Source organism: Candidatus Pristimantibacillus lignocellulolyticus (genome assembly GCA_023639215.1).
In the GTDB taxonomy this organism is placed as follows: Bacteria; Bacillota; Bacilli; order Paenibacillales; family Paenibacillaceae; genus Pristimantibacillus; species Pristimantibacillus lignocellulolyticus.
Map to the genome: position 1 here is coordinate 1,727,501 of CP097899.1, position 115,343 is coordinate 1,842,843.

Annotated in this window: 99 protein-coding genes, 1 tRNA gene, 2 rRNA genes and 2 riboswitches (2 of these 104 running past the window's edge); of the genes, 98 read left to right on the top strand and 4 right to left on the bottom strand. The window is 38.4% G+C overall.

Features of this window, described 5'->3' with window-relative positions; translation table 11 throughout:
* The 10 genes from NAG76_07220 to NAG76_07265 all read left to right on the top strand — a co-directional run.
* A 23S ribosomal RNA gene (locus NAG76_07220) occupies window positions 1-1,974 on the top strand; it begins 957 nt to the left of the window's first position.
* A gap of 103 nt (window positions 1,975-2,077) precedes the next feature.
* Window positions 2,078-2,194: ribosomal RNA gene (rrf, locus tag NAG76_07225) — 5S ribosomal RNA — on the top strand.
* 802 nt (window positions 2,195-2,996) lie between these two features.
* Window positions 2,997-4,202 (top strand): GNAT family N-acetyltransferase, encoded by a 1,206-nt coding sequence (locus NAG76_07230; protein URN96014.1) that lies wholly within the window; start codon window positions 2,997-2,999, stop codon window positions 4,200-4,202.
* A gap of 143 nt (window positions 4,203-4,345) precedes the next feature.
* Window positions 4,346-5,803, top strand: coding sequence for an IMP dehydrogenase (gene guaB / locus NAG76_07235; protein ID URN96015.1), 1,458 nt, complete (start codon window positions 4,346-4,348; stop codon window positions 5,801-5,803).
* 216 nt (window positions 5,804-6,019) lie between these two features.
* Window positions 6,020-7,303, top strand: a complete 1,284-nt coding sequence (locus tag NAG76_07240) for a D-alanyl-D-alanine carboxypeptidase (protein ID URN96016.1) — start codon at window positions 6,020-6,022, stop codon at window positions 7,301-7,303.
* A 121-nt stretch (window positions 7,304-7,424) separates the two neighbouring features.
* Complete coding sequence (gene pdxS / locus NAG76_07245) at window positions 7,425-8,306, top strand: pyridoxal 5'-phosphate synthase lyase subunit PdxS (protein ID URN96017.1); 882 nt, start codon at window positions 7,425-7,427, stop codon at window positions 8,304-8,306.
* Between the two features lie 78 nt (window positions 8,307-8,384).
* Window positions 8,385-8,969: a pyridoxal 5'-phosphate synthase glutaminase subunit PdxT gene (pdxT, locus tag NAG76_07250; protein URN96018.1), complete on the top strand. Its 585-nt coding sequence runs from the start codon at window positions 8,385-8,387 to the stop codon at window positions 8,967-8,969.
* A 58-nt stretch (window positions 8,970-9,027) separates the two neighbouring features.
* Window positions 9,028-10,308, top strand: coding sequence for a serine--tRNA ligase (serS, locus tag NAG76_07255; protein ID URN96019.1), 1,281 nt, complete (start codon window positions 9,028-9,030; stop codon window positions 10,306-10,308).
* An 84-nt stretch (window positions 10,309-10,392) separates the two neighbouring features.
* A tRNA-Ser gene (locus NAG76_07260) sits at window positions 10,393-10,481 on the top strand.
* Between the two features lie 657 nt (window positions 10,482-11,138).
* Window positions 11,139-11,345 (top strand): aspartyl-phosphate phosphatase Spo0E family protein, encoded by a 207-nt coding sequence (locus NAG76_07265; protein ID URN96020.1) that lies wholly within the window; start codon window positions 11,139-11,141, stop codon window positions 11,343-11,345.
* Here the strand turns inward: NAG76_07265 and tadA are convergent, their stop codons facing one another.
* The gene (tadA, locus tag NAG76_07270; protein URN96021.1) at window positions 11,346-11,825 is read right to left on the bottom strand and encodes a tRNA adenosine(34) deaminase TadA; all 480 of its coding nucleotides are present in this window, start codon (window positions 11,823-11,825) and stop codon (window positions 11,346-11,348) included.
* Window positions 11,826-12,022: 197 nt separating this feature from the next.
* On the opposite strand from tadA, the gene NAG76_07275 reads away from it, so the two are divergent.
* From NAG76_07275 to NAG76_07285, 3 genes are read left to right on the top strand one after another with little or no spacing between them, the layout of a single operon-like run.
* The gene (locus NAG76_07275) at window positions 12,023-13,819 is read left to right on the top strand and encodes a PAS domain S-box protein (GenBank protein ID URN96022.1); all 1,797 of its coding nucleotides are present in this window, start codon (window positions 12,023-12,025) and stop codon (window positions 13,817-13,819) included.
* Between the two features lie 30 nt (window positions 13,820-13,849).
* Complete coding sequence (locus NAG76_07280; protein URN96023.1) at window positions 13,850-14,527, top strand: oxidoreductase; 678 nt, start codon at window positions 13,850-13,852, stop codon at window positions 14,525-14,527.
* A gap of 18 nt (window positions 14,528-14,545) precedes the next feature.
* Entirely contained in the window at window positions 14,546-15,250 is a 705-nt protein-coding gene (locus tag NAG76_07285) for a pseudouridine synthase (protein ID URN96024.1), read from the top strand.
* A gap of 48 nt (window positions 15,251-15,298) precedes the next feature.
* Here NAG76_07285 and NAG76_07290 read toward each other — a convergent pair whose 3' ends face one another.
* Together NAG76_07290 and motA are read right to left on the bottom strand one after the other, a co-directional pair.
* Complete coding sequence (locus NAG76_07290; protein ID URN96025.1) at window positions 15,299-16,123, bottom strand: OmpA family protein; 825 nt, start codon at window positions 16,121-16,123, stop codon at window positions 15,299-15,301.
* On the bottom strand, window positions 16,107-16,907 hold the full coding sequence (gene motA / locus NAG76_07295) for a flagellar motor stator protein MotA (protein URN96026.1): 801 nt from the start codon (window positions 16,905-16,907) through the stop codon (window positions 16,107-16,109). Before motA ends, NAG76_07290 begins: the two co-directional genes overlap by 17 nt.
* Before the next feature lie 598 nt (window positions 16,908-17,505).
* Here motA and NAG76_07300 point away from each other — a divergent pair.
* A complete protein-coding gene (locus NAG76_07300; protein ID URN96027.1) occupies window positions 17,506-17,799 on the top strand; it encodes a hypothetical protein in 294 nt (97 codons plus the stop codon).
* Between the two features lie 48 nt (window positions 17,800-17,847).
* Complete coding sequence (locus NAG76_07305; protein URN96028.1) at window positions 17,848-19,044, top strand: MFS transporter; 1,197 nt, start codon at window positions 17,848-17,850, stop codon at window positions 19,042-19,044.
* A gap of 211 nt (window positions 19,045-19,255) precedes the next feature.
* Here NAG76_07305 and NAG76_07310 read toward each other — a convergent pair whose 3' ends face one another.
* Window positions 19,256-19,735 carry a C40 family peptidase gene (locus tag NAG76_07310; GenBank protein ID URN96029.1) on the bottom strand — a complete coding sequence of 160 codons (480 nt, stop codon included), beginning with the start codon at window positions 19,733-19,735 and terminating at the stop codon, window positions 19,256-19,258.
* Between the two features lie 7 nt (window positions 19,736-19,742).
* A riboswitch (cyclic di-AMP (ydaO/yuaA leader) is annotated at window positions 19,743-19,900 on the bottom strand.
* A gap of 226 nt (window positions 19,901-20,126) precedes the next feature.
* Between NAG76_07310 and NAG76_07315 the strand changes: the two genes are divergently transcribed.
* The 83 genes from NAG76_07315 to neuC all read left to right on the top strand — a co-directional run.
* Entirely contained in the window at window positions 20,127-21,800 is a 1,674-nt protein-coding gene (locus tag NAG76_07315) for a glutamine--tRNA ligase/YqeY domain fusion protein (GenBank protein URN96030.1), read from the top strand.
* Between the two features lie 15 nt (window positions 21,801-21,815).
* Window positions 21,816-22,877, top strand: coding sequence for a histidinol-phosphate transaminase (gene hisC / locus NAG76_07320; GenBank protein URN96031.1), 1,062 nt, complete (start codon window positions 21,816-21,818; stop codon window positions 22,875-22,877).
* Between the two features lie 238 nt (window positions 22,878-23,115).
* Window positions 23,116-23,532 carry an Rrf2 family transcriptional regulator gene (locus NAG76_07325; protein URN96032.1) on the top strand — a complete coding sequence of 139 codons (417 nt, stop codon included), beginning with the start codon at window positions 23,116-23,118 and terminating at the stop codon, window positions 23,530-23,532.
* A gap of 66 nt (window positions 23,533-23,598) precedes the next feature.
* The gene (gene trxA, locus NAG76_07330) at window positions 23,599-23,907 is read left to right on the top strand and encodes a thioredoxin (GenBank protein ID URN96033.1); all 309 of its coding nucleotides are present in this window, start codon (window positions 23,599-23,601) and stop codon (window positions 23,905-23,907) included.
* Between the two features lie 493 nt (window positions 23,908-24,400).
* Entirely contained in the window at window positions 24,401-25,501 is a 1,101-nt protein-coding gene (gene ychF / locus NAG76_07335; GenBank protein URN96034.1) for a redox-regulated ATPase YchF, read from the top strand.
* A gap of 636 nt (window positions 25,502-26,137) precedes the next feature.
* Window positions 26,138-27,214, top strand: a complete 1,077-nt coding sequence (gene prfA / locus NAG76_07340; protein URN96035.1) for a peptide chain release factor 1 — start codon at window positions 26,138-26,140, stop codon at window positions 27,212-27,214.
* A 117-nt stretch (window positions 27,215-27,331) separates the two neighbouring features.
* Complete coding sequence (gene prmC / locus NAG76_07345; protein URN96036.1) at window positions 27,332-28,264, top strand: peptide chain release factor N(5)-glutamine methyltransferase; 933 nt, start codon at window positions 27,332-27,334, stop codon at window positions 28,262-28,264.
* Window positions 28,265-28,367: 103 nt separating this feature from the next.
* Window positions 28,368-29,054 (top strand): stage II sporulation protein R, encoded by a 687-nt coding sequence (gene spoIIR / locus NAG76_07350; GenBank protein ID URN96037.1) that lies wholly within the window; start codon window positions 28,368-28,370, stop codon window positions 29,052-29,054.
* A 126-nt stretch (window positions 29,055-29,180) separates the two neighbouring features.
* Window positions 29,181-30,242 carry an L-threonylcarbamoyladenylate synthase gene (locus NAG76_07355; GenBank protein URN96038.1) on the top strand — a complete coding sequence of 354 codons (1,062 nt, stop codon included), beginning with the start codon at window positions 29,181-29,183 and terminating at the stop codon, window positions 30,240-30,242.
* A 356-nt stretch (window positions 30,243-30,598) separates the two neighbouring features.
* Window positions 30,599-31,159, top strand: a complete 561-nt coding sequence (locus NAG76_07360; protein URN96039.1) for a manganese efflux pump MntP family protein — start codon at window positions 30,599-30,601, stop codon at window positions 31,157-31,159.
* Window positions 31,160-31,183: 24 nt separating this feature from the next.
* On the top strand, window positions 31,184-31,780 hold the full coding sequence (locus NAG76_07365; protein ID URN96040.1) for a low molecular weight protein arginine phosphatase: 597 nt from the start codon (window positions 31,184-31,186) through the stop codon (window positions 31,778-31,780).
* Between the two features lie 68 nt (window positions 31,781-31,848).
* Window positions 31,849-31,929: riboswitch (ZMP/ZTP riboswitch) on the top strand.
* Between the two features lie 131 nt (window positions 31,930-32,060).
* Complete coding sequence (gene rpiB, locus NAG76_07370) at window positions 32,061-32,519, top strand: ribose 5-phosphate isomerase B (protein ID URN96041.1); 459 nt, start codon at window positions 32,061-32,063, stop codon at window positions 32,517-32,519.
* 63 nt (window positions 32,520-32,582) lie between these two features.
* The gene (locus NAG76_07375; protein URN96789.1) at window positions 32,583-33,071 is read left to right on the top strand and encodes a TIGR01440 family protein; all 489 of its coding nucleotides are present in this window, start codon (window positions 32,583-32,585) and stop codon (window positions 33,069-33,071) included.
* Between the two features lie 411 nt (window positions 33,072-33,482).
* Entirely contained in the window at window positions 33,483-34,730 is a 1,248-nt protein-coding gene (locus NAG76_07380) for a serine hydroxymethyltransferase (protein URN96042.1), read from the top strand.
* Between the two features lie 535 nt (window positions 34,731-35,265).
* Window positions 35,266-36,912 (top strand): peptide ABC transporter substrate-binding protein, encoded by a 1,647-nt coding sequence (locus NAG76_07385; protein URN96043.1) that lies wholly within the window; start codon window positions 35,266-35,268, stop codon window positions 36,910-36,912.
* A gap of 128 nt (window positions 36,913-37,040) precedes the next feature.
* The gene (locus tag NAG76_07390; protein URN96044.1) at window positions 37,041-37,976 is read left to right on the top strand and encodes an ABC transporter permease; all 936 of its coding nucleotides are present in this window, start codon (window positions 37,041-37,043) and stop codon (window positions 37,974-37,976) included.
* On the top strand, window positions 37,976-38,899 hold the full coding sequence (locus NAG76_07395) for an ABC transporter permease (GenBank protein ID URN96045.1): 924 nt from the start codon (window positions 37,976-37,978) through the stop codon (window positions 38,897-38,899). The genes NAG76_07390 and NAG76_07395 overlap by 1 nt, the downstream gene beginning before the upstream one ends.
* Window positions 38,900-39,101: 202 nt before the next feature.
* Window positions 39,102-40,103, top strand: a complete 1,002-nt coding sequence (locus NAG76_07400; GenBank protein ID URN96046.1) for an ABC transporter ATP-binding protein — start codon at window positions 39,102-39,104, stop codon at window positions 40,101-40,103.
* Entirely contained in the window at window positions 40,096-41,052 is a 957-nt protein-coding gene (locus NAG76_07405; protein URN96047.1) for an ATP-binding cassette domain-containing protein, read from the top strand. The genes NAG76_07400 and NAG76_07405 overlap by 8 nt, the downstream gene beginning before the upstream one ends.
* A 163-nt stretch (window positions 41,053-41,215) precedes the next feature.
* Window positions 41,216-42,304 carry a mechanosensitive ion channel family protein gene (locus tag NAG76_07410; protein ID URN96048.1) on the top strand — a complete coding sequence of 363 codons (1,089 nt, stop codon included), beginning with the start codon at window positions 41,216-41,218 and terminating at the stop codon, window positions 42,302-42,304.
* A 163-nt stretch (window positions 42,305-42,467) separates the two neighbouring features.
* A complete protein-coding gene (gene upp, locus NAG76_07415; protein ID URN96049.1) occupies window positions 42,468-43,097 on the top strand; it encodes a uracil phosphoribosyltransferase in 630 nt (209 codons plus the stop codon).
* A 197-nt stretch (window positions 43,098-43,294) separates the two neighbouring features.
* A complete protein-coding gene (gene wecB / locus NAG76_07420; GenBank protein ID URN96790.1) occupies window positions 43,295-44,425 on the top strand; it encodes a UDP-N-acetylglucosamine 2-epimerase (non-hydrolyzing) in 1,131 nt (376 codons plus the stop codon).
* Window positions 44,426-44,612: 187 nt separating this feature from the next.
* Window positions 44,613-44,840: an AtpZ/AtpI family protein gene (locus NAG76_07425; protein URN96050.1), complete on the top strand. Its 228-nt coding sequence runs from the start codon at window positions 44,613-44,615 to the stop codon at window positions 44,838-44,840.
* Window positions 44,833-45,222: an ATP synthase subunit I gene (locus NAG76_07430; protein ID URN96051.1), complete on the top strand. Its 390-nt coding sequence runs from the start codon at window positions 44,833-44,835 to the stop codon at window positions 45,220-45,222. The genes NAG76_07425 and NAG76_07430 overlap by 8 nt, the downstream gene beginning before the upstream one ends.
* A 9-nt stretch (window positions 45,223-45,231) precedes the next feature.
* Window positions 45,232-45,993 (top strand): F0F1 ATP synthase subunit A, encoded by a 762-nt coding sequence (gene atpB / locus NAG76_07435; GenBank protein URN96052.1) that lies wholly within the window; start codon window positions 45,232-45,234, stop codon window positions 45,991-45,993.
* A gap of 107 nt (window positions 45,994-46,100) precedes the next feature.
* A complete protein-coding gene (gene atpE / locus NAG76_07440; protein ID URN96791.1) occupies window positions 46,101-46,325 on the top strand; it encodes a F0F1 ATP synthase subunit C in 225 nt (74 codons plus the stop codon).
* 83 nt (window positions 46,326-46,408) lie between these two features.
* Window positions 46,409-46,891, top strand: a complete 483-nt coding sequence (gene atpF / locus NAG76_07445) for a F0F1 ATP synthase subunit B (GenBank protein URN96053.1) — start codon at window positions 46,409-46,411, stop codon at window positions 46,889-46,891.
* Window positions 46,888-47,436: a F0F1 ATP synthase subunit delta gene (locus NAG76_07450; protein URN96054.1), complete on the top strand. Its 549-nt coding sequence runs from the start codon at window positions 46,888-46,890 to the stop codon at window positions 47,434-47,436. Before atpF ends, NAG76_07450 begins: the two co-directional genes overlap by 4 nt.
* A gap of 15 nt (window positions 47,437-47,451) precedes the next feature.
* A complete protein-coding gene (gene atpA / locus NAG76_07455; protein ID URN96055.1) occupies window positions 47,452-48,966 on the top strand; it encodes a F0F1 ATP synthase subunit alpha in 1,515 nt (504 codons plus the stop codon).
* Between the two features lie 136 nt (window positions 48,967-49,102).
* The gene (gene atpG / locus NAG76_07460; protein ID URN96056.1) at window positions 49,103-49,966 is read left to right on the top strand and encodes an ATP synthase F1 subunit gamma; all 864 of its coding nucleotides are present in this window, start codon (window positions 49,103-49,105) and stop codon (window positions 49,964-49,966) included.
* Window positions 49,967-49,997: 31 nt separating this feature from the next.
* A complete protein-coding gene (gene atpD, locus NAG76_07465) occupies window positions 49,998-51,404 on the top strand; it encodes a F0F1 ATP synthase subunit beta (protein ID URN96057.1) in 1,407 nt (468 codons plus the stop codon).
* Window positions 51,405-51,425: 21 nt separating this feature from the next.
* Window positions 51,426-51,830 (top strand): F0F1 ATP synthase subunit epsilon, encoded by a 405-nt coding sequence (locus NAG76_07470; protein URN96058.1) that lies wholly within the window; start codon window positions 51,426-51,428, stop codon window positions 51,828-51,830.
* A gap of 144 nt (window positions 51,831-51,974) precedes the next feature.
* The gene (locus NAG76_07475; GenBank protein URN96059.1) at window positions 51,975-53,762 is read left to right on the top strand and encodes a hypothetical protein; all 1,788 of its coding nucleotides are present in this window, start codon (window positions 51,975-51,977) and stop codon (window positions 53,760-53,762) included.
* Window positions 53,763-53,824: 62 nt separating this feature from the next.
* Window positions 53,825-55,981, top strand: coding sequence for a hypothetical protein (locus NAG76_07480; GenBank protein URN96060.1), 2,157 nt, complete (start codon window positions 53,825-53,827; stop codon window positions 55,979-55,981).
* A 34-nt stretch (window positions 55,982-56,015) separates the two neighbouring features.
* Complete coding sequence (locus NAG76_07485; protein URN96061.1) at window positions 56,016-56,246, top strand: DUF1146 domain-containing protein; 231 nt, start codon at window positions 56,016-56,018, stop codon at window positions 56,244-56,246.
* Window positions 56,247-56,594: 348 nt separating this feature from the next.
* Entirely contained in the window at window positions 56,595-57,917 is a 1,323-nt protein-coding gene (gene murA / locus NAG76_07490) for a UDP-N-acetylglucosamine 1-carboxyvinyltransferase (protein ID URN96062.1), read from the top strand.
* 259 nt (window positions 57,918-58,176) lie between these two features.
* Window positions 58,177-59,421 (top strand): stage II sporulation protein D, encoded by a 1,245-nt coding sequence (spoIID, locus tag NAG76_07495; protein URN96063.1) that lies wholly within the window; start codon window positions 58,177-58,179, stop codon window positions 59,419-59,421.
* Between the two features lie 64 nt (window positions 59,422-59,485).
* Window positions 59,486-60,226 carry a M23 family metallopeptidase gene (locus NAG76_07500; protein ID URN96064.1) on the top strand — a complete coding sequence of 247 codons (741 nt, stop codon included), beginning with the start codon at window positions 59,486-59,488 and terminating at the stop codon, window positions 60,224-60,226.
* 229 nt (window positions 60,227-60,455) lie between these two features.
* Complete coding sequence (spoIIID, locus tag NAG76_07505; protein ID URN96065.1) at window positions 60,456-60,746, top strand: sporulation transcriptional regulator SpoIIID; 291 nt, start codon at window positions 60,456-60,458, stop codon at window positions 60,744-60,746.
* A 165-nt stretch (window positions 60,747-60,911) separates the two neighbouring features.
* Window positions 60,912-61,901, top strand: coding sequence for a rod shape-determining protein MreB (gene mreB, locus NAG76_07510; protein ID URN96066.1), 990 nt, complete (start codon window positions 60,912-60,914; stop codon window positions 61,899-61,901).
* Between the two features lie 463 nt (window positions 61,902-62,364).
* Window positions 62,365-63,222: a flagellar hook-basal body protein gene (locus NAG76_07515; GenBank protein ID URN96067.1), complete on the top strand. Its 858-nt coding sequence runs from the start codon at window positions 62,365-62,367 to the stop codon at window positions 63,220-63,222.
* Window positions 63,223-63,265: 43 nt separating this feature from the next.
* Window positions 63,266-64,093: a flagellar hook-basal body protein gene (locus NAG76_07520; protein ID URN96068.1), complete on the top strand. Its 828-nt coding sequence runs from the start codon at window positions 63,266-63,268 to the stop codon at window positions 64,091-64,093.
* 25 nt (window positions 64,094-64,118) lie between these two features.
* Entirely contained in the window at window positions 64,119-64,496 is a 378-nt protein-coding gene (locus NAG76_07525; protein URN96069.1) for a DNA-directed RNA polymerase subunit beta, read from the top strand.
* A gap of 414 nt (window positions 64,497-64,910) precedes the next feature.
* The gene (gene fabZ / locus NAG76_07530) at window positions 64,911-65,348 is read left to right on the top strand and encodes a 3-hydroxyacyl-ACP dehydratase FabZ (protein URN96070.1); all 438 of its coding nucleotides are present in this window, start codon (window positions 64,911-64,913) and stop codon (window positions 65,346-65,348) included.
* Window positions 65,349-65,380: 32 nt separating this feature from the next.
* Window positions 65,381-67,096, top strand: coding sequence for a phospho-sugar mutase (locus NAG76_07535; GenBank protein URN96071.1), 1,716 nt, complete (start codon window positions 65,381-65,383; stop codon window positions 67,094-67,096).
* A 516-nt stretch (window positions 67,097-67,612) separates the two neighbouring features.
* On the top strand, window positions 67,613-69,787 hold the full coding sequence (locus tag NAG76_07540; protein URN96072.1) for a DUF5693 family protein: 2,175 nt from the start codon (window positions 67,613-67,615) through the stop codon (window positions 69,785-69,787).
* The gene (gene csaB / locus NAG76_07545) at window positions 69,754-70,890 is read left to right on the top strand and encodes a polysaccharide pyruvyl transferase CsaB (protein ID URN96792.1); all 1,137 of its coding nucleotides are present in this window, start codon (window positions 69,754-69,756) and stop codon (window positions 70,888-70,890) included. The genes NAG76_07540 and csaB overlap by 34 nt, the downstream gene beginning before the upstream one ends.
* An 8-nt stretch (window positions 70,891-70,898) precedes the next feature.
* Window positions 70,899-71,645, top strand: a complete 747-nt coding sequence (locus NAG76_07550) for a WecB/TagA/CpsF family glycosyltransferase (protein URN96073.1) — start codon at window positions 70,899-70,901, stop codon at window positions 71,643-71,645.
* Window positions 71,646-71,858: 213 nt separating this feature from the next.
* Complete coding sequence (locus NAG76_07555) at window positions 71,859-73,004, top strand: undecaprenyl/decaprenyl-phosphate alpha-N-acetylglucosaminyl 1-phosphate transferase (GenBank protein URN96074.1); 1,146 nt, start codon at window positions 71,859-71,861, stop codon at window positions 73,002-73,004.
* Window positions 73,005-73,275: 271 nt separating this feature from the next.
* Window positions 73,276-77,514 carry an S-layer homology domain-containing protein gene (locus NAG76_07560; protein ID URN96075.1) on the top strand — a complete coding sequence of 1,413 codons (4,239 nt, stop codon included), beginning with the start codon at window positions 73,276-73,278 and terminating at the stop codon, window positions 77,512-77,514.
* A gap of 443 nt (window positions 77,515-77,957) precedes the next feature.
* On the top strand, window positions 77,958-80,375 hold the full coding sequence (locus NAG76_07565; GenBank protein URN96076.1) for an S-layer homology domain-containing protein: 2,418 nt from the start codon (window positions 77,958-77,960) through the stop codon (window positions 80,373-80,375).
* Between the two features lie 115 nt (window positions 80,376-80,490).
* Window positions 80,491-82,950, top strand: coding sequence for a hypothetical protein (locus NAG76_07570; protein ID URN96077.1), 2,460 nt, complete (start codon window positions 80,491-80,493; stop codon window positions 82,948-82,950).
* Between the two features lie 73 nt (window positions 82,951-83,023).
* The gene (locus NAG76_07575; GenBank protein ID URN96078.1) at window positions 83,024-83,497 is read left to right on the top strand and encodes a hypothetical protein; all 474 of its coding nucleotides are present in this window, start codon (window positions 83,024-83,026) and stop codon (window positions 83,495-83,497) included.
* A 189-nt stretch (window positions 83,498-83,686) separates the two neighbouring features.
* A complete protein-coding gene (locus tag NAG76_07580; protein ID URN96079.1) occupies window positions 83,687-83,947 on the top strand; it encodes an alpha/beta-type small acid-soluble spore protein in 261 nt (86 codons plus the stop codon).
* 169 nt (window positions 83,948-84,116) lie between these two features.
* Window positions 84,117-85,319 carry a methionine adenosyltransferase gene (gene metK, locus NAG76_07585; protein URN96080.1) on the top strand — a complete coding sequence of 401 codons (1,203 nt, stop codon included), beginning with the start codon at window positions 84,117-84,119 and terminating at the stop codon, window positions 85,317-85,319.
* A gap of 251 nt (window positions 85,320-85,570) precedes the next feature.
* On the top strand, window positions 85,571-90,001 hold the full coding sequence (locus NAG76_07590) for an Ig-like domain-containing protein (protein URN96081.1): 4,431 nt from the start codon (window positions 85,571-85,573) through the stop codon (window positions 89,999-90,001).
* Window positions 90,002-90,166: 165 nt separating this feature from the next.
* A complete protein-coding gene (locus NAG76_07595) occupies window positions 90,167-92,854 on the top strand; it encodes a stalk domain-containing protein (GenBank protein URN96082.1) in 2,688 nt (895 codons plus the stop codon).
* A 69-nt stretch (window positions 92,855-92,923) separates the two neighbouring features.
* Window positions 92,924-94,072 carry a sensor histidine kinase gene (locus tag NAG76_07600; GenBank protein URN96083.1) on the top strand — a complete coding sequence of 383 codons (1,149 nt, stop codon included), beginning with the start codon at window positions 92,924-92,926 and terminating at the stop codon, window positions 94,070-94,072.
* Between the two features lie 15 nt (window positions 94,073-94,087).
* Window positions 94,088-94,819: a response regulator transcription factor gene (locus tag NAG76_07605; protein URN96084.1), complete on the top strand. Its 732-nt coding sequence runs from the start codon at window positions 94,088-94,090 to the stop codon at window positions 94,817-94,819.
* 161 nt (window positions 94,820-94,980) lie between these two features.
* A complete protein-coding gene (locus tag NAG76_07610) occupies window positions 94,981-95,346 on the top strand; it encodes a hypothetical protein (GenBank protein ID URN96085.1) in 366 nt (121 codons plus the stop codon).
* Between the two features lie 158 nt (window positions 95,347-95,504).
* On the top strand, window positions 95,505-97,520 hold the full coding sequence (locus NAG76_07615; GenBank protein URN96086.1) for a DEAD/DEAH box helicase: 2,016 nt from the start codon (window positions 95,505-95,507) through the stop codon (window positions 97,518-97,520).
* A 43-nt stretch (window positions 97,521-97,563) separates the two neighbouring features.
* On the top strand, window positions 97,564-98,511 hold the full coding sequence (locus tag NAG76_07620) for a hypothetical protein (protein ID URN96087.1): 948 nt from the start codon (window positions 97,564-97,566) through the stop codon (window positions 98,509-98,511).
* Between the two features lie 109 nt (window positions 98,512-98,620).
* A complete protein-coding gene (locus NAG76_07625) occupies window positions 98,621-99,043 on the top strand; it encodes a flagellar protein (GenBank protein URN96088.1) in 423 nt (140 codons plus the stop codon).
* Window positions 99,044-99,350: 307 nt separating this feature from the next.
* Window positions 99,351-99,614, top strand: a complete 264-nt coding sequence (flgM, locus tag NAG76_07630; protein URN96089.1) for a flagellar biosynthesis anti-sigma factor FlgM — start codon at window positions 99,351-99,353, stop codon at window positions 99,612-99,614.
* Between the two features lie 27 nt (window positions 99,615-99,641).
* Window positions 99,642-100,151 carry a flagellar protein FlgN gene (locus tag NAG76_07635; protein ID URN96090.1) on the top strand — a complete coding sequence of 170 codons (510 nt, stop codon included), beginning with the start codon at window positions 99,642-99,644 and terminating at the stop codon, window positions 100,149-100,151.
* A gap of 89 nt (window positions 100,152-100,240) precedes the next feature.
* Window positions 100,241-101,830, top strand: a complete 1,590-nt coding sequence (gene flgK / locus NAG76_07640; GenBank protein URN96091.1) for a flagellar hook-associated protein FlgK — start codon at window positions 100,241-100,243, stop codon at window positions 101,828-101,830.
* A 156-nt stretch (window positions 101,831-101,986) separates the two neighbouring features.
* The gene (gene flgL, locus NAG76_07645; GenBank protein ID URN96092.1) at window positions 101,987-102,892 is read left to right on the top strand and encodes a flagellar hook-associated protein FlgL; all 906 of its coding nucleotides are present in this window, start codon (window positions 101,987-101,989) and stop codon (window positions 102,890-102,892) included.
* 23 nt (window positions 102,893-102,915) lie between these two features.
* A complete protein-coding gene (fliW, locus tag NAG76_07650; protein ID URN96093.1) occupies window positions 102,916-103,380 on the top strand; it encodes a flagellar assembly protein FliW in 465 nt (154 codons plus the stop codon).
* Entirely contained in the window at window positions 103,361-103,612 is a 252-nt protein-coding gene (csrA, locus tag NAG76_07655) for a carbon storage regulator CsrA (GenBank protein ID URN96094.1), read from the top strand. Before fliW ends, csrA begins: the two co-directional genes overlap by 20 nt.
* Before the next feature lie 13 nt (window positions 103,613-103,625).
* A complete protein-coding gene (locus NAG76_07660; protein URN96095.1) occupies window positions 103,626-104,003 on the top strand; it encodes a flagellar protein FlaG in 378 nt (125 codons plus the stop codon).
* 26 nt (window positions 104,004-104,029) lie between these two features.
* Window positions 104,030-105,502, top strand: a complete 1,473-nt coding sequence (gene fliD, locus NAG76_07665; GenBank protein URN96096.1) for a flagellar filament capping protein FliD — start codon at window positions 104,030-104,032, stop codon at window positions 105,500-105,502.
* A gap of 25 nt (window positions 105,503-105,527) precedes the next feature.
* Window positions 105,528-105,917 carry a flagellar export chaperone FliS gene (gene fliS / locus NAG76_07670; GenBank protein ID URN96097.1) on the top strand — a complete coding sequence of 130 codons (390 nt, stop codon included), beginning with the start codon at window positions 105,528-105,530 and terminating at the stop codon, window positions 105,915-105,917.
* Window positions 105,910-106,296: a hypothetical protein gene (locus NAG76_07675; protein ID URN96098.1), complete on the top strand. Its 387-nt coding sequence runs from the start codon at window positions 105,910-105,912 to the stop codon at window positions 106,294-106,296. The genes fliS and NAG76_07675 overlap by 8 nt, the downstream gene beginning before the upstream one ends.
* 97 nt (window positions 106,297-106,393) lie before the next feature.
* Window positions 106,394-107,203, top strand: coding sequence for a flagellin FliC (locus tag NAG76_07680; protein ID URN96099.1), 810 nt, complete (start codon window positions 106,394-106,396; stop codon window positions 107,201-107,203).
* Window positions 107,204-107,338: 135 nt separating this feature from the next.
* Window positions 107,339-108,148, top strand: coding sequence for a flagellin FliC (locus tag NAG76_07685; protein URN96100.1), 810 nt, complete (start codon window positions 107,339-107,341; stop codon window positions 108,146-108,148).
* 123 nt (window positions 108,149-108,271) lie between these two features.
* Window positions 108,272-110,143: a DUF115 domain-containing protein gene (locus NAG76_07690; protein URN96101.1), complete on the top strand. Its 1,872-nt coding sequence runs from the start codon at window positions 108,272-108,274 to the stop codon at window positions 110,141-110,143.
* Window positions 110,133-111,137, top strand: a complete 1,005-nt coding sequence (locus NAG76_07695; GenBank protein URN96102.1) for an NAD-dependent 4,6-dehydratase LegB — start codon at window positions 110,133-110,135, stop codon at window positions 111,135-111,137. Before NAG76_07690 ends, NAG76_07695 begins: the two co-directional genes overlap by 11 nt.
* Complete coding sequence (locus NAG76_07700) at window positions 111,134-112,312, top strand: LegC family aminotransferase (GenBank protein ID URN96103.1); 1,179 nt, start codon at window positions 111,134-111,136, stop codon at window positions 112,310-112,312. The genes NAG76_07695 and NAG76_07700 overlap by 4 nt, the downstream gene beginning before the upstream one ends.
* Window positions 112,299-112,967, top strand: a complete 669-nt coding sequence (locus NAG76_07705; GenBank protein ID URN96104.1) for a TylF/MycF family methyltransferase — start codon at window positions 112,299-112,301, stop codon at window positions 112,965-112,967. Before NAG76_07700 ends, NAG76_07705 begins: the two co-directional genes overlap by 14 nt.
* A gap of 22 nt (window positions 112,968-112,989) precedes the next feature.
* Window positions 112,990-113,679 carry a class I SAM-dependent methyltransferase gene (locus NAG76_07710; GenBank protein URN96105.1) on the top strand — a complete coding sequence of 230 codons (690 nt, stop codon included), beginning with the start codon at window positions 112,990-112,992 and terminating at the stop codon, window positions 113,677-113,679.
* 3 nt (window positions 113,680-113,682) lie between these two features.
* Complete coding sequence (locus NAG76_07715; protein ID URN96106.1) at window positions 113,683-114,585, top strand: ATP-grasp domain-containing protein; 903 nt, start codon at window positions 113,683-113,685, stop codon at window positions 114,583-114,585.
* On the top strand, window positions 114,563-115,201 hold the full coding sequence (locus tag NAG76_07720) for an HAD hydrolase-like protein (protein ID URN96107.1): 639 nt from the start codon (window positions 114,563-114,565) through the stop codon (window positions 115,199-115,201). Before NAG76_07715 ends, NAG76_07720 begins: the two co-directional genes overlap by 23 nt.
* A protein-coding gene (gene neuC / locus NAG76_07725; GenBank protein ID URN96108.1) for a UDP-N-acetylglucosamine 2-epimerase crosses the window boundary here: on the top strand, window positions 115,198-115,343 show its beginning. The gene runs 1,012 nt beyond the window's last position; only the first 146 of its 1,158 coding nucleotides appear in the window; it begins with the start codon at window positions 115,198-115,200; its stop codon lies off the right edge, out of view. Before NAG76_07720 ends, neuC begins: the two co-directional genes overlap by 4 nt.

Below are 115,343 nucleotides of genomic sequence, written 5' to 3' on the forward strand. Positions count from 1 at the left end.
CAAACTCCGAATGCCACAGACATGTTATCCGGGAGTCAGACAGTGAGTGCTAAGATCCATTGTCAAGAGGGAAACAGCCCAGATCATCAGCTAAGGTCCCCAAGTGTGTGTTAAGTGGGAAAGGATGTGGAGTTGCACAGACAACCAGGATGTTGGCTTAGAAGCAGCCACCATTTAAAGAGTGCGTAATAGCTCACTGGTCGAGTGACTCTGCGCCGAAAATGTAACGGGGCTAAACACACCACCGAAGCTATGGCATGTACCTTATGGTACTTGGGTAGGGGAGCGTTGAATATAGGTTGAAGTCAGACCGTAAGGACTGGTGGACAGTATTCAAGTGAGAATGCCGGTATGAGTAACGAAAAGACAAGTGAGAATCTTGTCCGCCGTAAGCCTAAGGGTTCCTGAGGAAGGCTCGTCCTCTCAGGGTAAGTCGGGACCTAACGCGAGGCCGAAAGGCGTAGTGGAAGGACAACAGGTTGAAATTCCTGTACCACCGAAAACCGTTTGAGCAATGGGGTGACACAGAAGGGTAGTGACGCGGACTGATGGAATAGTCCGTCTAAGTAGTGAGGCTTGTCGATAGGAAAATCCGTCGGCTATAAGGCTGGGCTGCGATGGGGAGCGAAAATTATAGTAGCGAAGGTCATGAGCTCCGGCTGTCAAGAAAAGCCTCTAGTTAGGTATAGGTGCCCGTACCGCAAACCGACACAGGTAGGCGAGCAGAGCATGCTAAGGCGCGCGGAAGAACTCTCGTTAAGGAACTCGGCAAAATGACCCCGTAACTTAGGGAGAAGGGGTGCCCCGGTAGGGTTAATAGCCCGAGGGGGCCGCAGTGAAAAGGCCCAATCGACTGTTTAGCAAAAACACAGGTCTGTGCGAAGTCGTAAGACGAAGTATACGGGCTGACGCCTGCCCGGTGCTGGAAGGTTAAGGGGAGTGGTTAGGGGTAACCCGAAGCTATGAACCGAAGCCCCAGTAAACGGCGGCCGTAACTATAACGGTCCTAAGGTAGCGAAATTCCTTGTCAGGTAAATTCTGACCCGCACGAATGGCGTAACGAATTGGGCGCTGTCTCAACGAGAGATCCGGTGAAATTTTAATACCTGTGAAGATGCAGGTTACCCGCGACAAGACGGAAAGACCCCATGGAGCTTTACTGCAACTTGATATTGAACTTTGGTACGATCTGTACAGGATAGGTGGGAGCCTTTGAGTCATGAGCGCCAGCTTGTGAGGAGGCGACGTTGGGATACCACCCTGATCGTATCGGAGTTCTAACCTGCTACCCTGAATCGGGTAGAGGGACCGTGTCAGGTGGGCAGTTTGACTGGGGCGGTCGCCTCCTAAAGAGTAACGGAGGCGCCCAAAGGTTCCCTCAGAATGGTTGGAAATCATTCGAAGAGTGCAAAGGCAAAAGGGAGCTTGACTGCGAGACCTACAAGTCGAGCAGGGACGAAAGTCGGGCTTAGTGATCCGGTGGTACCGCATGGAAGGGCCATCGCTCAACGGATAAAAGCTACCCTGGGGATAACAGGCTTATCTCCCCCAAGAGTCCACATCGACGGGGAGGTTTGGCACCTCGATGTCGGCTCATCGCATCCTGGGGCTGAAGTAGGTCCCAAGGGTTGGGCTGTTCGCCCATTAAAGCGGTACGCGAGCTGGGTTCAGAACGTCGTGAGACAGTTCGGTCCCTATCTGTCGCGGGCGCAGGAAATTTGAGAAGAGCTGTCCTTAGTACGAGAGGACCGGGATGGACGTACCGCTGGTGTACCAGTTGTTTCGCCAGAAGCATAGCTGGGTAGCTAAGTACGGACGGGATAAACGCTGAAAGCATCTAAGCGTGAAGCCCCCTTCAAGATGAGATTTCCCAATTAGTAAGACCCCTTGAAGACGACGAGGTTGATAGGTTCGGGGTGTAAGTGTAGCAATACATGTAGCTGACGAATACTAATCGGTCGAGGGCTTATCCTAACAATCTTTTCAAGCGCAAGCAAGAAAAGTACATTGATACAAGCATCACTTTGGAGTTTTACCTTTCCTATCCAGTTTTGAGGGCGCAAGCTCTAGTAAGACGTTTGGTGATGACGGCGAAAGGGAACCACGCGTACCCATCTCGAACACGACCGTTAAGCCTTTCAGCGCCGATGGTACTTGGACCGCAGGGTCCTGGGAGAGTAGGACGTCGCCAAGCACGGATAAGCCCATTGCATAATGCAGTGGGCTTTTTTGTGCGTTTTAACGTGTGATCACGCTGATTAAGCTGACGAAGTTGATTCGACGGCGAAGAGGCCATTCATCGCTCGTTCCAGTACTCATGTACCAAGTCCGTACATTCCGTGCTTCACGTCCCTAACTTCATGTCCTCTTCTTGGTGCTGACACGTTATATGCCCGAGAAGTAACATTCCTTGAGGTGGAGCAGGAAGAAGAGCGCTGTTCAAGAAGCCGGCTTTCAAGCTTATTCGGGGTTGGACAGGTTGTTCATTGAAGCTAAGGAAGAGCATAATCGGTATGTTTCTTGCAGAAACGTTTTATTGCTAGTGTACGAGTGTCGTACACAGCACAACATAAATGACAATACAACACAGCACAACACAACAAACAACACACAACGCAACAATACAATCTGCTTTTCGCATTACTGACTTCATAATAATTTTTTTGTGCAGAGACGTTATAAGCTAGAAGTAACCATATTTAAGGTGGAGCAAAAGGATTATCAATAATAATTCTATGCTTTGAAACAGATTCAACGTTGAAAAGGACATTCATGGAGAGATAGATAAAAGATAAAGTAGAATGTTTCTTACAGAAACGTTTTATTGCTGGTGTACGAATGTCGTACACAGTACGTTACACATCACAACACACAATACTTACTGCAGCACATTCGGCTATTTGCTTAATCTGCTTAAATACAAATTAATGATGAAAATATTGCTAATTGATTGTGTACTCTGTATAATACTCCTAATTATAGAGGAGGTTGTATGAATGTCAGATATTATTCTTAGGAAATTGATTGTTAGTGATTTTGAGCAAAGTGTAAATTTGGCTTCGTATTCCTTCCAATATCCATTGTCTCCTGAACAAATCGAAGAGCGTAGGGATAGATTTGATAGTGATCTTGAGGATCGTTATGGTGTATTTGAAGAAGATGAATTATGTGCGCAAGCAAGTTTATTGCATTTGAATATACATGTTGGTGGAAAACTAATGAAAATGGGTGGAGTGGCAGGAGTATGTACTGCTCCAGAGCAGAGAAGAAACGGCTACGTAGCTACAATTATTGAGAAGTTATTGCAAGAAATGCGCTCAAATGGTGAAACAATTTCTATGTTACATCCATTTTCGTTTGCTTTTTATCGGAAGTATGGCTGGGAAACTTATATTGAATACAAACGGTATGAGATGAATTCTGAGCATTTAACGTCAATATTAAGAAAAGAACGTCTTCGGGAACGGATAGGAAAAGTTAGTAGAGTAAATAATTATGATGAACTACTTCCTGTATATGAGTGCTACGCTGCGAAGTTTAATGGCATGCTTCAACGTGATTTGGATTGGTGGAAAAAAAGAATTGCAACTCGTAAGACAGGTTTTAAGGCAATTTATCGCTCTGATGAAGGAAAAGCTGAAGGGTATGTGCTTTATAATATTATTAATAATGTTATGACTATTCATGAGCTTGTTGCAGTTACTGCAAATGCGGAGAATGAATTATGGTATTTTATCGCACAACATGATTCTATGCTAGAGGTTGTAAAGTGGACCGCACCAAGTGATGATACTTTCACATTTAGAATCGATAATCCTCGTCTAAAACAAGAGATAGTACCATACTTTATGGCTAGAATTGTTGATTTTGAATCGTTTATAAGTCTATATCCATTTGTAACTGCTGATCATAGTGACACGTTTACTATTGAAATCACAGATGAATATGCAACATGGAACGCTGGAGTTTTTAAGCTACACATTGAAACTGATGGAGTAGCTCATGTAGAACGGTTAATTGAAGCAGAAGACATTGAATCTGATCTTAAGATTGATATCGGAGCGTTAACAGCTACATTATTGAATTATCAAAAGTTGGAAGCACTTAAGAAATTCGGCCGTATAAGCGGAAATAAAGCAAAAGTAAATCGCTTTCAAAATCGTATATCCGAACAAACTTCATACTTATCTGATTTTTTCTAATAAATTGATGATTTCGTCAATTCAATAAGTGGCATTTGATGGGTTTTACACCGTCTGTATTACATTGACACCCCTTATATCAAGTGATATCATTGCAATAATATACATCAGAGAGACATAAAAAATAAGGGAGGAACATACTCGTGTGGGAAAATAAATTCGCTAAAGAAGGGCTAACGTTTGACGACGTATTGCTTGTTCCGCGCAAATCTGAAATACTACCAAGAGCTGTTAATGTATCTGTTCGTCTGAGCGATACTGTAAAACTTAATATTCCTTTGATTAGTGCAGGAATGGATACCGTAACGGAGTCTGCTTTGGCGATTGCAATCGCTCGTGAGGGTGGAATCGGTATTATTCACAAAAACATGACTATAGCTCAACAAGCTGAAGAGGTAGATCGTGTTAAACGTTCGGAAAGTGGAGTTATCACTAATCCATTCTCACTAACTCCTGATCATCATGTATATGATGCTGAAGAGTTGATGGGTAAATATCGTATTTCTGGTGTGCCTATCGTTGATGAAGACAAAAAACTTGTTGGTATCTTAACAAATCGTGATTTACGTTTTGTTCATGACTTCTCTATTAAAATTAAAGAAGTTATGACTCATGATGAGTTAGTTACAGCTCCTGTTGGAACTACTTTGCAAGATGCAGAGGGTATTCTTCAACAGCATAAAATCGAGAAACTTCCACTTGTCGATGAGGCTAACGTACTGAAAGGCCTTATTACAATTAAAGATATTGAGAAAGCTATTCAATTCCCTAATGCTGCTAAAGATAGTCAAGGTCGTCTACTGTGTGGTGCGGCAATTGGTATTTCTAAAGATACAAATGAACGTGCAGCAGCGCTTGTAGCTGCTGGTGCAGATGTACTTGTAGTAGACTCTGCTCACGGACACCATATTAATATCGCAAACGCTGTAAGAAGTCTTAGATCAGCTTATCCTGACCTAACAATTATTGCAGGTAACGTAGCTACTGGTGAGGCAACTCGCGATCTTATAGAAGCTGGTGCTTCTGTTGTTAAAGTAGGTATTGGCCCTGGTTCTATTTGTACAACTCGTATTATTGCAGGTATCGGTGTTCCTCAAATTACTGCAATTTATGATTGTGCATCTGTTGCTCGTGAATATGGTGTACCAATTATCGCTGATGGTGGTATTAAATATTCTGGCGATATTACGAAAGCTATTGCTGCTGGTGCAAACTGTATTATGATCGGTAGTTTGTTCGCAGGAACTGCTGAAAGTCCAGGAGAAACTGAAATCTTCCAAGGTCGTAGCTATAAAGTATACCGCGGTATGGGTTCACTTGGAGCGATGAAAGAAGGATCTAAAGATCGTTACTTCCAAGAGAATGAAAATAAACTTGTACCAGAAGGTATCGAAGGTCGTGTAGCTTACAAAGGTCCTTTAGCAGATACTGTTCATCAATTACTAGGTGGATTACGTTCTGGTATGGGTTATTGTGGTACATCTTCATTGGACGAGCTTCGTAATGATACACAATTTATTCGTATTACTGGTGCTGGCTTGCGTGAAAGTCATCCACATGATGTACAAATCACGAAAGAAGCTCCAAACTACTCACTATAAAATGTTGTTCAAAAAGGTCACTTTTTGAGCTTCCACTATAACATCAATTAAATGAGAACCAGAGATTATGTATCAATTAAGATATATAGTCTCTGGTTTTTTGCTTTATTGGTATATTCGACCTGATTCAGCAAAAAGTTTAACTCGATGCTGAAATTATGATACAATAATTTAGTATAAATCAATGAGAAAAGGGGAATTTAGGTGTTCAAGAAAATGGGGAAAATTCGATTACTTTCGATTATAATACTTTGTACTTTACTTTGTATTTCTTCGCTTACAGTCGGAGGACAACAAGTAGGGGCTGTCGGTTATAATGATCGACCAAGTACAGATAATGCACTAGGATTACAAGTGAAATCTGCACTTTTAATTGAATTTGAAACCGGACAAGTGATGTATGAAGTTAATCCCGATGAGGCATTACCGATCGCAAGCATGACTAAACTAATGACAGAATATATCGTAATGAAAGAAATCGAGAATGGTCGATTGGCTTGGGACCAAATCATCACTGTAACACCTGAGGCATCAGATACTCACCCTTCAGAATCACAAATTTATTTGGCTACTGGCGATCAACATACCGTTGAAGAATTATATATTGCGATGGCAGTAGGTTCAGCTAATGACGCTACAAAAGCTTTAGCAATTGCGGTTGAAGGTAGTATTCAAGCTTTTATTGACCGAATGAATGAAACTGCTGATCAACTTGGACTTACATCTGCAGTGTTTACAAGTGTGACAGGTCTTGAAGATTCTACAATGATGTCTGCTCGTGATGTCGTTTCGTTAGCTCGTACGATTCTAATTGAGTGCCCAGATTTCTTGAAATATTCTGGCATGCAAGAATATCAATTCCGTGAGCGTGATACTGCTCCAATTATTAATTTTAACTATATGCTTGGTGTTAATACGAATAAGTCAGGCCTGAAGCATCTTGCTTATGAAGGCGTTGATGGACTTAAAACAGGTTTTATAAGCGCAGCTGGTTATAACTTTGCTGGTACAGTAGAGCGTGATGGAGTTCGTTACATTAGTGTTGTTATGGATACTCGTTCAAAAGATGCTCGTTTCTTAGAGACAGCTTCATTATATAACCATGCATTTGCAACGTTTGAAAAGAAAACAGTTATTGCACCAAAAAGTGTAGTAGAAGGTTATGAAAAGGTTAATATAAAAAAAGGTGTAGAAAAAGCTATTCCTGTTGTTACAGGTTCTGATGTTACTGTTCTAACGAGCAAAGGTACTGAAGCTAAAGTTGAACTAGTAAGCGCAGATATTATGGCGGAAGACGAACTTATTGCACCGATTGCTGCTGGTACAAAAGTAGGTACATTAAACTACAAGTTTATGGATCCCTCAGGAAAAGAACTACAATATCAAGTTGACTTACTTACGACAGAAGATGCAGAAAAAGCATCTTGGTTTAAGTTATTCTTCCGTGGATTAGGTAATTTCTTCTCCGATCTATTCGATAGTATTATGAACATCTTTTAATCCGAGTTGATTACAGGGAAATATGTACTTGCCTTTAGTGCTTGCATTAATGTACAATCAAAGCTTAGAGCAACAACGGTTATTATAATTCACATAAATGAATATAGGAGGAGTATTTACAATGGAAACAGGTACTTTTCGAGTAAAAAGTGGTATGGCGGAAATGCAAAAAGGCGGCGTCATTATGGACGTTATGAGCGCTGAACAAGCTAAAATTGCTGAAGCAGCAGGTGCAACAGCGGTTATGGCATTAGAACGCGTTCCTTCTGAGATTCGTGCTGCAGGCGGCGTTGCTCGTATGGCTGACCCAACAATCGTTGAACAAGTTATGAAAGTTGTATCTATTCCAGTAATGGCAAAAGCACGTATCGGTCATATCGTTGAAGCAAGAGTTTTAGAATCTATGGGTGTTGATTACATCGATGAAAGTGAAGTTCTTACTCCAGCTGATGAAGTTTTCCATATTAGTAAACATGAATATACTGTTCCATTCGTATGTGGAGCTAAAGACCTTGGTGAAGCGCTTCGTCGTATTCAAGAAGGTGCAGCTATGCTTCGTACGAAAGGTGAGCCAGGAACAGGTAACATTGTTGAAGCGGTTCGTCATCTACGTCTAATTAACGGTCAAATCCGTAAAATACAATCTCTATCTAAAGATGAATTATATAATGAAGCAAAAGTACTAGGTGTGCCTTATGAATTACTTCTAGGCGTACATGTAAGTGGTAAGCTTCCAGTTGTTAACTTTGCTGCAGGTGGTGTAGCTACACCAGCTGATGCTGCATTAATGATGGAGCTTGGTGCTGACGGCGTATTTGTAGGATCTGGTATTTTCACATCAGAAAACCCTGAGAAATTCGCCCGTGCAATCGTTGAAGCTACAACTCATTACCAAGATTATAAATTAATCGCTGAAGTATCCAAAAACCTTGGAGCACCGATGAAAGGTATTGAAATTTCTAAGCTTCATTCATCAGAACGTATGCAAGATCGCGGAATCTAACATAGATAAACCCTAAGCGCCGATTTGACCTAGTAATAGGTTAGATCGGCCTTTGCGAAACTAGGGAGGAATTTGGATATGAAGATTGGAGTTTTAGCTCTTCAAGGTGCAGTTGCTGAGCATATACGCAGTCTTGAGTCTGCAGGTGCTGAGGCGGTAGCTGTTAAACGTGTGGAGCAACTTGCTGAGCTAGATGGGATTGTCATTCCTGGTGGCGAAAGTACTACAATCGGGAAACTGATGCGTAACTATGGTTTTATTGATGCGTTACGTCAATTTCATAAAGAAGGTAAACCATTATTCGGTACATGCGCAGGGCTAATTGTTCTCGCAGATCGAATCGATGGACAAGAGGATGCACATCTTCAGCTTATGGATATGACAGTTGCCCGTAATGCGTTTGGCAGACAAAGAGAAAGCTTTGAAACACAATTACCTGTAAAGGGTATTGATAAACCGATTACAGCAGTATTTATAAGAGCTCCGTTAATCTCGCAAGTAGGACCAGCAGTTGAAGTGTTATCGTTATATAATGGAGAGATTGTAACAGCTAGAGAAGGTAATCTTCTTGCTTGTTCATTCCATCCGGAGTTAACTGATGACTATCAACTACATGCTTATTTTGTGGAAATGGTTAAATCAGCTCAATCCATTGATGTATAAATTGTAACTGAACCATAGCAACCGCTATGGTTCTTTAAAAGAGAGGAGCTTACCACTCGTGTTAGATGTTAAATTACTTCGTACAGATTATGCTCAAGTTGAAGCAGCATTACACAATCGTAACGCTTCAATAGATCTAATTGTACAATTCCCTGCGCTAGATCAAAAACGTCGTGAATTGATTCAAGATACAGAATTATTGAAAAGCAGACGTAATACCGTATCACAAGAAGTTGCTAAAATCAAAAAAAGTGGTGGAGATGCGCAAAGCTTAATCGTAGAAATGCGTGAAGTTGGCGATCGTATTAAAGAACTTGATGATGAGCTTCGTATTATTGATGCGCAAGTTAATGATGTCTTATTGGCTATTCCGAATATTCCTAATGCATCTGTACCTATCGGAGCATCAGAGGATGACAATATTGAAATTCGTCGTGTAGGTGAACCGAAAGTCTTCCCTTATGAGCCGAAAGCACATTATGATCTTGCGGCAGACCTAGCGATTCTTGATTTTGAGCGTGCAGCAAAAGTAACAGGTTCTCGCTTTGTGTTCTATCGCGGTCTAGGAGCTCGTCTAGAGCGTGCGTTAATGAGCTTTATGATGGATCTTCACAGCGATAAACATGGCTATGAAGAAATTCTACCTCCTTACATCGTTAATCGTGATAGCCTAATTGGTACTAGTCAACTTCCTAAGTTTGAAGAGGATCTGTTTAAAATTGCTGATTCAGATTATTACCTGATTCCAACAGCAGAAGTACCAGTTACTAATATTTATCGCGATGAAATATTGGATCCACAAACATTGCCAGCTAAGTTCGTTGCATTCAGTGCTTGTTTCCGTTCTGAAGCAGGATCAGCAGGTCGTGATACACGTGGATTAATTCGTCAGCATCAATTCAATAAAATAGAGCTAGTTAAAATTGTTAAGCCTGAAGATTCTTATGCAGAGCTAGAGAGCCTGCTACAAGACGCTGAGAAGGTTCTACAACTATTAGACTTGCCATATCGAGTGGTTACACTTTGTACTGGTGATATTGGCTTTGCTTCGGCGAAAACATATGATATCGAGGTTTGGATACCTAGTGCGAATACGTACCGCGAAATTTCTTCTTGTTCTAACTTTGAAGATTTCCAAGCACGTCGTGCAGGTATTAAGTATCGTCCTGAGCCGAAGAGCAAAGCAGAGTTCGTTCATACATTGAACGGATCAGGTCTTGCAATCGGTCGTACAGTAGCTGCAATACTTGAAAATTACCAGCAAGAGGACGGTTCTATCGTAATTCCAGAGGTACTTCGTCCTTATATGGGTGGCGCAGAAAAGATTTCTTTTAAATAAAATAAAAAAAGTTTTAAAAGGGGGTTGCAAACCCCCTTCAATCTGTGATAAGATATCTCTTGTCAGCAAATGAATTACTTTCTTGGAGAGGTACCGAAGCGGTCATAACGGGGCGGTCTTGAAAACCGTTAGAGGTCAAACTCACAAGGGTTCGAATCCCTTCCTCTCCTCCACTACTTACACGACACGCTCAAGCGCTAAGCTTGAGCGTTTTTTTGTGCGATCATCTGGAAAGAGGAAGCTTCAGTGTACGTAATGGGTACGCGAGTCTCGTACTTTCCAAGTTCGCTTCATATTCGATACTGAATAACCTAGGAAGTTAGTCATCGTTATCAACGTCTGCTTTTTGTGCTACCCCTGTAGGGCTTGTATATCAGCTAAGCAGTTCAATGTTATCCAGGTTAAACGTACAATGCCTAAATAGTACAAAACGCTCAAGCGAGTCGCTTGAGCGTTTCTTATATGAAAGATATATATGCGAAAAATGTAGAATATTGTTGGTTAAATTAAGATGTAGTCGAAACCTTAAAATTATGTGTACATAAATTTGAAAAAGGTTATAATATTAGTTAAAAATCCCCATTTGAATGGCTAAAATACACCTTTTTTTGTGTAAAGAGAATAGATATTAATATAGGACTTATTAACGATTGTATTTATTAGGAAAAAAGCGATATAATTTGAGATATTATCACAACTATTGTCGTTAAATAACTTTATTTTGTAAAAGAGTATCGACAACATATAACAAACAAAGTTCGTCAGAATCGTTATAATAGGTGTACAAGTTATTCAAACGTTTGAAAAGGGAGTGTGACACGAAGCGAACTATGGAAAAAAAACAATTAATGATACAGCTACAGTCGCTTCGTCACAAGTTGTATGAAATTGCTGAGGCAAAGGGTAGTTTTACTGATCCAGATGTTATAGCAATTAGTGAAGAAGCTGATCAACTTATTGTTGCTTTACAATATATTGAACGACAAGAGAACTATTTGCCAGAATCATATAATCATTTGAACAATAGTATAAGCTAATTATAGCGACTGAGTTTTTCTTCTTAGTCTTAATTGTTTGAAAAATGCTTTTAACAATTCAGCACACTCTGCTTGAAGTATACCACTAGTGAGCTCCGTTTCGTGGTTGAAACGGGGCTCTTGTAGTAAATTCATCAATGTCCCCGCACATCCAGCTTTATGATCACTAGTACCATAGACAACTCTAGTTATGCGAGACTGCACGATAGCACCTGCGCACATTGGACAAGGTTCTAAAGTTACATAGAGTGTACAATCCAACAACCTCCAAGCATCAAGATGTTCACTTGCTCTTTTAATAGCTATTATTTCTGCATGAGCAGTAGGGTCATGTAGTGTTTCTCTTAGATTATGACCTTTACCGATAATGACTCCGTCTCTGACAATAACGGCACCTATCGGTACTTCGCCTAATTTTTCAGCTTTATTTGCTTCAGCGATGGCTTCTTGCATCCAACGCTCGTCTTCATGAATATACATATGCTTCTCCTTTATCTACAAAAAATCGGATTTATACATCGAACAAACATTCTTTTGTTAACATACTGTGCATAACATTGTTGATAACTTTATTATATCCACATATTTATTCACAAACAGTCCACTTATTGTTGATTAAATTGTGGATTATGTTAATTTAATGTGGATAAGCCTAATGATATAAGGATGTGAAATGGGTGTCGATCAAGTATAAGTTAAGTCTTACTATAGCAGTATTATTATCTACTGTAATAGCAGTTTTTCATTATGCGTGGGGTTATAATCAACAATCAAAAAATTATGATTCGATCTATCGCTCTAGTTTTACTTTATCAGAGAAAATCCATCAAGATTTAGATATTGAATCGCCTACTTTTAAACAGGATCTCAATAAAATATATCATTTCGTGCGTGTAGGTAAACCGTACCTTTTAGATGTTGTGTACTACAATACAACATCAAATGAAATCCTACATTCTGCTAGTCATTTCGCAACTGCAGATACTATTATAGCTAAAGAACAATATGATTCCAAATCCTTATACCAGTTTATGGAAATATCTGATCAATCAAAAAACTACTATATAAGTGACTATCGATATAATGTCTCAAGTGAGATAAGAATAATTACACTTTATGATAAAGATGTCTATAATGAGACATTTGGGGATAACAATTCGTTGTTCTATGCAACGCTAATATATTTAGTGTTTTTTTCTAGCATAATAAGTTATTGGTTTATTGGACGAATGCTTCAACCTCTTAAAGATATATTATGGAAGGTAAATGAAGTTAGCTCCGTTCGCTTTCATCGACCAATACCCATTACAACAAAGGACGAATTTGGTTTATTAGCATTTAAGATCAATGCGATGAGTCAGAATCTAAGCATATATATGAATAAGCTCCGAACAGCTTTTGATGAAAATCGTAGAATGAGATTGTATATGGAATCATTTATTAATCATTCAACTGATGCGATCTATATTATGGATCTTGATGGAACGATGAATCAGATGAACAATTCATTCGAGCAGTTGTTTGGCTATACGGAGGCAGAGGTAATCGGAGCTCGTTATCTGACAGTTCCTGAACATCTTATAAAAGAAAAAGAAGATATTTTTTCGAGAATACATAGTGGTGAAATCATTAATTCCTTCGAAACATTAAGAAGAACAAAAGATGGAGACCTTATTCCGGTCAGTATTACAATTACACCAATCCGTGATTATTCTAATACCATTACAGGATTTGCTAGTGTATGTAGAGATATGCGTCATCGCAATCAGATGGAAGAATTGATACGGCGATCTGAGAAACTAAATATGGTGGGACAGCTTGCTGCAGGTGTAGCTCATGAAATACGTAATCCATTAACAACACTGCGAGGTTTTCTACAATTACAGAACCAAAGTAAACGGCTTAATATCGACCATGTACAAGTTATGTTATCAGAGTTAGATCGTATTAATCTTATTGTGGGTGAATTTCTAATATTAGCAAAGCCACAGGCAGTTAAGTTTAAAGTGAGAGATGTTAGAGATATATTAGCGGAAGTGACTTCTCTAATGGGAAGTGAGGCATTATTACATAACGTTACATTAAAAGAAACCTATACTAAAGATGATTGCCGAATTCCTTGTGAAGAAAATCAATTAAAGCAGGTATTTATTAATGTATTGAAGAATGGTATAGAAGCCATGCCTGACGGAGGGCATGTACATATAGCCGTGCTAAGAAGTGACCAAGTAATTAGTGTACATATTACTGATGAAGGTATTGGGATGGAAGAAGAAACATTAAAGCGTATTGGAGATCCTTTTTTCACTGTGAAAGAGAATGGTACGGGACTCGGAATGATGGTCAGTCAGAAGATTATCGAGACTCATCATGGCCAACTGGAATTAACTAGTCAAGTGAATGTAGGAACGATGGTGAAGATATTATTACCTGCATATCAGGAAGAAGAGTTAGCTGATGTAAGTAGCTTATAAACTCTATAATGTGTTAAGAAGGACGTGAACATGGCATTGAAGGCGGTTATCGTGGGAGCAACTGGTCTAGTGGGACGAGAACTAGTTCGTGTGTTGCTAAATACTAAGCAGTATGAAAAAGTAACAGTTATAGCTCGCCGAAGACTAAGCATCGTTCATCCTCGCTTAGAACAACAACTTATTCAATTTGATCAAATCCATGAGTGTCCCGAAGACTGGTTTAAGGATGCTGATGTATTTTGCGCTTTAGGTACGACGATTAAGACAGCTGGCTCCAAAGAGCAATTTGAAAAAGTCGATTACCATTATGTGATCGAGACAGCAAAGCTTGCCAAGTTATATAATAGCTGCAAATTTATCGTTGTAACGGCGATGAGTGCGGACGAGCAGTCTAAAATATTTTATAATCGTGTGAAAGGAAAAATCGAGGTTGAATTACAGCAATTACAATTACCACAACTTATTATTGTAAGACCTTCTCTTATACTTGGAGATCGTAATGAATTTAGGTTTGGTGAATCGATAGCTGCAAAATTGATGACTTGGCTGCCATTCTTATTTAAGGGTAAGATGAGAAAGTACAAACCTATTCAAGCAAAGGACATTGCGATTGGAATGTTTAAGTTAGCAAAACTTTGCAAAGATCCGTTGATCATAGTATTATCAGATGAAATTGAAGTTTGGTCAAAGAAAAAGCTATCTAAGTGAATTAACGAGGTGACATCATTGAGAATCAATAAATTTATTAGTGAGACGGGCTATTGTTCAAGACGAGAGGCTGATAAGCTGGTGCAGGCTGGCGAAGTGACGATTAATGGAGTAGTAGCCGAATTAGGCAGTCAGGCCGACCTTAGCGACATTGTCTGTGTAAGTGGAAGTAGAATAGGGGAGCAGAAAAAGCATGTCTATATCGCGCTCTATAAGCCTACAGGGATTACATGTACGACAGAACTTCATATACAAGGTAATATTGTTGATTATGTCAATCATCGTGAGCGTATTTTTCCAATTGGTAGATTAGACAAAGATTCAGAAGGGCTTATTCTGTTAACGAATGACGGAGATGTAGTAAATCCTATTTTACGTTCTGAAGGCAAGCATGAGAAAGAATATATTGTAACGGTGGATAAACCTGTTACTAATAGTTTCTTAAAAGGTATGAGTGAAGGTGTCCATATACTAGGTAGCATGACACTACCTTGTAAAATGACTCGTATAGGTGATCATACATTTAAGATTATTCTTACAGAAGGGCGTAATCGTCAAATTCGACGTATGTGTGATGCGTTTGGGTATAAGGTTAGGCGATTGAAGCGGATTCGTATTATGAATATTCATCTTGCAGAATTGCCTAAAGGCGAGTGGAGAGACTTAACAGAAGACGAGAAACTAATCTTATTCAGAGATATTGATTATAATCCAGTGCAATAAGAAAATGGCGTATACACCGGTTACACGGTATATACGCCATTTTTATTACTATTCTACGGACAGACTCTGTAGTTTGTTCTCATCAATATAGTTCTGAACGATAGAAAGTTCAACACGACGATTTTTGGCTCTGTTTTCTACAGAATCATTTTCTGCTACTGGGTGGAATTCACCATAACCAACTGCACTGAAACGTTTTGGATCAAGATCGTTGCTAGATAGCATTATATCCATGAACCGAACAGCCCGCATCACACTTAGATCCCAGTTAGAACGGTACTCATTATTACGAATAGGTGTTGTATCGGTATGTCCCGCAACAATAATGTTATAGTCAGGATAGTCATCTAACATATTTGCAATGGAGATGGCTAGTTTCCTACCATCACTATTCACTGTAGCTTCCGCCGAATCGAATAATGCGTTATCACGTATCGTAATGACTAATTGTGACATATTTAATGAAGTTTCTAAACTAGTCGATAGACCATTAGAAGCGATATACTCATCGAGTTCTTCTTTCAACTCACTTAGTTCAACTTTGCTTTGATCAAGTAGTTCTTGGACTTGTTCCTCAGTTAGCTGTTCTTCTTTTTCAGCCATGGAGTCTTTATCTTCAGCAGAACCGCCATCTTTCTGGTCTGAATCAGGGCCTTTTTGTATTACAGAAGGCATGTCCAGTACGCCTTGACCACTGCTTAACGCAAGACTAAAGGCGTTAGATAAATCTTCAAATTTTTTGGAATCTACTGCATTCATAGAATAGAGAACGATGAACAAGGCAAGTAGCAAGGTCATAAGATCTGCATAAGGAATGAGCCAAGATTCATCGATATGTTCTTCGTGATCTTCATGCCTACGCTTTTTGCTCAACGTCACCTTCCTCCTTCTGTTTCATTAATTTACGTTCAGTAGGTGTCAAATAAACAGAAAGTTTTTGCTCAATAGCAATCGTTGAAACGCCAGACTGGATAGAAAGCAATCCTTCTAGCATCATTAGTCGAATTTGAATTTCTTTCTTTGACAATCGCTTCAACTTGTTAGCCATTGGATGCCAAAGTACATAACCTGTAAATATACCTAGTAAAGTTGCCATAAATGCAGCAGAGATTGCATGTGCAAGTTTATTCATATCGCTCATGTCTGATAAGGCAGCAATTAGACCTACTACTGCGCCTAGAACCCCTAGCGTAGGAGCGTAAGTACCTGCTTGAGTGAAGATTAAAGCACCTGACTTATGGCGTTCTTCTGTAGCAGAGATATCCTCAAGTAAAACATCACGTACAAGATCTTGGTCGTTACCATCAATAATCATACGCATACCATTTTTAAGGAATGCATCTTCGATATCATCAACTTTAGCTTCTAATGCAAGAAGTCCTTCACGACGCGTAATTCCTGCCCACTCAACGAATTGCTTAATAAGTTGCTCGCGCTCAGGAAGAGGACGCTCTTTGAATAATATCTTAAATAGTGTACCAACTTTACTTAGTTCACTTAAAGGGAAAGCAACCATTACTGCTCCTATCGTGCCAACAATAATGATCATAAATGCCGCGCCATTTAGAAATGCACTTAGACTTGCGCCCTTTAATATCATACCTACTAATACTGCTGCTAAACCTAAAATTAAACCAAGCACTGTCGAATTTTTCATATTACACCTCTATTAATCCGTATTCGATATATTACTACTTCTACTATTATCGTCAAAAGGGTATTGTGAAGTTATAGTTATTTATTATGAGCGTAAAAATAACTATATTTATGTCGTAAATGTTACTTAATTTGTTATATTTTCTATAGTAACAGCATTTGCCAGTTACGCACAAGATACTTTATATCTAGCTAATTACTGTGCAATATATGCTGACTATTATTAAAAATACTAGAGGAATATGTAGATTTAACACCTACAATAATTAAAAGTGCGACTATTTTACTAGGAATAGGTTAATTAGTGAAAGAAAGGGAAAATGAAATATATAGTTTATTTTGTCACATGATACTGGCGAAATGGCTCAGGTTCAAAAATGGTATAAAACGTTAAGAGACTCCTCATACTATAATAATAAGTTAAAATTACAACCTTAAAAATACGCTCAAAGTACAGACACGATGAGCTCAATATGCGATAATACTTCCGTATAGGGAAGGCAGTTTGGTGAAAAATGTTATCATCATTGGATAGGTAATTCGTGTGAAAAGTACGTTAATTCAACATGGTGTAATAATAACAAGGAGGCAATAATAATATGGGTGTACGTCATGCAAGAGAATATAATGATATTTTGAAAGATTTAACGGTAGCAGTTGGTCAAATTCATGATTGTTTCCGCTTTTTTGAAATGGAAGTTGCTGAATGGGAAGCTCTTTCTGAAGATGAACAACATGAAGTTCTTGAAGCTCTTGCCGATGATGTGTTTTATGGACTAGGAGAAGAATCTGTTATTGAAGTAGGATCTGGAACGATAAGCTATAAAGCGCAACATCATGTTATTGAAGTGGGGCAAAGTGACCAAGTTACGCAAATTATTCGATTAATTTAAAGATCCTAATTATTTCAGTTTTATATTGAAAAGGAGATTGTCATACTGGTGAGGAAAATACTATGGCTATCATGTTTATCGTATCTAGTAATTGGTATCGCACATATTATAGGAGGATCCATTCTAGAACAGCTTGTTACGCATTATAATGTGACATATGCTAGTGGTGGTCAGTGGATCATGAATCAGTTTCTTGGTTTTCTAGTCGGTGTATTACTTGGTCCTACGTTATCATCTCGATTAGGAAAGCGTTTTACTATTGTCGTAGCGATGGGAGCATTAACGTTAGCTGAAGCGTTGTACAGTATGTTGTTACCTTGGGATTGGATGCTTATTGTTGCTCCACTCGCAGGTTTTGGATTTGGCATGATTGAATCTGTTGTAGGTGCACTTATTATTGAGTTGTATAAGGATTCGAAGGCAACTGCAATGAGTAAACTTGAAACATTTTTCGGGTTAGGTGCATTAATTATACCGTTAGCTGCGGCATTTTTAATTCGTAACCATATTTGGGAATGGTCTTTCCCTATTCTTACTGCCATTAGTGGCATTACACTATTACTTTGGTTATGTTTATCGTTTGGTAAAAATATTGATGATAAATTAGCACAACCAACGAAAGCTGAGCGGAAAGAAGCAGGTGTTACGTTAAAATATACATCCAGAGCTATTCCGTTTCTAATTATATCAATGGCGTTCTTTTTCCTATATGTTGGTATAGAAATGAGTTTCTCTAACTATTTGCCGTCTATTCTAATTGAACGTACGCCATTATCGGAATCGAGTGCAGCAGGGATGTTAAGCTTATTCTGGGGCTTTATGGTCATTGGCCGGATGTTCTGTGGTATTCTTGCAGATCGTTATGGTTATATTCGTTATTTAGTCATCTCCATGTGCGGAGCTGTTATTGCGTTTATTGGTGTAGCTCTATTTGAAGGAACAACGGCAATACTTATTATGACAGCGATAAGTGGACTAAGTTTCTCAGGAATTTTTGGTATAGGGTTGGTCTATGTGAATTCTTGTATTTCTGGTATGACAGAACGGACAACAAGTTTGTTGGTAGCCTGCGGCGGAATCGGTGGTGCGCTGTTTCCGAAATTAACGGGCTTTGTTATGGATCATTATTTTGTATCAGCTGCATTAAGTCTTATTGCTTGTTTCGTAGCGGTTATGCTGGTCTGTATGGTTGCTATGATGTTAGTTGGTCGTAATCGTGACCTGCAACAAGTAACGAACACTTAGTTATATAAAAGAGGAGTTAGGAAGTTAAATCTTCCTAACTCCTCTTTTTACGTGAGCATTTGCAAGTTCATTGTATAAACATAGACAATAATTTGTATAGATTGGTATAGTGGGACTTGCTGTAGCATAAGTATATAATATAAATAAAAAAAGCATTTCAGTAGCACTTCAAATGAATGAAGTGACGCTGGAATGCTTTTTTAGAAAACTATTATTTACTTGCTTGTACGTATGTTTCATAGTCTGCATCTGATAAGATGTTACGAGCAGTTACATAACGTGGTTTGTAGTATGAAGAATCCAATGAATCGATAATTACACCCTTACTAGTAGAAGCATGAGCGAATTTGCCATCACCTACATAGATACCAACGTGAGTAATGCCGCCGTTGTTAGTGCCGCTAGTATCAAAGAATACTAGATCACCAGCAACTAGATCTGCTTTAGCAACTTTTGTACCCTCTAAAGCTTGATCTGCAGAACGTCTTGGCAAATCATAACCCATTTTATCGAATATGTATCTTACAAAACCAGAACAATCAAATCCGCTAGTAGTGTTACCACCGTATTTGTACTTCGTTCCTTTTACATCGTCGATACTACTAAGCATGGATGAACTTGCGGAAGCGCTTCCTACAGAGAAAGTTAAAAGAAGAACAAGTGCTACAAACATTAAACTAAACTTTTTCACAATTTAAGACTCCTTCCAATGTGCCGACGAGGTTAGCTGACGGGTTCGGTTGAAGGTTCCCTATGAGACTACCAATTATGATTATTCATAATCCAGCTCAATTCACCCCAAATGGATCCCCCGTATCTTAAGTTATGATGCTTAAGAATTTGGCAATATAGGCTTACTTGTTACAAGCTTTATAATAAACTGAAAATTCAATTCTGTGTAAAATGTGAGAAGATTCTAATCGTTTCTCATTTTCCTCACAGAAAGTAAACGGTAAAATCTAATGATTAGATCATATTAATCCGGTGATAACCTACATATTTGCACTCATAAATGGGTGTATTTTCACACGAATTTGTGTATGATAAGAGGATAATATTCGTTGTGTGAAAGGTTGGTCTATATGGAGAACATCAATGAAAATAAATCGGCGCAGTCTAATTTCATTAAAAATATAGTTATAGAGGATTTACAAGAGGGCCGCGTTCAGGAAATATATACTAGATTTCCTCCAGAACCTAACGGTTATCTTCATATTGGACATGCCAAATCAATTTGCTTGAACTTTGAATTGGCCGATGAATTTAAAGGGAAAACAAATCTACGTTTCGATGATACTAATCCTGTTAAGGAAGATACGGAATATGTAGATTCTATTATGGAAGATGTAAGATGGTTAGGTTTTGAATGGGATGCTTTGTTCTACGCATCTGATTATTTCGAAGAAATGTATAACCGCGCTGTGTTGCTTATTAAGAAGGGTAAAGCATATGTATGTGACCTTACTGCAGAACAAACACGTGAATTGCGCGGTACATTAACTGAGCCTGGTAAAGATAGCCCTTATCGTAATCGTTCGGTAGAAGAGAATCTTGATCTATTTGCGCGCATGCGTGCTGGAGAGTTTAAAGATGGAGCACGAGTGCTTCGTGCCAAAATTGATATGGCTTCTGCCAATATTACATTGCGAGATCCGGTAATCTATCGTATTGCTCATGCTCATCATCATCGTACAGGTGATGCTTGGTGCATTTATCCGATGTATGATTATGCGCATCCACTAAGTGATGCGATTGAAGGTATTACACATTCCGTTTGTACATTAGAATTCGAAGACCATCGTCCAATGTATGATTGGGTTATTGAACAATGTGAGATGGAGACTAAAACTCGTCAATATGAGTTTGCCCGTCTAAACATTACAAATACAATTATGAGCAAGCGTTATTTGAAACTATTAGTTGATGAAGGTGTAGTATCTGGATGGGATGATCCCCGTATGCCGACGATTAGTGGTATGCGTCGCAGAGGATATACAGCAGAGTCTATTCGTAACTTCTGCCGTGAGATTGGCGTTGCGAAAGCAAATAGTATCATTGATGAACGTAATCTAGAGTTCTTCATTCGTGAAGATTTGAAGATGAAAGCACCTAGAACGATGGCTGTACTTGATCCGATTAAAGTCGTAATCACCAACTATCCAGAAGGTCAAATCGAATGGTTAGATGCTGAAGTTAACGCTGAAAATCCAGAGATGGGTATGCGTCAAATTCCATTTTCTCGCGAGATTTATATCGAAAGAGAAGATTTCATGGAAAACCCACCAAGTAAATATTTCCGTCTATTCCCTGGTAATGAAGTACGCTTGAAACATGCTTACTTTATTTTGTGTAACGATGTGATCAAGAACGAGCAAGGTGAAGTTACTGAACTTCATTGTACGTATGATCCTGCAACGAAATCAGGAAGTGGTTTCAATGCTCGTAAAGTAAAAGGTACTATCCACTGGGTAGAAGCTTCTAGTGCAGTTCCGGCACAACTCAGACTGTTAGAGCCACTTCTAGTGGAAGAGTCAGATAATAAGGATAAACCGTTAATAGAGCGCATTAATCCTAATTCTATGCAAGTAGTGAACGGTTATATTGAACCGAACATGAAGGACTCAGAAGCGGGAGACAAGTTCCAATTCTTCCGTCATGGCTATTTCTGTGTAGATAAAGAAAGAAGTAATGATGATATGCTAGTATTCAATCGAATAGTATCACTAAAAAGCTCATTCGATGCGAAGAAAGCGTAAGGAGAGACGTCAACTGTGAGTAAATTTTGGAGTCCACTAACCGCTTCCTTGGAACCATATGTGCCAGGAGAGCAACCGAAGGATAAGAAATATATTAAGTTGAATACGAATGAAAATCCTTATCCGCCTTCACCCAAAGCAATTGCTGCGATGGCAGATGCAATTAATGAGGATTTACGATTGTACCCTGATCCGAATTGCGAATCATTAGTTGAAGCACTTGCAACGCGTCATGGGTTACAGCCTAATCAAGTATTTGTAGGTAATGGTTCTGACGAAATATTAGCTTTTGCTTTCGCATCGTTTTTTGATCCGAGCAAGCCTGTCCTGTTCCCTGATATTTCGTATAGTTTCTATAAGGTGTATGCTAAGTTCTATGGCATTACACCGAAACTTGTACCGCTGGATGAACAATTCAATATTCATGTAGATGAATATGTAGGGGAACATGGCGGAATTATTATTCCGAATCCGAATGCTCCAACTGCAATCCTTATGCCGCTGGATCATATTAAGCAATTGCTTGAACAGAATCCAGAGCAAGTAGTAATTATTGATGAAGCTTATATCGATTTCGGTGGTCAATCTGCGGTCACTTTAGTAGACAACTATCCTAATTTGTTAGTTATTCAGACATTGTCTAAGTCGAGATCATTAGCTGGCTTGCGTGTTGGCTTTGCTTTTGGTTCTGCTGAACTTATTGAAGGCTTAAATCGTACGAAGAACTCATTCAATTCTTACACAATGGATCGAATTGCACTTGCTGGAGCTGTTGCTTCCATTGAAGACGAGACATATTTCGTTGAAACCAGTGCAAAAGTTATTGCTACACGTGAGCGTGTAGTTAAGCAACTAGAGGAGCTGCATTTCTTAGTAACTCCGTCAGCTGCTAACTTTGTGTTTATTTCTCACCGTAGTATTCCTGCTAAGCAAATCTTCGAACAATTAAGAGCAGAAGGTGTGCTGGTCCGTTATTTTGCTTCTCCACGAATTGATAATTTCTTGCGTGTAAGTATTGGAACCGATGAAGAAATGGATGCACTTATTAAAGCATTACAAAAATTAACGGTTCAATAAATATAGATAAACAGGAAAAAGCAATTCTAAACAGATGTAAGTGTTTAGAATTGCTTTTTCCTGTTTATAACCTCTATGTAGCCAACCAAGCGTGTAGGTAATAGTGAAATAATGACAAAGTTACCTGTGAATAAAGGATGTCAAAACGTTGAACACTATATATTGTGGATTCACTGTTATTGACATTATTAACTGTAACGTTTATTATTACAGTATAACGCAGGGAGGCCCACTTAAAGTGAATAGTGAATTTACAATTGCAGTGCATAGTTTAGTCTATTTAGCTAATTTGCCAGATAATATGGCTAGTAGCGAAATGATTGCTGATAATGTAGGTACTCATTCTGCGCGTATCCGTAAAGTTATGAGCGGTATGCGGCGTAGTGGCTTCGTTAATACAAGAGAAGGTTCTGGTGGCGGGTATCGGCTTACGATTGATCCCAACACTGTAACGCTCGCGGATATTTACCGCGTTATGGCTCAAGGGTCTCTCATTCCTAGTTGGTGTTCTGGTAATCCGGATGGCGACTGTATGGTTGGCTCGAACATGAATTCCGTCATGTATGGCATCTTTTGTACTGCAGAGAAGAAGTTAGAAGAACATTTCAGTGATATAACAATTAGTGATGTGCTTAAGCAAATTCATAATTGTTAAGTGGCACCTTTTGGTGTGAAGGGTAATTCCCATAATCATATATATTAGTCAGAGAGGATGATTGTAATGGCAGTTTCATTAACTAAAGATAACTTTAACCAATCCATCGAAAGCGGAGTAGCATTAGTAGATTTTTGGGCTCCATGGTGTGGACCTTGTAAAATGCAACTTCCAATCGTTGAAGAACTAGCTACTGAACTTGAAGGTCAAGCAGTAATTGGTAAAATCAACGTTGACGACCAACCTGAGCTTGCTGCTCAATTCGGCGTTATGAGTATCCCAACTCTAATTCTTTTCAAAGATGGTCAACCAGTTGATAAAATGGTAGGTCTTCAAAGTAAAGATGCACTTAAAGCAAAAATTTCTAATGCATAAATAATTGCTGCATCGTTGTAAGGGGAGCTGTTTCTGTAGTGGACTTCACTATGGAGACAGCTTTCTTTGTGTAAATATGAAAAGAAGCGCGATGTATGTATGCGAAGCGTACGTGTTGTCAAGTTTCGTAAGGAAGTCATATTAAAAGTCGAGTAATCGACCGAGAATATGAACACAATGCTCTACTTCGATAGAGTTAGTTCGCTTGTCAGTACCGAGAAGATGGCATGAAGCTAGAGAAACGAAGCACGGAATGTACGTTATGTGTACATGAGTACAGGAGTGAGCGATGAATGTCATATTTGAAGTCGAATAAGCTCCGAAGATATATCATCGTAATCACAAGCGAACGGGGTCTTTCTTTGTTAGAGTGGCTAGGGTATAATAACGAAAGCTGTTTACAAATCGGTTTAAGTGAATGCTTCCGAAGTGACTTTATTGTTACGAGGTAGCTTACGAGTAATATCCAATAAAGTATCTAGGAGTTGAAATGATGGGTCTTTCATGTGGTGTTGTAGGTTTGCCCAACGTAGGTAAGTCCACACTTTTTAATGCAATTACACAAGCTGGTGCTGAATCAGCTAACTATCCATTCTGTACAATTGATCCGAACGTTGGCGTTGTAGAAGTGCCAGACGAGCGTTTAGATAGACTAGTGGAATTAGTAAAACCAAACAGTATCGTACCAACTGCATTTGAGTTTGTTGATATTGCAGGTCTTGTTGCTGGAGCGAGTAAAGGGGAAGGTCTTGGTAACAAGTTTCTAGCTCATATTCGTGAAGTAGATGCAATTGTACACGTTGTACGTTGTTTCCAAGATGAGAATATTACGCATGTATCTGGTAAAGTTGATCCGCTAAGTGATATTCAAACGATTAATTTAGAACTAATTCTTGCAGATATCGACTCTGTTGATCGTCGTATCGAACGTTCTCGTAAAAACTTAAAGAACGGTGATAAAAAGATCGCACAGGAAGTTGAAATTCTTGAGCGCGTGAAAGAAGCTTTATATGATGATCAACCCGCTCGTAGTATTGAATTGACTCCAGATGAATTGACGCTAATAAAAGATCTTCATCTGCTAACATTGAAGCCAGTATTATATGCTGCCAACGTAAGTGAAGCAGAAGTTGCTAATGCTGATGACAATGAATATGTAAAAATTGTTCGTGACTTTGCTGCCAAAGAAGGCGCTGAAGTTGTAGCAATTAGTGCAAAAGTAGAATCAGAAATTGCAGAACTAGATGGCGAAGACAAGGAAATGTTCCTTGAAGAGCTAGGTCTTTCTGAATCTGGACTTAACCGTCTAATTCGTGCTGCGTATAAATTATTAGGTCTATACACTTACTTCACTGCTGGTGTTCAAGAGGTTCGTGCTTGGACGATTCGCAAAGGTATGAAAGCACCGCAAGCAGCGGGAGTTATTCATACTGATTTTGAGCGTGGATTCATTCGTGCAGAGGTTGTATCTTACGATGATCTTTCTGCAGCAGGATCTATGGCTGTAGCGCGTGAGCGTGGTCAGCTACGTCTTGAAGGTAAAGAGTATCTAGTGAAAGATGGAGATGTTATGCATTTCCGTTTCAACGTATAGTATTAATCAATGCATAAGTAATGAATGAAAATGAAGTGCTTGGTGTATCCTTGAGAGAGGAGCCAAGCACTTTTTTTATCCACATGTGTATAATAATGTGTGTTCGATTGTGATCACGATGATAATGCTAAAGTAGTGGATTCGACGGCGAAGTTGCCATTCATCGCTTGTTCCAGTGCTCACGTACACAATACGTACGTTCAGCGCTTCGCTTCACTAGCTTCATGTCATCTTCTTGGTGCTAACAGCCGAACAATCAGTGAAGTAATAACTTCCTGGGGCGATGAATCGGCATGTATATGCCTGTCATCTTTTTGGTGCTGACAGCCGAACAATCGGTGAAGCAATACTACTTTAGGTCGATGAATCGGCATACGAAATGCCTATCATCATCTTGGGAATAATTGATGTAAAGATGGTTACTAGTGACAATGAATTCTTGATAAGTTGTGGATAATACGTTTCCATTTTGTGTATATCCCCTATTTGTTTGTGGATAACCATGTGGATAACTAGTGTTATTTGTTGATAACTTGATTTTTGGACGTTCAATATAAAGGACATATCGATTGAAACCTGTTGATGTGATATAATAATAATTATCTTATTTTGAGGAAATGACAGAGGTGAGTGACTGTGTTAGATCGTTTACAAGCACTAGCTGATCGGTACGAGAAACTAAGCGAGTTGCTATGTGATCCAGACGTATCGAGCGACCCAAAAAGATTAAGAGAGCTTTCTAAAGAGCAATCTGATCTTCAAGGAGCATATGATGCTTTTACTGAGTATAAACAAGTTAGCGAGCAATTCGATGGGGCTAAAGAAATGCTAGGCGAAAAACTTGATGATGAAATGCGCGAAATGGTGAAAATGGAACTTGATGAACTAGGTGCACGCAAAACGGATCTTGAGGAGAAGGTACGTATATTGCTTCTACCAAAAGACCCTAATGATGATAAGAACGTAATCGTCGAAATTCGAGGTGCAGCAGGTGGAGATGAGGCAGCTTTATTTGCATATGAGCTATATCGTATGTACAACAAATATGCTGATACCCAAGGCTGGAGAACAGAATTGATGGAGTTCACTGAAAATGACGTTGGCGGTTTCAAAGAGGTTATTTTCATGATTAGTGGAAAAGGTGCTTATAGCAAGTTGAAGTATGAAAGTGGAGCACACCGTGTACAACGTATTCCAGTAACGGAATCTGGTGGCCGTATTCATACGTCTACATCTACAGTAGCAGTAATGCCTGAAGTTGAAGAAGTTGATGTGGAGATCTTTGATAAAGATATTCGTATTGATACGTTCTGTTCTAGTGGAGCTGGTGGTCAGTCCGTTAATACAACGAAATCCGCTGTACGTGTGTTCCACGTACCAACGGGTATTATGGCAACTTGTCAAGATGGTAAATCTCAACATGAGAATAAAGCTAAAGCACTTCAAGTTCTTCGTGCTCGTATTGCTGATATTCAACGTCAAGAAGAAGAAGCAAAATATGCTGGCGAACGTAAGAGTAAAGTGGGAACTGGTGACCGTTCAGAGCGTATCCGTACTTACAATTTCCCGCAAAGCCGTGTCACGGATCATCGTATTGGCTTAACGATGCATAAGCTAGATGCTGTAATGAATGGTGATATCGAAGAGATCGTTAATCATCTAACATTGGCTGATCAAGCAGATCATCTTGAAAAAGAAACGATGGGTGCGTAATTGCCACCTTTAGTGAGTATATAGAGCGCTAGTTAAGAGCAAGTTCTTACTAAATAGTAAGGGGTTGCTCTTAACTGGCGCTTTCTTTCGATTAGTACAAGAAAGTGGTGAAATGTATTGTCAGAAACAATCATTACATTGGAACAATGTCTAGCGGTAAATGAGAATATTAGGACGAAATTACAGCATGCAACTTCTTATCTATTGCAATGTGGTGTTGAAGAAGCAAAAGAAAATGCACAATTAATTTTACTTCATGTTCTAAGTGTGGAGCGGGTAAACTTATTACTTATGTGGCAAGATATATTTCCTGCAGAGAAGCTTGCCCAGTGGGGAGAGTTATTGTCACGCAAAGGAAAAGGCGAACCAATTCAATATATGATTGGTGAAGCATGGTTCTATGGCAGAAAGTTTAGCGTGTCATCTGCTGTACTGATTCCGCGTCCAGAGACGGAATTGCTTGTTGAAGCGGTTCTTAAAGAGGGTATGAATTTATGGCAAGAGAAAGCGAAGCAACCTGTTGTCCTAGATGTAGGTGCAGGTAGTGGTGCAATCTCGTTAACGATTCAGCTGGAACAACCTAACTGGCGAGTGGTCGCTTCTGATATTTCAGCGGATGCATTAACGGTAGCAAAGCATAATGCAACAAGTTTTGGGATCGTTGATAAGATGGGATGGCAACAAGGTGATTTACTGCAACCATTTATAGAGGGTCAAGCTCTGCAATATGAGGGTGAACATATCGACATACTAGTATCTAATCCTCCCTATATTCCAGAGAGAGATATGGCACAACTACAAAGGGAAGTTCGTGATTTTGAACCACACCTTGCACTCGTCGGTGGTGAGGATGGACTTGATCCTTACCGTTTAATGATTCTTAAGTTAGCAGAGCTAGAAGTTAAGCCAACTATTGTTGCTTTCGAATTAGGTATTCATCAACCTGCTATTGTAGTAGAGATGATAAAAGCGATTGGTGCTTGGAACGATATCTCGATCATCACAGATTACAACGGGATAGACAGACATGTTATAGCAATAAAAAAATAGATTGATAGGTTTATAGATTAGTTGAGTTGGACACAATAGGGTTAGAGACGTTCCGGGACGCAAGCAGGTACATTTTAGCGGATGTACGAGAGGAGCTTGTGTAATGTTATCTAATTCATCCAATTCATCTAATCTATTTTCTTTTTCTTATCGTAAAGTATATGGGTATGTTGCAATTATTTTAATCGTTCTTCTTATGAGCTGGGAGTATCAAAAGGTTGATGCAGCACTACATATGGAATCTATTCCAGAAGAGTCTATTCGTCTACGTATACTTGCTAATTCTGACTCTCCTAATGATCAACTAATTAAAGCAGTCGTTCGTGATGAAGTAGTAGCTGCGATGAATAGCTGGATCACTGAACCTTTAACGATTGAGGAAGCTAGAGAAGTACTTATGGCACATGAATCAGAATTACAAGACGTTATTGCAAACACGCTTGCAAATAACGGTTATAAATATGGATTTACAACGGAAATCGGACAAGTAGAATTCCCTACAAAAATGTACGGACAGCTTGTCTACCCAGCAGGAATGTATGAAGCATTACTCATTACTCTAGGTGAAGGTGCAGGACGCAACTGGTGGTGTGTACTATTTCCTCCGTTATGTTTTGCTGACACTGTTTCAGGAGAAGCAACGGCTGATCCTTCAGTAGAAACTGCAGTAGCAACGACGACGTCAGAAGTAGAGACAGATTCAGAAGCAACTACAGATGTAGAAGTAGATTTCTTCATAGTTGAGTTGTTTGAAGATTTTGGAGCATGGATCTCCTCGTTATTTGCATAATTATTGAGGGATTGAAATATAGAAGCGATAAACGGTTAAGCCGCTTATCGCTTTTTATTATGGTCGATTGAAGATATACTATAATAATGAAGCAGTTTAAGTTGAAGAAACGAAGGATTGATACTCGTGAATAACACTACTCATTTATGGAAAGTTAATATACATCAATCAGGCTGGAAACAACAGCTAGAAGAAGCGGCTTTTGCGCTTCAACAAGGAAAACAAGTAGCATTCCCTACAGAAACCGTCTACGGATTAGGGGCAAATGCAACTTCAAGTAGTGCAGTACAAGGTATATTCGCAGCCAAAGGCAGACCGTCTGATAATCCATTAATCGTTCATATTAGCGATAAGCATCAATTGAATGGATTAGTTGAAAGTTATGATGGACTAGCAGAGCAACTAATGGAGCGGTTCTGGCCAGGGCCTTTAACCATTGTCTTACCTGTGAAGGAAGGTGTATTGTCTTCTTATGTAACGGCAGGACTAGCAACAGTAGGTGTTCGTATGCCTAATCATCCACTAGCACTTGAGCTGATTAAGCAGGCAAATTGTCCGGTTGCCGCGCCGAGCGCTAATCGTTCTGGTCGCCCAAGTCCCACACTTGCTGAGCATGTATATGAGGATTTGGCTGGGCAGATAGCTGGTATTGTCGACGGTGGTGCAACGGGAGTTGGCTTAGAATCTACTGTTGTTGAGATCGAAGGGCAATCTATTATTCGTGTGTTGCGTCCAGGTGGAGTAACAGAGGATGACTTGAGACAGTGTTGTCCACAAGCAACCATCATTACAGAAACAGAGCTTCAAAGTAAGGAAGCGCCTCGTTCTCCTGGAATGAAATATACGCACTATGCACCAAAAGGACAGCTTGTTGTTGTGAAAGGTAAGGAAGCTGATGTTGCTACTTACATCGTAAGCCAATTAAAGCAATATCAAGCGACTGAGCGGTGTGGTGTACTAGCATTTGCTGAGCATATCGAACACTATCACTATGCACAGCTTGTTATAAGTATGGGAAGTATTCATAATCTCGACGAAGCTGCTGCCTCACTTTATGCTGCTTTAAGAAGTTTTGATGAGCAGGGGATTACTCGAATATGGTCGGAGGCAAGTAGTTATGATGGCATCGGAGCAGCATTGATGAACCGATTGCAGAAGGCTGCAGGTCACGATATCGTCAACGTATAGACGAGAGGTGGTTCAAAATCGCTGACTGTGATCACGATGAGTATGCTGACGTAGCATAGTCGGCGTCGAAGATGTCCCCCATCGAAAGCCTGCGTGTGCTCACGTACACAAAACGTACGCTGTGCTACTCGTTTCCGCTGTGAGTCATCTTCTTGGTGCTGACAGTCAACGATTTTGAACTTTTATTGTAAAGGGTGGTTCACAATCGCTGACTGTGATCACGATAAGTATGCTGACGTAGCATAGTCGGCGTCGAAGATGATGCGAACATTATTTTTGATTTATTAAATTAATTGTCAACTTTATCTCCTTGTCTGCATATGTTTGTACAAGTATGGTGGACAAGGAGATAATTTATGTTAGATACCAACGAATGGATAGGACAACTTATGACGATTGCTATGATTGCAGTCGCGCTAGGATTTGATGCATTTTCACTTGGAATAGGTATTGGTCTAAAAGGAATTCGTTATCGACATATACTGAAGCTAGGGATTGTCATTGGATTATTTCATATTGTGATGCCAATTGGTGGTATGCTTATGGGCAATCTTATGAGCTCGGTGCTTGGTACTTGGGCTACAGTTGTAGCGGGCATCCTACTAATTATATTGGGTGCGCATATGATCATAAATTCATTCAAAGAAGAAGAAACACAAATATTAGATCATCGCACGTTTTGGGGGCTAATGCTCCTAGCCTTTAGCGTCAGTGTAGACTCTTTTTCGGTCGGTATTACGCTTGGCATGTTCCAAGTACAATTCTGGTTAACAGTATGTTTATTCGGAATATTAGGAGCAGTAATGGCTATGCTAGGGTTAAGTCTCGGTCGAAGAGTTAGTCAGTCTCTAGGAGTGTATGGTGAGACGTTCGGTGGTATTATTCTTGTCGTTTTCGGAGTTTATTTTATAGTATAATAGAGGTTGAAAGGAGTTGGCGCTATGAAAAGAATATTATTCATATGCACAGGTAATACTTGTCGATCTCCTATGGCAGAAGCATTTCTTAAAGGTCTTGCTCATGAAAAAGGTCTAATCGTTGCAGTTCGTTCAGCGGGAACATCTACCGTTAATGGTATGCCAGTATCCGCAAATTCGTTATATGCCTTAAACCGTCGAGGCATTCAACATAAAGGTAGTTCAACTATACTGCAAGAAGAAGCACTAGAATGGGCCGATCTCGTCCTTACGATGACTTCTGCACATAAGCGGGATGTATTGCAAAAATATCCGAGTATGATGGATAAAACTTTTACCTTGAAGGAATTCGCCTATATGGACGAAGAATTACAGCAAAAAATTACCGAGTTAGAAAGTTTGTATACAGACTTTCAGATGAAGCAAGTCCTGGGTCAACCTATGGAGGAGAAGGATCGTCAACGTCTTATTGCATTGGATCAGTCTATTCCTAATTTTGATATTGCAGATCCATTTGGCGGCTCACAGTCACATTACGATCATTGTGCTGATGAGATAGAAGAAGTTATTTTTAAGTTAGTCGACAAGTTGTTGCTCTTACGTAGTCAGCAACAAAAATAGATGGCAAATTCTAATAATTAGATGATTGATATTTATTATTAAATCCGCTATTATAAAGCTATATAAGCGGTCTTCGATGTAACTGGCGACGGAAGTGGGTAACCACGATGGAGCATCGGAGTATACGGCCGGTCGCCTGGGCAAAGAGCAACGTGCTATTAATAGCATGTTTTGCTCTTTTTTTCATTTTTCACGAAAAAGCGTTATACTACGTCTATACGTTATGTTCAAAAAAACATCTTGTATCCAATCATATTATTGAACCGAGAGGGTGTTTAGCTTGAAAATTGCAATTGGTGCTGACCACGGTGGATACCGTCTGAAAGATGAAATTGTACCGTTTTTGAAATCTTTAGGTCATGAAGTAGAAGATTTTGGTTGTGATTGTAATGGATCTGTAGATTATCCTGATTATGCATTGCCAGTATGTGACCAAGTTGCAGAAGGTAAAGCGGATCGTGGAATTTTAATTTGTGGAACAGGTATTGGTATGTCTATCGCAGCTAATAAACATGCAGGTATTCGTTGCGCATTAGTTGGAGATACATTCTCTGCACATGCGACTCGTGATCATAATGACACGAATGTACTTGCTCTTGGTGAACGAGTGACTGGTCCTGGGCTAGCATTAGATATCGTTAAAATTTGGATTGAAACACCATTCTCTAACGGCGAGCGTCATGTTGGTCGCCTGAAAAAAGTAGCAGATATCGAAAAACGATTCATTACTGGGGAGTAGTGTAGTATGACTCATTCACTTGATGATATTGCAACACAAGTTGAAACGACAATTCGTGAACTGATGGAGACATGCCAATGGACGAAACCTAAACTATTAGTATTCGGGACGAGTACTAGTGAAGTGATGGGTGAGCATATTGGCTCAGCAGGCGCAGTAGATATCGCAAGTGCGATTTATCGTGGAATTGAGGCTGCACGTCAGCAATACTCCTTTATCCCGGTGTTTCAATGTTGCGAACATCTCAATCGTGCGATTGTTATTGAACAAGATGTCGCAGATATGCTTCATAAAGACATCGTTCACGCCATTCCAGTACCAAATGCTGGGGGATCGATGGCTGCGTATGCTTATACTCAGATGAAGCAACCATGTCTAGTTGAGACAATTGCAGCAGATGCTGGTATTGATATCGGGGATACGTTTATCGGGATGCACTTGAAGCAAGTTGCTGTTCCCCTACGTGGTTCATTACGTTCAATCGGATCAGCTCATCTAACGATGGCGTATAGTAGGCCGAAGTTGATAGGTGGCCAAAGAGCTACCTACTAGAAAGTTCGCTTGTGATTACGATGATTATGCTAATGTAGCGTAGTCGACGTCGAATATGCCATTCATCGTTTGCTCCAGTGCTCGCGTACCAATAACGTACGCTCCGCGCTTCGCGTCACTAGCTTCATGTCATCTTCTTGTTACTGACAAGCGAACAATGCTGTCGAAGCAGAGCGTTTACACCTTTCGATGGTTACTTCATTGCTTCCAAGCGTCCTATTCGCTTGCGAATATGGCTTTCTAGCGAGGGTGTGACGGCTATGCATAGAAGCTTTAGTGTTGCTTCCAAGCGTATGCTTCACTTTGTGAATCTAGCTTTCCATCGTTGGCTGCTTTGCATTGGTACGCAAAAATAAATTTTTTACACTTTCATTGAAAGTATATATAAATTAAATCTTAGGAGGAATAATAATGGAACATTTACGTCAGCAAGATCCACAAGTATTGGAAGCTCTTGGTCTTGAGCTTCAACGTCAACGCGATAACATTGAACTAATTGCATCTGAAAACATCGTAAGCCCTGCGGTACTTGAAGCTATGGGTTCTGTATTAACGAACAAATATGCTGAAGGTTATCCTAGCAAACGTTACTATGGTGGTTGTGAGCATGTTGATATCGTTGAAGATATCGCTCGTGATCGTGCGAAAGAATTATTCGGTGCTGAGCATGCTAACGTTCAACCTCACTCAGGTGCTCAAGCTAACATGGCAGTATATCTTGCAGCATTGCAACCTGGTGATACTGTACTTGGTATGAATCTTGCTCACGGTGGCCACTTAACTCACGGTAGCCCAGTAAATGCTTCCGGTCTTCTATATAACTTTGTTGCATATGGCGTACAAGAAGATTCTTTCACAATCGATTACGAAGAAGTTCGTAAGCTTGCTTTCAAACACCGTCCTCGTATGATCGTAGCGGGTGCAAGTGCTTACCCTCGTATTATTGATTTTGAAAAACTTGGACAAATTGCTAATGAAGTAGGCGCTTTGTTCATGGTTGATATGGCACATATCGCTGGTCTTGTAGCTGCTGGTTTGCACCCAAATCCAGTGCCACATGCACACTTTGTTACTACTACAACTCACAAAACACTTCGTGGACCTCGTGGCGGTATGATTCTTTGTCGCAAACCTTGGGCAGCTGCTATCGACAAAGCTGTATTCCCTGGTTCTCAAGGTGGCCCTTTAATGCACATTATTGCTGCTAAAGCAGTTGCATTTGGTGAAGCATTACAAGACGAATTTAAACAATATGGAAACAATGTTGTTAACAATGCAAAAGTTCTTGCAGAAAGACTTACTGCTAATGGTATTAATCTAGTTTCTGGCGGTACAGATAATCACCTTATGTTGATCGATACACGTAACCTTAATATTACTGGTAAAGTTGCTGAGCATGTTCTTGATGAAGTCGGCATTACAGTGAACAAAAATGCAATTCCATTTGACCCAACTAGCCCGTTTGTAACAAGTGGTATCCGTCTTGGAACACCAGCTGTAACTGCACGTGGAATGGATACTGAAGCGATGGAAGTTATTGCTGATGTTGTTACAATGGTATTGAAAAATCCTGAAGATGAAGCTGTTAAAGAAGATGCTCGCGCACAAGTTCGTAATCTTACAGCTAAATTCCCTATTTACCCTGGTCTAACTTACTAATAGAGGTTATTCAATAATCTAAATTTTTGAATAGGCTCGAATAGAACGATATATTTACTGCTCTGTCAGAAAATTACTTCTGATAGGGCAGTTTTTTGTATTTTAAAGCCAAATAATATGTTTCAAATTTTACGAATAGGAGGGATTAATTATGCAAATAGTAAGGATGTAAAATGTATGTGGAGTATGAAATTATATTCAATATATTACTAGTTGAAACAACTTTTAACTGGGATAAAATGTGATCACAATATGTTCACTATTTTATTTAGTACGTTAACATATCAGTGATATAAAGGGTTCAAGCTATAAGTTATATGCAAATTATGGCTTTGTCATTTTTTGTCGTATTGACACATTTTACACTCAAGTAGTATAGTGAACCCCATGTTTTCATGAAAGAATTGTGTAATCGCAAATAAGTATAAATATTAGTTTTGTTGTATAAGAATTCACTTCTCTAATATTTTTGTCGTGATTATTTCGATTCCAACAACAAGGCTTTACCACATCTAGATAAAAGGGGAGTAAGAACATGAACAGAAAGAATCTAATTTCTATCCTTTCTTTGGTACTAGTATTAGCCATTATTACAACTGGCTGTGCGAGTGGTTCCAAGAATGAAAGTGGAGCAAGTAACAATGAATTCCGCATGAATTTAGCTACTGAGCCTCCGACATTAGATCCAGCGCAAGCGACAGATCAAGTATCTTTCACGGTAATTAATGCAATCTATGAAGGTCTAACAATTGTTGACGAGAATGGTGATGTTCAACCAGGCGTTGCTGAAAAATGGGATATCTCGCCAGATGGTAAAACATATACGTTTACAATTCGTCAAGACGCTAAATGGAAAAATGGCGATGCTGTAACTGCTAACGATTTCGAGTTCTCTTGGAAACGTGCGCTTAATCCTGAGTTAGTTCCTGAGCCTTCTCAATATGCGTACCAAATGTACTATATTGAAGGTGCTGAAGCTTACAACACTGGTAAAGGTTCCGCTGATGATGTTGCTGTTAAAGCTACAGACGAGCATACGCTTGTTGTAACTCTAACTAACCCGATTCCATATTTTGAATCATTGCTATCTACTGCTATCTACTTCCCAGTTCACTCTTCTGTAACTGAGAATGAAGCTTTTGCTGCAGCGGCTGACACAATGATTACTAACGGTCCATTCACAATGACGGAATGGAAGCGTAATACATCGATTGTTCTTGAGCCAAACGAAAATTATCATGCTCGTAATGATATTAAATTCGCAAAAGTATCAATGACTATCGTTAATGATCCAAGTTCAGAGCTTAACATGTATAAAACAGGTAAATTAGATTATGCTGGTCACCCAACGGGTTCACTTCCAACAGAACAATATGCAACACTGAAGAAAGAATATCCAGATGACTTTAATATTAAAGGAACTGCAAGTTTGTATTACTACATCATGAATACAACGGCAGAACCTTTCAATAATGCGAAAATTCGTCAAGCATTGTCTATGGCGATCAGTCGTACCGACTTGACTGAAAAAGTATCACTTGGTGGTCAAATTCCTGCATTCGGACTAGTGCCTCCAGGTATTAAAGGTGTTGAAGGCGAGTTCCGCAGTGAGTTTAAAGACGATTACTTCCAAGAAAATGTTGAGGAAGCAAAAGCTTTGCTTGCTGAAGGTCTTGCAGAAGAAGGTTGGACAGAACTTCCGGCGTTCACACTGAAATTTAACACTGATGCTACTCATCAAAAAGTAGCTGAAGCAGTTGTTGATATGTGGCGTTCAAATCTAGGTATTGATGCTCAAATCGGTAACGAAGAGTGGGGCGTTTACTTAGATAATCGTGTAGCAATGAACTTCCAAATCGAGCGTTCTGGTTGGGGAGCAGACTACAATGATCCAATTTCATTCGTAGGTCTATTCACTTCTGCTAGCGGTAATAACAACACAGGTTACGCTAACCCAGAATACGATGCTTTAATTGCTGAAATTAATGCAACAACTGATACAAAAGCTCGTATGGAATTAATTGCAAAAGCAGAAAAAATGTTAATTGATTCACATTCAATTATGCCAATTTACTATTATAGCTCTGTGCATATGATGAGACCTGATGTAAAAGGTGTGTATGTTGACTTTAAAGGCGATGTTAACTATACGCGTGGGTACTACGAACAAGAACAAGAATAGGTATCAGAGGTGGTTCTGAAAACCTGCTTTTGAACTTGCATTAATAATACAAGTCAGAAGGATATATGCTTCTTTTTCAGCATATATCCTTCTCTTGTAACATGACATCATTGGAGGTGTGACATAAGTTGGTCCGCTATATTATACAGAAGATAATGTACATGCTCCTGTCGATATTCGTATTAGCTTCGGCGACGTTCTTCTTAATGAAGGCGATACCGGGTAATCCGTTTCAGTCAGAGAAAAATATCCCTGCAGCTATTCAACAAAAGTTGATGGAGAAGTACGGATTTGATAAACCGATATGGGAGCAATACCTAAACTATATGAACAACCTGCTGCATCTTGATCTTGGAACATCAATGAAACAGCAATATACGACAGTAGAATCTGTTATTGTAAATGGTTTTGGTTATTCTATGCAGCTAGGCTTATGGGCAATACTTTTATCTGTTGCAGCTGGATTGCTTCTTGGTCTTATCGCTGCTTTAAATCATCGTAAATTTCTTGATGGTTTCACCATCTTTATCGCTGTACTAGGTGTATCTATACCTAACTTTGTTGTAGCTGCCGGATTACAGTTTATATTCGGTGTTGAATTACAATGGTTTAATGTAACGGGTCTAAACAGTCCTATGGACTACGTGTTACCTGTTATCGCTTTATCGTTCCTTCCGACAGCATTCATTGCGAGACTTACTCGTTCTAGCATGCTCGAGGTTCTTTCTGCAGATTATATTAAAACTGCAAAATCCAAAGGTTTATCAGGAAAAGTTATTCTGGTACGTCACGCTTTAAGAAATGCAATTTTGCCAGTTGTTACTTACGTCGGTCCGATGACTGCGAACATTATTACTGGTTCTGTTATTGTAGAGCAGATTTTTGGGATTGGCGGTCTAGGTAAAGACTTCGTCAATAGTATTACAAATCGTGATTACACGTTAATTATGGGACTTACGATTTTTTATGCAGTTATTCTGATGCTTGCGCGCTTAATTACAGATATCGCCTATGGCTTTGTTGATCCGCGAATTAAGTTAGCAAGAGGCAAAGGAGGATCGTAATGTCAGATCAAACGTTAACTAAGAAAGATTTTGCAAAACTAGAGAAAAATGAAGTGTCTTCTGATCTAGTTGTGCGTGAAAGTATATCTGCATGGAAAGATGCTTGGATTCGTCTCAAAGAAAACAAGCTTGCCATGATAAGTTTAGTCATATTACTAGTCATTGTTTTGTTTGCTTTTGTGGGCCAATTGATGACGCCATATGATTATAAAACGAATGATTTGTCTATAACGAATCAAGCGCCGAGTTCTGAGCATTGGTTCGGCACAGATGCCCTTGGACGAGATATGTTTGAACGTACTTGGATGGGTGCAGGAATATCTTTGCAGGTCGGTTTATATGCTGCAATAGTCGATCTCATTCTCGGAGTTATTATTGGTGGTATTATGGGGTATTACGGCGGTAGAGTGGATGAGATATTGAATCGTATTTGTGAAATATTATACTCCATTCCAAGTATGCTAGTTGTCATACTACTTATTGTTATTTTCGAACCAAGTATGTTTACGATCGTATTGGCACTTAGTATTACTGGGTGGATTAATATGGCTTGGATTGTTCGTGGACAAGTTATGCAACTGAAAAGTCAAGAATATGTGCTTGCTGCACGTACGTTAGGTGCAAGTACAAGTCATATTATGAGAAAACATCTTATTCCAAATGCAATGGGTCCAATTATCGTTACGATTACAATGACGGTACCATCTGCTATTTTCGCAGAAGCATTTCTAAGCTTCCTTGGCCTGGGTGTTCAATCACCAGCAGCGTCGCTTGGTACATTAATTAATGATGCATTGAAAGCTATGACAGTCTATCCTTGGCGTATGATTTTCCCTGCAGTGCTAATTAGTTTAACGATGCTTTGCTTTAATATATTTGGTGATGGACTACGTGATGCACTAGATCCGAAAATGAAAAAATAAAGGATGCTCACGATTATCAACTACGTTCAGAAGTACATCGAGGTGTAATATAAAAAGTTTTAGACTATGCTTCCGAAGTAACTTTTCAATCACGAGAAGTATGTCGAGAAGTAATATGAAAAGTTTTGATATGCTTCCGAAGCAACTTTTTAATATGAGAAGTAGATCGAGAAGTTTATAAAAAGTTTTAGGAGGTGGAATAATGGAAAAGCTAATTGAGGTACAGGATCTTAAAGTTCACTTTAATGTCCGTGGTGGTGTCGTTCAAGCTGTTCGTGGAGTGAACTTTCACATCAATAAAGGTGAAGCAGTAGCGATTGTTGGTGAATCTGGTTGCGGTAAAAGTGTAACTGCCCAATCTCTGATGCGCCTTGTTCCTAGCCCCCCTGCTGTCATAAGCGGTTCTATTATGTTCGAAGGTAATGATTTACTGAAAAAAAGTGAAAAAGAAATGGAAGCGATTCGTGGTAAAGATATCGGGATGATCTTTCAAGATCCAATGACTTCTTTGAATCCTACCTTAACAATAGGCACTCAAATCGTTGAAGGTTTGTTGAAGCATGAGAAACTAAGTAAAGCTCAGGCTCGTGATCGTGCAATTGAAATGCTTACACTTGTAGGTATTCCGAATCCAGCAGATCGTATTAAACAGTATCCTCATCAATTTTCTGGTGGTATGCGTCAACGTGCGATGATTGCCATTGCACTAGCTTGTAATCCTTCACTGTTAATTGCTGATGAGCCTACAACTGCGCTAGATGTAACGATCCAAGCGCAAATTATGCAAGTGATGAAAGATTTGCAGAAAAAGATGGGTACGTCCATCGTTCTAATTACACATGATCTTGGTGTCGTAGCCGATGTCTGTGATAGAGTAATTGTTATGTACGCAGGTAAAGTGGTAGAAACAGGAACGAAGTATGAGATTTTTAATAATCCACAACATCCTTATACAAGAGGTTTGCTTCGCTCTGTACCACGTCTTGATCAGAAAAAAGATGAACCATTGATTCCGATTCATGGTACTCCACCAGATCTATTCTCACCACCTAAAGGTTGTAGTTTTAGTGCGCGTTGTCCTGAAGCGATGAGAGTATGCGTTAATAATGATCCAGATCTTGTATCGGCAGAAGATAATGAAGCTCATCGTTCTGCTTGTTGGTTACTACACCCTTATGCGAAAGAGGGGGTTCAGAATGAGTAAACCATTGATAGAAGTTAATCATCTGAGTAAATTTTTCAACCTTGGAAATAATAATATTCTAAAAGCTGTTAACGATATAACATTTTCCATACAGCAAGGTGAAACAGTAGGTGTTGTTGGTGAGTCTGGATGTGGAAAGTCTACTGCCGGCCGTACAATGATGCGTTTATATGAACCTACTGAAGGAGAAGTATTGTTTCAGGGGAAAAATATTTATGGGTTAAAAGGCAATGAGATGAAGGCCCTTCGTCGTAATATGCAGATGATATTCCAAGATCCATATGCATCGCTTAATCCGCGTATGACGGTTATGGATATAATCGGAGAAGCATTAGATGTTCACAACTTAACAAGTAGTCGTGCTGAGCGTAAAAAGAAAGTAGAACAACTACTGGAACTTGTTAATCTAAACTCTGCTCATGCATCACGATATCCTCATGAATTTTCTGGTGGACAACGTCAACGTATCGGGATTGCACGTGCACTTGCAGTAGATCCAAAATTCATTATTGCCGATGAACCGATATCCGCACTAGATGTATCGATTCAAGCACAAGTGGTGAATCTCTTGCAAGAACTGCAACGTGACATGGGGTTAACATATTTGTTCATCGCGCATGATTTATCTATGGTTAAACATATAAGTGATCGTGTTGCGGTTATGTATCTTGGTAAAATTGTAGAGCTGGCAAGTAGTGAAGATTTGTATGCTGATCCTAGGCATCCATATACAAGAGCTTTAATGTCTGCTATTCCGATACCTGATCCTGAAGTTGAGGCAACAAGAGAACGTATCGTATTAACTGGTGATTTACCAAGTCCAATCCATCTTCCGTCAGGATGTCCTTTCCATACAAGATGTCCGATCGCTACAGATAAATGTAAGGTAGATGCTCCTAAACTGTTAGATGTTAAGAAGAATCACTTCGCAGCTTGTCATTATGCTTAATCAAAACGTATAATGAGAAATTTAAATCGACCAGTGGATCTGTTCCACTGGTCGATTTTTGTAATCTGGGTTTGGAGATGCTACAGAGATAGATTAATATCATGATATAGACTTAATTCCATCATGAATAAGTACCACAGTACTGACGGAGGTGTGGCATCATTTGACGTGGTATGATTGGCTTAAACAAGAGTTTATAGTTGGTGAAATCATAGTTTCTATTGTAGTAGTTATCGTTGCTTGGCTCTTCAAACGTTACGTAATCAAATATATTTTTCGTATTACATTGAAACGAATGAAGAAAGATCAATTACTGCCAAAGTTGCTGTATGCTTTGGAGCCGTTAATAGGAGCTTTAATTTTATGGGGTGCTATTTATTTCGCAATTAATAATTATGTGGACCCAAATTGGAAGTACAACGTAGTACTAGATAGAATGTTTCGTAGTATTGTTGTAATTATTATCGGTATTGGAATTTATCGAATGTCGGCTTCATCATCAGAAGTGATTGAAGAGATAGCCATTTCCGCTGGCATTGAGAAAAATAGTATGATCTTGCCGTTATTATCTCGAATTGTTCGTTTACTTGTCTTAATTTTAATGATTACTCTTATTATTGCAGAATGGGGATATAGTATTAATGGGGTAGTTGCGGGTCTGGGACTTGGAAGTGTGGCCATTGCATTAGCTGCAAAAGACACAGTAAGTAATATTCTCGCAGGAATCATTATTATTTCAGAGAAACCATTTGGTAAAGAAGATTGGATTCTTACTCCTGATGTAGAGGGTTTTGTTGAAGATATCACTTTCCGAAGTTCACGTATTCGTACATTTGCAGATGCGCTTGTAACGGTTCCTAATCAGAAGCTTGTTGATCAGCCGATTACGAATTGGTCCAAGATGGGACGTAGAAGAATTACGTACCATGTACATGTAAGATTAGATTCTGATCTAGATCGCTTGCAACAAGCAATGAAGAAGATGGAAGCATACTTGGATAAGCATGAAGCGATTGATGATCGTATGGTAATGGTTCGTTTTAATGAAATTGAAGAAGGAAGTTTAGGCATATTTCTTTATTATTTTTCGAGGACGACGATATGGAAAGAACATTTGCTCGTACGTCAGGAAACGATGATTGCTTTAATTCAGATTTTACAAAAAGAAGGCATTCAACTGGCTTATCCAATACAAAGAATTATAGTAGAAAGCGCAATAGATAAAGAACCAGTTGAGCTGCTGAAGAGCTAGTGTAAAGTCGACAGTTAATTGCTGTAGATTGCGTGAACCATGTTCTAGATGTATGATAACGAATTTTGGTGCAACAAGCAGTCTTCAGTGCTATAATAAGTTGGATTATGAGCAATATTAATAAGGTTAGGAATAAAATATATACACCATTCTAGGAGGTTCCATGAGCAATTTATTTATTTGTGATCATCCGATGATCCAGCATAAGCTTACTTTTATTCGAGACAAGGAAACGAATACGAAAGATTTTCGTGAACTTATTGATGAAGTAGCTACTTTCATGGCATATGAAATTACAAGAGAAATTCCACTTCAGACGATCAAGGTTGAAACGCCAGTTGCGATCACAGATTCTAAAATTGTTTCAGGACGTATGCTTGGTTTAGTTCCGATTTTACGCGCTGGACTAGGTATGGTTGATGGTATTTTGAAATTAATACCTTCAGCAAAAGTAGGTCATATTGGGCTTGCTCGAGATCATGAAACATTACAACCAAAAGAGTACTATATTAACTTGCCAACTGATGCACAAGATAGAATGCTTATTGTCATCGATCCCATGCTTGCTACCGGCGGTTCCGCTATTGCTGCAATTAACTCCTTGAAACAACGTGGTTGTGAGGATATGAAGTTAATGTGCATTATTGCCGCTCCAGAAGGGGTGAAAGCAGTACAAGAAGCTCATCCAGATGTGGATATCTATGTTGCTGCATTAGATCAAGGTTTGAATGAAAAAGGTTATATCGTTCCAGGTCTAGGTGACGCTGGTGACCGCATTTTTGGTACAAACTGAGAGATAACTCAAATTGTCCGCTTGTGATCATGATGTTTTGCGTTGCAGTATAATCGACTGCAAATATGAAATGAACTTAGATGGGTGACAAGCGAACAATTTGACCGTTTATTGAAAGAAATACCTCAAATTAGAATTAAGCAGAAATTGATTGAAAAGTAGAATTGGAGTGGAGAAGTTTGTCTAAGTTAAAAGTAATGACAATTTTCGGGACTAGACCAGAGGCTGTAAAGATGGCTCCATTAGTATTAGAGCTACAAAAACGCGAAGATCAAATTGAGTCAATCGTATGTGTGACAGCACAGCATCGTCAAATTCTAGATCAAGTTCTCGACTTTTTCGAGATTAAACCGAACTATGACTTGAATGTTATGAAAGATAGACAGACGCTAACTGAGACGACAGTTCGTGTACTTGAAGGTCTTGATCCTGTACTTGAAGAGGCGAAGCCTGATATCGTATTAGTACATGGAGATACTCAAACAACATTTTTAGCTAGTTACGCATCATTCTTGAAGAAAATTAAAGTCGGTCATGTGGAAGCTGGACTTCGTACGTGGAACAAAATGTCTCCGTATCCTGAAGAGATGAACCGTCAGCTTGCTGGTGTATTATCTGATGTTCATTTTGCACCAACAGATTGGTCTGCGAATAATCTTCGTAAAGAGAATAAGAACGAAGAAACGATTTACGTTACAGGCAATACTGCTACAGATGTATTCCAATATACAGTTGATGAATCCTTTACACATCCTGTCATCGAATGGGCGAAAGGCAAACGTATGATTCTTATGACGGCACATCGTCGGGAATCACTGGGCGAGCCTCATCGTCATATTTTTAATGCCGTAAAACGTATTGCAGATGAGTTCGAAGATGTTGTATTCGTATATGCCGTGCATCCCAATCCAGCTGTACGTGAACCAGCTCAAGAAATTTTGGGCAATCATCCACGTATTCAGTTGATTGATCCGTTAGATGTATTTGAATTCCATAACTTCTATCCACATACTTATATGATCATGACGGATTCTGGCGGATTACAAGAGGAAGCGCCATCATTCGGTGTTCCAACACTTGTCCTTCGTGACACAACAGAGCGTCCAGAAGGTATTGAAGCAGGAACATTAGAACTTGTAGGCACAGATGAGGAACAAGTTTATGAACGTGCAAAAGCTTTGTTAAGCGACTCTGCATTATATATGCGTATGAGCCAAGCCGCGAATCCATATGGTGATGGACGCGCTTCTGAGCGTATTGTTGATGCAATTTTACATCATTTTGGCAAAATATCTGAGCGCCCAGATTCGTTCACACAACGTTCATAGTTTGCCTAAAAGATATGACGAAAGTCTGAATATACAGTATACAGTAGTACTGTACGGTTTGTAATTGAGAACATCCCTTGTCTGACAAGGGATTGCTCTCCATAATCAGCCTTATCGTTCACGGAATATTAATTGACAAACCTTCTCTTGCTTCGATAAAATATATAAGGATTGATAGGAGTGTCCTATGACAAAGCGAAAATTAGATCAGCCGCTGTATGCTGTAGGTTTGATGGGAGCAATAGGCATTAATATCGGTGCTTTTATTGTCATTGGTTATTGGATCGGCTCATATCTCAGTGAATTGACAAAGAGTAATGGTTGGGTTGTCGGTGGTGTTCTGACTGGACTTGCTATCGGGATTGGTTCAGCTATCCTTATCGTTATGAAGATGTTGGAGGGCCAAGATGGATAACTTGATGAAATCAGCTACGCGCTGGATGCTCTATTTCACCGCAGTATGTTTAATATTGTGGGCAGTCGTTCCTACATGGAAATCGGTTATGTTGGGTTTGGCTGTGGGATTAGTAGCAAGCACTATGAATGCGTTTTTATTGAGGCGTAGAGTGGCTATGATAGCAGAGTATACGATTCAAGAAGGAGCGAATACGAAGAGAAGAGGACTTGGATTTGGTAATCGTATTGCAATGGTATTACTTGTTGCTATGATTGCTATGAAATTTCCCGACACGCTTAATATGCCAGCAGCATTAGCAGGCAGTATGGTGTCTCCCTTTGTAATTCTGGTAGTAGCTTTAATTCATAATTTGAAAACAAATAATAGCGGAAAGGGGTGATATTATTATATGCATATTTTTCCAATAGTGGAACTGATGGGTATGAAATTTGACCTTTCAGCTATCATTGCTATCGTCGTTACTATGATCGTTATACTAATTCTAGCACGTCTTGCCGTTCGTAACTTGTCAGTTGAGAATCCTGGAAAAATGCAAAATTTCTTGGAATGGATTGTCGATTTCGTACATAGTACGATTGCTAGTACGATGCCGCTTGAAAAGGCGAAAAAGTTCGTATCTTTAGGAATGACGATTATATTATTTATTTTCGTAGCCAATATTCTTGGTTTACCATTCCAAATCGTAACAACAACTGACCAACCTATTTTAGGAATTACTGCTGATTATCTTACCAAACATCATGGTGAAGCTCATCTTGCTTGGTGGAAATCACCAACAGCAGATCTTTCTGTAACGTCTGGTCTTGCGATCGTTATGTTCTTCATTATTCACTTCCTAGGGGTGAAATGGAACGCGAAGCATTACTTCCAACATTACTTTAAGCCATACCCGATTTTCTTCCCAATTAATCTAATCGAGACGATTGCAAAACCAGTTACATTGGCGCTTCGTCTATATGCGAATATTTTAGCGGGTGAAATTCTAATTTCTACGATTTTGATGCTAGGTGTTTACGGGTTACCATTTATGGCGATCTGGCAAGGATTTAGTATTTTCGTAGGTGCAATTCAAGCGTTCTTATTCACAGTGTTAACGATGGTGTATATCTCGCAAGCAGCGGTTCATGATGAAGAAGAACATGCACATTAATTATTGCAACTTGCTTTGAACGTGCTAATTGGCCGTAATCAAAGTTTGTTATAAATGCTTTTCTTAAGAAATACAAAAAAAATAAGAATGATACATTCGAGGAGGATATTTTAATGTCAGTATTAGCAGCAGCTATTGCAGTAGGTTTGGGCGCGATTGGCGCAGGTATTGGTAACGGTATGATCGTTTCAAAAACAGTTGAGGGTATCGCTCGTCAACCAGAACAAAAAGCAGCTCTTCAAACAACAATGTTCATCGGAGCTGGTATCGTCGAAGTAGTACCTATCGTTGGTGTAGTTATCGGTTTCTTGGCATTCTTCAGCGATAAGTAATAATGACTAATGGCGGGGAAGGCCTAGCCCTCTTCGCCTTTGTTATGATTCAAGGCTAATATACCGAAGAAAGGAGTGCAGCTATGGCTTTTTATCCTACATCCACTGTATTTACAATTCTAGCGTTTATCGCTTTACTTCTACTATTGAATAAATACGCTTTTGGACCTTTGTTCGCAGTTATGGAGAAACGTAGACAGTTGATTCAAGAGCAAATGAATACTGCAGCATCTACTCGTCAAGAAGCTGAGGCTTCAATGGCGAAGCAAAAAGCAGCACTTGAAGAAGCACGTAAGGAAGCGTACGCAATTATTGAGCAAGCGAGAGCAACAAGCTCTATGCAAGCTGATGAAATTGTTGAATCTGCTAAAAATGAATCAGCTCGCTTGAAAGTTGAAGCACTCAAAGATATCGAGAGTGAGAAAAACAAAGCGATCTCCGCACTTCGTGCAGAAGTGGGCGGCATTTCTGTGCAAATCGCATCTAAAATCATCGAGAAACAAGTTGACGAGAAGTCTCAAGAGGCTCTTGTTGATAAGTACCTTAAAGAGGTTGGACATAAATGAGCCGCGATCTAGTGGTAGCGAAGCGCTACGCACAAGCGTTGTTCGAACTTGCATCCGCAAGCAAGGTCGTTTCTCAAGTTGAAACAGAATTAAAATTAATCGTTGATGTACTTAGTCATAACGATGAATTAAATAAATTTTTGGATTTGCCAAATGTATCTTCCGAAAACAAAGTTCAGTTATTGAAAGACTCTTTCGGTACAGATGTGTCTGAGCTTGTCTACCATACTTTACGTCTATTGCTTGAGCGTGGACGTCAGTCTCTTATTGTAAATCTGTTCGAATCTTATGTGAAAATTGCAGGTAATGCAACGGGTCAAGCTCACGCTGTAGTATATACAGCTAAAGAGCTATCTGCTGAGGAACTTTCAAATGTAGCTACTCAATTCACACAAGTAACAGGCAAAACAATTATTGCTGAGCAAAGTGTGAACCCAGCACTACTTGGTGGCATTCAAGTTCGTATTGGCGATCGTCTATACGATGGAAGTCTAGCGGGTAAGTTGGAACGTTTGCAAAAATCATTAAATTCTATAGCACTGTAGATAGGGGTGAACGAATTGAGTATCAGACCTGATGAAATTAGTACGCTAATTAAACAGCAAATTGAAAAGTATAAATCAGAAATTCAAGTCGTGGACGTCGGCACTGTTATCAATGTCGGTGACGGTATCGCTCGTGTGCATGGTCTTGAAAATGCGATGCAAGGGGAACTTCTTGAATTCGCTAACGGTGTCGTTGGTATGGCTCTTAACCTTGAAGAGAGCAATGTCGGTGTCGTTATTCTAGGACCTTACACGGATATTCGTGAAGGAGACCAAGTAAAACGTACTGGTCGTATTATGGAAGTTCCAGTTGGCGAAGAGCTACTTGGACGTGTTGTAAATCCGCTTGGACAACCAGTTGATGGTAAAGGTCCAATCAATACAACTCAATTCCGTCCGATTGAATCACCAGCACCTGGTGTTATCGATCGTAAATCTGTACATGAGCCTATGCAAACAGGTCTTAAAGCAATTGACTCTATGGTACCAATCGGTCGTGGTCAACGTGAGTTGATTATCGGTGACCGTCAAACAGGTAAAACAGCAATTGCTATTGATACAATCATCAACCAAAAAGGTACTGGCGTAAAATGTATCTATGTAGCTGTAGGTCAAAAACAATCTACTGTTGCTAACGTTGTAGAAACACTTCGCCGCAACGGTGCACTTGATTACACAATCGTTGTAACTGCTGGTGCTTCTGAGCCATCTCCATTGCTATACCTAGCTCCTTATGCAGGTTGTTCAATGGGTGAGTACTTCATGTACAAAGGCGAGCATGTACTAGTTATCTATGATGACTTGTCCAAGCAAGCTGCAGCGTACCGTGAGCTTTCCCTATTACTTCGTCGTCCACCGGGTCGTGAAGCATATCCAGGGGATGTATTCTACATTCACTCTCGTTTGCTAGAGCGTGCAGCTAAGCTAAGTGATAAATTGGGTGGCGGTTCTCTAACAGCTCTTCCATTTATCGAAACTCAAGCTTCTGACGTATCAGCTTATATTCCAACTAACGTAATCTCCATCACAGACGGACAGATCTTCCTAGAGTCTGACTTGTTCTACTCTGGTCAACGTCCTGCGGTTAACGTAGGTATTTCTGTATCCCGTGTTGGTGGTGCTGCACAAATTAAAGCAATGAAGAAAGTTGCTGGTACACTTCGTCTTGATCTTGCAGCTTATCGTGAGCTTCAAGCGTTCTCTCAATTCGGTTCTGACCTTGATAAATCTACAGTATCCCGTCTAAACCGTGGTGCTCGTACGATGGAAATTCTTAAGCAAGGTGTTAACCAACCGATGCCAGTTGAGAAGCAAGTTGTATCTATCTACTCTGCGGTAAAAGGTCATCTTGATGACATCGCAATTGAAGATATTCTTCGCTTTGAACATGAATTCCACGCATTCCTTGATAGCAGTCGCCCAGAAGTGCTTGCTTCTATCCGTGACACGAAAGATCTTGTTGCTGATAACGAGAAAGCTCTTGTTGATGCTATTAATACGTTCAAAAAAGGCTTTGCCGCTTCAGCGTAATTGCTCTAACGGCTTAAGTTCGAAATATATGCTATATCTGCGTAATAATTATAGCTGTCTACACTTGGCTTGCTAGGTGTAGACCCCTTACCAAGCTTGGCTAAAGCACCGAGCACAAGAAGGCGGGTGAAATGAAATGGCAAAAGGCATGCGTGAGATAAAACGTGAGATTAAAGGTAAGCAAAGTACAAGACAAATTACGAAAGCTATGGAAATGGTTGCTGCATCTAAGCTTAGAAGAGCGCAAGAGGCTGCAGTAGCTGCTAGACCATATGCTGACAAGTTGTTAGAAGTAGTTAATAATATCGCTTCTGGCACGAAAGGTGTTCGTCACCCGATGTTAGAGTCACGTCCAATCAAAAAGACGGGATATCTTGTTATTACTTCCGACCGTGGTTTGGCTGGTGGTTACAATGCCAACCTCTTACGTAAAGTAACGCAAACAATTAAAGAAAAGCATAAGTCTTCTGAAGAGTATGTTATTTTCGTCATTGGACGAAAAGGACGCGACTACTTCCGTCGTAGACAAATGCCAATACTTGAAGAAGTAATCGGATTATCTGATTCTCCTGCATTTGGCGATGTGAAATCTATAGCGGCTACAGCAGTTAATAAGTTCTCAGAAGGTGCTTATGACGAACTTTATATTTGTTACAATGAATTCGTTAATGCATTAACTCAAATCCCAACAGAAACTCGTCTTTTACCATTGGAAAATGTTACAGACAGTAAAGCAGCGGTTTCTTCGTACGAATATGAGCCTTCTGCTGAAGGAGTTCTTGAAATTCTTCTTCCGAAATATGCAGAAACACTTATATACAGTGCTGTACTAGATGGTAAAGCTAGTGAATTTGGTGCTCGTATGACGGCAATGGGTAGTGCAACGAAAAATGCTACGAAGATGATTAACCAATTGACATTAACGTATAACCGTGCACGTCAAGCGGCAATCACGCAAGAAATAACTGAAATTGTTGCAGGAGCTAACGCACAATCTTAAGTTCATATATGAGGAACCAGGAGGGAAAGCAATGAAAAAGGGACGCGTTGTATCCGTCATGGGTCCGGTCGTCGATTTAGAGTTTGAACGCGGTCATCTGCCACAAATTATGAATGCTGTAACAATCAATCATAAGGCAGAGGCTGGTAGTGTAGGTATTAATCTTACACTTGAAGTTGCCGTTCACCTAGGCGATAATCTAGTTCGTGCAGTAGCGATGAGTACTACTGACGGTCTAGTTCGTGGTATGGAGGCTGTTGACACTGGAGCAGCTATTACAGTACCTGTAGGTACTGCTACTCTAGGACGTGTATTTAACGTACTAGGTCAACCAATTGACGAAGCTGGCGATGTTGTATCTAAAGTGAATCTTCCAATTCACCGTCAAGCACCGAAATTCGATGAGTTGTCTACACAATCAGAAATTCTTGAAACAGGTATTAAAGTTATCGATTTGCTTGCCCCTTATTCTAAAGGTGGTAAAATCGGTTTGTTCGGTGGTGCCGGCGTAGGTAAAACTGTAACAATCCAAGAGCTTATCAATAACATCGCACAAGAACATGGCGGTATTTCTGTATTCGCTGGTGTAGGTGAGCGTACTCGTGAGGGTAACGACTTGTACCATGAGATGAAAGATTCCGGCGTTCTTGCAAAAACTGCGATGGTATTCGGTCAGATGAATGAGCCTCCAGGTGCACGTCTTCGTGTAGCTTTGACAGGTCTTACAATGGCTGAGTATTTCCGTGATAATGAAGGTAAAGACGTACTTCTGTTCATCGATAATATCTTCCGCTTTACACAAGCGGGTTCTGAAGTATCAGCACTACTTGGTCGTATGCCGTCTGCGGTTGGTTACCAACCAACACTTGCAACGGAAATGGGTCAATTGCAAGAGCGTATTACTTCTACTAACAAAGGTTCTGTTACATCAATTCAAGCGATCTACGTTCCAGCCGATGACTATACGGATCCGGCTCCTGCAACGACATTTGCCCATCTTGATGCGACAACTAACCTTGAGCGTAAAATCTCCGAAATGGGTATTTTCCCTGCGGTAGATCCGCTTGCTTCATCTTCTCGTATCCTAAGCCCTGAGGTTCTAGGTGCAGAACATTACAACGTAGCTCAAGGCGTGAAGAAAATTCTTCAAAGCTATAAAGAGCTTCAAGATATCATTGCAATCCTTGGTATGGATGAGCTTTCTGATGAGCAAAAATTGATTGTATCGCGTGCGCGTAAAATTCAATTGTTCCTATCTCAACCATTCCACGTTGCTGAACCGTTTACTGGTCTTGCTGGTAAATACGTTCCAGTTAAAGAATCAGTTCGTAGCTTTAAAGAAATTCTCGAAGGCAGACACGATGACCTACCTGAGGAAGCATTCCGTTATGTAGGTGTAATTGAAGAAGCCGTGGAGAAAGCCAAAACGCTAGTATAGCGAAGGGCGGGAGGAATCCACATGAGTACGTTTCTAGTTGAAATCGTAACGCCTGAGCGTAAAGTTTATGCGAAAGAAGCAAGTTTAGTGACGGTAACTGGTGTTGAAGGTCAATTAGGTATTATGCCTAACCATATTCCACTTGTTACACCATTGAAAATTGCTCCTGTTACCATAAAACGCGATGGTGGTATAGATGAAATCGCCGTAAATGGTGGCTTTGTTGAAGTGCGTAAAGATAAAGTAGTTATTCTGGCTGAAAGTGCTGAAATTGCCGAAGACATTAATGTCGAACGTGCAGAAGCAGCGAAGCAACGTGCACAACAGCGCCTTGCTCTTTCGAAAAGTGATGAAATTGATTTCCGTAGAGCAGAGCTAGCATTGCAACGTGCGATGAACCGTCTGCATACAAAACATATTAAATAATAAAGCTGATTGTCCGTTCGGAACTTCCGAAATGGACAATCAGTTTTTTTGTTATGCCCTGAGTATTTAAGGTAATAGGTAGCTTGTTATTAGTGAAGTATAGTAATATATGTAGTGACTGTTATTCAATTGAGGTGAGACAAGTTGGCAATGTTTTCGCAAGAGGTGTGGCTTCTACCTATTTTATATATTGTTTCTTTTATAACCATTATTACTATAGGCAAAAGCTTGAAACAGGGTGGAGCCTTTGTTAACGCATTATTTGCTATGCTCGCATTTGGATTGTCGATTATGGTGCTCATTGAGAGATTACAGCCAAATACATTAGACTATAGTTTTCATCTAGACTGGTTGGTTATTGGTGAAGTTTACTATACGGTAGGTTATGAGATTACGAACCTTACTTCATGGTTGCTAACACTAGTATCAGGAATATACTTCCTTATACAGATCATTATGTTGCAAAAGAAAAACCAAGTGCTTGGAGCTTCCATATATGCTTATATGAGCTTATTGATGTTCGCTTTAAGTGGATTGTTATTGGCTGATAGTATATTTAGTTTCTATATATGCTCTGTACTTGTCAGTATAAGTGTATATCTAATGCTAGCTCATACTAGTTTTGATTGTAATAAGAAGTTAATCTGGCGTTATATATTATCTCAGATTGTTGCACATACATCACTATTAGTTGTTATTGTCGTATTGTACTGGTATATGCCTGATCAATCATTACAATTTACAATGTTGCAAAATGTATTTAATGGTCAAGATGAGCATATTACAGAAGCGATGCATTTCTGGTTATCAATTTCCGTTCTAGCTAGTGTTATATTTTTCGTAGGTGCATTCCCATTTTTGAACTGGCTGAAATTAGTTCGATACCAACCACCTATGCTTCAATTACTTATTGCGACATTAGGTTTTATTATTGTTCCTATATATACTCTTATATCTTTTTCTGAACTGGTCATATCATCACCAATTATCGTTACGTTATGTGCGTGGTTAGGCTTATTATTCGTGCTGTGGTGTACAGTTCGTTTATTAGTTCATCGCAATAATGAAGGATCTTATTATATTCAAATGAATATTGGACTATTGTTATTTGCTTATGGGCATGACGCATATGGATTTATGGTGGCACAACTTACGATTTGGCTACTTGCAATTATTATCATATATACAACGATGTTACGACATAATAGCATTATCATTTTTGGCGCGTTTATAATTGCTGTCTTAACATTAGTGGGTGCCCCACCGCTCAGTGGGTATTGGTTGCAACAATGGTTAGTTACATCGCTATATACTGAAAATCCGATCTGGTTCATTCTATCTTTATTGGTATTATTAAGTTCTACATTAAGTTCCACTGTGTTTTTCGTGCGATATTGGAAGCAAGCAAAGCAGCTATCTAAGCAACAGGGTAAGCAGACAGAAAACCTATCGTGGCATGTTGTAATAGCTATTGTTGTTCCAGCCATTATGCTAGTGTTTTTTGGGTTATTCTGGTTATTAAAAAATGGAACTATTCATTATTGGCTATTTGGACAACGACTTGGAATGGAAATACAACCGCTACCTATTCTTTTAAGTATGATCTTTATAAGTATAGGAGTAGCTTTAGGTTGGTTATATAGTGAACGAATGAGTGAATCAGTAGAAAAACGCTTCCTATCTATAGAAGATTCTATTCATAAAATTTCTCAAAATATAAGAGATCAAATCATTCAATTGGGTTCATTCGTAACACAATGGCTTGTATCACTAGAAAATATGATATTCCAATTATGCACCGTTTGGTTATTGTATCCTTTACGTAGAATAAGTCATATGTCAGCTCATACTACAGTGATACGTTCTACAGTTTGGATGATCGTTATTGTTAGTATCATTACAATACTATATACACTTATTGGGAGGGGATAACACTGGTTCAACTGGTTCTATTAAGTTTAATTGTTATCCCGATCATTGGGGTTATTGTGCTCATGTTACTACGTCGTTGTTCATTACGCATTATTCGCCTTACAGCAATCTCCATATTGTCACTGCCAATCATCATTATTTTATTATTAATTTATGAAATATCACGTAATCATTCATTAGAGTTATTTACGATGTCACTCGATAGTCTTTCTATATTACCGAATAAACAGACATCAATACTTGTACAATTAGCATTAGGGATAGATGCGGTAACGTTGTGGATGATGTTGTTGGCTACAATTATTATTATGCTTACAGCACTTGCTGGTGTCTACGTTAAGAAGCGTCAGAAACTATTTTATGGACTAATTATGCTTAGTGAGAGTGTTGTATATATACTCTTTATGGCTAGAGATGGGATGCTACTTATTAGTACCATCGCTATCTTTGCAATGATTATGTTCTTTTTTATTGGTATTTGGGGGCAAGAGGGAAGTAGCATTGTTGCAAGGAAATTTGCTACATGGCAGTTAGTAGCTTGTGTCTTATTGATGATTAGCTGTTTACTGCTTACAACATTACAGCATAATGACAGTAACATGGAATACCAATTGTCATTAACGAATGAAGCTAGTTATATAATTCAGGAGCAATTATTAGATGAGCAGCCAGAGCAAGAGCTGATTAGACAAGCTGCGTTTGTATTATTTATTATTGCACTAATCTGTATGATTCCAATGATAGGAGTACATCACTGGTTCATCGAGTTATTTCAAAAAAGTCATATCATCGTGCTAATGCTGTATTGTGGAACGTTGTCGATTTCAGGTTGGTACGTACTTTATAGAATCGGTAGTATTTATTTCCTTGACTTGTTAGCATCACTTAGTGAAGGACTACTGTGGGTACTAGCTATACAGTTTTTATTTGCAAGTATGTTGTTATGGAAGCAACAACATCTTAGAGGTTGGCTTGCTTATGGGGCGTGGGGGCAATTATCCCTTATAGGAATACTTATGCTCACATTATCCGAGCAAGGCTTAACGATATCACTAGTACACTTATTATCCTTCATGGCAATAAGCGCGCTATTGTGCTTCTTAATAGCAGCCATAATCGAACGAACGGGTACAGATTACATTCCCGTATTAAATGGTACATTGAGAAATCTTCCTTTTCTTGGCGGTAGCATAGTAGTTGCCATGTTTGCGTGGTTAGGTATTCCAGGATTTTCACACTTCTTTGGTACGGTTCATGCCGTAATTTTGACGTTTTCTACTAGTCGTTGGATTAGTGTTCTAATAGCACTTGGTGTCATATCCATTATGTTATTTGCAGTTCAAATGTTATACAAGTTACAAAGAGGAAAAACAGATGAAGCTTATCAGCAACTGAAAGATATGCGCTTCACAGAAGCAATCCCCAATATTGTTCTGTTATCTGTTATTATTTTGCTTGGATGTTATCCAATTGTTATTGTTGATATGATTGAATTAGAATTACATACCGTGTATTCCATGTGGAAACCTATAATAGATGAAGTTCCATGGGATATAGGATCGATCGCTTCGATATGGACAAGAGCTGGAGAAACGTTCAATGTTGTTATTGTGTTTTCGTTACTTATGATGTTTGCAATCGGCATAGCTAGTCGTAAACATCATCGAATATCTGTTATTTTATATTGGCAGTCATTGTTTCAATTACTGGCATTTGTTGTTATTATCGCTTCGGAATTTAAGACAGGAAATACTATATATTGGCTAGATCTTGTACGTTACGTGGTTGTGTATACGGTATTACTAATAGCAACAATAATCGCGGTTCGTAGTTTCAGCCAGCCGTTAAAAGATCATACCATATCTTCATGGAATGGCTTATATTATCGGAATCCTCGATTTGCTTTATTAATGCTGTTGCTTATCGTAAGCTGGATGGCATTACCTTTTACTTCTGCGTTTCAAGTGAAATTTACTGCCATTAATCATTGGCTAGCGCAGGAAGAGTATGGTTTATTAACGATATGGATAGTGGCTCATCTATTAATGATGAAAGTTTGGCTGGAATGGCTATGTGCACTATATATCGTAAGTGATACGAAGCAGGCATCCGCTCGAATGAAATTACATTCTAATGGAACTACGACTTTGATATCTCGTAATAATAGTATTATTTTATTATGTTGCTGTATCGTTCTAATCGCTTTATGTTTTGCATAATAACGTAGTTTCAATTCTAGAAAGAGGTCTTAGTATGACTACAGGAGTAGAAGGATTATTTTCCATAACGCTCATTGTATTGAGCATAATTTTCGTTTGGATTCTTTTGTCAGAGGTTCGCTGGGATAAAATATTGAAAAAACATACAAGTATAAAATCACGGATGTTACAAGTTGTCATAGCAATTGTCATTGGATATTTGTTAGGAAGCTTTATTCTTCAATATTGGGGATACTCCACAATGCTCCAACAATTTATAGAATAACGACAAGCAAAGATGCAAACACTTGGTATAAATATATGAGGAATTTCTAATCATTCCTTTGTAGTTGCTCAGGTAACCAAAATATATACTCTACTCCTTGTTTTTTCGCTTGTTATCATCTTTTAGGCGGGAAATAATCCAATTTTTACACTTTTATCGGAATACTTGGTACTATGCTACAAATACAAATTGCGATCAAATTTGACAAGATCTTCACATTAAAATTTTCTCCTTGTCGATTAGTCGCTAATGATGTTAAGATTAAGATTGATGGGTGTATATTTGTCATCAAATATGGTATTCCATGGAATTTTTATCGTAAAATTATGATTCGCGGAGGGACGCAAGATGGCAAAGATTATCGTCCGCGGAGGTCAACGATTAATGGGAAATGTGCGCGTAAGTGGTGCAAAGAACGCGGTACTTCCTATTCTTGCGGCCTCGTTGTTAGCGACTGAAGGCGAAAGTGTAATAACAGATGTGCCGGCTCTTGATGATGTTATGACAATTCAAGAGGTGTTAGCGTCATTAGGTGCTAAAAAACAATATAATCAGGAAACAATGCGCATTTCTGTTCCAAAGATTACATCCTCAGAAGCGCCTTATGAGCTTATTCGTAAGATGCGTGCTTCATTTTTAGTGATGGGTCCATTATTAGCAAGAGTCGGCAGAGTAAAGATTTCACTGCCAGGCGGTTGTGCAATTGGTTCAAGACCAATAGAGCAACACTTAAAAGGTTTTGAAGCTATGGGGGCTATTATTAATTTGGAACATGGTGCTATTGAGGCAACTTGTCCTAACGGGCTACAAGGTGCCAAAATTTATTTGGATGTAGCAAGCGTAGGTGCGACTGAAAATATTATTATGGCAGCATCATTAGCTAATGGTACAACGGTTATTGAGAATGCTGCACGTGAACCAGAAATTGTTGATTTGGCTAATTACATTAATGCTATGGGTGGAAAAGTTCGTGGTGCTGGAACAGGCATCATTCGCATAGAAGGTGTGCAGACTCTAAAAGGTGCTCATCATCAGGTAATCCCTGATCGTATTGAAGCGGGTACTTATATGATTGCAGCCGCGATCACAGGCGGAGATGTAATGGTTGAAGGAGCAATAGCTGATCATCTAGCTCCAGTAATTTCTAAGCTAGAAGAGATGGGTGTCAAAATTACGAGCAATGATGCTGGTATTCATGTATGTGCTCCCAAAAAACTAAAGTCAGTTGATGTAAAAACATTACCGCATCCTGGATTCCCTACAGATATGCAATCTCAGATGATGGCACTATTGTTAACTTCAGAGGGTACAAGTGTCATTACAGAAACAGTATTTGAAAACCGATTTATGCATGTAGAAGAATTTCAAAAGATGTCAGCAGTAATAAAAGTTGATGGTAGATCAGCGATTGTAACAGGTAATATGCCGCTTAAAGGGGCGAAAGTTTGTGCAACAGACTTACGTGCTGGAGCTGCTTTATTATGTGCTGCACTGCGTGCCGAAGGCGAAACTGTGTTAACAGGTCTTCATCATGTAGATCGTGGTTACGTCAATATTACTGGAAAACTTGCTTCTCTTGGTGCGCATATTGAGCGCATAGAGGATGAAGTATTGTCTGCACCAGTAAAAGAGAAAAAACGTTACTCAATTGTACAAGAACTTATGGCATAATGTGATCATAAATATTCAAGGGTGAATATTTTATTCGTATCTATTAGATGATACGAGTAAAATGTTCACCCTTTTTAGCATGCAGAAAAAGTGAATCGTGATTATGTCGAGTTGTTATGATCTACCTTTTTTAAACTACCTCTAATATGAAGGATCTTTAATCTTCTATTTTTCTCATTACTATTCTAATCTAGCAAATCTATTCATAGGCTATAGCATGAAAGATGAGAGAAACTAGGCAGAGAGGAAAGTGGATCGTTTGAGAAATGGGCAAAGTAAGCCTATTACGAAAATTAATAGAAGATCAATGATGCTCATTCTATTAGTCTTATGTAGTGTACTAGTAGCATGTATGCTAATAGTACGATTTACAGAGCCATCAAAGCAGTTAGACTATGGTAGCGCAATAACAGTAGAAATGCCTACACTAGCACAACATGCTACGTTGAATGATTACTCATCTGAGCACTCTGATGTATTATCAGGGAATAGTTCAGCCATATGGAATTATGGGATGGCAATGGGAGCTCAGCACGAACAAGATCGTACAACAAGCTTCCGAAACAACAATATGAACTCAAGTAACAACAAAGGGAGTACGGATACAGAAGCTAATCAGAATGACGTAGAACAACAGATAGTTACCGTATTACTCACTGACAAGCAAATTGTTGAACGAGTGCCTCTAGAACAATATGTATTGCAAGTAACCTTGGCTGAAATGCCAAGCTCATTTGAACTAGAAGCGATTAAAGCTCAAATGTTGGCAGTACGTACTTATATTGTGCGTCGCATGATGAGTTCATCAAATATGGAGAAACACGAGCCAAGTGGTGAGCAATATATCGTTACAGATACACAGCAACATCAAGTCTATTGGAGTAATGAACGGATGTTGACCTATCGAGAAGATAAAAGGAATAAGAAGACACTTGAAAAGTTCGAAAAAGCATTAGAGGAAACAAAGAATCAAATTTTAGTTTATAAGCAAGAGCCTATCGATGCCGTATTTTTCTCGACTAGTAATGGATATACAGAAGCAGCAGAAGATTATTGGGGTTACGATATCGACTACCTGCAAAGTGTAGATAGTAAATGGGATCGATCGATTTCACCTAGTTACGAGCAGGAAGTAGCGTTTAGCTATGAGCAACTATATCAAATGCTTGGTCTATCGGAAAATAAGAAAGATAAGCTTAATATATCAGATGTGGTGCATACTGATAGTAATCGTATTGCTAACCTATCAATTAATGGACAAACTTTTGAAGGGAAAAAAATTCGAGAGTTACTAGGATTAGCATCTACTCACTTTACTTGGACAAAAGATAAGAAGGCACAGACGATTACATTTACTACGTATGGTTATGGTCATGGCGTTGGTATGAGTCAATGGGGAGCGAACGGAATGGCGCAAGAAGGATATCTAGCAAATGACATTGTCACTCACTATTATAAAGGCGTTCAGATTGAACAAGCTTCAAAGCTTGTAAAAAACTACTAAAAAATAGTATATATCACGTATAAAGATAGTCAGATTGGTAACAATGGCTATTGAGGTGATATTAATGAGTGAATATAATCAAAACAAATCAAAATCAACAGATGAATCTCTTAAAAATGAAAAGAGAGGTTCTAATGTTGCAAAGTCGGGTTCAGGATTCAAAAAGCTGCTATCGAAAAAATGGTTTTCTCCAGCATTGTTCATGATCACGGCAGCAATTATCGTTACCTTACTGTGGGTGTACCAGGACGTTAATACAGATAAGCCTACAAGTACAGAGGTAACTGAAGGAGTAGAAGGCACTGACAAAGAAGTTGTTGCAGAGGATCCTCTAGATGCAACAGAAGAAATTGCAGCTACTGGTGAAGATATGCAGTGGCCAGTTGCTAACGTTAGTGCGCTAGAAGTTCAAATTCCATACTATGATACAGATGCATCAGCTACAGAGCGTGAGGCTGCATTAATTCAAGTAGATTCAACGTTCGCTGCACATATGGGAATTGACTTTGCAGATCCAGAAGGTAAAGCGTTTGATGTACAAGCGGCATTAGCAGGTACAGTAACTTTGGTAGAATCAAATCCTATTAACGGACAGCAAGTAGAAATCAGCCATGGTAATGGATTTATAACAGTATATCAAAGTTTATCTGAAGTAACGGTGAAAGAAGGAGATGAAGTTGCACAAGGTACGATTATTGCGAAAGCTGGTCGCAGTGATGTAGAACGTGATCTTGGTAACCATCTACACTTTGAAGCTCGTCTGAATGGCGCTAACGTTAATCCGAACGACTACATCGTAAAATAACGATACCTGGTAAAGGCACTTCATCCACTTTGGAGAGGTGCCTTTATTTATTTTTAAACAGTCATAATTGATAAAAATTTTGCATAATGTGAGCGTCATTTTTAACACAAAAAAGATATTTTTGCACAAAAAATTAACTTCATTTCATTTGTAAAAAGATAGATAGAGAATATCTGCCCGCCCCACTCATATAATGTACCAAACTTAATACGAGTAGGGAGGCGGGAGCGTGCACGATTACATCAAGGAGCGAACGATTAAAATAGGCCGTTGTCTTGTGGAAACGAAACAAACGGTACGAACGATCGCCAAAGAATTCGGAGTTTCCAAAAGTACAGTGCATAAGGATTTGACGGAGCGATTGCCAGAAATTAACCCTGAGTTAGCAGATCAAGTGAAGCATATTCTCGAATATCACAAGTCAATTCGCCATTTACGCGGAGGAGAAGCAACGAAAATCAAGTATAAAAAAAGTACGCCGAAGAAGCGGGAGGTGCTTACTGCAGGCAATACAAAGTAATCTTATAGTATTGTCAATGACTGAGAAAGAAATACCAATATAATTTCTTTTTTCGAAGAGAGGATTTTCAGTCATTTTGGCGAATAATGTTAGTTAACGGTTATTTCCGGTTAGTGGAGATGCGCTAAGTAATGAATACATTATTCGTTGGAGGACTAGAGCCTGATGTTTAGTAAGGATATTGGTATTGACCTGGGTACGGCAAACGTATCGATTCATGTAAAGGGTAAAGGTGTAGTGCTTGACGAGCCTTCTGTAGTAGCTATTGAAAGTGATACTAAAAAAGTGCTTGCAGTTGGAGAAGACGCACATCGTATGGTAGGGCGTACTCCTGGTAATATTGTTGCGATTCGTCCATTACGTGATGGTGTTATCGCTGATTTTGACATTACGGAAATTATGCTAAAAGAATTTATTCATCGTGTTGATGGACGTACTTGGTATTCACGTCCGCGTATTTTGATCTGCGCGCCTACAAATATCACTTCTGTTGAACAGAAGGCTATTCGTGAGGCTGCTGAACGTAGTGGTGCAAAAGAAGTGTATTTAGAAGAAGAACCAAAAGCTGCCGCTATCGGGGCTGGAATGGATATCTTCCAGCCTAGCGGCAACATGGTTGTGGACATCGGTGGCGGTACAACAGACGTAGCAGTTCTATCTATGGGTGATATTGTTACAGCATCTTCTATTAAAGTAGCGGGAGACAAGTTCGACGAATCTATTATGAAATTCATCAAGAGCAAGTATAAGTTACTTATTGGTGAAAGAACTAGCGAAGATATTAAAATTCGTATCGGTACAGTACTTCAAAACTCTTCAAGTGAAGAAATGGATATCCGTGGTCGGGATATGGTGACAGGATTACCACAAACGATTACAATCCGTTCCAACGAAGTCCGTGAAGCGCTATGGGATCCGGTTATGTCGATTGTATCAGCGGCAAAATACGTTCTTGAACAAACTCCTCCAGAATTATCTGCCGATATTATTGATCGCGGTGTTATTCTTACTGGTGGCGGTGCGCTATTAGGTGGATTTGATTCATTACTTGCTGACCAATTGAAAGTTCCTGTATTGATCGCAGAGAATCCGATGCACTGTGTTGTTAAAGGTACAGGTATTCTATTAGATAATCTGGACAAGCTCAAACGTTAATACAAATGATGAGACGGGTAAGCGTGGGTAAGGCGTCATAGGGGGACGTGCTGAAGCGCTTATTCGAGTAGAAGTTCAAATTGTCGCTTGTGATCACGATGAATAAGCTGACGTAGCTTATCCGGCAGCGAAGATGCCCTCCATCGAAAGCCTGCGTGTGCTCACGTACAAATAACGTACGCTGTGCTACTCGTTTCCGCTGGAGTGCATCTTCTTGGTGCTGACAAGCGAACAATTTGAACCTTCATTGAAATTTGGTTTATATAGTCTGCTTGTGTACTAGTGACGTACACTTGCTGTGCAGAGTCTAAGATGAACTTCATTGAAATTATATAATTTATATAGTCCGCTTGTGTACTAGAAACTTACACTCGCTGTGTAAATCGGCGATGCACTATTAACATTAAGCCTTCTTTTTCCGATAATGATACAATAGAATTATGAGATGATGAGGAGGAGCAATATGCTTAGAGGGCTCTATTCCGCTGCATCTGGCTTAATTAGTCAGCAGCGACGTCACGATACTGTTACAAATAATATATCTAATATAGAGACAGCCGGTTATAAACAAAACACTACCGCGCTTCGTTCATTTAACGAGATGTTATTACAGATGACAGGTGTAGAAAGCACAGGTAACAACATTATTGGTACTTGGACTGGTGCTGTATTGGGGGAAGAAAGTTTAACGTATCATTCGCAAGGTGATATAACACAGACGAATAATGCGAACGATTTTGCTATTATGTCAAATATTTCAGTAGACGGTTTGAACTTTGATCAATCAGGGAAAGCTATCTCTCAAAATGGTGATGTTGTATTTCAGCCACAAGCATATTTCACGGTTCAGAACGCTGCTGGAGAAGTGAAGTATACTAGAGGTGGTCAATTCTCTGTAGATAGTCAAGGGAATCTGGTTACGAATAATGGCGATCGTGTACTCAATACGAATAATGAGCCAATCGTATTACCTGCAGGAGTAAGTATCAATGATCTTACATTAACTGCTGATCGTCGTCTTGTTACATCAAATGGTGAAGATACGGGCATACAGCTTTTAATTTCTCAAATAGATAATCCTAATGGTTTAGTGCGTGAAGGTAATGGAACTTTTACACTAGTTGAAGGCACTGCTGAAGCAATTGCAGATGATGCTCAAGTTGAAGTGAGACAAGGTTATATTGAACTTTCTAATGTGGATATGACACAAGCATCTGTTGATCTAATGGCAGCAGCTCGAGCGTATGAGGCGAATCAAAAGATGGTTCAATATTTTGATCAAACTTTGCAAAAAACAGCGAATGAAATTGGGAGAATCTAATGATATCAGTAAAATTGGATGATCTAGTGAGGTGTGAATTATAATGAATAGCTCAATGATAAATGCTATCAATTCCATGAATGCCTATCAAAATAAAATCAATACAATTTCAGATAACGTTGCCAACCAATATACAGTCGGATACAAATCAAAATCTGCTGTATTTGATGATTTATTAACGACTACAAAAGCACAGCCCGAGGGTTTTGATCTAGATGGTCGCTTATCTCCACTTGGTTTCACACAAGGATGGGGCTCGCGTGTAACTGGAATTGCAATGGATTTCACTCAAGGTTCATTGAACCAGACCGGTGTATTAACGGATATGGCTATTGAAGGCGATGCATTATTTGAAGTTATTGTTGATAACGCTGGAACAAAAGCATATACACGTGATGGTTCATTCCAGATTAGTATGAATGCAGCTGGTCAAGGTGTGCTTACTACGAGTGAAGGTTATCCTGTTTCAGGAACATTAGCTGATGGTTCAACTGGGCCAATTATTATTCCTAACGGATACGAAATGCAAGTTCAGACGGACGGAACAGTACTAGCTGTTAACAATAGTGGTACAATTACAGTAGGTTCTATCAATATGGTGAAAGCAGTCAGACCTGATGCGATGACAGCTATTTCAGATAACTTATATGCTGTATCTGCTGGCTTGAATGTTGATGAAGTTGTTGCTAGAATTATTCCTAATGGTGCTAACAAAATAGCTGTTCGTCAAGGTTACTTAGAACAATCTAACGTTGACATGGCTACACAAATGACCGATTTAGTTAGAGTACAGCGTGCTTATCAGTTAGCTGCAAGAGCTTTAAGTTCTAGTGATACGATGATGCAATTAGCTAATAACTTACGCTCGTAACATATAGAACGAAGGTGATTGTACAATGAAAGAAAGCGGACATGAGGTAGAAGATCGTAAAAACAAAGAGCAGTCCTCAAACTTAGATGTTCATACAACGATCGACGATACGGAAAGAGGTATGTTGCTTTCTCGCTCAGACAAGCATAAATCCGCCGGACGAAGTGCGAAAGAAGAAGATGTAGTTGAAGTGAAAAAAGAAGTTTCCACTAAAAAATTACCGTGGTGGGCGAGCTCAACGTTTTGGATACTACGTAAATGTATCGCTCCGATTATTATGATCGTGATGTTAGTGGTCGGATTGTACATTGGCTATGTTGTTGTAGGTGGTCAACCTAAGGGTGAAGTGTTTCAGTGGAGTACATGGAAGCATTTATGGGATCTAGTCTTCGCTGACTCTTAAAGGATGTTCAAATTGTTCGCTTGTAATCACGATATTAATGCTAACGTAGTTTATTCAGCGTCGAAGATGACAAGCAAACAATTTGAACTTTTATTGGAACTTAAATGTTCAAACTTCTGATTTAATAAAGGACGGTCGCAAAAAGAATCAGTCAGCAATTGCTGACTGATTCTTTTTGTGTAAATGAAACCAGAAGGATGTGCATTTGTTTTCATTTTCCATGAGGTAGTCTATAATAGTTGAAGGCAAGTGTATTCAATATACAAAGAGACTTACTCTTTAGAATGTGATTCTAAAAAGCAAGCCTCTTATCTCAACCTTCATTACCTGCAGGACAATGTAGGATAGTATTAGTATAGGAATAACGATACACTTTTATACGTAATGATAATTTTGGAAGGGGTAATATATAATATGATGGATATTAATGAAATTATGAATGTAATACCACACCGCCCACCGTTTCTACTTGTAGATCGAATGATTGAAGTAGTTCCAGGCGAGCGTGCTGTAGGTATAAAGAATGTAACGATGAACGAGCCCTACTTCGTAGGACATTTCCCAGGTTATCCAGTTATGCCGGGAGTGCTAATTGTTGAAGCATTAGCACAAGTAGGTACGGTTGCTATGCTTACGGTAGAAGGAAATGCCGGTAAGTTAGGATTCTTCGCTGGTATTGATGGATTCCGTTTCCGTGGTCAAGTTACACCTGGAGATACTCTTACATTAGAAGTAGAGATTACTCGTCTTAAAGGTTCAATTGGTAAAGGTAAAGGTACTGCTAAAGTTGATGGTAAAGTAGTTGCAGAAGGCGAATTAATGTTTGCGCTATCTGATGCAAATAAGAAATAGAAGAACTACAGTATAGAAAGAGGTTATTGGTAATGGGACAATTGTTGAATGAAGAAGTGTTGAACAAATATGAGTCATGGCTGAATGATAGCAATATTGATGCAGCAACAAAGCAAGAGTTGCAAGAACTTTCAGGTCAAGACGGTGAGATATTAGATCGTTTTTATCGTGATCTTGAATTCGGTACAGGTGGCTTACGTGGTGTTATGGGTGCAGGTACAAATCGTCTTAATGCATATACAGTTGGAAAAGCTACTCAAGGACTTGCTAACTGGCTTTTAGAGTCGAACGTACAATCACCAGCGGCAGTTATTGCACATGATTCACGTAATAACTCTCCACAATTCGCACTTGATGCTGCACTAGTTCTGGCAGCTAATGGGATTCGCACATATTTATTCACTTCACTTCGTGCTACTCCACAATTGTCTTATGCAGTTCGTGAATTAAAAGCAAGCACTGGAGTTGTTGTAACAGCAAGTCACAATCCTCCTGAATATAATGGTTATAAAGCATATGGCGCTGATGGTTGTCAGTTAATACCGGAGGATGCAGAAAAGGTCATTGCAGCAATTGCTCGTATCGAGAGCTTCGACGAAATTAAACGTATGGATCAAAAAGCAGCCGAAGAAGCGGGTCTTTTAGTGTGGCTTGATGAGAATATCGATAACTCATACGTTGAAACTGTAGTATCGCAAAGTGTGAACCAAGAGCTATTACACGGCGATCTAGGTAAAAATTTCAAAGTGGTATTTACACCACTTCATGGTGCAGGTAATGAGCCAGTGCGTGATGTATTAGCGGCTGCAGGCTTTGAACAAGTATATGTTGTAGAGCAGCAAGAGCAACCTGACGGTTATTTCAGCACAGTTAAATCTCCGAATCCAGAAGAGAAAGAAGCATTTACACTTGCCATTGAGCTTGCTCGTAAAGTAGGCGCTGATATTATCGTTGGTACCGACCCTGATGCAGACCGTATGGGTGCGGTTGTAAAAAACAACGAAGGTGAATATGTAGTACTTACAGGTAACCAATCTGGGGCATTGATGATTCATTACTTACTTAGCCAATTACAACAACGTGGTCAATTGCCTGACAATGGTGTCGTGATTAAAACTATCGTAACGAGTGAGATGGGCGAGGTAGTTGCTAAGCATTATGGTGCTTCAGTAGAAAACACGCTTACAGGTTTTAAATATATTGGTGAGAAAATGACTGCTTATGAAGGTTCAGGCGAGAAAACATTTTTGTTCGGATATGAAGAAAGTTATGGCTACCTAACAGGTACTTATGCACGTGATAAAGATGCTATTGTTGCGGCAATGTTAATTTGTGAAGCAGCAGCATACTACAGTACACAAGGAAAAACATTGTATGATGTGCTGCAAGAACTATATCAACAATTCGGATATTATCTTGAAACACAACAATCACGTACATTAAAAGGAATTGATGGCGTACAGCAAATTGCTGCTATTATGAATAGCTTCCGTGAGCAGCCACCAGTAGAAGTTGCTGGTGTTGCTGTTACTGAAGTACTTGACTATTCCAAAGGGATTCAAGGATTACGTCCTGAAAATGTACTGAAATATATACTTGCAGACGGTTCATGGTTCTGCCTTCGTCCATCTGGGACTGAACCGAAAATTAAAGTGTACTTCGCTGTGAAAGGCTCTTCCGAATCGGATGCAGTTGACAAGCAGGAGAAGGTATCAACAGCAGTCATGAAACGTGTAGACTCCTTGTAAGGTAGTTCAAATCGTCCGCCCGTGATCACGATGTATCGCGTTGTAGCGTAGTCGGCATCGAAGATGACATTCATCGGAAGCCTGTGGTGCTCGTGTACCAATAACGTACACTCTGCTCCTCGTTTCCTAGCTTCATGTCATCTTCTTGGTGCTGACAGGCGAACGATTTGAACTTCTATTAAATTACGGTAGTTTAAATCGTCCGCCCGTAATCACGATGTAACTCATTGTAGTATACTTGGAGTCGAACATAACTTTGTCCGCTCGTGTACTCAAACCGTACACATTGCTGGGTTAAGATACGATCAACCTTAAAAGAAACTTATTAACATTATTTTTAATAAAGATGACCTCAATGAAGCATTTTATAGTATAGAACGTATAATCAAGTTGCCACCTTTGTTTTGAGTACAAGGTTGCTCAAATTGTCCGCCTATGATCACGATGTAATATGTCATCTTCTTGGTGCTGACGAGCGAACGATTTGAACTTCCATTGGAATAAGGTGGCAATACTATGTTTTGCTCAATGATGGTACCGCAGAAAGAGAGGGCTTTTGTGCGCACACTATGGCAACGTTTTAATAGACAAGCTAAGCTTTGTTTATGGGTGATAACATTAATAGGTGTTATAGCAGCTATTCCACTAAGTTTTTTACGTGTAGAAATGGAGCATTCATCCGACACGGTTGAGTATGTATTTGACTATCGTGACTTAGAAGAAATTGCAAATTATCAATTGGACTTTACGAAGTATATGGACGAGCAGTTAGCTAGTTTGAAAACTGCTGGAGTAAATTCTATGTCCTTATACGAAAGTTCATTGAAAGACTTGATGCAATCAGGTCGTTTGGTGTACTACTCTGAGAAAGAGATGGCAACTTTGCGAGGCGAAGTGCTTGATACGAATGTTAACCATACTTACGTTCTGTTCAGCAGTGAACAAGCTGCTACGGAAATTACACCAATTATTGAACGTGAATTTGAACGTCAAGGTGTCAATGTTACCAAGTATGAATTCAAAGGTAAGTCAGGTCTAATTATCGATGAAGCAGTTAATGCTGCTACACTGAAAACATTAGATTTTGATCCTATGACAATAGATAAGCTTGTTGGAATGGGATTTAATATCGTAGCGCGCTTTTCTGACCGTATTCAGCCATTTGATGTGAAATGGGCAGAAGAACAGCTTGCTCGACTAAGTGAACATGGCGTTACACGTATTATTTTTGATGGCTCTAAAGTAAAAGGTGCTACAGATCAAGCTGAATTTAAAAGTTTGACGCAATATGCAGCATTACTTAAAAAATATAATATGGGCGTAAGTATTATCGAGAACTTAAAAGCACCTCAAGAAGGATTAAATACACTTGCATATGGAACTAACTATAATATCGTTCGAGTGTATTCTTTATCCCCTGATGATAGCTTTACGATGACTGCTGAAGGAATGACAGATCGCTTCCTATTAGCAGCAAAAGATCGTAATATTCGTGTGTTCTTCTTGAATGTTGGTATTAAATCAAATGGTAACACAGGTGTGCTTGAAAGCTCTGTTGAGAAGCTTGTTACTGAACTTGCAGGTGAAGAGGGAGTTATCGCACAGTTAGATGCTAACGGGTATCCTTCAGGTATTGCAGAAGCATTTGCGTATGAAAATCCGACTTGGGTGAAATATGCACGTATGATTGTCGTGCTTGGGGCAATTGCGATTATTACTTTATTAATTTCTACATTTATTCCAGGAAGCCAGATTATCGTATTCTTATTAGGTCTGATCGGGTCTGCTGGTTTGTTTGTATTGAACAGCTCACTATTAGAGCAGGGACTAGCATTAGGAGCAGCGATAAGCGGACCGACACTAGGTGTGATCTGGATCATGAATCGTATCTATGCACGCACGATCGGTGAGCGTCGCATGGTTGGTGGTAACGAGTGGACATTGGGTGGCACGACTCCAATTCATGATGGAAGCTTAGAGCAACACAAATGGATCTTCCCGGACATGGCTATTACTCGTCGCTTAGGGCTTGCTCTGAACTGGTTCGTTGTTGGGACATGCATTACGCTATGCTCTGTTCCACTCGTATTTGGACTATTGCATAACATTACGTATCGTCTAGTAATTGAACAATTCCGCGGCGTAAGTGCGCTTCATATCGGACCAATTGTTTTAGTTGCGATTTATGTATTCTTATATCAAGGTAATGGTGCCAAAGGTGTACTTTCACGTCTATGGAAAATTCTTGTGAAACCAATTACACTGCTATGGGTTATCGTTGCGCTTGTGTTAGCAGCTATAGGGTTATACTACTTAAGCCGTACTGGTAACGGTGGACAAGTATCTGGAATAGAAATGATCGTTCGTCGATGGTTAGAATCGAGCGTAGGAGTACGTCCACGTTTCAAAGAATTTATGCTTGGACATCCACCGATGTTGTTAGGACTATTCCTTGCGCTTCGTTATCGTTCCGCTTGGTTATTAATTATTGTTGGAACACTAGGTCAGTTGACGATGGTAAGTACATTTACACATATTCATACACCGTTACTAATTTCTATCATTCGTACGGGCTTAGGACTGGGCGTAGGTATTATCTTCGGCTTAATACTTATCGGCATTTGGATCGTATTGGAAGGAGTTTGGCGTAAATGGGTATGGCCTCCAATTCGACAACGTTTAGAATTGTAATTTCAGGTTATTATGGCTTTAACAATAGTGGGGACGAAGCAGTGCTTCGTTCCATTCTCCTTGCCCTGCAAGAGCAAGGAGAGCGTGCGAACGTAACAATTGTGCCTATCGTATTAAGTAATGATCCTGCTTCGACAACTGCAATGTATGGTGTAGAGTCTATGCCTCGAATGCATCCTGCTTCTATATGGAAAGCAATAAAGTCAGCAGATGCATTGATAAGTGGAGGAGGAAGTTTGTTACAAGATGCAACGGGTAAGAAGACCATTCCGTACTATACTGGAGTTATTAAACTTGCTCAATGGTTAGGTAAACCAACCTTTATCTATGCTCAAGGACTTGGACCAGTCAATTCTCGAGTTATGTTTCCTTTCATTTCTTCAGCGATGAAGAAAAGTAGCTATATTTCAGTAAGGGATGAACAATCTGCACGGTTATTACGTAATATTGGCGTTGTAAAACAATCGATAGAGGTAGTACCCGATCCAGTAATGGGTATGCCACTTCCTGATCAACAGACAAATTGGAAAGTAATAGAGCAGGACAAGCCTGTTATTGGTGTATCGGTTCGTTTCTGGCCCAGCGATAACAAAAAACTGGATTATATTGTAGCAGCGTTACTCAAATTAATTAATGAGCGTGATGTTCATATTCGCTTCTTGCCATTCCATACGCCTGATGATGTGGAAGCATCTCATTATGTCCATGATCTCATCGTACCTCATCTAAATGATTCAAGTACGGTAGAAATTGCTAATGTCGAGGATGACCCGCAACAGATGTTATTAGCAGTTTCGCAGTGTGATGTCTTATTCGGTATGCGACTTCATGCGTTAATCTATGCGGCTAATCAACGTATACCATTGCTTGGTTTAAGCTATGATCCTAAAATCGATCAATTTCTTGAACGAATCGGTTCTGAAGCAATTGGATCAACAGAGCATTTGAATGCTGATCAATTTACAGCGCAAGTTATACAATTATTAGATGGTAAAGAGAAGTGGAAAACGGAAAAAGAACCTTATATTTCACAACTTATTGAACAATCTCAGAAACCAGCGCAACAATTGATCCAATTTTTGCGTCAAAATATATCGAGGTGATGATCCTCATGACGAAACCTGTACCGAAAATTAAAATCTTTGGTATTCCGTTTTCCAAAATGAGCATGCAAGAAACAGTTGAACATTTAACTGACAGTATTGAATCTAATATTCAAACCCATGTCATAACAGCTAATCCAATTATGGTAATGACAGCACTAGAAAAACCTCAGTACAAAGAAATGATGTTTAAATCTGATCTTATTGTACCTGATGGCGCTGGTATCATATGGGCAGCAAAGCAAGGCGGTAGTCCAATTACGGAACGAGTTACAGGAATTGAACTTATTCATGAACTGATGGCTAAAGGTGAGAAGCATCATTGGAAAGTGTATTTATTAGGTACAAGTCAAGAAATTATTGAATCTGCTGCAAACACGCTTCAATTGCAATATCCACAAGTGAGAGTAGTTGGTTATCGTAATGGTTTCTTTACTGCTGAACAGGATGCTGAAGTTATCGCTGAAATTACAGAATTACAACCACATTTACTATTTGTAGCTAGAGGTGCTGAGACACAAGAGCCTTGGATTGTGAAGCATAGGAAACAATTGGGCGTTCCCCTTATTATGGGTGTTGGCGGAAGTTTTGATGTTATTTCAGGTAAATTAAAACGTGCACCTCAATGGATGCAAAAATCGAAACTTGAATGGTTATTCCGATTAGTACAAGAGCCGAAACGTTTACCAAGAATGATGGTTATTCCTAAATTCATGATTAAAGTGATGCGAAACCGCGATAACATTACAAAATAGGTAGGAAACGTTTGTTTTTTAATCAAATTTATGTAAATTTGCACGAAATCGATAGTAGTAATTTACCTTAGTGGGGAGTATAATTCTGTTTGGTGCCTGATATATAAAGAACTGGCATTAAGACCTTGGATAAGTTGATGGCTACTTGTGAATGATAAGCACATCGCGATCATCTATTTCCGCTTGTACGTACAGAGGGGGAGAATTATTATTATGCCAATTGGAGCAGTGTATGCGGTTGGTTTCGTAATTGCACTTGTAATAGCCTTGGTATTAACACCGTTGGTTAAAAAGTTCGCATTTATGGTCGGAGCAATTGATAAACCGAATCATCGTAAAGTTCATACGAGAATTATGCCACGAATGGGTGGTCTTGCTATTTATCTTGCGTTTGTCGGAGCATTTTTCTGTGTATTCGCACTTATTCCTGAAGGTACATGGCTACCGAAGGATTCTAATCTTGTGAAAGCGATGCTTGTTGGAGGCACGATTATTATCGTAACGGGTGCACTTGATGATCGTTTTGAACTATCCGCAAAACTTAAACTTGTATTTCAGATTATTGCAGCATGTGTTGTTGTATTTGGATTTGATATTCATATTAGCTTTGTTAGCTTGCCGTTCGGTGAGAACATGCAGCATCTGAAGGAATGGATCGGTATTCCGGTAACAATTCTTTGGATCGTAGGTGTAACCAACGCCATTAATCTTATTGATGGACTTGATGGTCTCGCAGCTGGTGTTTCTGGCATTGCAATTAGTACTATTCTTATTATGGCAATTATTATGGGCTTCCAGCCTGTTATTCTAATGAGTACATTGTTACTCGGTGGTATTATAGGATTTATGAAATATAATTTTCATCCCGCCAAAATCTTTATGGGCGACTCAGGGTCATTGTTTTTAGGCTACTGCTTAGCATTGTTATCTTTGATTTCCTTTAAACAAATTACGCTTGTATCTTTTGTTATTCCTTTACTTATTATCGGTGTACCACTATCTGACACATTTTTCGCCATTATTCGTCGATTAGTGAACAAGAAGCCGATCTTTGCACCTGATAAAGGACATCTACATCATCGTTTGCAAGACCTTGGTTTTAGCCATCGTAAAACGGTGTTGATGATATGGGGAATAGCAGCAATCTTTGGCGGTATGGCAATTATTCAATCCGCTGTTATCAAATTCAACGGTGCGAACTGGATAACATTCGCTGTCGTATGTTTAGTTATATTCTTCTTGCAAATTGGCGCCGAAGTTATCGGCATTGTCGATAAATCAAGAAGACCAGTCATTAACCTACTAACGAAGCTAGGGCTCAAGATCGGCAAAGTTAATGCTGAATCGCGGAGTAAATAATGTAACCCACATCATATAAATGAAAAAACTACTAAACATTTTATGTTTAGTAGTTTTTTCATTTTAAAATCACTTAAAAAGAGCATCTCTCTGACCGATATAAACTGTATGGAACTTTTTTGGACAATTTGCGTCTATAGTAATATTGGACATGTAAATTATGGGAAGGAGTATTAAATTTTGTAGTCTACTCTCACATGTGATCTGCATTAAGCTGCAATTCATGTAGGAGATAAATAATAAATAAGGTTGTCAGAGAGGAGTTATTCACTTGAAAAAGTTTTTATCCATTGTTTTAACATTGGCATTATTCGTATCTTTACTTCCAATGTACGGAACAACGAATCAAGCCGAAGCGGCAGGTAGTTACTTCTTGTTCCCGAACGAGAAGGATACAAAAGCTTCAGCAAGAATCGTATCAAACAAAATTATTAGTTTAACAGGTACAATTAATGGGGTTGTAGGTTCCTCAATTAGTTACAAAGTACAACAAGTAACGGCAAATAGCGATACACCGTTAAATAGCACACAAGATATTTCAACAGGTATTACAACGACAGGTGATAATAGAATGACCGTGTCAGCTCTTGAGCTGTTTGCTGGTATGAATAAAATTACATTCAAAGGTGTTGCGGGTACTTCTACGGTAGAAGAAAGTATCTATATCGAATTCCGTGATAGTCCAATGTTGACTGACTTGAACATTCTATTCGAAAATCGTTCATATGCAGTAGAAGAAAGTGGCGTTACTATGCTATATTCTAATGCTGCTGTTCCAACGGATACAGGAATTATTACGTTAGAAGGTTACGCTCCGAATGCGAGTAAAGTAACGGTTGAAATCAATAACTACACGTATGACTTTAACGTATCTACATCTACTTCTAATTATCGTTTCTCTACGTCTCAGCTTTCTATTAAGAAAGGTATGAATACGATCAAGTTCAAAGTAACGAACGGTGGTCAAGTTGTAGAGACAACAAGACAAGTGGCGCTTTATAATGGTGAAGTTACTCATTATGATGAGAAGCTTACTAGTGATAATAAAGCATATAATGTGACTTATGGTGGAGAGTATTCTATCGATGGCACTAAAGGTTTGACATTAACAGGTAAGGCTATAATTCCAACGCCAATATATGATCTAACAACTAGTACTACTACACCCATAGATCTAACAAGTCCAACAGCAGCGACTGCTATAACAAATGCTTTTAAGAATAATATTAAAATATCAATTGCAGGTGAAACGGTTAATCCTACGGTAACTATTAATGGCCAAGATCCTACAGCGATAACTAGTACGACCAAATATGTAACAGTAAGTTACTCATTTAATCTAGCTCAAATAGCACAAAAGTATAACTCACCAATTACGTATACGATTCAAGCTCCAAATACTACACAATATGATGTATCTGATGAGCGTAGAATTATTCTTCGTGATAGCACTAAATCATACATCGCAGATATTAATTACCTATCAGGATTTGATTCTACAATGACGTCTGCTGTACCTAATAGTACGACAACTTCGAAAGCGAACAATGTTAATCAGTTGAAATCACTTCAAGGAACTGATATTGGAGCGTCAGGAGTAGATGTATACTCCATCCCGATGGCAGTAGAATTGCTCGTTGCTAATGCAAGTAATGTTTTAGGGTCTCTTTCTCAAAACTTGACTGATGCAATCAAATTAAAAATTAACGGTTCTACGTACGGTTACAAAGTCATTGTAGATAGTAACGGATATCCAGTTAAAGAAGTAGTAACACAAACTGTGAATGGAGTAAGCACAGAGTATCTTCGTGTATTCTTACAACTAGATAAATTAGCGAAAACTGGGACGAATAATGCAGAATTCTCGCTAGTTATTGGACAAAATACCGATACAAAGTCTGCTATTTTCAAGCTTCAATATGGTCCATATGTGAAGTATGAAAATGTTGTAGATGGTATGTCTATTAATTATGATTCATACAAAGATACGAATACCGTGCTTATTGAAAAATTAGGTGGTCTTGCCGGTCGCATTATGAATATTGCTAATAATTCAGATATTCGTTATGAGGCACAAACAAGCCCAGCTGCACCAGTTTCAGTATTTATGTATTTGAATAATGTTCAAGTGGCGATTAATTCTTATGATAAAACGAACGCAAAAAATTCACCTTTGTTTAGACCGGATGGTATCACAATTGATAGTACTGGTAAAATTACTGGTGTAGATCGTGATAAAGCTAGTGAACTAGCTGCAATTATGAATAAAGCTGGTGAAAACACGTTGAAATTCGTGTTTATTACCGATACGTACAATTATGAAAGCACAATTAAATTCAACATCGTTCCAACGAACTTACCAACTATACCTGCTGTTGATACAGATGGCGTATATCCATATACAGTAGGTAAATGGCCACCAACATCTAACGATGCAAACTTTAATAACTCGGGTGGCATATTTACAACGAAACAAGCTGACTTTAACGTTTATGGTACATTTGATTTCATCGATCTAGGAACTGATGATACGCAGATTAATGCTACATTAGGAACACCAGGAACACCAGGCAAGATTACACCAACAGACTATAAAGTCACGATTTCCAATCCTGATTGGAAAACAGATGTGAAATGGGATCTAAGTAAACAGTTTAAGGAGACTGACGGCAGGCGTAACATACAGAAGCTTAGTACTGGCGCAGATAAGATTCATAACAGTACTGCATCAGATGCATCTACACCTGACGCCAACATTACGTTCTATTATGATAAAGAGAATCAAAACTTCTTCTTTGATATTTCTAATCAATCTATGCCTGAAGATGGCAGTCCGCTTGTTTATGTAATTTCAGTATTCAATGCAGGAGACGGTGGTCCACGTGCTACGTATCGTTTAGAAGTTAACCCAATTTCTATTCCTTACAGCATTAAATCACCAGTAGTAGAGGAACGAATTACGAACCAAAACTTCGTAGAATTAATTATTAGTGCACCTGGAGCAGAATCTCTTACTGTTGGTAAAACTGCAGCTGAGAAAGTAGCTTATCTTGATTACTCTAACGGACAAACAACAACAGTGAATGCTTTCCGTACGGTAGTTAGTGATTTGAAAGCAAATAAAGATACGAAGATCTCGTTCACAATAACGAGGGGTGATACAAAAATTACAGATAGTATTACCGTGAAATATGTACCAACCAATATACCTGGTGCGAAATATTTAGAAACAATGAAGAAATCGCATAAAGTATTTAATAACTCATTAACGCTTACGTTCCAAAATAATACTAACTTAATTCGTCCGAAATATAATGAGTCATCAAACTCAGCAACTCAAGTATATAATGGTCATGAAATTCTATTTGCCATCGCTAACCCTGATGACGGAATAGTTGATCGTCATATGTTTGAAAGCCAACCGCCAGATTATTCAGCGGATAGTCAAGCAACAGGGTATTTACACATTAAGAATCGTTTTGATAACCAAGCAAGTCGTTTCATAAAAGCAAGTCCATTGTATTGGATTGATGCTGGGTTAGCTGATAACCCTGATGTGTCATCACCACAATACGATCCAATTACAACGGGACTGGATCCTTATCCGTTCCCTAATATTGCAGGTAAGTATACAGAAAACTTTGCAAATCGTTACTATCAATTTGGCCGCGAACTTGCGCCAAGTGCACCAGGCTCATTGACGCTAACTTATGATAATAGTATCGTGTCTAGCGCGGGTACAACAGTAACGGTGTTCCGCTTTGATCCGTATAACAGCACATGGGAAAATATTGGTGGTGTAGTGGATACGAAAAAAGGTACCATTACAGTTCCATTTACGAAATTCGGTTATTACGTAGCGGTTAAACTAACTCGTAGTTATAACGATATTACAGATCATAGCTATGCTCGTGAAGCGATGGAAGCTATCTATTCGAAGGGTATTATGAATGCAGTTGAGCCAGTCAATCAATTTGGTGGTGATCGTTACGTAACTCGTGGTGAGTTCACACGTATGATCGTAAGAGCGCTAGACTTGCCTCTCAACTACTCGGGTAGTCTACACTTCACGTATTATCCTGAGACGATTACAAATGCGAGCAATGCAAACGCAATTTATGATTATCGTTATATTGAAACGGCAGCAAGAGCAGGTATTGTTAATGGTACGCGACCAGGCTTCTTCGATGAGGATGTTCAAATATCTAGACAAGATGCGGCAGTTATTCTTGCAAGAGCGCTAGAGCTGAAGTTGGAAACTAACTCCACTAAAGCGAAAACTCAGTTGGATAAAGCATTCAAGGATGGCGGAAACTTTGACTTCTATTCAATTCCAGCCGTACTAGCTATTCAGAAGAAAGGTTTCATTGTTGGTAAGCCAATTAATACAGCGGATCCGAAAGAAGGATATATGTTCGATCCAAAAGCTAGAATGCTTCGTAGTGATGCAGCAATTATTATGGCTCGCGTTATGGCAGATATGAAGAAGCTACCAACCATCTATAATTAAAACTAACCTAAACGGTACGGATGATTGAACATGATCCGTACCGTTTATTATTGCAAATGGTAAAACTTTGGTATCGACTTCAAATCTAGTACAAGCTATACTAGTAAATAGAATATTGGAATAATAATTTCCATATTTTGATTCCCATCAGTTATTGAAAAAATATATATATTGCGCAACTTTTTATAAGTTGATACGTCTATATATATGTAAAGATGAGATGGGAAGATGAAGTTGAGCCATTTCGGAAATATTTGGAATGAAATTCGAAGTTCCTCTTTACGGTACGGGTACAACAATGTATAATGTTATAGTGATACATATAATCTACTAGTACTCTCTCATTCGTTTACAAGTTTCTACAACATGTTACTTATTAAGTCGTGTTAGTAGACATTATTTTATAATTACGTGCTCTACTCTAGGAAGGGGGTGAATTGGCTATGAGTAAAACGAGCCATTTATTATCAAAACAAAACTCTCAACAACCGAAGCAATTTAGAGGAGGAGAAAAAAAGGTTATGAAAAAAAGTTTATCCCTATTAGTTGCGATTGCCATGGTATTCTCCATGTTCGCAACAGTTGTATCTGCAGCTGAAAAAACTGCAGGTCAAAAATTAGAAGATTTAGGTATTATTAAAGGTACTTCCGACGGTCTTGCTGAAAAAGAAGACTGGAAACGTCAAGACGTAACTGTTCTAATCGCGCGTCTACTTGGTAAAGAAGATGTAGCAAAAGCTACTGCAAACACTCACGGTTTCACAGATGTAGATTCTAAATTCTACAACGGTTTTATCTCTTGGGCGAAAGCTGAAGGATATTTCACTGGTGAAACTGCTACTAAATTTGGTGTAGGTAACTCTATCACTAACCAACAATTCGCAGCAGTACTACTTCGCGTTCTAGGCGTTGAAGTTGATTACGCTGCAGCTTTTGAAAAAGCTGTTGAATTGAAACTAGTATCTGCTGATCTAGTTAAAACTGATAACGCTGTTCGTGGCGATATCTACGAATCACTTTTAACTGCTCTTGATTACAAAATCGATGGCAAAAAACTAGGTACTATTCTTGGTCTTAAAGGCTATGAAGTTACTGACCTAGAAGTTCTTTCTGCAAAAGGTACTAACCAAAAAACAGTTAAAGTTGAGTTCAACAATGATCTTGGCGCTGTAACTGCTAACAATTTCTCTGTAAAACGTGCTGATAACGATTCAGTACAAGTAATTCAAAACGTAACTGTAAGTGGCGTTGTAGCAACAATTACACTAGTTGACGCTTTGACTGTTGACAAAGACTATGTTGTAACTGCAACTAACGTTTCTGACAAAGAAGCTACTTCAGTTCTTTCTTCTGGAACTGCTGAATTCAAATACGTAAAAGCTGTTCCAGCTTCTATCGGATTTGAAGCAACTACTGTAGAACAAAATGCAGAAGTTAAAGTTGTAATTAAAGACGCTGAAGGTAACGACATCTCAGCTAACTACACTTATGCTGATATCGATGCTGTAGCTTCATCTTCTGTAGTTAATATCGTTAACGGTAAAATTACAGCAGCTGCAGTTGGCGTTGATGGCGCTCATACTGTAGTATCTGCAAAACTTAAAAACACTGAGCTTACAACTGGTAACGTAATTATCTACGTTAAACAATCTTTGAACACTGCTTCTTCAATCGGTAAAGTAACTTTAGGTACTACTACTGATCCTGAACTTTCAATCTTCAAAGGCACTCCAGGTACTCTAGTAGCTGAGATTGTTGATGCTAAAAACGTATCTACTATCTTGAATTCAGTAACTCATAAAGCTAACTTCAGATCTCTTAACCCAACTGTACTAGTTGTTGATGCAACTACTGGTATTGTTCAACCAGTTGCTAACGGTTCTGCAACTGTAGTAATCACTGGTACAATCGGTGACAAAACAGTTTCTAAATCTGTAGTAGTTACAGTTAAAGATGATGCTAAAATTGCTTCAGTTTCAGCTGAAAAATCAGTTGTTAACTTGGTAAAAGGTTCTAACCTTCAAGGTGAAGTTAAATTGAATGTTAAGGATCAATATGGTAACAACATTAGAACTGCAGGTACTCTAGAAATCACTTCTTCTACTAGTGGTGTTGTAGCAGTAGGTACATCTGTTCCTTACAACGCTGAGGGTGTAGCTACATTGCCATTGTTGGCACCTGCTGCAAATGCTGATAAAGGTACTACTGTTCTAACGTTCAAAGTAACTGGAACAAACCTTACTACTGCTGTAACTGTAAATGTTGTTGATAAAGGAACATTTGTTGGTTATGCAGTTGAACTAAGCAATACTACTCTTGATGCAAACACTAATACAACTGATGCAAACAAAAAGAATCCTACTACAGCAACTGTTAAAGTTTATGAAAAAGATTCTAACGGTAACAACATCGCTGCAATCACTACTGGTGTAGTAATTGAAAAAGATTCTTCTGATGCAATCACTACTAACGCTACTGATGCTGTAACTGGTGTAAAAGCAGGATCTTCTGTAATCACTGTTAAAGTTAACAATGTAGTTATTGGTACTTACACAATTACTGTTCTTGATACAAAACCAACTAACATTAATAAAGTTGCACAAAACGTAAATGCAATTACTGTTGATAAAAACGCAAATATTTCTGAAAAACTATTCGGAAATGCAGCTGGTAATGGCGGTGCATTTACTGCAACAAACCAATTTGGTGCTGTTACTCCAATCACTGGTGCTGTTGTTTACTCAGCAAATGGCTCTATTGTTAATGGTACTACACTAACTGCTGGTACTACAGCAGGTACTACACTTCTTACAGTTGTGATTGCTGGTCAAGTATTCACAATCAACGTTGTTGTTCAATAATCGATTATTCGATTAAACTAAACTGCTAAGTCTCCGGACTTAGCAGTTTTTTTATTTTAAATGCAACTTTTTCCTATGTTACCGCGTTTAACATAATAGAAGAGGAGGGGTATCGTTGTTAAGGAACAATAGTCTATATAACAAAATGATTATTATTGCGTTATCCTTATGTTTACTGCTACCAAGTTCATTTCTAGGTGGACAAGAAGTTGCTCAAGCGGCTACAGCTGTAAACTTAAGTTCAGGAGTTACTGTATCATTATATGATGCTCAGATTGTTAAGGATGAATCAGGTAAGCTTGTAGCTTATACATTGATTATTCAGAATAATTCTAGTAAAAGTGTTCAACTTATTGATTATTGGGCAAAGATCAAAGGTAGCAATAACAAAGCCTATATTACAAAGCTAATTACTGAAGATAAGGCGAAAAAAGTTGTTATTCCAAATTCATCTACTTATTTAACATATTATGCATATGTTGATGATAAGGAACAACTTACTGATCTAAAAATTGATATTATTAGATGGGACTTTGGTGTTAACAACTACGAAAGTGTTGTTGGACAGATCAAGTCCGCTGATAATGGTGTTACTACATACAAAAAAGCTGAAGAGCTTATTGTAAATAAATCATCTTTGAACATGTTAGTATCTTCATACAAAATGTACTCTGATGAAAAATACAGCTATCTTAATGTAGATTTAAGTATGCGTAATAAGAGTAATACAACTGTTGATATGAAAGCAGTTAGTTATTATTTATCAGATGGCAAAGGAACATTGATTCCATTAGTTTCATCTGTTGCCGATCTAACATTAAAGCCACAGGAACGTAAAACAATTCTTCTATCTACAACCGTAGCTAAAAATTTTGCAAAAGAAAATGCTTCGATTGTCGTTATGTATAAGGATGAAGAAGGTGGATTGAGTCTTCCACGTATTACGTTTGGTCTTCCAGTATTAAAGGATACGGTAGCTAGTAAAGCAAATACAGCCACATCATACCAGGTTGATGGTAGTGAAATAGCTGTAACGGTGAAAGACAGTACACTAAACTACAGTTCTACTAATACAAAGCTTAAAACGAAGATTACACTTGAAAACAAAAGTTCATCTAAACTTAGTATTCCCGGTTTTGAGTATTTTATAAAGACTGAAAAAGGATATTTATATCCGTTATTACCAGCTGAAGGAACAGATACTAATCTGTTGCCTAAAATTAAGAGAGATATAGAACTAGAGGGTGAAATGCCTTCTGACATCGACTTAAAGAAAAGTCAGTTTGTACTATTTCTACGTGAGAAAGATAGTACCAATAGTTATTTCCTAGGTAATTTCAAGATTAGTATTGGAAGCGGTAGCGTTGAGACGAAGCCAGCTTCTAATAGCGTTACTTATCAAGGAAACTTTGTAGAACAAGTATCGCTGCAACGTATACCAAACGGAGTTAAAGATTTGCTTATTGCGGAGTTCAAAGTAACAAACAAAGGAACAAAAGCACAAGCAATGCTTAAAGTTAACGGACAATTTGAAATTGATGGGGTAAAATTAGCGCCAGAGGCTACAAAGGTTATTAATCTAGATGGTCTACTTGCGATTGCTCCTAATCAAAGCTATCGTATCATAACGTATACTGAAATTCCTTATATACAAAGTGCGAACAATATTGTCTTCAATATGAATGAGCAAGCAACGGAAGGCGTTAAAAAAATTCATCAATTCAAAGTGTCCGCTATGACGAAAGCTAAGCTTCTTGGAAGCAATGAAAGCTATAAAATTGATACACTTGGTAGTCGTGGAGAAGTAACGGTTATCGACTCTCAGATTTATAGTGGCAAACAAACAGATATGTTCTTTGCACAGCTTCAATACGAGAACAAAGAGCAACGTTCAGCGATGCCTTCTAAATTAAAAGGATATATCGAAAATAGTAATCAAGATATAATTGACCTTAATGTGAAAAATTATGAATCTAAAATTCTTCCTAATGGAAAAGTTGTCTTAAGTGTGTGGGCAGTAATTCCAAAAAATTATGAAGATGCAAAGTTAAATCTGTATATTGGAGAATCAGTTGCTGGGGCGGCAGCCGAAGGAGCAGCTGAAGTAGCAAACGTTATTATTAATCCTGTGTATACACAACATATCTTTAAGGAAGCTCCGATTGCTACTGATTTCTCTAAACTTAGCTTTATGAATTATGATGTAGCACTATATTCTTTCTATGCACAACTAGATACTTCACAAGGGTTTATTCCAGATACAATTAAAGTTGGATTTAACTATGATATAGTAGCTCGTGAGAATGCTCCTGCATACAGCGATGCTCAAAGTATTGTCGTAGAGTATGTTGATCAAACTAATTCTCTAGCGAAATTCTCTCAAGTATTCCCAATTGGTGATGGAACAGAAGGTTCGCTTGTGGTAGCAACTCGTCAGAAGAAAGAATTCAGCTATACTAATTCAGCGTTACAAGCAATAAATCCAGGTACGTATCAGATCAATATCTATGCTCAATACCAAAATCACAAAAAACTAATTGCTACAAGTAGTTTCCTATTTGGAAATGTACAGTAGAAATCTAGCATTTCCTCTCTTAATCTAGTATCTTAATAGTAGAGTATTTGCGAGAGAGGAGTGAAATTACAAGATGAGTAAGTTGAAATGGTTAGGTGCATCTGCTATTCTTGCCGTCGGTATTATTAGCGGTTCACTAATTGGTAATGCATTATCTGTCGGTACTAGTTCGGTAACACCCGGAACGGTAAGTGATCCAGTGGTTACAAAGAGTTATGTAGACGAACAGATGGCTAAGCTATCTGGTGGCGGCTCTACAGGCGGTACTACCACAGCAACGTTAGAGGTTGTTACCGTTCCTGCAGATCGCATATTGATGGTTAAAGCAGGCAGTGAAATCGTTATTCGTTCTGGTAAAGCTATTGCTTACAGCTCTGATAGTAACGGGATATCTGATGTAACGGATGGTGTGGACATTAAGAATGGTGTAGCTGTACCAACGAATCATGAGATATGGTTCCCACGCGATGGACGAGGTGTTCAAGCGGCAGCAGGCACAACAGGTTCACTTATAGTATTGGTTAAAGGTTCTTACTACTTGCAATAATATAATATCATTATTCGAAAATCCTCATCTTACTTAACGTAAGATGAGGATTTTTTAGTGCGTCCAGCATGTAAGATTTATAAGGTAAAAGAAAAATAAGGAACAGTTAGAAATGTTTCATCAGTGTAGCTATTGAGTATTCACGACATAATATGAAGGAAATTATTCTTATTAAATGGAGGGTTTACAATGGCAAAGCGTAGTTGTGTCGTTCCAGAATGTAAAGCGGCTTTGAATGCAATGAAGTATGAGATAGCAGCAGAATTAGGTGTAGCAGGTACTACAAGCAGTGATTATTACTCCGAATTTGCAGATGAACTAGGTGGAGCTTCGCCAAGTGCCGGTACGATCAACTGGTCTACAATGTCGACAAGAAACGTCGGATATATTGGTGGTTCAATTACTAAGCGTCTCATTCAGCAAGCTGAGCAAGTGCTCGGACAACGCTAGTGTAGGCTTATAGGCATTTACTTGCATTGACACAAACACTAAACTTCTGTATTATTTTATGTTAGAAGTGTTGTATTACAACCTTTTCCTTCGGGGAAAGGTTCATTTTTTGTTGTGTATATGCTGCGGTTTTATATATTTATGTTCAGTACATGGGAGGTTGATACGGATGTCGGTAAAAGGACGCCATTTATTCACATCAGAATCAGTAACAGAAGGCCATCCAGATAAGATCTGTGACCAAATCTCTGATGCGGTTCTAGATGCATTTCTGGAAGCTGATCCTAATGCGCGTGTTGCATGTGAAGTTTCAGTTGCTACAGGGTTAGTACTTGTAATAGGGGAAATTAGTAGTACAGCAGATTTTATTGATATTTCATCTATAGCTCGTCGTACGATTAAAGAAATTGGTTATACTCGTGCGAAATATGGCTTCGACTCTGCGACAAGTGCAGTATTAGTTTCTCTTAATGAGCAGTCTGCTGATATCGCACAAGGGGTTAATGCTGCTCTTGAATCTCGTGATGGTAAAGACATTAAACAAGAAAATGAAGACATTGGTGCTGGTGACCAAGGTCTAATGTTTGGTTTTGCAACGAACGAAACTCCTGAGCTGATGCCGCTACCTATCGCATTATCACACCGTATCGCTCGTCGATTGGCCGAAGTGCGTAAAAATGGTACGTTAGAATATCTACGTCCAGATGGTAAAACTCAAGTTACAATCGAGTATGAAGATGGCAAACCGTTGCGTGTAGATACCATCGTTGTTTCGACGCAACATGCTGAAGAAGTAACGCTTGAGCAAATACAAGCTGATATTATGGAACAAGTTATTAAACCAGTTGTTGCTCCAGAATGGCTTGATGAGCAAACAAAATACTTCATTAACCCAACAGGCCGTTTCGTAATCGGTGGACCGCAAGGTGATGCTGGTCTTACAGGTCGTAAGATTATCGTTGACACATACGGCGGTTACGCTCGTCATGGCGGTGGTGCATTCTCTGGTAAGGATCCTACGAAAGTAGACCGTTCAGCAGCATATGCAGCACGTTATGTAGCGAAGAACATCGTTGCAGCAGGTCTTGCTGATAAATGCGAAATTCAATTAGCTTATGCAATTGGTGTTGCTCAACCAGTATCAATCAACGTTGATACTTATGGTACGGGTAAAGTTGCAGAAGAAAAACTAGTTGAAGTTATTCGCAAAAACTTTGATCTACGTCCAGCGGGTATTATAAAAATGCTTGATCTTCGTCGCCCAATCTACTCTCAAACAGCTGCTTATGGTCACTTTGGCCGTACAGATGTTGATCTTCCTTGGGAACGCATTGACAAAGCAGATCTATTGCGCACAGATGCACTTGCATAATCGTTATTATTAGCAATGATAACGGCCTCTAAACAATATATTTAATGCTTGAAAAGCCTCGTTAGAAACTTTTCAAATATTTACTAATAAAGAAACTTTTAAACCATAATTTACGTCTATATAGATGTAAATTATGGTTTTTTTGTTTAGGTAAATAGAATCAAATAAGCTTTCTTATGAAGATTCTCTTCATTTTTGTCCCATGAAAGCCGACAAATACTATACGAATGTATTATTGAGGAGTGAATGAAATGCAGGCGAGAAAAAAACTTGCAATGTTAGTAGCAATCACGTTAGTATTACAATTATTTTTGCCTATATGGAGCGATTCTTATTCAGTTAAAGCAGCTGTATCAGGACCGCAAATCGTAAGTTTGAGTCCAGCTAATGGTACAAGTAATGTACCAGTGAACTCCATATTTAAAGTGACATTTGATGAAAGTATTAAGAAGAATGATCTATCAAAAAATATCGCTATTTACAAATACTCTTCAAACTCATTGGTTGAGAAATATGCTATGAGTGATTATAGAGTAACCGTATCTAATAATGTACTGACTCTAGATGCGAGAGGTCTTACATTAGCGCTTGATACTGATTACTATATTTTAATTGAGGCTGGTGCTGTAGCCAATGAATCAAACAGTGCATTAAGTAATGGTATTAATGAGGCTTCAACATGGAATTTTCGCACGATTAAAACATTTGAAACAATTCCACCACAAATAACCTCAGTTACAAATGGGTTATGTGCAATAGGTTATAATTGTCCTTTAGTGCAGATTACATCGCCATTGCAGTTTATATTTAATGAAACGGTGTATGTAGCAACTGGCAACATCACATTACGAAGCAATACAGATAATCGTGATATTCCATTGACCTCTAGTGAGGTAACAGGGAGTGGATCTAGTGCTATTACGATTATCCCGACAATGCCACTAACTCCGTCAACTACTTATACAGTTACAGTATCACCAAGTAATATTGTAGATGCATCAGGTAACTACTATGCAGGTGGTTCATGGACATTTACAACTGCAGCTAGTCCATTGCAGTTAATATCAAAAACGCCAGCAGCTGGTGCTTCCAGTGTTAATGTTACTGGCGGTCTTAGTCTTGTCTTGGAATTCGACAAAAACGTTCAAGGTAATACAGATATCAACAGTAATAAAATGATTAGAGTTCGTAAAGTAAGTAATAATCAGACCGTATTTGAAACTAGAGCAAGTCAAAATGTCCAGTATTCAGGTTCTAAAGTAACAATTAATACTGGATATGCGCTCGAGAGTAACACAAGTTATTATGTAACGATTGATGCAGGAGTGTTTACCCAATCAGGTAATTCCTCCGCGATTTTTTATGGGATTCACAATGCTACCGACTGGGTATTTACAACAGGCTCTAGTGTAGATACATCGCCGCCGTACATTGTTACAACATCTCCATTATACGGAAGTGTAACTGTAGGTGCGAATGACAAGATTATACTGACATTTAATGAAAATGTATTTCCTAAGAGTGGATCAATTGAAATTCGTGAATATAACTCTAATGCATTATATCGTTCAATTTCAGTAACATCTGACCGTGTAACTGGTGGTGGTAGTCAGATCATTACGATAGATCCACATAGCCAAAGAGGGTCTGAGGCTGCGAAAAACTTCTCGATAGCAACGAGATATTATGTGAAATTTAATAACTCAGCTTTTGCAGATGCGGCTGGTAATCAAGCAATTAATACTCCGAGTTCTAATGCTTACAATTTCCAAGTATCCGCAAGTGCATCAGCACCACAGCTTGTGACAATTTCACCTAATAACCAATCTACAACGGTTGCTACGACTACAAAGTTCAAAGCAACGTTTGATAAGTCGATTCTAATTGATACAGTGAACTATAATGTAGACTTTATACCTGTATCTAGCAATGGGACGACAGTTCCAGCAAAAGTTGAGAAAGATCCTAATGATGCAAAAGGAATTATTATTACTCCTAGAAATGGATATAGTTTATCTGCGGATACGGATTATTATATTAATATTTCTGATAGATCAATTATGGACGTAAACGGTAACTACTTTGTTGGAATATTGAATCAATACCAATGGAGTTTCAAAACATTAGGTGGAGATACTGTTCCACCAGCAATTACAAAAAGTGAAGTGAGTGGTAATATTGTTCGCCTCGTATACAACGAGCTTCTTGATGAGACACTATCTCCATCAGCGGCGAGCTTCTATGTAACTGTGGGTGGTACAGCAAGAAATATTAGTAGTGTTTCTATTGAAGGTAATGTGGTATCTGTTAAATTAGTTAGTAATGTGAATTCTAACCAAAAAGTTACAATTTCCTATACTAAACCATCAAATGGTCAAATCAGAGACTTAACAGGTAATCAAGCTCCTAGTTTCGCTAACCAAGCAGTTACGAACGGCTTCACAGATAATAATGTATCGATTTTAAGTAGTAATTATTCAGGATCTTCGATCAATATGACATTTAGCGAATCGTTAAATACGGTTAGTAACCTTGCCTATACACAGTTTAATGTAACGGTGAACGGTACCATTTATACTATTAGCAGTGTAGTTAGCTCAGGTAATAGTCTGTTTATTAGTATGAACCAAGTATTACCTGCGAATGCAACAGTAGTCGTAAACTATACTTCAGGGTTATATCCTATATCGGGAGTATCAACGGATAAGGTTGCCTCATTCAATCATACAGTAGGTACGACAAGCAATGGATCCGGAGGAACAGGATCAGTGGCTGGAGCACCTACATTACAATCGATTACATTAACCAGTAATAATTTATATTTACAATATAATGAAGCGATAAGAAGTTCGTCCAAACCAGGTGCTTTTCAATATACAGTACTAGTAAATGGTCGAATCGTGAACGTTACATCAGTAACACTGAATACTAATATGGTTGTACTTACTCTTGCATCAGTCCCTACGGCTACGGATGTAATAACTGTATCGTATTTTGGAACATCGTCTACACTTCTAGATAATGATTACAATGCGGCAGCATCATTTACTAATAGGGCTGTTGGTGCTGGTAATTCTAATGGTTCAGGATCAGCGGTTACGATACAAGGGGCAGTGTTAAAGGGTAATACATTAACGCTTAACTTCTCAGGCAACTTAGATCCGAATTCCGTTCCTACTGCGGATAGTTTCTTAGTACGATTGTCTGATAATAGTCGTTTAATTACTAGCATTTCAATTAATGGTGCACAACTAGTCATGAAATTATCAACAGTTGCGAAAGTTGGAGAAATTGCCACAGTCTCTTACTTCAATCAAGCGAACACGCTCAAAAGTGCTAGCGGTATTACCGTAAATGGTTTTACTAATATGTCTGTAGCGAATCAAACCACTGTACTAGACGCGCTGTCTGATGATTATGCTTCAGCTACAAATGGTATTTTGTTAAAGACAACTGCAAGTTCTACGAGCAGTGATATATCTCCAGGTGGTAAATCAGTCACTAAATATACAGTGAATACTGAAAAGTTAATTACAGCAGTTACAACACTTGCTAATTCTAATATGACAACTGCCAATATCGTATTCGACGTTCCAACTACAGAGAAAGCTGCAATTGTTGCGTATTCTATTGCAGCATTAGAGGCGGCAAAACAGAAGGGGAACTATACACTGGTTGTTAATCACGGAGATCTAAGTTATTCAATTCCGTTAAGCTCAATTGATTTAAATAAAGCAGCTTTCCAATCAGGTGGTAACTCTATCTCTAATTATTTACGTATTGCATTCGAAGAAGGCAGTACGTCCGCTACATCATCGCTTGAGACAGCTATTAATCGTAGCGGAGCTACGATCGTAGAAGGTCCATTCGTCTATGAGTTAAAAGTTGTTAATGGGTCTACATCTGAGAATGCAGTAATTACAGGAAATATTACAAGCACAGCGAAATCTTCAGATAGTATCACCAATAGCAATACAACAGCTGTATTCTATGATGAAGGTATTGCTGCTATCTCTGCAGTACCGACAACATTTAAGTCAAATAATGGAGTTACAACAATTACGTTCAAACGTCCAGGTAATAGTGCATATGCAATTGTGAAAAGTAATAAGACATTTAGTGATACAAAGTCACATTGGGCTCATAATGAAATTACAATTATGGCACGTAAATTTATTGTAGAAGGTCACTCTGCTTCAAACTTTAATCCAAAGTCAAACATTACACGTGGTGAATTTGCTACGTATATTGTTAAGGGACTTGGATTAAGTGCAAATAAGGCTGCTGCTAAGCAATTTAACGATGTCAACAGTGATTCGGTTATGGGTGGATATATTGGCGCTGCAGTAGCATCAGGCATTGTATCTGGTGTATCAAGCAGTTCATTCGCTCCAAATAGTTATATTACTAGGCAAGATATGGCGTTAATGATGGTTCGTGCAGCTAGCTACGCAGGACTATCAACGACATTATCAAGCTCTGCAGATTCAATATTGAACGGTTATAGTGATAAGTCACAATTAAGCTCATATGCGAAGACTGGTGTCGCTACGGCGATTAACCTAGGCATTATAAGTGGAACAACAACGACGAAGCTATCTCCTAAGCAAAATGCAACTCGTGCAGAAGGAACGCTAATGATCATGCGTCTCTTGAAAAAGACGGATTCACTTCAATATTAGTTAAAGATGAAAGACCACTACTTTGCTAGATACAAAGTAGTGGTCTTTTTCTGCTAAATCTACTTTACTCTCTCAATCTGAAAAAACTTACCAGTAAATGAAACTTTCTATTATCTCTTGTAGTCTAATATAATAGACAGATGGAATAGGAGAGTAGATTACAAGATGCGTAGATACACAATTAAACAATTATTTACTAAGAAAAAAGCTATTATGATTATGTTAACGGGTGCATTAGTAATAACGCCAATACAGCAAATTTTACCGTTTGGAAGCAATCATTATATGAATATCGCAGATGCTGCAACTAATTCTAATAGTTTAGTAGCAAAAGGTGAAAGTATTATTTCATCAGGCGTTGTACGGAAAGAATACACGTTCAAGACAACTAGAAGTTATAAAGCGGTATCAACGGACGTTCATGTGATGGAAATTGATCTTAGTAACCCATATATTTCATTGCAGGCACTTAGCGGAACGGATGGACAAGTAGGTAAACGAACAAATGTAATGAATATGTCCAAAAATACTGGAGCAATTGCTGCCATTAATGGTGACGTATTTGTTATGAAGAATGAAGGTACGTCACTAGGTTCTCAAATCGTAAAAGGTTCTCTAGTTGTGAGCCCTTCATTATTAAAGGGGATGTATGCATTTGGCGTGACCAAAGACAAGAAGCCTACCATTGATATGTACACATTTGAAGGGAATGTTACATCAAGCAGTGGACAAAGTTTCACTTTATCAGGAATTAATCAGTCTACATATTCATCTGATGTTACAGGTGAAGCGTATAGTCATTCCAATAAGTTATACATCTATACTAGTGCGTGGGGTGGAGCAGAGCGTCCTATTAATTCTGGTACAACTCCAACGGAAGTATTAGTAGTCGATAATATCGTTAAGGAAATTGTCGAAAATGGTAGCATTAAGACAACAGTTCCGAGCAATGGTTATGTTCTACGTGGACATAGGGATGCAGCACAATTTTTAGTGAAAAATATGACAGTAGGATCAACAGTTAATGCTAACTATAATTTAGTTTCACAGACAACGAAGCAAAAGGTTGATCCTTCTAATTTTGATATGATGGTAAGTGGGCATACTTTGCTCGTTGAAAATGGAAAAGCATCTAGCTTCTCACGCGATATTACTGGTGTAAGTGGTAGTTCATATACTTCTCGTACAGCGATTGGTTACTCTGCAGATGGGAAAAAAGTATATATGGTCACTGCTGAAAAATCAGGTTCTAATTCTGGGTTGAGCTTGAAAGAGTTACAAACAGTGCTTGTATCACTAGGCGCGCATAAAGCTGTTAATTTAGATGGCGGCGGATCTACTACAATGGTAGAACGTAAGTTAGGTTACACTAGTCTATCACTCGCGCATGCAACGCAAGAAAGTTCATTGCGTAGTGTAGCTAATGGTATTGGTGTATTTACAAGTGCACCTAAAGGTTCGTTGAACGGCCTTGTCATCTCAGGCGGTAATTCAATGTTAATTGGCCAGTCTATTAATCTTAGTGCACTAGGATATGACAATTATTATAATCCAATTAGTGCGGATGTAAGTTGGTCCAGCCTTAATAACAAAGGAAGCTTCTCTGGTAATACCTTTACTGCAAATTCCGCTGGAACGGTATCCGTTAAAGCAACTTCAGGTGGCGTTTCTGCATTGAAAGAGCTACAAGTTGTAGGCGGCGATCAAATTAAATCATTAGTAGCTTCTGGTGGAGTAGGAACATTATCTGCAGGGGCAACATTACCTGTGACGCTTAAGGCTACACTGAAAAATGGTGAGACGCATCAAGTTGATGGAAACTATTTGAAGTGGGAGTTTGTCGGATTTAGTGGTACATTTAAAGATGGTAGTATTACTGTAAAATCAGTAAATGCGAATGCGAAGACAGGTTATGCCATTGCTTCTTATGATGGTTTTACAACAATGATTCCATTTAGTAATGAACAATCAGTTAGCACTGTTGAGAATTTCAATGCAGTTGGCTATTCCATTACGAGTCAAGTGCTACCTGCAGATGTAACAAAAGGTAGTGCAAAGCTGGTAGCAGGTTCTACATCTGATAGTGCCGACAAAGCATTGCAAATTAGTTATGACTTTTCTGCGGGCACGGGAACAAAAGCTTCATATGCAAAACTTGGGGAAGCGGGTAGAACACTGTCCTCTAATTTGACAGCATTATCATTCGATGTGAATGGTGATGGAAGTAATAATTGGCTTCGTGCGGAGCTTATCGATGGCAATGGTCAATTGCATTATGTTGATATCGCGAAAAGTGTAAATTGGACAGGCTGGAAAAACATAAAAGTTAATGTAGATACAAGTGCAATGAAGGGTTCTGTTAAATTAAGAAGAATATATATGATAACGCTAGATTCATCGAAAGCTGGACTGGCTACTTCTGGTCAAGTTGCAATAGATAACATTATGCAGTATGCAAAAACTACAAATTCGTCACAAAATACGAACTCTGTTGTGAAATTGTTTATTGGTAAAAAACAAGCAACGGTTAACGGTAAATCTACGCTACTTGATGTAGCACCAGTTTTGAAAGGTGATTACACTTATTTGCCATTAAGATTTGTTACAGAACAATTGGGTGCAACGTTGCAATATGATAATAAAACAAAGGTAGTAAAGGTATTTAATGGTTCTACAATGCTTCAGATGACATTAGGTAAGAAAGAGTATGTGCTAAATGGAGTTCGGTATGAATCTGACGTAGCGCCGTTTGAAACGAATGGACGCACATTAATTCCAGTAAGATTATTCTCTGAGAAGCTAGGCTATAAAGTAACTTATAATCACACAGAGCGTAGCGTAACTATTCAGTAAAAGTATGGATGTTAGCGCAATTATGATATGATAGTACAAGCAATAAATGTAAAGGAGTGCCTGGATACGGTGGATCACCTCTCAGTCGATATTAATCGAATATTTTCAAATGCTATTCAAGTAATGGAGACTAGCAAATATCAAATCTACGAGGTGTGTGAATCAGCTCGAGACGAGCTACATGCTTTGGAGAAAGAACTTGAACAAGTGCTACAGCAAACGGTTCAGGTGATTGAGGAGGTTGACAAGTTAGAACTTGAATACCGATATGCCAGAATTCGTTTAACAGAGGTCAGTCGTGAATTTACTCGCTATGGTGAGCAGGATATAAAGAGAGCCTATGAGAAGGCGACATTGACACAACTACAGCTTGCTACTTTACGTGAACAAGAAAAACATCTTAAACTTCGTAGAGATGATCTTCAAATTCGAGTTCGAAATGTCGAAAAAAATATTGAGCGGGCAGAAACAATAGCATCTCAAATGCATGTTGTGCTCGACTATTTGTCAGGTGATCTGGATCACGTTACTCGAATATTAGAATCAGCGAAAAACCGTCAACTACTTGGTTTGAAAATTATTTTGGCGCAAGAAGATGAGCGTAAACGAATTGCAAGGGAAATACATGATGGACCAGCGCAGTCGTTAGCCAATATTGTACTTCGTACTGAAATAGTAGAACGAATGTTGATGAAGGAAGAATATCCACTTGTACAAACCGAATTAACAGATTTAAAGGATCAAGTTAGAAATGGTATAGAAGAAATTCGTAAAATTATTTTCAATCTTCGTCCGATGGCGTTAGACGATCTAGGATTGATTCCTACGTTAAGGAAGCTTACTCAGGATTTCGAAGAAAAAAATAAAATCCATACGATTTTTGAGGTGTTCGGCAAAGAATTACGTCTTAATTCTTCAATGGAAGCTGCGATCTATCGACTTGTGCAAGAGGCATTATCGAATGTGACCAAGCATGCTGAAGCGACGAGAGTAACGATTGGTCTTGCATTTCAACAGGATAAGCTTCGCTTAAGTATGAAGGATAATGGAAAAGGATTTCGTAATAATCCTAACCATAGTTCTACGGATGATAGAACGCACTATGGGTTGATAGGAATGTATGAGCGAGTAGAACTTATTGAAGGCACAATTGATATTCAATCGGAGGTAGGTAGAGGAACAGAAATTAATATAGTAATACCTCTCACAACGACCTAAGAAAGGGGAAAATTTATGATAAGTAAGCTAGATAACAGTCCATCCGATAGTTCAAAAATTAAAATCGTGTTAGCAGATGATCATCAATTATTTCGTGAAGGCTTAAAACGTATTCTAAATATGGAAGACGACATTGAAGTAATCGGAGAATGTGGAGATGGCATACAAGTTTTAGAGTTTTGCAATCATACATTACCTGACATCGTACTGATGGATATCAATATGCCTATCGAGACGGGAGTAGTTACAACCGAAAGGTTAAAGGACTTATTTCCAGATGTAAAGGTCATTATATTATCGATTCATGATGATGAAAGCTATGTGTTTGAATCATTAAGAAAAGGTGCCACTGGTTATTTACTGAAGGACATGGGAGCAGAGGCATTAGTTAATGCGATCCGTTCTGTTTCGCAAGGTTATTCTTATATTCATCCTAAAGTAACAGGCAAACTAATTAATCAATTGCGTCGCATGACATATTTAGATGAAATAGGCGTGGCAGCTAATCAAACGATTGATATTGGAGCGACATATATTCCATTAGAAGAAAGTCCGCTTACACGTCGTGAAGCAGAAGTACTACGCTTAATGGCTGAAGGTAAGAGCAATAAGATGATTGGTGAGCATTTGTTTATTAGTGAAAAAACAGTGAAAAACCATGTTAGTAGTATTTTGCAAAAAATGGAAGTTGATGATCGCACACAAGCAGTAATTAACTCCATTAAATTTGGTTGGGTTACACTCTAATATTACAGCTATATTTCATATTGTAAACGATGGTTATGTTATATCTTATTATTGAATAAGATACGACATAGCCATTTTTTTTGTATTTAAAAAGAGTAGGATAGTATAGGTTACCGCTTAACGTTATTTTGCATACAATGTGCAAAGAGGGGGTATCAACCATGATTAAACTTCTGCTTTTTGTTATTGGATGCTATATTATCGCTGCTGCTGTCGTTCATATTTATTATTACATTTCAAGTCGTAAGCAAGCTACAAGTCGTCATTATGTATTGTTAGATAATCACCAACAGGATAGTATAGAATGGTACTATCGCTCCATAAAGCGTTTTTCGATATGGATGGGTATCCCAATACAAGTAACGGTAGTTAATACAGAGCCTGGTGGCGATTTGCGTCAGATGGTAGACCGCTGGAGTATAAGGCATAATGATATTTCATTGGATGATCGAGTTAGCGGCATATCCGAGCACACAATAGTTATTGATCTTAGTAAACAAGATGACTTGTGTAAGTTGCCATTCTAACCTATAATAATGACATAAATTGTAAGCGTGAAGCACACGAAATGATCCGATTAAGGACATTTGTGTGCTTTTTTTGCGTTACTTATGATTCCGAAGTTACTTTTTATTTATGAATTGATATTTTGAAAAGCTACAAAAAGTTTTAGGAGGGGTTATTGTTGTATGCAAATTTAATGATATGGACCGGATCAGTAGAGTATAAATTATTACTGCTTCCTTATGAAAAACGCAATCAGTTTTGGGCAGAGGATTGGATATGTTATTTGGATGGAGGATGTATTTATAGTGTAATTTCACAGCCAATCGCTCTTGCGTTTGGTGATTATGTCGTTAGAGAATGGATGTCCAGAAAACGGAGTTATAAAAGTTTACACTTGGCAAGGGCAGCAGTAGATCGAATGCTCAAATGTGAGATAAAAGTGCATTGGACGGATGGATCGGTGGAGGCTGGTTCCTCTCAATCATTAGCTAATGTTAGTACGCTAGCAGCATTACAATTAGCGAAGTTGATGAGAGGTAGACAATTGCTTTATTCAGAGCTGCAATCGTTAATTTCAGAACAAGGACATGTGGAGGAGCTGCAAGATTGGCATAATGCGTTACGGAAATGCATCGTAGAGGGGAGTATCCTTGTAAGAAGTAGTGTTCAATTACAACATTTAAGGAGTCGACAATCTAAGTACTGTTGCTTACGTTGTTATGAACGTCGACTAGAACAAACATCATCAATCTGTATTTATTGTGGGGAGGATTGCTTCTATTGCAAGGAATGTATTGTTATGGGTAGGAGTCGGACTTGTGGCCTGTTGCTTATAGGGCGATATGAATCACACTTACTTGGAGTAGGTGGCCAGTATAATGCAATCCATCCAAGTCGAATCGTACAACTAAATAGATATCATCTTAGTCCTGCCCAGCAAAGAGCGACAAAAGCGGCACTGAGTTATATATACTTGCAGAACAAGCGATATGTGGAGGAGCAGGAAGGTCATGGAGCAAGAGTTTGTAGTAAGAGGGAAAAACATCGTAAAAGCAGTAACGTCCTTACAGAGGATAGAGAGCACAAATCCGAGAGAAAAAATCATAGTAGTACAACTATATTGCAGCGAGTAGACAATATATTAGAAAAATTACTCGGTAATAAATTGCAACAGCTACTAACGTGGCGACAACGGTACAATAGAAACTTTCTAATATGGGCAGTGACAGGGGCAGGAAAGACAGAAATGATATTTCCACTTATTGAATATATTACAAAGCAGGGTGGCAAAGTGCTGCTAGCAACTCCACGGCGCGATGTTGTTCTAGAGTTAGATCCACGTTTACGTAAAGCATTTCCTGAGTTATCGATCGTAACGCTCTACGGTGGAAGCTCGCAGCGATGGCAGGAAGGACAACTTATCGTTGCGACTACTCATCAGTTAATGCGATTCCAACGAGCCTTTGAACTTGTCATTATTGATGAGTTAGATGCTTTTCCATATCACGGTGATCCTCGGTTGTATCGTGTAGCTACGCAATGTAGCACATTAGGCGGTATTAGAATATTGTTATCCGCAACACTACCAAGACAGTTACAACAAGCAATGAATGCGAAGTTACTTAGTTATGTGTTACTTCCAGTAAGGTACCATCGTCATCCACTCCCCGTTCCTACAATGTTAACGACACCTTCAGTAGCCCAGCAGTTACAAAAATCTAATATTCCAACTAATTTACTTACAGCCATGAAGCAATCCATTGAAAGAGGAGCGCAGCTCTTTGTATTTGTACAACGTATTTCAGAAGCACAGCCGTATGTAGCACTATTACAACGTTATTTTCAAGATATCGTAATTGGTGCAACGTCCTCAAAAGATGAAAGCCGGACAGAAAAGGTATCATCATTCCGACAACGTCATATAAGAATACTGGTGACAACAACGATTTTAGAAAGAGGGGTCACCATTCCTCAAAGTGATGTTTATATTTGTGATGCGGATGGATCACTATTTGATGAAGCATCGCTTGTGCAAATGGCTGGTCGTGCAGGAAGATCAGCGGATGATCCAAAAGGAAAAGTTTATTTTGCAGCCAAACATCGTAATGATGCGCAATTACGTGCTGTGAAGCAAATTGAGAGAATGAATAAACAGGCGAAGAAGGAGCATTATTTATTAGAACAATATTGGTAGGGGTTGGACTCGATATTACAAGAAATAAAGAAGGAGTATCCTTATGTCATCTGTACAAAATAAGTGGCTATGGTGGTTAATAGCTAGAAGCAAATGCTGTATACGATGTAAAAAAGAAATTATACCTCATCATTATAAGCGAAGTAATCATTACGTATGGATTGATCGTCGATTATATGACCTGCTTTGCTCAACATGTATGTCGAACATTCCATGGATAACGACGGTACAATGTCCACGATGTGGACGAGCACAAGTTTGTCAAGATTGTCATTATCGCAGGACAAGTTCATTGCGTTGTAATCGAAGTGCGGTAAAATATACAGATGAGATGAAGCAGTGGCTTGGCACATATAAATTTCAAGGAGATGCACGATATAGGGAACTTATAGCTTACATGCTATCTCATGTTTATGAACAAGTGACACTACAATTGGTAAGAGATCAAGGGTTGTATGAACATTGGCAGAACTCGCGTCTAACTATTCGTACATATGCTAAGCGTTATCATCTGTGGCATGCTGTCACGGCTGTGCCGATTAGTGAGGAACGGATGTTGGAGCGGGGGTTCAATCAAGCAGAGCAATTAGCGCTAGGTGTTGCTGAGTACAGCAATCTTCCATTTATCGAGCTATTGCATCGAAAGCGAGACGGAGTAAAGTTAAGTTCAAAGAACAAGCGGGAGCGGCAAAATAGTGTCCAACAACTATATGTTAGTGAGGCTTCATACTGGTTGGCACTTATGCGAGTGTTACAGACGACGCGTTCAATTCCAACTTCCGTTCAGCCTATTATTAATCAACAGCGCCATGCGTCTAATCAAGTATCTGGTCAAGTAACAAGTGAAGCGCCTAGCCGAACATCAATCAATATTCTACTAGTGGATGATGTATACACCACTGGTAGCACGATAGAAGCTTGTTCATCAGCTTTAGTGGAATGTGCACCAAGTGACGTAACCATTTATAGTCTTACGTGGGCTAGAGCATAAGAGAGATAAAATAAAATTTAATTAATTTAATATAGTACTAATGAAATTACCTGAAAAATACGATACATTATAGTATAAGGTAAAGTGGATTAAGGGGGTCAAGAAGAATATGAATATTGCCAATTGTCCTCGTTGCGGAAAAATATTTGCTAAAGGATTCAAAGATGTATGTCCTGCTTGCGTACGAGATATCGATAAAGAGTACGAGTTATGTTCAACGTATTTGCGCGAACATAGAGGAGCAACGATTACAGAACTATCTGATGAGACGAATGTTTCAATTAGGCAAATTACTAAATTCGTACGAGAAGGTAGAATATCAATGATGGATGCACCGAATTTAACGTATCCATGTGAATCATGTGGAGTACTAATATCTCACAATCATCTATGTGATAGCTGTCGAACTCGATTGACGAATGCTTCGAAAAACTTGTTCCATGCAGAAAATATTGCAGAGAGCAAGAAGCTTACTGATGAACAGGTGAAGGGTGCCTATAAAGGTATAAACGCATATAAAGATCGCACTTAATAGAGGTAATTCAACAAGTAGACTTTGATAACGATGATTAGCTTTGTAGCATATACGACATCGAATATAAAACGAACTTGGGAAGTCCGGGACTCGTGTACCAATTACGTACACTGGAGCGTCCTCCTTCCTCAAGTAGCGTTCTATCTTCTCGGTTCTGCAAGCCCACTTGTGGAATTTCTATTGTAATAGGCACTTCAAAACATCCACTTAAATAGGATTTACTATTAATAATAAATACAAAGAAGCCGATAATACTACTAGTAGCTTATCGGCTTTTAGTTTTTAGAACAATGGGGTGAGTATAATGAAAATCAATGATATAAATCGTATTAATGGAATCAATAAAACTTATCAAAACCAAGCGGAGTTTCGTAAAGAAGATAGAAAATCAATGGGTAAAGATGAGGTTCAAATTTCACAAGCAGCACAAGAGATGCTAGAAACTAGTCGCGTAGAAAATAGTGAGCGAACACAATACTTGGATGAATTGAAACAGGCTGTGCAATCTGGAACCTACTATGTAGAGTCTGGGAAAATAGCGGAAAAGCTGTTGCCTTTCTTCAAATAGTGTGACGCTAGATATGGAGGAACAATGATGGAACAGTCAGCATTTCAACTTTTGATCAGTCAACTTAGACAGCTATTGCTAATCTATCGTGCCTTATTCACATTAGCAGATGAAAAAAAGAGAGCAATTATTGAAAATAATATTGAGCTCATTAATGCACTTACGATGAAAGAGACGAAAGCATTGAAACCTGTTCCAGAACTTGAAGCAGTGATTCGTACTCAATTAACGAAGTTACAAAGAGATCTAGGATTTCGTCCGAAGTTAAAGATGACATTATCGGAAATGACCAAAATGCTAGTTATACCTGAAGAAAAGCAAGAATTAGCAGATATTCAGGTGGCCATAGCAGATATATCAACAAAGCTTAGTAAAGCAAATCAACTTAACCAACAATTAATTCAACAATCACTAGAGTATGTACATTTCTCACTTGATGTTTTATGCGGGCCTCCAGATGAAGAAGTAACTTATAAGCGTCCGACAATGAATACAGATGTTCAGAAACGAACAGGGATATATGACACAAGAGCGTAAAGTGGCTTAATAAGCTTACGCTTGCGATGCTACTTTTTATCTGCAGAAAGAAGCTACGGGAGTCAATAAAAAGTTTTAGGAGGACAAACATGGTATCATCATTTCACGGTTTAGAGACGAGTAAGCGCGCGATATTAACGCAATCGGTTGCTCTGAGCACAATAGGCCATAATATAGCGAATGCATCAACGGAAGGTTATTCTCGTCAGCGAGTTAATCTAATCAATGCTTCACCATTATCTGCACCAGGCTTTAATCGTATTTTCACTCCAGGTCAGATTGGTTCAGGGGTAGAATATACTAGTATTACACGCGTACGCGACAGCTACTTAGATATGCAATACCGTCGTGAGAATCAAGAAAAAGGTTTAAATAGCATATATAAAGCAACGATGGATTCGATTCAGACGATTATTAATGAGCCATCCGATAACGGCGTCAGTGCGGTTATGGATAAGTTTTGGAACTCACTTGAAGTTATGAACCGTGACCCTAACCTACTTAGTGCACGCGTAGATTTTATCGGTAATGCGAAAAATATGGCCGATACATTTAATAAAATTGGAACGTCCTTAACGACACTTGAAGGTGATATAGATAGCAATATCGATATTAAGCTTAATGAAGCCAACAATCTTATTGATGGTATCTCGCAATTGAATGAAACCATTCGTAAAATTGAGATGCTTGGTGATCATGCTAATGATTATCGCGATCAACGAGATGTACTTGTAGATAAACTATCCAAAATTGTAGATGTACAATATACAGAGGACCCAAGTGGTATGGTAAATGTCTATAGTGGCGGTGTTCAAGTTGTCAATGGTCAAGTACCAACAGCTTTAACTCGTGCCGACGTTGCTAATATTACGAGTGGTGAAATTGCTGGATACAAAAAATCACAAGCTGATATCATACAAACACGCAGTCAACTAGATGCGTTAGTTGATACACTTATTAATGGTAAAGTTCAGATTACAATGCCTAATGGTTACAAAACTTCCACAGATATGGTTGCTGATAACGATGTGACAGCAGTGAATGCATTAGGTGTAACAACAAACTATGCAGCAGGAACAACGATTCCAGCAGGTTCGAAAATTACTACTAGTGCTAAATTTACTGTAGATGGTTTTAATGGCGTTCATAAAATGGGATATACATTAAACTCCCCTGCTGAGACGGGACTTGACTTCTTCACGTTGAAGGATCCAACACTACCATTCTCCATAGATAATATTGAAGTTAATCCTGAAATTCAAAAGGATACAAATAAAGTGGCTGCTTCAGGTCAATATGAAATGAACGGCACGGATATGGTTACGATAAAAGGGAATAGTGATATCGCTTTAGCGCTAACAAGCTTACGTAACTTGAAATTTGAATTCCCTGCTAATATGACGTCACTGTCTACCGGTACAACAGATGATTACTTCCGCGCTTTTGTAAGTGATCTTGGAACACGTGCTAATATTGCAGAGACTAATTTAAGTAAAAGTAGCGATTTAACAGATAATGTAGAAATTCGTAGGCAGTCAGTAAGCGGCGTGCAACTGGATGAAGAAATGACGGATATGCTTCGCTTCCAACATGCGTATAATGCTGCTGCGCGTAATATGACAGCGGTAGATGAGATGCTAGATCGAATTATTAACGGTATGGGTCTAGTAGGTAGGTAGCTTGTAAAAGTTTTAGTTTATGCGTTTGAAGCTACTTTTTGTGTCTAAGAAGTATCTCAAAGTAGAATATATAAAATCGTCTATGCTTACGTTGTAACTTTTTGCTTCTAAGAAGTATAACAAGATGCTTTACAAAAAGTTTTTAGGAGGTTAATTATGCGAGTTACTAGTATGATGCAAAATACGCAGTTGTTGCGCAATCTTGGTCATAACAATGCAAATATTATGGATTGGCAGAACAAACTGGCTACTGGAGAGAAAATTAGTAAGCCAAGCGATGATCCAGTTGGAATCGGGTATCAAATGCGTTACACGACGGAGCTGAGTCGTAATGAGCAATATCTCGCGAATGCCAATACAGGTGTTGGTTGGTTAAGTCAGACAGATTCGGTGCTGCAACAAGCTAATAGCATATTACAACGTTTGAACACTCTTGTGAATCAGGCAGCTAACGGAACAGTAACCCCTGAAGTAAGAGAACAAATCGGTCTAGAGGTGTCGCAGCTGCGAGAACAGATGGTTACTATTGGTAATAGTACGTATGATGGTCGTTATATATTCAACGGTCAGAAAACAGATCAAGCACCTTATACATCAGCAAATGCAGCATCTGATACCACTGATAGTGGTGTGTATTACTTGAATGTGAGCTCATCTGTTGCTGTAGAAGTAAGCTTACCTGGTGAAACGGTATTTGGTAAAGCTGGAGGAAATGCCTCAGAAAATATCTTCCAAATGTTCGATGATATTATTGGTCATCTAAACGGTGGTCAACCAATAGACCAAACAGCTTTATCTGCAAGCTTAAATGATATAGATGGTGCAATTGGACAAATCTCTTTAAGTCTTGCTGAGGTTGGTGCGCGCATGAATAGATTTGAATTGATCCAAAGTCGTATTGGTGATGAGAAAGTAAGCTTATCGACATTAAAACAAGGTGTTGCCGATGTTGATATGGCAGATGCTATCATTCAATTACAATTACAACAAAATGTTCTGCAAGCTTCACTATCTGTTGGAGCAAAAGTAATGCAGATGTCATTACTAGATTATATTCGTTAGTAAGTAAAGGGAGTGCGGTGTGAATGGGTGAGAGTACAATTTCTAATCAAATCATAAAAAGTGATCTTTATGGTGACATCATAGTTGAAGATCATCAAGTCTTTCATTTTGCACAAGGTATTGTGGGCTTTTCTCATCTAAAGCAATTTGCATTATTACCTGATGAAGATACAGAGTTATTTGTGTTACAGTCATTTAGTGAAGATATTAGCTTATTATTAGTTCCCGCGGCATTGAGCGAGAATAATATTAGCTTTCACATAGATGAATCAACTGTTGAACAATTGGGCGTTAAACATGAAGATGAATTAGCAATATTCTATTTATTGCGCTTTATTGATAATAGTCCATACATTAATTTACGAGCTCCTATTCTTGTCGTATCCACTACGCAGAAAGGTTGCCAATATGTCGTTTCAGATGATTCACTAAGTCTACGCGAGCCATTGGTATTAAAAGGTGAACGTGATGTTAGTCTTGAAACGTAAAGTAGGCGAAGTTGTTCGTGTTGCCAATGATATAGAAGTTCATGTGTTAGCTGTTGAAGGGGATACCATTAAGTTGGGGTTTGAAGCTCCCAAACATATTCAGATTTTACGATCTGAAGTGTATGACGCCATAAAAGCAGAAAATGTACAGTCAGCAATGTCAAATGATCATGACGCCAAGGTGATGTTGAAGCAACTTATGAAGAAATCCCTCAATAACGATAAAAGTTAAGGGAGGAATTATTGTGTTTAGTTCAATCAATCGTATGGATGGATCCTCAGTTGATTGGGGTCAATTATCTGGAGTGAAGAAGCCGGTGGATTCTTCACAAGAAATCCAGAAAATCGGCTCTTCTGCTCAGACTACTAACAACGCAGATTCTAAATTCACAGAACAAGACAGAGACAGACTCTACAAGGAAGTGGAGAAAGTCAATGCAACACTTAAAATGGAAAGTAAATCTATGCGAATAAAGTTCAGTGAAAAGGCCGAACAGTATTATGTGGAAGTATTCGATTCCCGTACGCAAGAAGTTATTGAGAGCATTCCTGGTAAGCATATTATCGAGCTTGCGGCCAAGCTAAAGGATATGATCGGATTCTTCATTGACGAGAAACGTTAAAAAATTATTATGAAGGAGTGATGGTTATGGGTATTAGTATTAATGGTCTATCATCTGGATTAGATACAGCTCAAATGATCAAAGATCTAATGGCTGTTGAACGTTTACCATATACTAATCTAGAGACAAAGAAAACAGGTCTTCAAACGGAACAAGGTGTATTTCGTACGATTAATACAAAGTTTAAATCTCTTGAAGCAGCATTGAATTCATTGAAAAATGGATCTGATTACAGTCAATTAAAGGCAACTTCTTCTGGTACAAGCGCAAGTGCAACTACTACATCAGGTGCCACTGCAGGTAGCTATAATATTAACGTAACAACATTAGCAACAGCGAATGTTGTTACTGTCAATGCGAGTTATATTTTAGGGCAAATTGATACAACTGAAGACGTTAAGATTGGCGATTATACATTAAGTGCTGAGGATAAACAGTCAATAAAAGATGCTGGAGGTACCTCAGAAGAGAAGTTGAAAAAATTAGCTGAAATTATTAATAAACAGTCATCTTCGGAAGCCAATGCTTCTAATGCTACAGCTTCTGTAATGAAAACGTCAAGCAACGGCGATTTTAAACTAGTATTAACTTCCAATTCATTGGGAACAGAAAAACCAGTCACTTTTACTAAAGGTACTTCATCTATATCATTAATTGAGGCTAGTGCAAACGTGACGAATACTAAAGGAACAAATGCTGAATTCACTCTGAATGGTGTTGCCATATCAAGAGATACCAATGAATTTAGTGACTTAATATCAGGTGTTACATTTAAGTTATCGGGAACTGGATCAAGTACGGTTTCAGTAGCTGCTGATACAACTACTTTAGTAAATAATATGAAAATCTTCGTTACAGCTTATAACGATCTCATATCGCTAGTCAAAGATAACTTATCTAAACCAGCAGATAAAGATACAACTAATCCTTTACAAGGAAACAGCCTTCTTAAACAGATTAATAATGAGCTATATTCTTTGTTTAATGAAGGAGTTATAACGGGTACTACTTCCGATGGGAATGGTGGCACCAAGGATGTAGTATCATTTATGCAAGATATAGGGCTAAGCATCGACAAGGGTGCTAAATCGGCTAGTGAAATGACAGGTAAGATTACTTTCAATGAAACAGCTTTTACTGATGCATTTGCAGCTGATCCCGACAAAGTAATTAAACTCCTTACTAATGCCAAGCCAGATGGAACTGGGAATACATCGAATAATTCAGTTTCAAATGTAGGTATATTTACTAAGTTTTCTGATATTATGGGGAACTATACATCGACTGTTAACGGTATGCTTAACTCAAAAATTACTGGGTATGACTCTGAGATTAAAATTGTAGATGAGCGGATGGAATCAATGGATATGAGGCTTCAAGCGAAAGAGGCGCGTTATAAGCTTCAATTCAGCAATATGGAAGTAATGCTGTCATCGCTAAAGAGCGAACAAAGTTGGTTGAAATCTCAATTTGACGCTCTATTGCCTTCAACTAAATAAAGTTAAATAAGGGGATGAAGAATAAGTGATCTCTAACTTTAATGGATATCAAGCTTATCAGAAAAATAAATATGAGACTGCTTCTCCTCACCGTCTAATTACGATGCTTTATGACGGAGCAATTAGATTTATGAACCAATCTATTGCTAATGTCCAAGCTCAAGATATTGAAGCTACTAATCTATCATTATCTAGAGCTCAAGAAATAGTTAACGAACTAATAGCCTGTCTTAATTTTGAAGAAGGTAATGATATAGCAGTAAATCTTAACAACCTTTACCGCTATGTTATAGATCTTCTTATAAAAGCTAATATTCAAAAGTCTATCGAGCCAATAAATGAAGCGATATCAATTATAAAAGAAATTCGTGAAGCGTGGATGGCTATAGGCAAGGAAGTGCAGATGAATGGTTAATGAATTAGCTAATTTAAACCAGCAATTACTTCAGCTTAAGGAAATATTAAGGAAACAGCTATCGTTAACGAGCGGAGAGCAATCTGAGGAAGCTTTAGAATCTTTAGAACGACTAGAATCTAGCAAGAGAGAATTACATGCTGTAATTAGTGAAAGTGTAGCACTAGTAGCCCAACTTTCAGTAGATACTAGTGCTACCACTAATACCGTACAACTCTTGAATTCAATGAATGAAGAAATTCAGCTTAATATAATCGCATGGTCTGATGGTAGCTCAGTTGAGATGAAAAATATTAAAGATCAGCGTAAGACGCTACAAACATATGGCGGAGTTGCCCCAGGAGAAGTAGTATCTTACTATATAGATTTTAAAAATTAATTTTTAAAATCTATTAGTTTTCTCTACAATGCTTCCGATATATATAATGTGACCACAAGGAAGTGGCACTAATACCCAATCATGGAGGATGATAATTATGTTTATTAACACTAACGTTGGTGCGATGAACGCACACCGTAACTTAACTTCAAACAATGGCGCAATGAACAAAACAATGGAGAAGCTTTCTTCTGGATACCGTATTAACCGTGCTGCAGATGATGCTGCAGGTCTTGCGATCTCTGAAAAAATGCGCTACCAAATCAATGGTATGAACCAAGCACAACGTAACGCTCAAGATGGTATCTCTTTGATCCAAACAGCTGAGGGTGCCTTGACTGAAACTCATGCTATGCTACAACGTATCAATACACTTGCTAACCAATCTAAAAACGGTACGTATTCATCTTCTGACCGTACAAAGCTTAATTTGGAAGTAACACAACTAGTTTCAGAAATTAACAATATCGCTACTGGAACTAAATTTAATGGTATTTCTTTGTTAGCTTCTGCTGGAAGTATTACATTCCAAACAGGTGTTAATAATACTGACACAATTTCTGTGGCAACTACAAGAATGACAGCGTCTGCAATTGGTCTTGGCACTCTTTCAATTTCATCAGTTGCTGCAGCGAGTACTGCAATTGCATCAGTTGCAACAGCAATTGAAACTGTATCAACTCAACGTGCTACATTTGGTGCGGTACAAAACCGTCTTGAGCATACTGTTAACAATCTAGGTGTTAACAAAGAAAACCTATCTGCTGCACATTCTCGTATCCGTGATGCTGATATGGCTGCTGAAATGACAAACTTTACTAAAAATCAAATTCTAGTACAAGCTGGTACTTCTATGTTAGCTCAAGCTAACTCTGTACCACAAAACGTTCTTAAACTATTGGGATAATATACCAAATTAAAAGACTACCTTCGGGTAGTCTTTTTTTCTTGTTATCTATTAATTTTCTCTACAATGCTTCCGATATATATAATGTGACCACAAGGAAGTGGCACTAATACCCAATCATGGAGGATGATAATTATGTTTATTAACACTAACGTTGGTGCGATGAACGCACACCGTAACTTAACTTCAAACAATGGCGCAATGAACAAAACAATGGAGAAGCTTTCTTCTGGATACCGTATTAACCGTGCTGCAGATGATGCTGCAGGTCTTGCGATCTCTGAAAAAATGCGCTACCAAATCAATGGTATGAACCAAGCACAACGTAACGCTCAAGATGGTATCTCTTTGATCCAAACAGCTGAGGGTGCCTTGACTGAAACTCATGCTATGCTACAACGTATCAATACACTTGCTAACCAATCTAAAAACGGTACGTATTCATCTTCTGACCGTACAAAGCTTAATTTGGAAGTAACACAACTAGTTTCAGAAATTAACAATATCGCTACTGGAACTAAATTTAATGGTATTTCTTTATTGAATGCAAGTTCTAGTATTTCATTCCAAACAGGTGTTAACAACACTGATACAATTTCAGTTGCAACGAAAAGTATGCAAGCTAATGACATTGGTATCACTGGTATTACTATTGCAACAGTTGCAGGTGCAAGTGCAGCAATTGCAGCAGTTTCCAATGCAATTGAAAATGTATCAACTCAACGTGCTACATTTGGTGCGGTACAAAACCGTCTTGAGCATACTGTTAACAACCTAGGTGTTAACAAAGAAAACCTATCTGCTGCACATTCTCGTATCCGTGATGCTGATATGGCTGCTGAAATGACAAACTTCACAAAAAATCAAATTCTAGTTCAAGCAGGTACTTCTATGTTGGCTCAAGCTAACTCTGTACCGCAAAATGTTCTTAAACTTCTTGGATAATATTTCAAGTGAAAAAGGCTACCTTCGGGTAGCCTTTTTTGTTAAGTTTTATTGAAGATATGTCGATATATTAAGTAGAGAAGGATAAGAGATATTAAGTATAGTTCTCGTTGGAGGAGTAAGATGACAGATTTATTACAAGATAATTTATTATATTTGCATAAGCATAAACAAGAATTATTTAAACAAATCGAATTGTATTTGGATAATAATCAAGAAGAGAAACTCTTTAAGCTAATCTGGGATGATGGATTTCCAAATGTTACTTTTTCAAATGATAATGGAATTAAGCTAATCTATGATAAAGATGGTTCTGATTTGTCAGAATGGATTAAGGACTATCAATTTTTACAAGATGGACAATATGATATAGTTATGTTTGGACTAGGAATGACTTACCATTTGGTAAGGCTACTTGAAATGAATACAAAGCTGAGTTTTTACATTATAGAGCCCGAAGTGGATTTATTTGTAGAAATCTTGAAGGTGATTAATATTAATCAGCTACTTGAGCATCCGCAAATTAAGTTGTTACATGTTGGTAACGGAGCATTAGGAATTGAGAAATTTATATACTTAAAAAATTTATATTCGAACAATAATAGAGTGAATATATGTCTACCGTTTTACACTGCAATTAATCAGGAGTACGTCAGATCATATTATGAGGAAGAGTATAAGGCATTGACAAGAGAGGCAATAGAAGCTGGTTTAGAATACAATTTTGGAACTTTACAATATAAAAATAGTATTAAAAATATTGAATATTTATATCGTTCGAATGGGCTTGAATTGTTAAAAGGAAAATATCGTAATTGTACAGCTCTAGTTGTTGGTGGAGGACCATCACTTGAGAAAGATATCGAAATGGTCAAAGCAAGTAAGGAGAAGTTGCTAATTATTGCTGCAGGTTCAAGCATACAAGCCTTACTACGTAATGGGATAGAGCCGCATCTAATTGTATCAATGGATCCAAGTGAGGCTAATGGAAAGGTTTTTGAGAATGTAAATACAACTCATATACCATTAGTATTTATTAATCAGTTATACCCTCCAATTTTGGAGAGCCATCCTAATTGCAATTTTCATGCATTTTTTAATTCAGATCATATATTAGATTATTTTTTTGCCGGAAGAAAGCTCGAACCGAAAATTATGTCAACCACTTCAGTCTCAGGGACTGCAGTTCAAATAGCTGTCTATTTGGGTGCATCAACTATTATATTTACCGGGCAAGATTTATCGTTTCCTAATAAACGATATTATGCATTTGGCGCTACCCATTTAAGCACTGAAATATTAGATGAAAATATGTCGATGAATACTGTAAAGGTTGAAAATGTAAACGGAGATTATAATGATACTAACTATTCTTTTAAAGTTACATTAGAGGATATTGAAGAGTTGATAGGTCTTTTAGATAATGTTAAATTTATTAATTCATCTTCATTGGGTGCCAAAATAAAGGGAGCAGATTACTTGCCATTTGAAGAGGCAATTGCATCATTAAAAGAAAAAGAATATGACTTCGATTTAATTCAAAAAATAGGAGAACAAACCAAAGTTGAAAATAGCTTTACATTGGATGAGCTTATGAGTAGGATAACTAATGTAGAAGATGCTTACGAGTTTATTACGAAAAAATGTGAAGCTTCGATCAGATTAATTAAGAAAATAGACGAATTGAGCAGAACACAACCAAATAAAGCAATGTCAACTCTTGTTAAACTTGAAAAAGAATTTTCACAAGTGACAGAGCACAGTATGTTCAAATTAATAATACCCTTTTGGAATAGAGGACTAACTAGGAAATATGACCAACAGGTTGGTCATATTGAAAAGGAACCTTCAATGATTGGAAAAGCAAAATTATTGAATGAGATTGTAATTCCTTATATTAGTACTCTATTAGACTCTTTCTTTGAAATTAATGAGGAGTTTCAACAACTTAAAACACGATTATATCTTAATAAGGAGGAAGAGAATGTCGAATGAAAAAATACTTATCACTGGTGCTGACGGGTTTATTGGTTCACATCTAACGGAAGAGCTTGTACGTCAAGGCTATGATGTAAAAGCGTTTGTGTATTATAATTCATTCAATTCGTGGGGTTGGCTAGATCAGACGCCTAAGGAAATCAAAAGCTCACTAGAAGTTTTTGCTGGAGATGTGCGTGATCCTTATGGAGTAAAGGCAGCGATGAAGGATTGTACTCATGTGCTGCATCTTGCATCGTTAATTGCTATTCCATACTCCTATCATTCTCCTGACACATATATAGATACGAATATTAAGGGGACACTTAATATCGTTCAAGCTGCTCGTGAATTGGGCGTAGAGAAAGTAGTTCATACGTCAACTAGTGAAGTGTATGGTACTGCGCAGTACGTGCCAATCAATGAGCTTCACCCATTACAAGGTCAATCACCTTATTCTGCCTCGAAAATAGGTGCTGATCAGATTGCATTATCTTTTTATCGTTCGTTTGACACCCCAGTTTCGATTATTCGTCCATTTAATACGTATGGCCCACGACAATCAGCAAGGGCTGTTATTCCAACGATAATTAGTCAGCTGGCATCGGGTAAGTCTAATATACATCTTGGAGCAGTAAGCCCCACACGTGACTTTAATTATGTTAAGGATACCGTTAAAGGCTTTATTACGATGATGAATACAGAAAAGGCGCTGGGAGAAGTAGTTAATATTGGATCAAATTATGAAGTATCCATTGGTGAAACCGCTCAAATGATTGCCGAACTTATGGGAGTTACTTTGACGATTGAAACGGAAGAGCAACGCTTACGCCCTGAAAAGAGTGAGGTCAATCGACTATGGGCTGATAATAAGAAAGCTCAAGAACTTATTGGGTGGACACCGGAATATGCAGGAATTGACGGATTAAAACGAGGTCTAGAGGAAACGATAGAGTGGTTTACTAATCCGACAAACCTAGCTCAGTATAAGGCAGATGTATATAATATATGAACAGTCAATGGACGCAGTTAGTCAGTGGAATTAAAGAAATGTACGCTAAAAGCTTCGTACCATTACATGAGCCTACATTTCAAGGCGAAGAGTTAGCATATGTATCTGACTGCATTAAAACGGGTTGGGTATCCTCAGTAGGACAATATGTTAATCAGTTTGAAGAGAAGCTTGCTGAATATACGGGTGTAAACTATGCAATATCTGTAGTCAATGGTACAGCGGCACTACAGGTTGCTTTGAAGGTGGCCGGTGTACAGGCAAATGACGAAGTTTTTATGCCTTCATTAACCTTTATAGCAACGGCTAATGCAGCGAGCTATCTTGGTGCTGTCCCACATTTTGTTGATGTGTCAGAGGTTACATTAGGCTTAGATCCTGCGAAGCTAGAACAATATATTGAGGATGTAGCAAAGGTAAAAAACGGTGTTTTAATTAATAAGGAAACAGGCAGAGTAATTCGTGCAGTTGTTCCCATGCATACCTTTGGTCATCCAGTTGAAGTTGATAAGTTGATAGAGGTTTGTAATAAATATCATTTGGTTCTAGTTGAGGATGCGGCAGAATCACTAGGTTCTTACTATAAAGATCAGCATACAGGGAGCTTTGGTCGGGTAAGTGCTGTAAGCTTTAATGGTAATAAGATCATTACGACTGGTGGTGGCGGAGCTATATTAACTAACGATGTAGAAATTGCGAAATATGCTAAGCATATTACGACTACTGCGAAGGTGCCACATCGTTGGGAATATATGCATGATGAGATTGGATATAACTATCGTATGCCGAATCTTAACGCTGCACTAGGATGTGCACAACTAGAACGAATTTCAAGCTTTATTGAGCAAAAAAGATTGTTAACAGTTATGTATGATAATCTACTAAGCGAGATAGATGAAATTAGGTTATTTAAGGAACCTATTAATTGTTCTAGTAATTATTGGCTTCAGACATTGGTGCTGGACGAGTCTGTAAATAGAGATGAACTGTTATATTATTTTAATGAAAACGGCATACAAAGTAGACCAATTTGGCAACCATTGCACTTACTCACTATATATTCTCAAAACCCTAAAAGTGACTTGTCTACAACGAATAGTCTACAGAAGAGAGTAATAAACATACCAAGTAGTCCAAATCTGACTGTAGGAGAATTTATTCATGGAAAAATATGATGATTTTGAAAAATATGCTAGAAGACAGGCGATATCTAGGTTTTTAGCGAGATATGAGCTGTTTAAGTTACAAATGAATATAAAAGGAAGTATAGTTGAGTGTGGTGTTCATAAAGGTGCTGGTATCATGGGATGGGCTAAGTTATCTGCTGCACTAGAGCCATATAGTCTTGATCGAAGAATCATTGGATTTGATACATTTGAAGGGTTTCCCAATATACATGATGCTGACCTAATGACAGAAGAAAGTAAAAACAATGATAAAAATGTCATTGGTGGATTCTACGAACAAAATGTCTATGACGAGTTATTAGAATTAGTCCAGCAATATGATGAAAATAGATATTTAAATCAATTCCAAAAAGTTCATTTAGTGAAAGGGGATGCAGTTGAAACTATTCCTCAATATGTAAAGGATAACTCTCATTTGTTAATAAGTTTATTATTTATGGACTTTGATTTGTACGAACCAACTAAAGTTGCTTTACAGAACTTTTTACCTCGTATGTCAAAAGGTTCAGTATTAGCATTTGATGAGATAAATAATCCTTGGTGGCCTGGAGAAACGATAGCTATGCTAGAGGAGTTATCGATTAAAGACTACACAATTAATCGCTTTAGCTTTGATCCGAATATTTCATATATTGTTTTATAATAACGTTTCGTAGGAGAAAATAATGAACTTAAAAAAAGAAGAATGGAATGTATCTTATAAAAATAAAGATAACTTTGTGTTTTATCCACATGAAGAAATCATTCGGTTTTCTGCGAAATATATAGCAAAAAGAGTAGGGCTAGAGCATGTAGATTATATAGCAAGTCAAAACTGTAAAGTCTTAGACTTAGGTTGTGGAATAGGGCGCCATATTGTATTTTTTGAAAAGTTAGGAATAAATACATATGGCGTTGATTTATCACAGGAGGCTGTTACAGTTGCAAAACAATGGCTAGAAAAAGAGAATTTAAATTCTGAGGATAAGATATTTTGCGGCTCTGCAGAAGAATTGCCTTGGAGAGATGATGAGTTTAGCTTTATTGTAAGTCATGGAGTGCTGGACAGTATGCCTTTTGAGATTGCAAGAAATATCATAGAAGAGTGCCATAGAATTATTAAAGAAGATGGCTTATTTTATTGTGATCTAATTGGTGATGAAACGAAGTTTGATGTGGATTTTGAAGAAGAGGTCGTTGTGGAGTCAATTCATGAAAAGGGAACGATTCAGTCTTACTTTACACTGAATAAAATTGAGAATTTGATTGAAAACCTGTTTGAAATTAAAGAAATAAAGAAAATTATTAGTAAAAATGTTGCAACAGATACTTATATATCGAGATACCATATGGTATTGAAAAAAAGTAGGTGTTAACCAATGAGGGTTTTGGTTGAAGCGTCCGGGAGTTTAACTTCCGGCTATTTAATTCGATCGATTCAAGAGGCAGGATTCAATGTGGTAGCTTCAGACATTACAGAAGATTGCTTTGGCAAATACTTATCAGATGATTTTATTAAAATGCCTAAAATCGCAGAGGAAAGCAGTTGGGAGAAAACTCTTGATTTAGTGTTTAAGAATAATATACAGGTAGTATTACCTTCATTGGATGAGACTTTACAGGAATGGGCTAAAAGCAAGGAAATGCTTTTACAAAACAATATCCATGTAATTATATCGGATAGCAACACTGTAGAGATCTTTATCGACAAATGGAAAACCTTTTTGTTCTTTGAAAAGTATGGAATTCCTACTCCTGAAACAAGTCTGGAATCTAAGTATCCAGTGATTAAACCAAGAAGAGGAAGAGGAAGTGCAGGGATTTTTATAGCTAAAGATAACGAAGATGTAAATATGGATGGAAATATATCGCAACAACTAATTCGAGGTACAGAATATACGGTTGATGTATTTTGTGATTTTAATAATAAACCGGTTTATATTGTACCCAGAAAACGTATTAACGTTAAAGAAGGAAAATCGACATGTGGTATAGCTGTAAAGCATTCTGAAATTGAAAAATATGTACGTATAATCTGTTCATCGATACCTTTTATAGGTCCAATTAATATTCAATGCTTTGAAGAGGAAAATGGTGATTTGAAGTTTATTGAGATTAATCCTCGAATTGCTGGTGGAATGGCTTTAGGATTTGCTGCAACTGAGAATTGGATTTCATTAATGAGCTCTAATCTAATTCATTACGAGCCTATTAACCCTGTCGAAGTGAAATATGGTCTGAAAATGATGAGGTATTATAATGAAGTATTTACGCTTGAATGATGTAGACTTCAATAAATATGATTGGTTTGGCTTCGATATGGATGGAACACTATATGATGAAATAACATTCATTAAACAAGCATATAGAAGGATTGCAGCATATTTTTCTTTAGATACATCAGTAGAAGTTGATAGTATATTTAATGATATGATCGAAAAATGGATTGTAAAAGGAAGTAGTTATCCATTTATTTTTGAGGAGACACTTCGTACGTTTAATATTCAGAATAAAACAATAGAACACGCTTTGCACATTTATAGGTCAACAGAGCCACAGTTAACTTTATCGAAAAAAATAGAGAAGTTATTAGAGAATCTTCCAAGATCAAAATGTTTTTTAATAACTGATGGATACGCCTCTCTGCAAAGAAAAAAATATACAGCACTGGTGCTTGCACGTTACTTTGCACCTGACAATTGTTGTTTTACGGGTGATTTAGGCAGAAATCACTATAAGCCATCAAGTTTATCCTTAAGTACAATAAAAAGCATTGAAAGCAGTTCGAGATTAATATATTTTGGTGACCGACACATAGATGAGCAGTTTTGTATAAATACTAGAATGGATTTTGTATATGTTGATAACTTTAAGGAATTTTGGAGGGATGGTATTTGAAAAGAAAAATACTTGCTGTAACAGGGATTCGTTCTGACTACGATTTAATGACTCCGGTATTTAGGGAAATTCAAAACCATTCCAAGTTAGAGCTGCAATTGATAGTGACGGGTGCTCATCTGTCTCATGCGTATGGCTATAC

Bases quoted from the DNA above. Each gene is read 5' to 3' on its own strand.
- NAG76_07230 (URN96014.1), top strand. From the start codon at position 2,997: ATGTCAGATATTATTCTTAGGAAATTGATTGTTAGTGATTTTGAGCAA.
- NAG76_07240 (URN96016.1), top strand. From the start codon at position 6,020: ATGGGGAAAATTCGATTACTTTCGATTATAATACTTTGTACTTTACTT.
- pdxS (URN96017.1), top strand. From the start codon at position 7,425: ATGGAAACAGGTACTTTTCGAGTAAAAAGTGGTATGGCGGAAATGCAA.
- pdxT (URN96018.1), top strand. From the start codon at position 8,385: ATGAAGATTGGAGTTTTAGCTCTTCAAGGTGCAGTTGCTGAGCATATA.
- NAG76_07265 (URN96020.1), top strand. From the start codon at position 11,139: ATGGAAAAAAAACAATTAATGATACAGCTACAGTCGCTTCGTCACAAG.
- tadA (URN96021.1), bottom strand. From the start codon at position 11,825: ATGTATATTCATGAAGACGAGCGTTGGATGCAAGAAGCCATCGCTGAA.
- NAG76_07280 (URN96023.1), top strand. From the start codon at position 13,850: ATGGCATTGAAGGCGGTTATCGTGGGAGCAACTGGTCTAGTGGGACGA.
- motA (URN96026.1), bottom strand. From the start codon at position 16,907: ATGAAAAATTCGACAGTGCTTGGTTTAATTTTAGGTTTAGCAGCAGTA.
- NAG76_07300 (URN96027.1), top strand. From the start codon at position 17,506: ATGGGTGTACGTCATGCAAGAGAATATAATGATATTTTGAAAGATTTA.
- NAG76_07315 (URN96030.1), top strand. From the start codon at position 20,127: ATGGAGAACATCAATGAAAATAAATCGGCGCAGTCTAATTTCATTAAA.
- trxA (URN96033.1), top strand. From the start codon at position 23,599: ATGGCAGTTTCATTAACTAAAGATAACTTTAACCAATCCATCGAAAGC.
- ychF (URN96034.1), top strand. From the start codon at position 24,401: ATGGGTCTTTCATGTGGTGTTGTAGGTTTGCCCAACGTAGGTAAGTCC.
- spoIIR (URN96037.1), top strand. From the start codon at position 28,368: ATGTTATCTAATTCATCCAATTCATCTAATCTATTTTCTTTTTCTTAT.
- NAG76_07360 (URN96039.1), top strand. From the start codon at position 30,599: ATGTTAGATACCAACGAATGGATAGGACAACTTATGACGATTGCTATG.
- NAG76_07365 (URN96040.1), top strand. From the start codon at position 31,184: ATGAAAAGAATATTATTCATATGCACAGGTAATACTTGTCGATCTCCT.
- NAG76_07375 (URN96789.1), top strand. From the start codon at position 32,583: ATGGAGACATGCCAATGGACGAAACCTAAACTATTAGTATTCGGGACG.
- NAG76_07380 (URN96042.1), top strand. From the start codon at position 33,483: ATGGAACATTTACGTCAGCAAGATCCACAAGTATTGGAAGCTCTTGGT.
- NAG76_07385 (URN96043.1), top strand. From the start codon at position 35,266: ATGAACAGAAAGAATCTAATTTCTATCCTTTCTTTGGTACTAGTATTA.
- NAG76_07395 (URN96045.1), top strand. From the start codon at position 37,976: ATGTCAGATCAAACGTTAACTAAGAAAGATTTTGCAAAACTAGAGAAA.
- NAG76_07400 (URN96046.1), top strand. From the start codon at position 39,102: ATGGAAAAGCTAATTGAGGTACAGGATCTTAAAGTTCACTTTAATGTC.
- NAG76_07405 (URN96047.1), top strand. From the start codon at position 40,096: ATGAGTAAACCATTGATAGAAGTTAATCATCTGAGTAAATTTTTCAAC.
- upp (URN96049.1), top strand. From the start codon at position 42,468: ATGAGCAATTTATTTATTTGTGATCATCCGATGATCCAGCATAAGCTT.
- wecB (URN96790.1), top strand. From the start codon at position 43,295: ATGACAATTTTCGGGACTAGACCAGAGGCTGTAAAGATGGCTCCATTA.
- NAG76_07425 (URN96050.1), top strand. From the start codon at position 44,613: ATGACAAAGCGAAAATTAGATCAGCCGCTGTATGCTGTAGGTTTGATG.
- NAG76_07430 (URN96051.1), top strand. From the start codon at position 44,833: ATGGATAACTTGATGAAATCAGCTACGCGCTGGATGCTCTATTTCACC.
- atpB (URN96052.1), top strand. From the start codon at position 45,232: ATGCATATTTTTCCAATAGTGGAACTGATGGGTATGAAATTTGACCTT.
- atpF (URN96053.1), top strand. From the start codon at position 46,409: ATGGCTTTTTATCCTACATCCACTGTATTTACAATTCTAGCGTTTATC.
- NAG76_07450 (URN96054.1), top strand. From the start codon at position 46,888: ATGAGCCGCGATCTAGTGGTAGCGAAGCGCTACGCACAAGCGTTGTTC.
- atpG (URN96056.1), top strand. From the start codon at position 49,103: ATGGCAAAAGGCATGCGTGAGATAAAACGTGAGATTAAAGGTAAGCAA.
- atpD (URN96057.1), top strand. From the start codon at position 49,998: ATGAAAAAGGGACGCGTTGTATCCGTCATGGGTCCGGTCGTCGATTTA.
- NAG76_07470 (URN96058.1), top strand. From the start codon at position 51,426: ATGAGTACGTTTCTAGTTGAAATCGTAACGCCTGAGCGTAAAGTTTAT.
- NAG76_07480 (URN96060.1), top strand. From the start codon at position 53,825: ATGTTACTACGTCGTTGTTCATTACGCATTATTCGCCTTACAGCAATC.
- NAG76_07485 (URN96061.1), top strand. From the start codon at position 56,016: ATGACTACAGGAGTAGAAGGATTATTTTCCATAACGCTCATTGTATTG.
- murA (URN96062.1), top strand. From the start codon at position 56,595: ATGGCAAAGATTATCGTCCGCGGAGGTCAACGATTAATGGGAAATGTG.
- NAG76_07500 (URN96064.1), top strand. From the start codon at position 59,486: ATGAGTGAATATAATCAAAACAAATCAAAATCAACAGATGAATCTCTT.
- mreB (URN96066.1), top strand. From the start codon at position 60,912: ATGTTTAGTAAGGATATTGGTATTGACCTGGGTACGGCAAACGTATCG.
- NAG76_07515 (URN96067.1), top strand. From the start codon at position 62,365: ATGCTTAGAGGGCTCTATTCCGCTGCATCTGGCTTAATTAGTCAGCAG.
- NAG76_07520 (URN96068.1), top strand. From the start codon at position 63,266: ATGAATAGCTCAATGATAAATGCTATCAATTCCATGAATGCCTATCAA.
- NAG76_07525 (URN96069.1), top strand. From the start codon at position 64,119: ATGAAAGAAAGCGGACATGAGGTAGAAGATCGTAAAAACAAAGAGCAG.
- fabZ (URN96070.1), top strand. From the start codon at position 64,911: ATGATGGATATTAATGAAATTATGAATGTAATACCACACCGCCCACCG.
- NAG76_07535 (URN96071.1), top strand. From the start codon at position 65,381: ATGGGACAATTGTTGAATGAAGAAGTGTTGAACAAATATGAGTCATGG.
- NAG76_07540 (URN96072.1), top strand. From the start codon at position 67,613: ATGTTTTGCTCAATGATGGTACCGCAGAAAGAGAGGGCTTTTGTGCGC.
- csaB (URN96792.1), top strand. From the start codon at position 69,754: ATGGCCTCCAATTCGACAACGTTTAGAATTGTAATTTCAGGTTATTAT.
- NAG76_07550 (URN96073.1), top strand. From the start codon at position 70,899: ATGACGAAACCTGTACCGAAAATTAAAATCTTTGGTATTCCGTTTTCC.
- NAG76_07555 (URN96074.1), top strand. From the start codon at position 71,859: ATGCCAATTGGAGCAGTGTATGCGGTTGGTTTCGTAATTGCACTTGTA.
- NAG76_07565 (URN96076.1), top strand. From the start codon at position 77,958: ATGAGTAAAACGAGCCATTTATTATCAAAACAAAACTCTCAACAACCG.
- NAG76_07575 (URN96078.1), top strand. From the start codon at position 83,024: ATGAGTAAGTTGAAATGGTTAGGTGCATCTGCTATTCTTGCCGTCGGT.
- NAG76_07580 (URN96079.1), top strand. From the start codon at position 83,687: ATGGCAAAGCGTAGTTGTGTCGTTCCAGAATGTAAAGCGGCTTTGAAT.
- metK (URN96080.1), top strand. From the start codon at position 84,117: ATGTCGGTAAAAGGACGCCATTTATTCACATCAGAATCAGTAACAGAA.
- NAG76_07590 (URN96081.1), top strand. From the start codon at position 85,571: ATGCAGGCGAGAAAAAAACTTGCAATGTTAGTAGCAATCACGTTAGTA.
- NAG76_07595 (URN96082.1), top strand. From the start codon at position 90,167: ATGCGTAGATACACAATTAAACAATTATTTACTAAGAAAAAAGCTATT.
- NAG76_07605 (URN96084.1), top strand. From the start codon at position 94,088: ATGATAAGTAAGCTAGATAACAGTCCATCCGATAGTTCAAAAATTAAA.
- NAG76_07610 (URN96085.1), top strand. From the start codon at position 94,981: ATGATTAAACTTCTGCTTTTTGTTATTGGATGCTATATTATCGCTGCT.
- NAG76_07620 (URN96087.1), top strand. From the start codon at position 97,564: ATGTCATCTGTACAAAATAAGTGGCTATGGTGGTTAATAGCTAGAAGC.
- NAG76_07625 (URN96088.1), top strand. From the start codon at position 98,621: ATGAATATTGCCAATTGTCCTCGTTGCGGAAAAATATTTGCTAAAGGA.
- flgM (URN96089.1), top strand. From the start codon at position 99,351: ATGAAAATCAATGATATAAATCGTATTAATGGAATCAATAAAACTTAT.
- NAG76_07635 (URN96090.1), top strand. From the start codon at position 99,642: ATGGAACAGTCAGCATTTCAACTTTTGATCAGTCAACTTAGACAGCTA.
- flgK (URN96091.1), top strand. From the start codon at position 100,241: ATGGTATCATCATTTCACGGTTTAGAGACGAGTAAGCGCGCGATATTA.
- flgL (URN96092.1), top strand. From the start codon at position 101,987: ATGCGAGTTACTAGTATGATGCAAAATACGCAGTTGTTGCGCAATCTT.
- fliW (URN96093.1), top strand. From the start codon at position 102,916: ATGGGTGAGAGTACAATTTCTAATCAAATCATAAAAAGTGATCTTTAT.
- csrA (URN96094.1), top strand. From the start codon at position 103,361: ATGTTAGTCTTGAAACGTAAAGTAGGCGAAGTTGTTCGTGTTGCCAAT.
- fliD (URN96096.1), top strand. From the start codon at position 104,030: ATGGGTATTAGTATTAATGGTCTATCATCTGGATTAGATACAGCTCAA.
- NAG76_07675 (URN96098.1), top strand. From the start codon at position 105,910: ATGGTTAATGAATTAGCTAATTTAAACCAGCAATTACTTCAGCTTAAG.
- NAG76_07680 (URN96099.1), top strand. From the start codon at position 106,394: ATGTTTATTAACACTAACGTTGGTGCGATGAACGCACACCGTAACTTA.
- NAG76_07685 (URN96100.1), top strand. From the start codon at position 107,339: ATGTTTATTAACACTAACGTTGGTGCGATGAACGCACACCGTAACTTA.
- NAG76_07690 (URN96101.1), top strand. From the start codon at position 108,272: ATGACAGATTTATTACAAGATAATTTATTATATTTGCATAAGCATAAA.
- NAG76_07695 (URN96102.1), top strand. From the start codon at position 110,133: ATGTCGAATGAAAAAATACTTATCACTGGTGCTGACGGGTTTATTGGT.
- NAG76_07700 (URN96103.1), top strand. From the start codon at position 111,134: ATGAACAGTCAATGGACGCAGTTAGTCAGTGGAATTAAAGAAATGTAC.
- NAG76_07705 (URN96104.1), top strand. From the start codon at position 112,299: ATGGAAAAATATGATGATTTTGAAAAATATGCTAGAAGACAGGCGATA.
- NAG76_07710 (URN96105.1), top strand. From the start codon at position 112,990: ATGAACTTAAAAAAAGAAGAATGGAATGTATCTTATAAAAATAAAGAT.
- NAG76_07715 (URN96106.1), top strand. From the start codon at position 113,683: ATGAGGGTTTTGGTTGAAGCGTCCGGGAGTTTAACTTCCGGCTATTTA.
- NAG76_07720 (URN96107.1), top strand. From the start codon at position 114,563: ATGAAGTATTTACGCTTGAATGATGTAGACTTCAATAAATATGATTGG.